Here is a 115343-nt window from a genome sequence, read left to right as displayed (position 1 = left end):
AACGGCTGGAACATCCACGTCAACGGCACGCACGCCGAGAACACCTTCAACGATAAGCTGCTGTATGTGATGGGCAGCGCCGATCAGGACAGCGGCGAAGGCACCACCGGCTACGGCAGCATGGATCGCGGTAAACGTCAGATGGATTCGTTCGACGGCTACGCCAGCGGCCCGTTTGAGCTGTTAGGTCGTCAGCATCAGTTAATGGCGGGCGTGAGCTACAGCCGCCAGCACAACGCGACTTACAGCCAGGACGGCGTTACCGACCTTGAAAACTATGATATCGCCTCAAGCGATATGGGCATTTTCAATAACCGCTGGAACGGCAACATTGCCGAGCCGCAGTGGCAAGGTTGGTATCAGAATGCCGACGATACCATTCGCCAGAAATCGGCTTATACCGCCGCACGCTTCTCGCTGGCCGATCCGCTGTCGCTGATTATTGGTGCGCGTTACACGCAGTGGAGCACCAACGGCAGCAGCGGTGATATGACGAACAATAACACCACGCCGTACGCTGGTTTGGTGTACGACATCAACGATACCTGGTCGGCGTACGGCAGCTATACCTCGATCTTCCTGCCGCAAACCGATCGTGACATCAACGGTAAATACCTGTCGCCGGTAACCGGCAAAAGCTATGAAACCGGTCTGAAGTCCGCCTGGTATGATGGTCGATTAACCGCGACGGTGGCGGTGTTCCGTATTGAGCAGGACAACGTGGGTCAGGCGATTAATGGCGTCTACTTGAGCGGCACCGAACAGGCTTATGCGCCCGCCAAAGGTGCGGTCAGTAAAGGTGCGGAGTTTGAGCTGAATGGTGCGCTAACGGATAATCTGCAGCTGACGTTCGGCGCTACACGCTACGTGGCGCGGGATAAAGAGGGACGTTTCAACAGCTATCAGCCGCAAACCTCCTTCAAGCTGTTCACCCGTTATCAGCTACCGATGTTGCCAGATCTCACGGTTGGCGGCGGCATCAACTGGCAGAACCGCGTGTTTGAAGATGCCACCAATGCCAGCGGCGATAGCGTGCGTGTTTATCAGGGCAGTATTCCGCTGGCTTCGCTGTTTGCGCGCTATCAGGTGACTAAGCAGGTGGCGGTGCAGGCGAACGTCGATAACCTGTTTGATCGCGAATATTACAGCTACATGAACAGCTACGTTTATGGCGCACCGCGCAGTGTTTCGATGAGCCTTTCATACCAGTTTTAATTAACCGTAGGGTCGCCATTCATGGCGACCGTTTCAAGCATTCGCGCATTAATGCGCAACCATCAAACCTTGTTTTTATAATTGAAACTGATCTGCGAATTCTGTTCTTTCGGCAAACGCCGCGCCTCTAAATAAACCGATTTCCAGTACGGATTATTTAGCGAAGAGCGCATCACGCCCTGACTCACCGACGCGTGCAGGAATTGATGATCGGTGTCATAAAAGCCAACGTGCAGCTCACGTTTAATGCGGAAGAACACTAAATCACCGGGTTGCAAATGCGCCTGATCCACCGGTTTGCCCATGGCAATTAACTCTTTGGTGGTGACGCGATCCATCGGAATATTGAAACGATCTTTCAGCGTGCGCCAGACAAATCCCGAGCAATCGACGCCGGTTAATTGTGTGCCGCCCCACTGATATTTGGTCCCTTCCCACGAATGCATTTGATCGTGCAGCGCGGCAATCACCGGGATTAAATCGGGCTGTTTGCCGTTGTCTGCCGAGGTATCAACGCTTTCCTCAGCAGGCGCATGCGAAGACTTCGAAGAACAACCTGCCAGAGTGAAAACAAACAGGCAGGCGATAACTTTGCTGGCGGCAGAATTGATCATGTGTTGGTGATTTCGCTGAAGGAGACAGTGGTCAGAGATTTATACCGTAAAAAAGTTGCAGAAATAAATAGGCGCGCAGTGAAATCTTTTATTTGCCGGTTGATTTTACCTAAGTTTACGCAACGGTAACATCTTGTATTTGAGTTAAAAATCTATTTTCCGCGCTGCGTTTTTTCTGTGCAGGAGAATATTTGCGCTCCTGCACAGAATGACATCAATTTCGACTTACAGCTGTACGTTTAATACTTGCCGGAGAAATTGGCGCTAATACGCTGCGCCAGATAATCCTTCGCGGAAATAGGCGGGTATTTTTTCTCCGGTCCTTCAATAATCACATCTTCATTCGCCTGGCAGAAAAACGCCAGGCTGTAGCGTGCCGGCACCGATTCACCTGGCAGCGGATTGCTGACGCGATGGAAGTTCGACGGTAACTTATCATCACTCCAGCGCATCAACATATCGCCGATATTACAGGTAATTAAGCCTTCCAGCGGCGGGATCGGCGTCCAGATTTGCTCTTCCATCTCTTTGCCCGGACACACCTGCAAACCGCCCTGCCCATCACGCTGGAACAGCAAGGTCAGACAATCGAAATCGGTGTGCGCCCCGGCGCGCCATGGACCATCTGGCTCGCCGCTGATGGCAAAGTAGTGCAGCATCCGCAGCGTACTTTGGTAGGTTTCGCGCGAAGGCTCATGCGCTTTGGCAAAGAAATCGTCGGGGAATCCCAACTTCAGGGCAAAACAGGAGAGCAAGCGCATGCCCACTTCCCAACACTGACGCTCGAACTTCAGTACATCATGCTGGAAACCCGGCAAGGTGGCCTCATCCGGCCACAAGCCTGACATGCGCGGACGCGTCACCTGATACGACTCTTTTTGGTCCGGTTTACCGGTAGATGGACGGATTTGCGCGCGGTATTCCCAGCCGGCATTGCGGCTAAGTGGATGACGCGCTTTGTCACTTTGCGGCAGCGAGAAAAAGCGCTCTGCGTTGGCAAAAGCCGCATTGATGTCGTCGAGCGGAATACCGTGGCCGGAAACCTGGAAAAACCCAATCTCGGTGGCGGCTTGCCACAGCTGATCGGCTATTTCCGCTTTACGTTGGTCGAAATCGGAGAGATCGATGATGCGCACATCACGTGCAGCTTCTACGCCGCGCGCGCCCATACGCGATTCTTTCGCCAGTTCATGCATGTCATAAGTGGTCTTTTCCATTGGTGCACCTCGTTATTGAGCGATAACGGATGACCCGCCCGCAGCGTGGCAGTCATCCCCGCGCCTGCTGAATACCACAGGCGATCGAGCAATGACCCACCGGGTGAAACCACGGTTGACAGCTTCTACTCAGTTCCAGCCAAGCAAAGGCTGTGCCAGCACGCTGCGCCGCTTAAAATCAATACGTTAGGGAATCTGCCACATCCGGTCTGCACAATGGCGGTGCAAAACGCGCTGTTCTGCCTCATCACGGATCAGTGAATGAAGCAAAAGCCCGGCACCATCAATATCAAATATATTGCTTTCAGTGGGTTGCACGAATGGCATGCGCTTTGCTAAATCCCCACTGAGTATAAGCGGTCAGCGTGACAACAGATGCACGCAGGACATTGCTCTACAGCATTAGCTGTACCTCGTCAGGGGACGATGCGCATTACGCATCGTGAGCACGCCATGCGCCGCTACGCCCCTGATGACGACAACAAACTCAACGTTTATTGGGGGTTATATGACAATGTCGCGTTTCCGTTTCTCCTTATTCGCTGCTCTGCTGAGCAGCTCTGCACTATCGCACGCCGCCGACAAACTGATATTGCAAACCACCTGGGTCGCGCAGGCTGAACAAGGCGGTTATTACCAGGCGCTCGCCACCGGCATCTATAAAAAATATGGGCTGGATGTTGAGGTGCGCTCCGGCGGGCCACAGCTGAATAACATGACGCTGCTGCTGGCGAATCGTGCTGATGTCATCGTCAGCTACGATCTGCAAGTGCTGCAGGGCGTTGAGCGCAACTTCCCACTGAAAGCCATCGCCGCGCCGTTTCAGTTTGACCCGCAAGGCATTGTCACCCACGGCGATGTGAAGTCGCTGGATCAGCTGAAAGGTAAAACCGTGCTGGTTTCTGCCAGCGGACAAGCCAGCTGGTGGCCGTGGCTGAAAGGCAAATATCAGCTTCAGGATGGTCAGGCGCGCCCTTACACCTTCAACATGCAACCGTTTCTCGCCGACAAAAACACCGCGCAGCAAGCCTACGCCACCTCCGAAGTGCAGCAAATTAAAGAGGTGCAGCCGGACAGCAAATTCTATCTGTTTGCCGATTATGGCTATCCGGCATACGGCGGCATTCTGGTGACGCGCGACGATTTACTGCAAAAAGAGCCGGATGTCCTGAAGCGTTTTGTGGCGGCATCGATGGAAGGCTGGAAATCCTACCTTGCCAATCCGGCTGCCGGTAATGCGCTGATCAAAAAAGAGAACCCGCAGATGACCGACGCGGTTTTGGCCTTTGGCGTATCGCAGATGAAAGCCCTGCACCTGATTGACGGCGGCGATGCCGCGCAGCAAGGCTTAGGCGTGATGACGGATAAACGCTGGCAGGCAACGCGTGACTTTATGGTCAACGCCGGTTTACTCAAAGCGTCCACCGACTGGCAGAGCGCGTTCAGCACGCAGTTTGTCGCGGCGAAAGCGGAGTGAGGTGCTCATGAGCCAATTGCTAATTCAACACTGCGCCGCGATCCTGACCGGCGATAAACAGCAACCGCGCAGCAGCGCGCGCGATATTCGACTGCGCGATGGCCTGATTGTGGAGATGGGTGAACTCGATGCTGACGCCGATGAAACCGTGATCGACGCCCGCGATTGCGTGGTCTATCCCGGCTGGGTCAACACCCATCATCATCTGTTTCAATCGCTGCTGAAAGGCGAGCCACAAGGTCTCAACCTGAGCCTGGGCGGCTGGCTGGCGGCGACGCCGTATCGCTTTCGTAGTGCTTTCGATGAACAGACGTTTCGCATCGCCGCGCGGGTTGGTCTGGTCGAGCTGGTGCGTTCCGGCTGCACCACCATCGCCGACCATCACTATCTTTACTGGCCTGATATGCCGTTTGATGGCGCAGAAATCCTGTTCGATGAAGCCGACAAGCTGGGCGTGCGCTTCGTGCTGTGTCGCGGCGGTGCTACGCAAAGCCGTGGCTTAGAGAGCGACTTGCCCACCGCGCTGCGCCCGGAAAGCTTTGACAGCATGATGAACGATGTCGATCGTCTGGTGGCGTGCTATCACCAGCCGCAGGATAACGCGATGCGCCGCATCGTGATGGCACCGACCACTACGCTGCACTCCACCACGCCGCAGGAGCTGCGCGAGAGCGCACGCCTGGCGCGTCAGCTCGGTATTCGCCTGCACAGTCATCTGTCGGAAACCGTTGATTATCTCGATGCCGCACGCGCGAAGTTCGGTATGACGCCGCTGCAGTTTTGCGCCGAACACGACTGGATTGGCAATGACGTATGGTTTGCACATCTGGTGAAACTGCTGCCGGAAGAGATCTCCATGCTGGGCGCGGCTGGCAGCGGTATCGCGCACTGCCCGCAGAGTAACGCGCGCCTCGGCAGCGGCATTGCCGATTTGGTGGCGATGGAGCATGCGGGCGTGAAGATCTCGATTGGCGTCGATGGCGCGGCCTCGAATGAAGCCGCAGATATGCAAAGCGAAACCCACGCTGCCTGGCAGCTCCAGCGCGCACGCAAAGGCATGCTGGCGCAGCCACGCTATGCTGGTGGAACCTTTGAAGGCGGTGGCGACGCCGCCAGCATTGAAGATGTGGTGCGCTGGGGCACATCCGGTGGCGCACAGGTTTTAGGCTTGAACACTGGCCGCCTTGCACCCGGTATGGCGGCCGATATCGCCATCTATCGGCTCGACGATCCGCGCTATTTTGGTTTGCACGATCCCGCCATTGGCCCGGTGGCCAGCGGCGGATGCGCCAGTTTAAAGGCGCTGATTTGTGCCGGAAAACTGCTGGTGCAGGATGATGTGATTGCCGGAGTGGATTTGGCGGAACTGGGCCGCGACGCTGCACAAGCGGTAAAAACCTTGCAACAACGCGCGGCGGTTTAACCGCGTTACGCCGCTGCGTCTTTCTTGCGCAGCGGTGATTCTGGCAGAAACAGCGACAGCACAAAGGCCAGCAGCATCACACCCGCCGCCATTTGAAAGGCTGAATGCACCGCATCGCCAAACACCTGCAAATAGGCTTGCTGCACATCATGCGGCAAACGGTGCACCGCATCAGGATCGAGCGTACGCGGCAATGCTTTGCCCTGCTCCACCAGCGTGGTCAAACCCGATTTCAGCACCTGGCTAAACACCGCGCCAAACAGCGCCACGCCAATCGAACCGCCAACTGAGCGGAACAGCGTGACCGACGAGGTGGCGACGCCGATGCGATCGGGAGTTACGGTGTTCTGTACCGCCAGCACCAGCACCTGCATCACCATGCCCATTCCCATCCCCAACACGCAGGCAAACAAGTAGATATGCCACAGCGGCGCATCAATGGTCAGCGTGGTCAGCAGCGCCATGCCGACAGTCGCCAGCAAAGTACCGCCAATCGGGAACAGCCGATATTTGCCGGTGCGGCTAATAATGCGTCCACTGACAATCGAAGTGATCAGCAAGCCGCCCATCAGCGGCAGCAGCTGCAAACCGGCTTCGGTCGGCGTAGAGCCCTTCACCACTTGCAAATAGAGCGGTAAAAACGTCACGCTGCCAAACAGCGACATGCCGACGATAAACGCCATCAAACTGGCGAGCGAGAAGCTGCGATTGCGAAACAGCGACAGCGGAATAATCGGTTCCCAGGCGCGACGCTCCTCATAAATAAAGCCGATCACGCCAATTACACCAAACGCCAGAATGCACCACAGCAGCGGATCGGACCATGCGCGCAGCGTGCCGCCTTCGCTGGTAAACAGCGTAATGCCCACCAGCGCCAGGCTGAGAAACACCGCGCCCGGATAGTCAATCTCATGCGGCTTGCGTTTGTTGTCGGTCTTAAACACCGCGTTGATGATCAGCAGCGCAAACAAACCAAGCGGCAGATTAATGTAGAAAATCCAGCGCCATGAGGCGTGCTGCACGATAAAACCGCCCAGCAACGGACCAATCACCGTTGCCAGACCGAAAACGCCGCCAAACAAGCCCTGATATTTACCGCGCTCTTGCGGTGGAATCACATCGGCAACCGCCGCCATGCTCACCACCATCAAACCGCCGCCGCCTAAGCCTTGCAGCGCGCGGGTGAAAATCAGCTGTTCCATATTTTGCGCTAACCCGCATAGCGCTGAGCCTACGAGGAACAGTACCACCGAGATTTGCAACACTGTTTTACGACCAAATAGGTCACCAAATTTGCCATACAGCGGCACGACAATGGTGGATGCCAGCATATAAGCAGTGACGATCCACGACAGGCGATCGAGCCCACCCAGTTCGCCGACGATAGTCGGCAATGCGGTGGAGACGATGGTTTGATCCAGCGCCGCCAGCAGCATCACCAGTAATAAAGCGCTCATCAAAAAGCGGACAGAAGGAGGATTCTCCTGCCCACTGCCCGACTGCGGCGCGAGTGTTTGGGGTTTCATAACAGACACCAATTGAAATTAATTAAATACACAATTAATATTGCCTGCAGTCTGACATGAATCAAGTGAGCGAGTAAAGATGACCGCACGAAAAGTCCCTGCTGACGATATGGCCAACGCAGTCAAACCCCGCCGTCCCGGCCGTCCGCGCGGCGGCGCGATCAACGTGCAGCAACGCGAACATCTGCTCGACATTACCTTAGCGCTGTATGCCGAAAACGGCATCGGTGAAACCTCGCTCAACGCGATTGCACGCAAAGCGGGCGTTAGTCCGGCGATGCTGAATTACTATTTTCAATCGCGCGAATCGCTGCTGGATATCGTGGTTGAGGAGCGTTTTTTGCCGCTACGCCAGCGTCTGGTGGCGCACTTTATGGATGACCCGCGCGATCCTGTCACCACGTTCAGCGCTTTTATCCGTGAAGTGGCGGACATTGTCACCACACATAACTGGTTCGCGCCGCTGTGGATGCAGGAAGTGATGCAAGGTGAAGGCGGTTTAGGTCAGCACATCAAAAAGCGCTTTGGTCACGGTGAACGTGATGAGGTGAAAAAACTGATTGAAGGCTGGCAGCAGCAAGGATTACTCAACCCAAATCTGGAACCGCAACTGCTGATGACTTCGATTCTCAGCTTGGTGCTGGTGCCCTTTACCCGCTTTGCCAGCGATCCCGCGTACTCGCGTGAAATCATTGTCCAGCACACGTTGAGTTTGTTTTGTCAGGGGATCCAGTCAACACCCTAAGGTCGCCATTCATGGCGACCTTAATTTTAACCAATTTATCCTCTGTAAAGGATAAAACTCTATTTATCCCCCGCAAGGGATAGAGTTGACATTATCCCTTTCAGCGGATAATGTCATTAATATCCTCAATAGAGGATAATCCTGGCTTTCGCATCGATCCCAAATGAGAATAAGCGATGATTTACAGTCCGCGTCAACTTGCTCATCACGTCAGGCTAATTCGCCAAAAAAACCATTGGACGCAAAGTGAGCTGGCGAAAAAAGTCGGCCTTAAGCAAGCCACCATATCTCACTTTGAAAACAATCCCGACCTCACCACGCTCGCGACGCTGTTCAAAATATTACAGTCACTTGATCTAAAAATGGACGTGCAGGAAAAAGATCCATCGGCTGTAAATGGTCAGGAGAATGACTGGTGAAACAGGAATTGATTGCCTGGATGAACGGCGAACGCGTAGGCATTCTCACGCGCAATACCAACGGTGCGCATACTTTCCAATACCACCCGAGCTGGTTGAGCAATCGCCTTGCCAGGCCTTTATCTCTGTCGTTGCCATTACAGTTGCCGGTGATCACATCCACCGCAGTGCTCAACTATTTTGATAATCTACTCCCTGACAACCCTTTAGTACGCGATCGCATTGTCGCGCGTTATCACGCGAAATCCCGTCAGCCTTTCGATCTGCTGAGTGAAATCGGCAAAGATAGCGTCGGTGCCGTCATGCTGCTGCCACCGGAAAATACGCCCGCCGATTTAGGATTGAACTTCGAAAGGCTGAATGAAGATAAGCTGGAACGTGTGCTATCGGCTTATCAGGCCGATATTCCGTTGGGCATGATCAGTGAAGAACAAGACTTTCGCATCTCCGTAGCGGGTGCTCAGGAGAAAACAGCCTTGCTGGCAACGGACGATGGCTGGGCCATTCCGCATGGCGCCACGCCCACATCGCACATTATCAAATTGCCCATCGGTGAAATTAAGCAACCTTTTGCCACTTTGGATATGCGTGAAAGTGTCGAAAATGAGTATCTTTGCTTAGCGCTTGCGAGAGAGCTGGGATTTGCCGTGCCCGATGCCAGCATCATTCGCGCGGGCAAGATGAAGGCGTTGGCCGTGCAACGTTTTGATCGGCGCTGGAACCACCAGCAGGCACAATTGCTACGTTTACCTCAGGAAGACATGTGTCAGGCATTCGGCTTACCGTCAGCACGCAAGTATGAATCTGATGGTGGACCCGGCATCGCCGATATTATGCAATTCCTGATGGGATCCAGTAATGCATTGGCCGATCGCTATGCCTTTATGAAATTCCAGGTATTCCAGTGGTTGATTGGCGCAACGGATGGTCATGCCAAAAATTTCTCTGTTTTTATCGAACGCGGCGGAAGTTATCGTCTTACGCCTTTCTACGACATCATTTCTGTCTTCACCTCGATGGGCGGAAATGGTCTGAATATCCGCGACCTGAAACTGGCGATGAGTTTGAAAGCCAGCAAAGGCAGAAAAAATCAAATAGATAAAATTTTCCCTCGCCATTTTTTAGCCACGGCAAAGCAGGTGAATTTTGATCAAAACCAAATGATTGAGATCCTGGATTTCTTTAGGGATGAAATGGGCACGGCTATTAGACGTGTCGCAATTACATTACCAGTAGATTTTCCGATGAGCGTCGCTGATTCACTGTTTGAAAATAGTTTGTCCCGTATTGACCGACTCAGGAGATAATTTTTTCACCCCCACCGAAACTTTCCTCCCTGCCCCAGCGAACTGAACTACTGAGACATCCAAACCGGAACTCCCATACATCGCAGGAGCAGAAAATGAAACGCATCAAATCCCTCGTTTGTACCCTGACCATGACCGCAGCGCTGGGTCTTTCCGCCTTTAACGCCGGTGCCGCATTGCCGGTGGGCGCGAAAGCGCCAAACTTCGAACTGCAGGGCGCGTTGGCCGGTAAGCCGTTGACCTTCTCGCTGCAGAAAGCGTTACAGAAAGGTCCGGTGGTGCTCTATTTCTTCCCGGCGGCGTTTAGCGCGGGTTGTACCATTGAAGCGCACGATTTTGCTGAAGCCACAGACAGCTTCAGCAAAATGGGTGCCACGGTAATTGGCGTGACCGCGGGTAATACCGATCAGGTCAGCGATTTCTCTAAACTTGAGTGCCGCGATAAATTCACCGTTGCCGCCGATCCCGGTGCGAAAGTGGCGGCGCAGTATCAAACCACCATGCAGATGAAAGGCAAAACCCTTTCCGATCGCACCTCTTACGTGATTGCGCCCGATGGCGACATTCTGCTGAGTTACACTGACAGAAACCCGGACACGCATATCGAGAAAGCGCTTGCCGCCGTTAAGCAGTACGACGCTTCTCACCCGCAAACTCATTAAGTAAAGAGGCCAGCGATGTTAACCGCCATGCTGGCCGCCTTCATCGGCGGCATCATTCTGAACTTAATGCCCTGCGTGTTTCCGGTGATCTCGCTGAAAGCGCTCGGCCTGTTGCGCCATACCGATAACGCCGCCAGCGCGCGTCGCGAAGGCTTGGGCTTTTTACTCGGCGTTGTGGTGACCATGATGGCGCTGGCGGGCATCCTGCTGGCGGCACGCGCCGGTGGTGCGGCGGTTGGCTGGGGTTTCCAGCTGCAATCGCCGCTGGTGATCGCCTTGCTGTCGCTGGTGATCCTCGCCGCCGCGCTCAACTTGCTCGGCGTGTTTGAAGTGGGCTTATCCGTGCAGCGCGTCGGCTCGGTTGATGTTGGTCGCGGTGCCTTTACGCGTTCGGCATTAACCGGTGCGCTGGCAATCGTCGTCGCCACGCCGTGCGCCGCACCCTTTATGGCGAGCGCCATTGGTTATGCGTTGGTGCAGCCGCCTGCCGTCGCCTTAGTGATCTTCTTTGCGCTGGCCATCGGCTTCGCCGCACCGTTCACGCTAGTTTCACTGTTCCCGGCGCTGGCGAAATTCCTGCCGCGTCCCGGCGCATGGATGGATGTATTGAAACGCGGTCTGGCGTTCCCGATGTTTGGCGCGTATGCCTGGCTGGTGTGGGTGCTGGCGCAGCAAGCGGGAAGCGCGGCGCTGGCCACCTTGCTGGCCGCTTCCGTGGTGGTCGCCTTCGCCGGCTGGTTGTACGGCATGGCGCAACATCGCCACTTTGCCGGTAAAAGTCACAAGGTGCTGTTTGCCGTTACGGCGCTGCTGATTATCGCGGTGATCGCCCCGCTGCCATCGCTGATCAAACCCGGTGCAGGCCTGGCGGGCGATCAGTTGACGGCGGAAGTGACCAAAGCCAAATGGACGCCGCAGGCGGTTGAAGCGCAGCGCGGTCACGGGAAAGCGATCTTTGTCGATTTCACCGCATCCTGGTGCATCACCTGTCAGGTGAATGAAAAAACCTCGCTCTCAACCCAGGCGGTTAAAGAGGCCATCGCTAAAACCGGCACGCTGTACATGGTGGCAGATTCCACTAAATTTAATCCGGACGTGGATGACACCATGAGCGAGTTCGGTCAGGGCGGATTACCGATGTATCTGGTTTACCCTGCCGACGGCGGACCGCCCAAAGTGCTGCCGCAGGTGTTGACACCGAGTATTGTGGTGAACGCGCTGAACCAGGCGAGCAAGAAGGCGTAAGAACAACAAGGCGGATTATGCAAACAAGCGATAGCGCGCGCGAAAGTTGGCCCGCGCTAATGGAACAGGCGCAGGCGGGCGATCAGCTCGCCTACACCCGACTGCTGAAAGCGCTGGTGCCAGTGATTCGTGCGCAAACACGCAAACAAATTACCGATAACGCACTGGTAGAAGATGTGATTCAGGATGTGCTACTCACGGTGCATCGGGTGCGTCACACCTATGATACTGCCTACCCTTTTTTACCCTGGCTGATGGCGATTATTTCGGCGCGCGCGATTGATGCGCTGCGGCGACGTGGCCGTCATCAGCAGTGGGAAATTAACGACGACGCGATGCCGGAAGTGGCCAGTCCGCCCGACGCTCCGCAGCAGGAGACGCAGGATGAGCTGGCCGGCTACCTGCGCCAGCTGCCCTCGCGTCAGCGCGACATTGTCGAACATGTTCATCTGCGCGAAATGAGCCTGACGGAAGCCGCCGCGCATAACAATCTGAGTGTTGCAGCGGTGAAATCGCTGTTGCACCGCGCGCTGACGAATCTGCGCCGTTTTGGAGCCAATCATGACCGATCATGACCTGTTAATTGAAAAACTCGGGCGCGAGATGCAGCCCGTTAAACCGCTGCGATCCACTGGCAGGCGTGTCTTCACCTGGCTGCTGCTGGCGTTACCTTGTGGCATCGCCGCCAGCTTTTTGGTGCAGCGCAGTTTCACCGACTGGGCGCAGCCCGGCGCCTTGCGGGCAATCTTTCAACTGGTGCTGGCGTTTATCCTCGGCACGCTGGCGATTCGTAGCGCCTTCAATATGAGCATCGCCGGACGCCGCAGTATCAGCTGGAAAGCGCTGCTGCCGATTGGCATGTTGTGGCTCGGTATGAGCATCAGCCAGATTCCCGGTGAGGTGCCGATCGAACATGACAACGACAGCGCGCGCTGCTTTACCTTTCTGTTGGTGGTGAGCACACCGATGATGGCGCTGATGATCGCCAGCTTGCGCCGCACTCGCGCACTGCATCCAGTGCGCAGTTTGGCGATGGCGGGCCTGGGCGTTTCCTGCATGGCAGTGACGTTGCTGGCGTTTTGCCATCCGGTGCATCTGCATCCGCTGGATTTTGTCATGCATCTGGCAGCAATAGTAACGATAGTGGCGTTAACCGTGCTGGTGGGGAAACGTTTGGTGACGTTGCGTTAAATACGGATTAAAACGGAGGATTTAAAATCCCCCGTTTTAATCATCGCACCGCCAGCTGCTGGACGTCCTGCCAAACCCCATCATCAACCGGAATCCCTTCAACACGATTACGCTCACGTGTCGCGCGTTGACGCTGCCCCGGCCAGGTGACGTGATTGAATCCCTCCGCAACTTCAGACCCATTCACATACTGCTGAATAGTCTCAGCCAGTTGTTCGCTGAAATCTCTGCCGCTGAGTTGCGCCGGGTCGAAGACCAAAAAGATCTGGCTGGCTCCGGTGCAACTGCCTTGCTGGATAGTGTCAATTTCGGCGGTACAACTTCCGCCTGAAAGTAGAGCGGCCATCGCATCCAGCAAAATTGCCAGACCGGATCCTTTCCAGTAGCCCGTTGGCAAAATACGCATTGATTGCTCAATAGGCGCAGGATCGCTGGTCAAGTTTCCCTGCTGATCAAATCCGCCAGGATACGGCAGTTGTTCCCCCTTCAAACGCGTCACCTGCAGCTTGCCATACGAATATTGCGACATCGCCATATCCAGTACCAGCGGCCCTTCTTTCCCGGGTACCGCCATCACAAACGGATTATTGCCGAGTCGGGTATTTTTACCGCCCCACGCAGGCATGCAAGATTCGGTGTTGGTCCAGCAAATTGCGGCCATTCCCTGTTCTGCCGCACGCCATCCATAGGTGCCACCCCGCATCCAATGCGTCGTATTACGCATCGCTACCAGCCCCATGCCATGTTCGCGCGCTAACTCAGTCGCGCGGTCAACGGCCATAATGGCATTGGTAATGCCCGGCCCGCGCTGCCCATCCCACACTTCCATCACGGCCATACTCTTGACGCGTTCCGGTACGGCGTTGGCATCAACCCAACCTTTCTTTAAATAATCGACGAAGCGGGCGACCCGGTTCAGGCCATGCGATGGAATGCCGTCACAGCTGGTTTCGGTATGAATTCGCGCGCACAACGCCGCTTGTTTCGCCCCTAGCCCGGCGTTTAATAACGCCTGCTCAATCGTAGACTGCATAGTTTCAAAGGTGATGCGTGTCATGTTGCTGGTTTCCTTTAACAGTAAGGTTTTCTGCGCGTGGATCGATGCGCTTCATAATGTCGTTTTTTCCCCATAAACTGGCCCACGGCCAGCCGGTCAGTCTTTCTGCGACCGCGCGCGTCTCTGCGCAAGCTTCGGCGGGATTTCCGCCCGCATGGCGGCGCTGAATCTCAGCAATCAGCAGCGCGTGATTGTGACGGTTCAAACTAAAACCACGGGCGCTTAAGAGTCCGACAGTCAGGAAAATTAGCGCACCAATGCCGAATACCAGCGCGATGCCGTGAATGGCTTCGGGAGGCTGACTTACTGCGCCTTTACCCGCAAAACCATAGGATTGCAGTACCACTCCGACGATAAATAGCGCTACCGCCTGCACAGCTTTGCGCACGAACGTCATCACGCCAGCAAAGATGCCTTCACGACGCTGACCGGTCAGCATTTCATCGACGTCCGGAATAAAGCTGTAGATATTCCAGCACACGTATTGGGTACCTGAACGCCCCATTCCCATCACAATCGCTGCGCCCCAAACCATCCACATCTCCGCGCTAATGCCAAACGCATAGAAGCTGATGAACAGCGCCACGCTGATGAGCATCAGGTATTGCGCCAGCTTGTAAGCCGCGCCATTACCAATGTGAATACAGAAAGGGATCCAGGCGGCGATGCAGAAGAATTGCACCACCGACATAAAGGTCATGCTGTTGGCGGCATCAATGGCGCTGTGGCCCAGAACAAAAATGATGTAATACGCCAACACGGCGCCAAGCACATCAAGCGCCACATAAGCCCCGAGATACATACCAACGTGCTGACGGAAGGTGCGCACCTGGAAGGTTGAGATCAGTGAGCGGAACAGCGCTTTCATGTCACGTTTGAACTCAACCGGCGCGGGCTTCTCGGTGATCTCGATGGCGCGTTCCCAGGTAAAGAAGTAGAGCCCAAAAATTACGATGGCGAACAGCGTGGCAAAGATAACTGCCATATACAGGAACGAGGAGGAGGCGTTATCACCCAGCACGGCAATAATTGCGCCCGGTAGCCAGGCAGCAAGAATGCCGGCTCCCATTGAGAAGAACATGCGCACGCCAGTCAGACGTGAGCGCACGTGGAAATCGTGAGCCATTTCCGCCGCAAGCGTTTCGTAAGGTACGATGACCAGCGTGTAGCAGGCATAAAAAAGGATGTAAGTAGCGAGATAATAGGCGAATCCCATGTCGCTGACCCACATGATGATGTAACTGAAAAACACCAGCGGTGCGCCAATCAGGAAGAAAAAGCCGCGACGACCGAAACGCTGCCCAAGCCGGTTACGCCAGAAGTTATCGGTTACGTAGCCCATCAGAGGATCGAAAAAAGCATCCAGCAAACGCGCAAAAGCAATTACTGCACCTGCTTCTGCCGGGCTTAATCCGCCATAGGTGGTGTAGAAATACATCAGCCACAAGCCAAGAATCGTAAAACTTCCGCCACCAAAAACATCGCCGCCGCCATAGGCCAGCATGTTTCTTAACTTGATGGGTTTCTCTTCCGAACGATTAATCATCAGCAGCACCTTGTCAGGAGTTATGCCATAAGAATTGACCCTTGATTAACTGCCATACAAGAATGTTTCGAATGTTTTGTGAGGGCTGACAAAATTTCAGTGGATCGATTCGACTAAATTGTGACCGGTAAGACGTTTCTGAGATGCTGATGGAAATACAGGGTAACGATGGAATGGATTCAATTTACCAACAAAACTAATCGTAATGACTTGCTTCAGGTTGTAAATATTTCGCTTCTAAACTATACAATAATAGCAACTCAACTTTCTCTCTAACCCAAGGATCAGTATGAAAAAGTTAATTTTAGGCTTAGTCGTAAGCTCTTTATCATTCAGCTCATTTGCGGCGCAACTGATGACCAAGGTCGAGTTTGAAAAAGTAAAAGATCAGTATGTCGAGGTTGGCAATATTTCCACATCAGGCGAAACGGATGCCGCCAGTGCAAAAGAAGAGCTGTCCAAACTGGCAGATGAAAAAGGCGGCGACATCTATATCGTGACGTCCGCGAATACCAATAACAAAATTTATGGTACTGCAATCGTCTACAAGAAAAAGTAATTTCAAAACTGCCTCAGCATGAATATGACTTCTGCTAAGGCAGTCCTTTTCAAATGAAATAATCTTACCTACGCCCTCCGCCAAATCACGTAGGGTCGCCATTCATGGCGACCAATGCAAGCTTGACTAACAAGCATTAAATAATATCTTTTTTATTAATGGTCAAGATAGAGATAATGAACCCAACTGGTCATGCGTAACAATACCTTGCGCATAACTGAAACATGGGAAAAGTGATCAGAATAAACAGCAACCTGCGCAAAAATACCATCCGGCAATGCATCGACTGCCGTATCAGGATTCAATTCAACCACTGCCAGCACGCCATCCGAACCGGGATCAATCGTCAAAGATTGCAAGGTTCCCTGAGCCTGATATGTACCGCCCGACACCACCGGAATAATTCTCAGCAGTTTCGCGCTGAATACTTGCCCCGGTAGCGCATTAAATACCACTTCCGCTTCATCACCGGGCGTTAAACGCAACAATGAATTTTGTCGGAATTGCGCAATAACCTGACGCTTCTGTTCAGGTATAAAAATCATCACCGGCCGCAGTGGTAATGAAGATGCGAAAGAACCGGGACGAATTAATACCTGCGTGACGTATCCATCACTCGGCGCACGAATAATTGTTTGATCAAGGTTATATTGCGCCTCCGCTAACTGAGCTCTGAGGCTGACAATCTGTGATTGCTCGCCGCCGACCATGCTATCCAGCTGGCTTTTTATCTGCCGTTGTTCAGCAACCGATCCTTTTACCAACGCATCCTGTGCGAGATAGTTTTGCCTGGCATCATCAATATCTTGTTCAGAAAAGGGATTTACGCGGGCTTTACTGCCGGAAAGATAACGTTGATAGTTTTTGTATAGCCGGTCTCTTTCCGCACTCACATTTGAGGTATTCGCCAGGGATTCCTCTAATTGCCCACGTAACACCTGAATATTATGGATGGCGGTGACGAGGTCAGCATTTAACCTGTCGACGCGCGCCTTAAACAAGGTTTGATCTAAGCGGAAAAGCATATCCCCTTTCTTAATCCGCATATTTTGTTTGTCAGTGACTTCCGTGACAATTCCGGTCACCTGCGGGGTGACGGGGATGGCGATAACGGCTTTTTGCGCCAGCGACGTATAGGGATGATTATAATTCATTAACAATATCAAGCCGCTGACCAGCACAATACCGCCCAATGCTGCTGTTGGGACTGTCCATTTATTTACCGGTATTCTGAATATTTTGAAAACGGCCCAAGCCAGAGCGACATAGGTCAATATAATCAGTAAGTCCATATGTCACCCCTTCGGAGAATTCTGGTCTGCCATCACCTTTTGTTCCAACGCCGTTATACGTTGTTCCAGGGACGCGTTCCTACCTTCCATTCCCCAGCCCCGATCTGGCCGGTAAAGCGTGGCCCAAATCCATAAGAACGGCCACAGCACGTGCAGTGTGAACAGGCTTACCCAACCCGCAACGTGTATTGCATCTGCGTGCGGATGATTACGTGATTTCGCAATGAGATAAGGGATATCGTGGAGCACAATTATCCCGTAAAAGATGACAAGAAAAACAAACACTAAAACCCCAAGCGCAAAGTAGTTTAGAAACATACCAGCCTCGAATTTAAGATGTGCGTAAGAATCAATATAGACGGCAATATTTTTCCTGAACATTTAATTGGAAAAAATAATTTATTCAGTGCCCATAATAAATAGCAGGCCATGAATTTAATATGTACAAGATGATTTATATTGTACAACTTAAACTGCAAAAGTGAGGTTCGTGACGATAGGAATAAAATCAGTTGAATGAGCATGTTAATGAATAAAAAATCATTGATTACTTATAGGAATTGAAAACTAATCATAGGCAGGATGTGACTTAGGTGATTTATATTTTTACCTCAACGATTTTAACGCAGGTTTTGCGCTCAATGCCTGATTTTATGTATATAGGTGCGCATGAATGCGCACCCTACGAAAAACGCGCCAATCCTTTGTAGGGTCGCCATTCATGGTAACCGTTTTACACTTAGCTGCCGTGCATTTGGCCCGGCAAGTCGCCCTTTACTATCAACAGGACGTTACTGCGGAATCACCTTCTCCGCTTTCAAACGATCAAACAGCTGAGTAAATGAATCCAGTGTTGAACGATAACCGGTGAAGCCCGCTTTGCGGCTCTTGCTCATGTCGGTAAACGCTTCCATCGGACGTCCCAAATCTGCGTCGGTGTGCCACCATGATGCCAGTTTAGTGATATCGGCCTCACGCAACTGATAACGCGCCGCCACCTCGCGCCACGCTTCAGCGGCATCCTGCATGCGCCCTTCCAGCGGCATCATCTGCGCCGGATACGTTGCCGCTTCCACGCCAAAATAGTCCGCCAGACGTGGCCACAACCAGTTCCAGCGGAACACATCGCCGTTCACCGCGTTGAAGTCCTGATTGGCCGCCTCTGCCGCAGTCGCGGCCCATAGCAGCTGTTCAGCCAGTAAGCCGGCATCGGTGACATCGGACACACCATTCCACTGCTCAGGCGATCCTGGGAAAATAAACGGCAAACCTTGCTCGCGGCACAGCGTGGCATACACCGCCAGCGTCTGGCCCATATTCATCGCGTTACCCAGTGCAAATCCAACGATCGAGTGCGGACGATGCACGCTCCAGCGATAGCCATATTTTTCCGCACCGGCAAACACTTCGTCTTCCTGCGCGTAATAGAAGTTATCGACCGGCTGGCGTCCCTGCTCTTCGCGGAATGGCGTCACTGGCACTGCGCCTTTACCATAGGCTTCGAACGGGCCGAGGTAATGCTTCAGGCCGGTCACCAGCGCCACATGCGATCCATTCAGACGCTCGCCCAGCGCTTCGATGACGTTACGCACCATGCCGCCATTAACGCGGATGTTCTCTTTCTCATTTTCCTGACGCGACCAGACGCTAAAGAACAGCGCATCCGGCTGCTCTTCCGCCAGTGCAGTACGCACTGCGTCGGCATCCGTTAGATCGGCGGTCAAGCTGCGGCAACATTCAGGAATCGCGCCACGTCCGCGCGACAAACCGCTGACCTGCCAACCTTCGCGCTGCAATTTTTCCGCCAGCGCACGTCCAATCACACCGCTGATGCCTACAATCAATGCCTGCTTTTGCATTTCAATTCTCCTCGGTTTCAGTAATGATGAGTTTAATAGAGAATTTAATTCCTATCATTGGCATTAATTCACAGCATTCATAACCTGAGTTCACGAATCCATGCACGATCAGCGCCTGAAAGATATCGTTCCTTTTGTTGCCAGCGTCGAGGGCGGCAGCTTTGCCGCCGCCGCTGAGCGCCTGCATCTCACGGGTTCGGCGGTGAGCAAAAGCGTGACGCGGCTGGAAACCCGCCTGGGTTCGCGCCTGCTGGAGCGCACCACCCGCAGCCTGAAACTCACCGACGCCGGAAACGCCTATTACCAAACCTGTTTACGCATCATGGAGGAGCTGGCAGAAGCCGAAGCGGTGCTGGCGGCGCAGCGCACCATTCCTTCCGGCCGCTTACGCCTGGCGGTGCCGAACACCTATGGACGCCTCGGCGTGATGCCGCTGCTGATTCCGTTTTGCCACCAGCATCCGGATGTGGAGCTCAATCTGACTTTTTCAGATCGCTTTATCGATCTGTTTGATGAAGGGATTGATGTTGCGGTGCGCATTGGTGGATCGCCGGATCTGCCCGCCTCGCTGGGTTGTCGTCAGATGGGCCGCGAACGCATGGTGTTTTGCGCATCGCCCGATTATCTGGCGCGCGTGGGTCGGCCCACCAGCGAAGCCGAATTGTTGCAGCATCAGGCGATCATGTATGAACGCGTTGATGGCAGCACCAAACCGTGGCTGTTCACCACAGAAGATGGCTATCCGCACTGGCGTAACCTGCCGCACCGCATGGCGCTGGGTGATGTGGATGCACAGATGCAGGCGCTGTGTGCCGGATTAGGCGTTGCGCAGATGCCATCGTGGCTGGTGCGTGAACCGCTGGCGCGCGGCGAGCTGGAGATCATTCTACCCGAGCAGCAGCCGGACGGCCTGGCCTTAACGCTGATCTGGCCGTGCCGCAAGCAGCTGCTACCCAAAGTGGATGCGCTACTGGCGGCGTTAGAAGGATTACAGATCCGGTAAATCGCGGCCATGTAAACGGTGCGCATAAATGCGCACCCTACGAAAATGCGCCGTAGTGTCGCCATTTATGGCGACCTGGCCAAAACCGCACCCAACGGTAACAGCACCGTCGTGCGCATCAACGTGCCGTAGGGTCGCCATTCATGGCGACCTCGCCAAACCCCGCACCTAACGGTGATTCAACCGGCGCGACAACCTGTCGCCAAAAAACTGCAGCACCGTCACCAGCGCCACCAGCACCACAATCACCGTCAGCATCACCTGCATATCAAAACGCTGGTAACCATAACGATACGCCAAATCGCCCAAACCACCGGCGCCAATTGCACCGGCCATCGCCGAGGCGTTAATCATCGTCACCAGCGTAATGGTAAACCCGCTCACAATGCCAGGCCGCGCTTCGGGCAATAAGACATGCCAGATAATGTGCCAGCGATGAAAACCCATCGCCTGCGCCGCTTCGGTCAGCCCTTTATCCACTTCGCGCAGGCTCACTTCAGCGATACGCGCAAAGAACGGCGTCGCCGCCAGCGTCAGCGGCACCACCGCCGCCCACACGCCGTAGGTGGTGCCGACGATCCAGCGGGTAAAGGGAATCAGCGCCACCATCAGAATCAAAAACGGGATCGAGCGGAATAGGTTCACCACCCAGCCCAGCACGCGATTCAGCAGCGGGCTGGGAAACAGATCGCCGCGTCCGGTTACCACCAGAATCACCGCCATCGGCAAACCCAGCGCCAGCGCCAGCAGCGACGACACGCCCACCATCAGCAGCGTATCCAGCAGCCCAATCCATAAACGATCAATAGCCAGTGACATAGCCCGGAATCTCCAGTTGGTCCGCAATAGGGGTTAACCGGGTCCGCGCGGCATCAGCGTCGTGCTGCGCATCAAGCAGCAGCAACATTTGCCCGGTCGGTTTGCTGTCCACCCACTCCACCGCGCTATAAATTAACGTCAGTTCCCCGCCAACCCGGGCGCTTAGCGCCGCCAAATCCGGCTGTGCGCCCTGTCCGGTGTAGCGCAACCGCACCAGCAGACGCGAATCGCCACGCTCGCGCGTTGGCGTCAGCAGCGGTTGAATCGCTTCCGGCAGCGCGCTGAACTGTGGATTGAGCAGCTGTCGCGTGGTCTCTTGCTGCGGATCGCTATATACCTGCCACACCGGTCCGCGCTCAATGATTTCGCCCTGATCGATCACCGCCACCTGATGGCAGAGATCGTGCACCACGTCCATTTCATGGGTAATCAGCACGATGGTGATGTGACGTTGCTGATTAATCTTCTTCAGCAGCGCCAGAATCGAGCGCGTGGTTTCCGGATCGAGCGCCGAGGTGGCTTCATCACATAGCAGCAGTTCCGGATCGTGCACCAGCGCGCGCGCAATGCCGACGCGCTGCTTCTGCCCGCCGGACAATTGCGCCGGCCACGCGTGCTGGCGCTGCTCAAGGCCCACCAGCGCCAGCAGTTCATCCACTTTGCCCCGCCGCTCCGCCGCAGGTACGCCCGCCACTTTCATCGGCAGCTCGATGTTTTCGCGCACCGTTTTCGCCGACAGCAAATTGAAATGCTGGAAAATCATGCCGGTACCGCGTCGCCAATCCACCAGCTGACGATCGCTCAGCGTGCCGAGGTCAATCCCGTCAATCACCACCTGACCGCGCGTAGGATTTTCCAGCCGATTGAGGCAGCGGATCAGGGTTGATTTACCCGCCCCGCTGCGGCCAATGATGCCGAAAATCTCGCCGCGCTTAACCTGCAGATCGACCTCTTTCAGCGCATCCTGGGTTTGGCCGGGATAGCGTTTACTCAAGCCACGAATCTGCACGTGGATTTTCCCTGCCGTCTCGGCCGTCGGTGACAGCAACGCATCTCGCTCGCCGGGTAGCGTCAGGCTCACCATGCTTACTGGCTCCAGCCTGGCTGATACAGCTTGCCGTAGAAATCATCGAGTTTGGCGCGCACCACCGGCGAATGCTGATAGATATCAACGAACTTCGCCAGGCGCGGATCGTTCTGATGACCGTCGCGGATCACGAACTGAATTACGTATTCCGGATGTTCCAGGCCATCAAACAGCAGCGCGTTGTTTGGGTCGATGGTTTTCGACAGGCGCAGATAGTGCGGATAACCCTGCGCTAAATCGACTTCATCCAGCGAACGCGACAGCTGCACCGCTTCCACTTCGATAATCTTCAGATGCTTCGGATTAGTGACGATATCATCCACGGTAGATTTGAGGCCCGCGCCCGGTTTTAAGGTAATCAGCCTGGCTTTTTGCAGCAGCAACAAGCCGCGCGCGCCGTTGATCGGATCGTTGGCAATTGCCACCGTGCCGCCATCGGGAATCTGGTCAATCGCGGTATGTTTTTTCGAATAGAGGCCGATGTTGTTGATGATCGCTGGCGCGAACGGCACCAGATGGAATCCGCCCTGCTGATTGGCATTCTCAAGGAACGGTTTGTGCTGGAACAGGTTCACATCGATATCACCGTTTTCCACGCTGACGTTCGGCGCGGTCCAGTCGGTGAACTCCACCAGCTCAACGTTCAAACCCTGTTTTTTCGCCTCAGCCACCGCGGTTTCCAGCGGCGGCGCAAAGGCTGCTGTAGTACCGACTTTCAGCGGCCCGCTGTAGTTTTCGGCGGCGACGGCGCTAAACGCCAGCAGTGCGACGCTGGCAGCCAGCGCAAAATGACGTGCAATGTTCATATCAGATCCCTGAGGTTAAATTAACGAAGGTTAACGCCGTCGCGCCAGCGCGCCGCCGGATGGCGATCGGGCAAACGGTCCTGCTGTTGAAAAATTTTCTGCCGCAATGAACCGGGCTGATACGCGGTCTTGAAGCGGCCGCGCTGCTGTAATTCCGGCACCACCAGATCGATAAAATCGCGGTAGCTCTGCGGATTAAGGATGCGCGTCAGGTTAAAGCCGTCGATATCGCCTTCATCGATCCACTTAATCAACGCATCCGCGACCTGGCTCGGATTGCCGACGATCAGCGGATAGCGGCTGCCCATCGCGTGCTGCTCCAGCAAACGACGCCGCGTCCAGCCGCTGAAGGCTTTGCTTACCGATTCTATGGCGCGCGTGTCGCCGGTCTGAATCGGCTCATCGAGTTCGAATGCCGCCAGATCGAGGCCAATCGAGCTGGAGAAGTGCGCGATGCCGGCTTCCGGGCTGGCGTAGGCGAGGTAGCTTTGATGCTTCTCCTGCGCTTCACGTTCGGTAGGCGCGACAATCACGCTGACGCCCATAAAGATGCGCAGATCGTCAGGGTGGCGTCCAGCCTTCACCGCCGCCTGGCGTAAGCGCGTCGATTGCTCGCGCATCGCTGACGGTGACGCGGCATTCACAAAGCTGCACTCGGCGTGACGTCCGGCGAACTGCACGCCACGCGCCGAGGAACCGGCCTGGAACAGCAGCGGCGTGCGCTGCGGCGACGGGCTGCTCAGGTGATAACCCTGCACCTGATAGAACTCGCCCTGATGATTGATTTGGTGGATTTTATTGGCATCGGCGTAGCGACGATTGGCTTTATCCTGCAGCAACGCATCATCCTGCCAGCTGCCTTCCCACAGCTTGTAGGTGACATCGAGAAACTCATCGGCCTGATCGTAGCGGCGATCGTGCGCCAGCAGCTGTTGCTGGCCCATGGCACGCGCGGCGCTATCAAGATAACCGGTGACGATGTTCCAGCCGATGCGCCCTTTGGTCAGGTGATCGAGCGTAGAAAGGCGGCGCGCGAACGGATACGGCGCTTCATAACTCAGGTTGGCGGTGACGCCAAAACCCAGATGCTGCGTAACGCTGGCCATGCCGGAAATCAGCATCAGCGGATCGTTCACCGGTAGCTGAATCGACTCTTTGGCGGTCAGACCAATGCCTTGTTGATAGACGTCATATACACCGAGAATATCGGCGATAAACAGCCCATCAAACAGCCCGCGCTCCAGCAAACGCGCCAGATCCAGCCAGTAATCCAGTGAGTTGAAATCCACCGAACGATCCTGCGGATGCGTCCACATACCGTGATGAATGTGCCCAACGCAGTTCATATTGAAGGCGTTGAGCAGAATCTGTTTGTGGCTCATATCGTCCCCCGACGCGGCGGCAACACGCCATTCAGCAGGTAGTTGCCGATGGCCGGATATTTCCAGCGCACCGGATCGTGCAAGGTGTGGGTACGCGCATTGCGCCAGTGGCGGTCAAAGTTATGCTCGCGCAGGCTGGATCGCGATCCGCCAAGTTCAAACAGCAGATTGCTGGCCTCCAGTGACACGTCCGTGGTCCAGGCGCGCGCTTTTGCGACTTCCACCGACGCCAGCGCCACGTTTTCGGCGCTGGGATCTCGCTGCGCTACGTCAACAGCATCACCCGCAATTGCCAGCAGCGCATCGCCGGCGCTCAAACGTGCGGCCAGACGACCGGTGCGATCGAGCGTCAGCGGATCGTCGCTGGCACGATCCACGCCGCTGTCCGGCCACGGCCGCGCGCGCTGACGCAGGAAATCGAGCATGTCGTCAAACGCCGCCCGCGCGATGCCCTGATCGATAGCGGCATGCATAATCTGCGCAAATGGCCCAACGGTGCTCGGACGCTCAAACGCCGTCTGGAACGGCACTACATCTTCCGGCGCAATGGCTACGTCGCGGAACTGCACGCTGCCGCTGCCGGTGGTGCGTTGACCGAAGCCGCTCCAGTCATCAATCACTTTGACGCCGTGCTGATGCCGCGGCACAAACACCAGCTGCTCTTTGCCGTCATCGGCAATCGCCAGCGTCGGAATACGGTCGGCATACAGCGCGCCGGTGCAGTAAAACTTGTTGCCGTTGAGGCGTAATCCATCCGCCTGCTGCGAAACCGCCGTAGAACGTTGATGCGCGGCAGGCGAACTGAATTCCGCCAGCGCGTTGCCGTGATGCACGCCCGCCAGCACTTCGGCGTAGAGCCGCTGTTTCTGCGCCTCGCTGCCGTTGATGCGCAACACTTCCAGCGCATAAAAATGGTTCTGCGGCACCTGACCAATCGAACCGTCGGCGGCGCTCAAAAGCACGAAAATTGCTGCCAGTTCGGCGGTAGAAATCTCAATGCCGCCAAAGTCACGCGGCACGGTGATGGCGCCGAGTCCGGATTGAAACAGCTGCTGCAACTCGGTGTGCGGCAGTTCACGTTCGCGGTCGCGCTGGGCAGAACCAGCACGAAAACGTTCCGCCAGCTCCTGCGCGACCTGCAACGCCTGCTGGGCATTATTAATGCGCGTCGCGCGCTGTTTAGGTGATACCTGCGTCATGGTTGCTCCTTAAATCCACGCATGACGCGCAGGCAGCGCATCATTGAGGTAATAGTTGCCGATGGCATGAGTTTTCCAGCGCACCGGATCGTGCAGCGTGTGGGTGCGCGCATTGCGCCAGTGACGATCGAGTCCGTGGCGCAGCAAGGTGCCGCGACTGCCGCCCCATTCCAGCAGCTTCTCACTGGCACGCAGCGCCACTTCGGTGGTCAGCACTTTGGCTTCCGCTACCGCAATCGATACGCGTGCGCAGTTTTCGGCGGTCAGCGCCTGTTGATCGATGCTATCGAGTACCCGGGCAGCACGAGCCAGCAGCGCGTTGGCGGCGCTCAGTTCGGTGCTGATGCGGCCCACGTCGGCGAGGATGTAGGGATCGTCAGCATTGCGGCTGACATTGGCATCCACCCAGGGTCGCGAGCTGCTGCGCACAAATTCCAGCGCCTCATCCAGCGCGCCTTGCGCAATGCCCGCATCAATCGCCGCCTGAATCAGCTGGGAAACTGCGCCGCGCAGCGTCGGTTTTTCAGCTGCGGGCAACGACATTAATAACGCCGGATCAACCACAACCTGATGCAACTTCACCGTGCCGCTGGCGGTAGTGCGCTGACCGATACCGGACCAGTCATCCGCAATTTCCACGCCCGGCGTCGGCAGCGGAATAAAGGCCATTTTTGGCTGCTGATCGTGCATCGCCGTGGTGACCAGAATGTCGGCGAACAGCGCGCCGGTAGAGTAGAATTTCTCACCGGTGAGCTCTACGCCCTGTGACGTTGTCACTAGCTGCGCCTGTACGTCTCGCGTATGTTTGGTGTTTTTCTCCGGTCCGCCGTTGCCCAGACGTTTGCCCTGCACCACCGCGCTCAGCAGCCGCTGCTGTTGCGCGGCAGAACCTTCACCGAGGATGAACTGGATCAGACCAAAGTGGTTTTGCGGGATTTGCCCCAGCGACGGATCGCTGGCGGAGATCAGCCGAAACACTTCGGCCATGGTTTGGTACGACAACCCTGCGCCGCCAAATTCGCGCGGCACGCTGATGCTGCCAAGTCCTAATGCGGTGAACTGGTTGAGCAGCGCGATGGGGTAAATACGTTGTTGATCGCGCTCGACTGCGCCGCCTTTCGCCTGTTCGGCCAAATGGTTTGCGGCGGCGATGGCTTCTTCATCGCTGTTTAATACCGCCGCGCGGTTAATAATCTCGTCACTGTTTTGTGTCATAGCTGATTTCACTTTTACTGCACAGCGAATAGTAAGCCTGCACTGAAAAACTCAGCAGGCCGTGGAATTAATAACGGATTGAAAGCGATGATAATCAGCGGGGTTAAAGCAAGTAAATAGCGCGGTTATGCTATATCCGGCAATGCGTTGCCATTATTAAGCTATGGATTTATTTAAGCACAACAACAGGCTAGCGGCGGCGCTGCGGAGAATTAACGAGTATAAAAAATCGGCGAGTTATTCTTAAGATCAAATAACGCAATTGAATTTTAAATAATGCATATAACGTAGGGTCGCCATTAATGGCGACCTTGTGGAACTGTGCGGGATTTTATAAGGTCGCCATTAATGGCGACCCTACTATATTTGTGTATCAAATTGCGCGGCAGCGAAACTGCGGGTGGATTCGCTTATCGCACTATGCGGAATCTGCACGCTATCGATCAACTTCGCCAACTGATAGGTTTTCACCGTCTCATTTTGCGTTAGCTGCTGCGCATAATTCGCGGTCAAATCCCCTTTCTTATTCTGCGTCACCGAGGTCTGGCTGCGCTCTTCATCATCGATCAGATGATACTTATAGTTTTGCGACGACTTCTGTTCGGTCAGCTTCGCCGCTGAGACAGAATCCAGCGCGGTGTGGAAGCTGGCCTTGAGTTTAAACAGCGTTTGCTGGGTCAAATCCTGGCTATCACCATGCGTTTGCGTAGCGGTTTTTTGCGCCACGTTCAGGGAGAAGGTGTCTTGCTCTTCCGGCTTATACGGATTACCGGAAACCGGCGTCTGCTGATAGCTCGCCGAGAAGTCCGCCAGTCCGCTGATTGCGCCGTTCTTCGCCGCATTGGCATCAATCGACTTCACACGCTGCGTATTGATGCTTTCAGCCGCTTTGCCTTCGGTGGTATTCAGCGCGCGGAAGCTATCTTTAAACAGCGTCAGCATATCGCTATCGCCGTGACCGCGCGAAGCGGCCTGATCAAATTTGCTGCTCAACTGATCCAGCGCCGCCGCCTGCTGTGCCGCGCTGCCCGCCTGCGTCAGTTTCGAAACATCGGTATCGAGTTTGATGCTGACATCGCCGTTGTGGAAGCCAAGCCAGCGCTCCTGATCGTCGGCATGCAAGTTCAGCGACTGCGTGACGTCATTGCCATTACGCAGATCGGTCTTCAAATCGACGCTTTTCAACACGGAACTGTCGAACTTCATCAGATCGCTGATATCGAGTTTGGTGGTGCTGCCATCCAGGCCATCCAGCGCCTTCTGCAAACCGGCGGATAGCTGACCCATCGCCGCCGCTTCATCGTTACTCAGTTGGCCACCGCTGGTTTTCAGCTCCACCACCATGCCGCCTTGCTGACGCGTCATCTGCAAACTCACCTGCACGCCAGATTGGGTAGTGATGGTCAACGCCAGCGCACTTTGGCTGATGCTCTGCGCACCGTTCAGCGCTTCAGTTGCTGGCACGCTTAGGGTCACGTCGCCACGATTGCTGGCCAGATTATTCAATAAGGTGCTGCCGAGACCGTTCATGCCAACGCCGCTGGCATGCGCGGCACCGTTGAGCTGCGCTTGCAGGCTGCTGGTGACATCGACGGAACTCTTGACCTGCGCGGGCTCTATTTTATAGATTGCAGCGATGGCGTCACTCGCCTCGCTGAAGGTGACTTTGGTCGACGCTTCCGCCGTAAGGGCGTTTTGCGCGGATTTGTTGTTCACCGCCGGCGTCACCACCGCATTCGATGCGATTAAATTTCTCAGTACGCTGCTGCCAATCCCATTTAGCATGAAAATAATCCTCGTTGTGTACTATTCCTGAGAGTTATCGGCGTATTAACGAGCAGCTTTAGTCACCTTTACATTATTCGGTCGCCATAATTGGCAACCCTACTGTAGGGTCGCCATTAATGGCGACCTTCTCAAAACAACATCCCAACCTGGCATTCCAGACATACCATCTGTCCGCCTAAACACAGCCGCACTTCGCGCAGTGACTTAGGTTATTCATCAACACGTCTCTCACTCACGAGGTAAGGTCACGATGGATAACCTGCATTACAAAAGTTTGCTGGAAATTGGCCGCTTGATTCAGTCGGGCGAAATCTCTTCGGTAGAGGTCACGCAAACCCTGCTGACGCGCATCGATACGCTCGATCGCGACTTACACAGCTACTTCTACGTGATGCGCGACAGCGCGCTGCAACAGGCGGCCGAAGCCGATGCCGAAATAGCTCAGGGCAAAATGCGCGGTCCGCTGCACGGCGTGCCGATCGCGCTCAAAGATCTGATCTGGACCAAAGATGCGCCCACCAGCCACGGCATGATCATCCACAAAGATCGTTACCCATCAGAAGACTCCACTGTGGTGGAGCGCTTCCGCGCGGCGGGTGCGGTGATTCTTGGCAAACTGACGCAAACCGAAAGCGCCTTCGCCGATCACCATCCCGATATCACCCGGCCAAATAATCCGTGGGGCAGCGCGCTGTGGACCGGCGTCTCCTCCAGCGGATCCGGCGTCGCCACCGCCGCAGGTTTATGCTTCGGCTCAATTGGCACCGATACCGGCGGCTCGATTCGTTTTCCCTCCAATGCCAACGGCCTGACCGGCATTAAACCGACGTGGAGCCGCGTCACGCGTCACGGTGCCTGCGAACTGGCGGCATCACTGGATCATATCGGCCCGATGGCGCGCAACGCCGCCGATGCCGCCGCCATGTTGCAGGCGATTGCTGGTCGCGATGACAAAGATCCCACCTCCAGTAGCGAGCCGGTGCCGGATTATCTGGCGCTGATGACGCGCGGCATCAGCAAGATGCGCATCGGTGTTGATAAAAGCTGGGCGCTGGAGAAAGTCGACGAGGAGACACGCGCTGCGCTGCAATCAGCGATCGCCACCTTGAGTTCGCTCGGCGCGACGCTGGTAGATATCACCTTACCCGATACCGAAAAAGCCGCCGCCGAGTGGAGCGCACTCTGCGCCGTGGAAACCGCGCTGGCGCATCAAGACACTTATCCGGCGCAGAAAGATCACTACGGTCCGGGCCTCGCTGGTCTGCTGGATCTCGGTCACAGCGTCACCGCGCTGGAGTATCAACGTTTGCTACTCAGCCGTGCGGCGCTGCGCGGCGATATCTCCGCGCTCTTTACTCAGGTTGATCTGATTCTGGCACCGGCTACCGCGTATGCCGGATTAACCTGGGACACCATGACCCGTTTTGGTACCGATCAGGCACTGTTTAACGGCGTGCTGCGCTATACCAGTGCATTCGATGCCAGCGGACATCCCACCATCACCTTGCCGTGCGGCAAAACCGCAGGCGGCGCGCCGATTGGCTTCCAACTGGTGGCAGCACATTTCGCCGAAACCACCATGATTCAGGGCGCGTGGGCCTTCCAGCAGGTCACCGACTGGCATAATCAGCATCCTGCGTTGTAAATCTGCGTTGTTTGCCGCCCCGATAGCTTCGGGGCGGTCATTTCACCCGCTCATGGCCTGAAACTTGCTTCAACTTCCTGACTTCCGCCCTTTTTCGCCATGTTTAGGGGATGCTGATATGAAAGAGCTTTTCACCACCGACGATCTCGATAACCGTCATCGCTTCGATGCCTGGCGTGATGCGGTGTGCTCGCGTCTGATCAACGCCCAAGCGCGACAGATGCATTCAGGCACTTTTTCCGGCAGCTTTGCCTATTCGATGCTCGGTCACATGGATATTGCCAATCACGTATCGCATACCGCGCTGATGTGGCAACGCACGCCGGAGTGCATCCGCCGCCATCCTAATCACGATTTCTATCTGGGCTACGTTTGCGCCGGCAGCGGCACGCTGCGGCAGAATGGCCATCAATCACGCGTCAGCGCGGGCGACGTGGTGATTTACGATGCCGCGACGCCGTTTGATTTTGCCATGGAGAAGGTGGCGATCAATATCGTGCATCTGCCACGTCACATCATGGAGAAGGAAGCGCCAGCTACTGCCAAACTGGCGGGCAAAACGCTGGATCTCACGCGCCCCGGCATGGCATCGCTCAAGTTGCTGCTGCAGGAAGCGTTCGTGTTTAATCCCGACCGCGAGAACCCGTTTCTGGCTGAGCAGTTTGCCAACACGCTGCTGAATATGATTTCGGTGAGCGTCAATTTGCAGCACAGCGAAGAGGCGCTGAAGCCGGATCTCTACTCACGCGTGGTGAGTTTTCTGCGTCACAACCTGCAGGAGCCCGAGCTATCGGTGGCGCAGATCGCCAATGTGCATCACGTCTCGCCGCGCACCATCAGCCGGGTGTTTGCCGCGCACGGCACCACGCCGATGAACTTCCTCTGGCAGGAGCGTTTGCAGGCGTGTCATCGCATTCTCGCCGAAGGCAAAGCGCGCAATATCACCCAGGTAGCGTTGGATCACGGCTTTAGCGATATGTCGCACTTCAGCCTGGCGTTCCGCAAAACCTTTGGTTATACGCCCAGCAGCCTGTTACGGCAGCCGGACGCGCCGCTACTTTTGTAGCGTGGTGATCACGCGCTCGGCGGTGTATTCCATGCTGCTGCGCGTGTTCATCGCTTCACTGCGCATCAAGCGGTACGCCCCCGATTCATCCAGCCCGAAGGTTTGCATCAGCACGCTTTTGGCCTGCGCCAGTCGCTCACTCCGCGCTTGACGCGCCTGCTGTACCGCACGCAACCGCTGCTGGTGACGCACGGTTTTTAGCGTGCCAATCATTTGCACAATCAAGGCAAACGGATTGAGTTCACGCGCAGCTATGGCATTCGGCTGGAGTTGCAGCAGTAGCGGAAACAGCCGTGCGTTGTGGCTATCCGCCAGCGCGATGATGGGAATATCCCTTTCGCGCGCGCTGATAAACAGCGGGGTTAACAGTGGCTGCTGATGCATATCGATCGCCACCAGCAGCAGCTGCGTATCCGTGGAGAGTGAGGCGGCAGGCGGCCAGCTGTGCTGCGCGTGACAGCCCAGCTGCGTCAGCGAGGCGCAAAACGCGCGCACGCTCTGTGAATCAGGATGGAAAATATGCAGCCGGACACCAGAAAGCGTTGCCAGTAATGATTGTTCAGTCATGGTTCACCCTATGCGCATCCCGAATGAGGAAAGCTCACAGTAAGCGAGCGGATGGGTTGACGCTTTGCTGATGCTGCCGGGTGCTGTGTCAGGGCGGACAAGGATGAGGAACGGTTTTGTAGGGTGCGCATTCATGCGCACCTTTTAAATGATGCTCAAACATGAAACCCCAAAAACTGCTCCGCCACGCTGGCGCTCGACTGGGTTTTCGGATCGATCTTCTGCACAATCTGCCCCTTTTCAATCACATGAATCTGGTCAGAGAGCGCGTAAAGAAACTCGATATCCTGCTCCACCAGAATGATCGAAATATCCATCTCATGGCGCAGCCGCCGCAACGTCTCGATAATCTCCTCGCAGATATTCGGTTGAATCCCTTCCGTTGGCTCATCCAGCAGCACCAGCTGCGGCTGGCCGCACAGGCATCGCGCCAACGCCAGCAACTGCTGCTCGCCGCCCGATAGCGCACCGCCCGGCTGCGCCAGCAGGCGTTTCAGGCGCGGAAAATACGCCAGCATCTGCTCGATAATCTCTACGGCGCGGGAGAAGTGTTTCACGCAGCCCATGCGCAGATTCTCCTCCACCGTCAACTGCGGGAAAATCTGTCGCCCTTGCGGCACAAAACCAATGCCCGCCAACGCCCGCTGGTGCGCCTGATAACGGGTAATATCGATGCCGTTCAGGGCGATTTGGCCTTGCCAGGCCGGCAGTTCACCCATAATGGTGCGCAGCAGCGTGGTTTTGCCCATGCCGTTGCGGCCCAGCACGCCGGTAAACGACTTAGCACCGACAAACAGCTCGGATAAGTTCAGCACCGGAATCTTGTTGTAACCCGAGACCATCTCTTTAATTTCAAGCATGTTTAATCTCCAGATTGCCGAGATACGCCTCTTTCACCCGCGGATTTTGCGTCACCTCGCGGAAGCTGCCTTCCGCCAGCACCGCGCCCTGGTTAAACACCGTCACCTGCTGCGCAATCATGCTGATGAACTCCATGTCATGTTCCACCACCACCACCGTGCTCTGCTGATTAATCGCCTTGATCAGCTGCGCGGTTTTGCGCACTTCCTGATGCGTCATACCCGCCGCCGGTTCATCCAGCAGCACCAGCTGCGGTTTGGAGATCAGAATCATCCCCAGCTCCACCCACTGCCGCTGACCATGCGCCAGTTCCGAGAGCACCGCATGTTGCAGATCGACCAGACCGATATCCTCCAGCACCTGTTCTATCGCCGCCGGCAGCGCCGCTTTCGCCAGCTTATTCGCCGCCGCCTGCCACAGATTTTCCCGCACGCTTAAGCCTTCGAACACGCTCGGCACCTGAGTTTTAATGCCAATCCCCAAACGCGCGATTTCCCATGGCCGTTTGCCGGAGATCACCTGTTCGCGATAGCGGCACTCGCCGCGCGTCGGCGTGACCTGGCCGCTCAGCATCTTGAAGAAAGTGCTTTTGCCTGCGCCGTTAGGGCCGATCAGGCAGCGCAACTCACCTTCACGTAGGGTGAAATCCACCTCTTTCACCGCATGCACGCCGCCAAAACTGACGCCCATTTTGCGGGTTTCCAGTAACACGTTGGCCGTCATGGTTTCACCTCACTGACCTGCGCGCGGCTGGCGGGCGCGGCGGGACGCTTGCGCCGCCGCAGGCGCTGCAACGTTGGCAGAATGCCGCCTGGAATCAGCAACACAAATACCGCCAGAATCACGCCCAGCACTAAATTGACATCCACGGTTTGCTGCGCGCCCAGCCGCGTCACCATCCACTGTAACAGCACGCAGCTGATCACCGGACCCAGTAGCGTGCCGCGTCCACCGACAATCACCCAGATGATGATCTGCGCCGACTGGCTGATGCTGAACACGCCGGGACTGACAAAGGCGCCCCAGTTGACGTACAAACAGCCCGCCAGTCCGGCAATGGCCGCGCCGATGGCGAAGGTTGCCAATTTATGCGCCGGCACGTTGTAGCCGAGCAATCCGGCGCGCTGCTCGTTCTCACGAATCGCTACCACGGTTTTGCCAAAACGGCTCAGCAGCACGAACTTCAGCAAGGCGTAGCACAGCGCCAGACATCCGGCGGTGACCATAAAGATCGCCTCGGGCGATAAAATCGCCTCCGGCTGGAACGGCAGGTTAAGCGTCGGCACCGAAGGAATGCCGTTAAAGCCGCCCAGCAACGCCTCGCCGATGTGGTATTCGCTGCCGGAGGTGGAGTTGACCCAGTTAAACAGCACCAGACTCACCGCCAGCGTGATGGCGCCGAGATAGACATCGCTGACGCCGCCATAAAAAATCACATAGCCGAGCAACAGCGAGAACGACGTTGGCAGCAGCACCGCCATCACCACCGCCCAGGTCGAATCGCCCCAGTTGATAGCGCAAATCGCATAGGTGTAGGCCCCTAAACCGAAAAACGCCGCCTGACCAAAGCACAGGATGCCGCCGTAGCCCCAGATGAACGCCAGGCTGAGCGACAACAAACCCATCACCAGAAACACCGTCAGCGACAGCAAGGTGTAGAGCTCAATCGCGCCTGACAGCCACAGCGCCACCAGCACCATCGCCAGTGAGGTGATGACAATCTGGATCTTTTCCGAGAACAGTTTCATTACAGCGATCTCCTGAAGAAGCGTCCGGTGATGCCCTGCGGCAGCAAGCGCAGCAGCACAATGGCGCTCAGCAATAGCGCGACGGCACCAAACACCGGCGTGGAGAAGTACGTCACCAGCTGCGAGATGGTGCCGAACAGCGTCGAGGCGGAGAGCGTTCCGGCGATGATGGCGCTACCACCGCCAATCACCGTGATAAAGGCTTTGGCGATAAAGCTGACACCAATGGCCGGGATCACGCCGGTAATCGGCGCTAACAGCGCGCCGCCTAAACCCGACAGCGCTGCGCCCAGGCCAAACGTCAGGCTGTAGATTTTGCCCGGATTGCTGCCGAGCGCCGCCGCCATGCGCGCATTCTGCATGGTGGCGCGCGCGCACAAACCTAAAGTGGTGAAGCGCAGCAGCAACCACAGCGCGCCGAGCAAGGCGATCGCAAACACAATCATGAATAGCGAATAACCGCTGGTGCTGTAGCTGCCGATGCTGACGCTGGGCAGCGGTGAACTGATGCCCAGCGTGGTGTTGCCGAACAGCATGGTGGCGGCACCAATCAGTGCCAGACTCAGCCCCCATGTCGCCAGCATGGTATCGATCATCCGCCCGTACAGATGACGGATAATCACGCGCTCGATTACCGCGCCAAACACCCCCACAGTGAGCGGCGCAATCACCAGCATCGAGATCCAGATCGGCACGCCCCACTGATTGGTGGCGAGAATGGCGCTGTAGCCGCCCAGCATCATGAATTCGCCGTGCGCCATATTGACGATTTTCATCATGCCGAACACCACCGCCAGCCCGACGCTCATGATCACCAGCACGGCGATGGCATTAAGCACTTCAATGGCGTAGATAATGAACAGATCCATAGCGGCTCCTGTCACAGCTCAATTTGATACTGTTTGGTATCGCGCGGGTTTTTCTTCAGATCGCACACCATCGCGGTATCCACCGGCGCTTGATCGGTGAAGGTTTGCAGAATTTTCATCTGATGGTTTTCCACTTCGGCGATATGCACATCCAGCGAACAGTGATGCGTCGCCGGATCCACACTCAGCTTGCCGCTCGGCGAGGTCAGCGTGACGCCGGACTCCAGCGCCTCGATCACCTTCATGCGATCGATATCGCCCGCTTTGCGCACCCCTTCCGCCCAGATCAACATGCCCTGATAAGCGCCCATCGCCAGGTCGCTGATGTACGGCGTATTGGTGCCGTAGCGCGCATGGAATCGCTCAACGAAAGCTTTGTTTTCCGGTGAGGGGATTTCCTGCATATAGTTGGCGGCCACCAGGATGCCGTTGCTCTCTTCCGGTGACAGAATGATATGTTCGTTGCCGCCGCCAAATACCGTGGAAGCAATCGGGATCTTGCCGCTCATACCGGCGGCATGCCACTGGCGATAGAAGGAGATGTGCGCGCCACCGACCAGCGCTGACCACACCATGTCGGGTTTGGCGCTCTGGATTTTGGAGATCGCCGCACCAAAATCGGTGACATCCAGCGGGAAGAATTCAACCGTCACCACTTCGCCGCCGTTATCGTGCACCGACTTTTTCACCCACGCCGAGACGATTTGGCCGTAGTTATAATCCGCCGCCAGCACGTAGACTTTTTTGCCCCACTTCTTCACCGCGTAAGGCACCAGTTTTTCCACGGTTTGCGCCGGCGTCGAACCGGAAGAGAAGTAATTGCGATCGCACACGCCGCCTTCATATTGCGCCGGATAAAAATAGAGCGAGCGAAAACGATCCAGCACCGGACGAATAACTTCACGCGAGGCCGAGGTAATGCCGCCGTGCACCACCGCCACTTTATCTTTCAGCGCCGCCTGCTGCGCATATTGTGCATAAAGCTGCATATTGGATTGCGCATCGTAATTAATCACCTGCAACGGGCGACCTAATAAACCACCGGCTGCGTTGATCTCCTCCGCTGCCAAATTAATAGCGTTCGACATCGGCTTACCGTAGATATCGAGCCCGCCGGATAAGTCGAGAATACTGGCGATTTTGATGGCGTCTTTGCTGTCGGCAGCGAAAGAGAATTGAGGCGCAACGCCTGCAGCCAAGCCTAATGCCGAAACGGCTGAACCCTGGATAAATGAACGACGACTAATAGCCATAGCAACCTCTTGAAAAGAGAAGGATCAAACAGGAGTGTTTCCGGGAGACCGGAAAGAATAAACGCGAGCTACAGACGGCGCTGTCTGCATTGACAAGAGGGTTGCCACATCGTTGGGGCGTTATTTTTTATAAAGCAAGAAGTGGGCCAAATAAATTAAACAGCGCACATTCACGTAGCGGCGCGATTAATCGCGCAATAAATTGCGCCGCTACGACAACGTGCGCACTGTTAAATGGCAATGGGCACCAATTAAGTGCGCGGTCGCCATAAATGGCGACCCTACAAAACCGACAATGTCGCCATTTATGGCGACCTCAATAAAACTCAATTAAAAAACTTAATATCCGTCGGCGTGGCAATCTTCGCCACTTCACCCGCTGCTTTCAACGTGCCGCTTTCTGCATCGAAATGGAACAGAGTGATGTTATTGGTGAACACGTTTGCCACATAAAGGTATTTGCCGCTGGCATCAAAGGCGAAAGCGCGCGGTTCAATGCCATCCGCTTTATAGCGCACCGGCGATCCCAGTGAACCATCCTGCTCAATGCGGAACACCACTAAGCTGTTATCCGATCCACGATTAGCGGCAATCACAAATTTGCCGTTCGGGCTGAGGATAATGCCGCCGCCGCTGCGATACTCGGCGCTGCTGTTTTCCGTATTCAGTTTGACGCTGGATTGCTGCTGCAGACGATCGTCCTTAACCGCAAACACCACCACTTCACCGGCCATTTCGGTTATGACATAGGCGTGTTTACCATCCGGTGAAAACACCATGTGGCGCGGGCCAGAACCGGCCGGGAAGGCGACATCGCGTGAAGTATCCGCTTGCAGCGGCTGAGCGTTGCCCGCGTGATAGGCATAAGCGTGCAGTTTGTCGCCGCCGAGATCTGCAGCGTAAAGGTATTTGCCATCATGAGTGAAGGTGGTGGAGTGCGCATGTCCGCTATCCTGACGATCTTTCACCGCCCCGCTGCCGCTGGCGAACGGGAAATTCTGTACCTGCTCGCCGAGCGAACCGTCGTGATGAATCGGGAATACCGCCACGCTGGCACCGCCTTTAGCCACCGAGTAGTTGGCGACAAACAGGAATTTCCCGTCCGGGCTAATGGTGGCATGCGTCGGCTGCTGGCCGTGGCTATCCACCGCGTTAATCACGCGCACTTCGCCGCCGTGATCAATCGCCAGCGCAGTCACAGCACCGGCGTTTTCTTCGTTAGTGGTGTAGGCAAAACGTCCATCGTGCGATTTCACAATCCACGATGGGCTTTTCATTTTGATGAAATCAAGCGGCGTCAGCGTGCCGTCGCTATTGACCTTCAAACGGTACAAACCTTCGCTGGGATGACCTGGATTTTGCACTAACGGCGCATCCGGGATGCTGGTCCATGTGCCCACTAAAGCCGTTTGGTTGTGATGTTCCGCTGCAGTTGCCATTGCACTTCCCGCTAATGTGAAAACAGCCAGCGATAATGCCACGCTTAGACGTGACGCCATACCGCCAGACACCGTTTTATTGTGATTTTTCATTGTGGTACCCACCATAATCGGAATGTTCTTTATAAAAATCGTTCGCAGAGTTGGATTTTTTATTGTGATTGCGGCCAATGCTGCAGGCCGCATAACGACTATAGTGGGATTGCTTTGATTCGCGGCGAACAGGCGTGATCGTGTTCACATTATCGTGGATTTATCCGCCGCTAGAGCACGATTACCTCCAAACGTGGCAGCCGGAATAGCATAAATGCGTAATTCTTATTATTACTGCGTTTTCCTGCATGCTTTAATACAGCCCTATTAACATGCCAGGGATGCTGACGTTGCTATGCTGCAGTTTTCAAATGGTTTTCTGCTGAGTTTATCGTTATGCCTTGATATCGGTCTCGCCAATATCGCCATGATCACGCTGGCGATGCAGCGCGGCTATTTTCACGGTTTCTGGTTGGGGATTGGCACCTGCATTGGTGACTTAATCTATGCGGTGCTGGCGCTGGCGGGCATGGCGATTGTGTTGCAGTTCACCGCCGTGCGCTGGGCATTGTGGATTGGCGGCGGTGTGATGCTGCTGTGGTTTGCCGGGAAAATGCTGTATGCGGCCTTGCAAAAGCAGGCTGCACTGCCGGAAACCGAACAACAGCCCTATCGATCGCTGCTGCGCGAGTTCAGTCGTGGCGTGATGCTGGCGATGTCATCGCCGACCGCGATTTTGTGGTTTGCCAGCGTCGGCGGTGCGTTGATTTCCCGCATGGGACACGGCAGCGCGGCGGCAACCTCATCGTTTCTTGGCGGCTTCTTTATCGCGGGCGTAGTGTGGACCTGCGTGCTGTGCCTGGTGGGGAGCATGGGCGGCAAGCTGCTGGGGCAGCGTTTGTTGAAGTATTCCTATCTTGCTTCGGCGTTGATTTTTGTTTATTTCGCCATCTATGTGATTTGGTCGGGTTACCGGGAATTTATTCTGGTTTGATAGAAGGTCGCCATTAAATGGCGACCGCAACCAACATCACAACCCGGCAATCCGCTTCAAATCCGCTTCCGCGCCTGGCGCAACCGCCAATACCTGTGCGCCTTTCAACAATCGTTCACCTTCGGTATTGAACGGGTGATACCAGCCGCCCGCTTCCTTCACCAGGCAATAACCGGCCAGGCAATCCCACGCATGCATATACGGTTCGTAATAACCGACCACGCGCCCAGCCGCGACCCACGCCAGCATCAATGCGCCGGACCCAATGCGGATAAAATTCCCCCCCGCCGCCAGCAGCGAGGCGAGAATTATCCCTACTTCATCCGGGCTGACGTGGCTGTTGGCACCAAAACCGGTGACGTGGTTTTGCAGCGTGCGCGATGCATCCACCTGCAAGCGCTTGCCGTTGAGCGTGGCACCCTGACCCATCGCCGCCACGTAGCACTCCTGATAAGTGGGCGCGAAAATCACGCCAATCACCGGCACGCCGTCATGCAGCACCGCCACGGACACGCACCAGTTCGGCATGCCGTTAAGGAACGGGCTGGTGCCGTCGATCGGATCGACCACCCACGTATAACCCGATGAACCTTCCTGCAATCCGTACTCTTCGCCGAGGAAACCGTCGTCGGCAAACTGCGCGCGAATCTGCTGGTCGATCATCTGCTCCACTTCGCGGTCAGCGCGCGACACCACATCCTGCAAATCGTATTTGGTCTCGACCACCAAAGTTTCACGCTGATGGAAATACTCCAGCGCCTTCGCGCCGCCCGCGCGTGCCACCTTCTCCGCCAGAATCAGGCGCGATAACAGCGGGTCATTGTCTAATTCACTCATCATCCATCCTCAAATTAACCGGCAATCAGGGCCAAACCCTGAGGTTTAAAATCAATCGCGACGTTCGATGCCAGCGGCAACTGCTGCTCCATCTCGGCATCGACAATAAACAACGAACCCAGTTCGGTGGCGACTTCATATTCGATATGGTCGCCGAGCCACGTGCTGTGCGTCACTTCGCCGCGCAGTGCACCTGCGCCTTCTCCGCGCAGGGTGATGAATTGCGGTCGCACCGACAGCTGTGCTGCGCCGGTTTTCAGGCCGTTGCCGCGCACGCGATAGCGCTGGCTGCCGAGTCGCACCAGCGCTTCGCTGCCATCAAGCTGCTCCACTTCGCACGGTAGAATGTTAGCTTCGCCCATAAAGTCGGCGATAAACACCGAGTTCGGCGCGTGATAGAGGCTTTCCGGCGCGCCCTGCTGGGCAATATCCCCCTCTTTCATGACAATAATCTTATCGGAGACCGCCAGCGCCTCTTCCTGATCGTGCGTGACGTACACCGCGGTGAAGCCGAGCCGCTGTTGCAGATCGCGGATATCGGTGCGCACCCGGCGTCGCAAACGCTCATCAAGATTCGAGAGCGGTTCATCCAGCAGCAGCACCTGCGGCTCCAGCACCAGCGCGCGCGCCACCGCAATGCGCTGTTGCTGCCCGCCAGAAAGCTCCGATGGCAATCGCTGGCCCTGATGTTCGAGGCCCACCAGCTTCAACCCTTCGCGCGCACGGTCCTGCGCTTCACGCTTATTCATACCTGACGACTGCAAGCCATACATGATGTTGTCGAGCGCGCTCATGTGCGGGAACAGCGCGTAAGACTGAAACACCATCGCCACATCGCGCTCATTGGCGGGCAAGTTGGTGACATCTTTGCCGCCAATCAAAATGCGTCCGGCGGTGGGATGCTCCAGCCCGGCCAGCAGGCGCAGCGTGGTGGTTTTGCCGCAGCCGGATGGACCCAGCAGCGTTACCAGCGTGCCGGGCTCCACCGTCAGCGAGAGATCGGGAATGGCATCAAAACCGGCAAAGCGTTTTGAGACGTGTTCAAACACCACAGATCCAGCGGTTACGCGTGTCATACGGCTCTCTCCTGGGTTAATGAGGTTGTTGCGGGCGGCACCGCAATATCGACCGGACGGGCCACGCGGCGCAAACGCCGTTCGCCCACCAGCCACTGGAACATGCCGATGATCAGCAGCATCACCACAATCAAGACGGTTGAGTAAGCAATCGCCACACCGTATTCGCCGTTTTCCACCAGCCCGACGATGTAAGAGGTTGCCATGTTGTATTGCGCGCTCACGAGGAAGATCACCGCACTGATTGAGGTAATGGCACGCACGAAGGCGTAGACCAGCGCGGCGCTGATGGCGGGTTTCAGCAGCGGCAGTACCACTTTGCGCAGCGTGCGGAAGCTGTTAGCCCCGAGCGTTAATGAAGCTTCATCCAGACTTTTATCCAGCTGGCTCATCGCCGCGATGCCGCCGCGCACGCCGACCGGCATGTTGCGGAACACAAAGCAGGCTACCAGGATCATCGCGGTACCGGTGATCTCCAGCGGCGGCAGGTTATAGGCCATCACATAACTCACGCCGATCACCGTGCCGGGAATGGCGAAGCTCAGCATCAGCAGGAACTCGAAGGTCTGACGACCGGCAAACTTCTGCCGCACAATCAGCCATGCGGTGAGCAGGCCGACCATCGCCGTCAGCGGCGCGGCAATCAGCGCGATCTCCAGCGTGGTCCAGAACGAGTTCCACGCCACGCCGCTCCACAGCAGATGCCCGTCGCTGAAGCTGACGCCGAAGGCGCGCACGTAATGCTCGATGGTCAGCGCATCATTCAATCCCCACGACTGCACAAAGCCGCCGACCACAATCATGCCGTAGATCACCAGCGTGAACAGGCCCCACGGAATCACCATGCCGTACACGCCAAAGCGCAGCACGCGCGGCAGCTGCACATGTTTGCCGCCGTCGCCTTTGCCGGTGACGGTGGCGAAGTTTTTACCGCCGAGCCACCAGCGCTGCAGCACAAAGGCCGTCAGCGTGAAGCACAGCAGAATCATCGCCAGCACCGCCGCACGACTTGGATCGTTCTGCGCGCCAACTACCGAGAAGAAGATCTCAGTGGAGAGCACGCCGTGACTGCCGCCCAGCACCATCGGATTACCAAAGTCGGCCATGCTTTCGATAAAGCTAATCAGGAAAGCGTTGGCCAAACCCGGCGCCATCAGCGGCAGCGAGACGCGCGTGAAGGTGCGCCAGCGATTGGCGCGCAGCGTTTGTGATGCCTCTTCCAGCGACGGACTGACGCCTTCCACCACGCCAATCAGCACCAGAAACGCAATCGGCGTAAACGACAGCACCTGCGCAATCCAGATGCCGGTTAAGCCATATAGCCAGCGGCCCGGCTCGATGCCAAACAGCGCCGCCAGATGTTCCGTCACCACGCCGGAGCGACCAAACAGCAGGATCAGTGCCAGACCAATGACAAATGGCGGCGTGATGATCGGCAGAATGGTCAGCATGCGCAGCGCTTTCTTAAAGGGCAGCGGCGTGCGCGTAGCGGCTAAGGCAAACGCCAAACCGAGCAGCGTTGATCCGGCGGCAGTCATCAGCGCCAGCCACAACGTGCGCCATGCGGTGCCGCAGGTGCCGCCCGACAAGCAGGACAAGCTCCAGATCGACGGATCCTGAATGTTGCTGATTAAGCCATCCGGTTTGAAGCTGCCGTCTACGTCCTGCACCGACACCACAAACATGCTCAGCACCGGATAGAGCACAAAGATGCTTACCAGCGCGGTGAGCAGCACCAGCGACGCCACCACAAAGGCGTCGCCTTTCATCACGCCGCGTTCGGCCAGCGCAAAGGAGAACAGCAGCAGGAAAGTGGTCAGTAACAGCAGCGCACCTGCGCCCATCGCCGGCTGGCCCGATGCGAGTGCGCCGAAGCGGTTTTCCAGCCACAGCCAGCTCCAGCCGCTGTAGCCAATGGCGTGACCTTCGATGATGAGGAACAGCACGCCAAGTGCGCTGAACAGCAGCAGCAAACGGCTGCGCGCCGCGCCCGGCAGGAGGCCGCAGCAAGCGCACAGCACAAACAGCGCGATGGCGATGATGAGCCACGGATGTTCGCCCACTTGCCACAACGCAGGCGCGTTGGCGCTATCGCTCCACAGGCTGGTTAACCAGCCGCGGCTGAAGAAACCGGCTTCCAGGCTGAACCACGGCAGCAGCAGTAACGCCACTGCGCCGATGAGCAGCGCGCCTGTCAGACGACGATTATTTGCATTCATCACATACCTCGAATTCGGGTTTTTGTGCGGTGCTTAACCAGGTCGCCATGAATGGCGACCCTACGGAGTTGGGTACGGTGATTGACCCGGTCGCCATGAATGGCGACCCTACGTGGATTCATCGGGTTTTGTAGGGTCGTCATTTATGACGACCGCCCCACAAACCGCACCGATTTCACTGCGCGCTGGCACCGATCTCTTTATCCCAACGTCCCAGTAACGCTTTACGTTTGGCCGAATCGCCGTAGGTCTTGAAGTCGTAATCGATCAATTTGATGTTCTCAAAGCGCGGCGCGTACTCCGAAATCTCCGCGTTACGGTTCGACGGCAGCTGGAAGGATTTGGCCTCTTTCATATGCGATTGCGCTTCAGCGCTGAGCGCCCAGTCGTACCAGACTTTAGCGTTAGCGAGGTTGCGCGCCCCTTTCACAATCGACATCGAGCCAATCTCATAGCCGGTACCTTCGCACGGCGCGACGGTCTTGATCGGGAAACCGTCCACTTCCATCGCTACCGCATCATGCATAAACACGATGCCGACGGTGGTTTCGCCACGCGCCGCCGATTTCACCGGCGCGGAGCCCGATTTGGTGTATTGCGAAATATTGGCGTTTAGCTTTTTCAGGTAATCAAAGGCCTGATCTTCACCCATGATCTGCACCAGCGTCGCCAGCGTGTTGTAAGCCGTACCCGACGAGTTCGGGTTGGCGATCTGGATTTCCCCTTTGAAGCTTGGGTCCAGCAGATCGGCCCAGCATTTCGGCTCTTTCAGTTTTTTCGACGCCAGTAATTTGGTGTTGTAACCCCAACCGAGCGCGCCGGCGTAGATGCCCACCGTGCGGTAATGAGAGTTTTCCGCCTGCTTCTGCGCCCAATCCTGCTGCTGATCGAGCAGCGGCGATTTGTACGGCTGCGTCAGCCCCTCTTCCGCCGCCTGCATATGCGGATCGCCGGTGCCGGCCCACCAGATATCAGTGCGCGGATTGCGTGCTTCGCTGCGCAGACGTGCATAAGCTTCGCCCGCCGAGAGGCGCACCATGCTGACTTTGATATCCGGATGTGCCTTGCTGAAGATGTTGGTCATGTGCTCGCACACCACCACATCGGCGGAGCAGACCATGTTCAGATTGCCCGCCGCCGAAGCGGCAAAAGGTATGGCAGTGCAACAGAGGGATAGCGCGATGGCCATTGAGGTGACTCGCATAGTGTTCTCCTGGATTGTAGGGTTGGTGCTTCATTGGCACCTTTTTTTGCACGTGTGTGCAAAGTAGTAATGAACAAGAAATGTCCTGTCAAACACCACGCTGCGCAATTGTTAGGCGATGTCACAAAAATGCAACAAATGAGATCTTAAGCAGTTTGCACAGCTTTGCAATCTGAGGCAGACTCAGTTGCAGCCAGATTGTGAAGAGGTGTTGAGCATGCAGCATGAGAAAGCGGTGGTGAGCGCGCAGGATGTCGCTGAACGCGCGGGCGTATCGCGCTCAGCGGTGTCGCGCGCCTTTACGCCGGGCGCCAGCGTGTCACCGGCAACGCGAGAACGGGTGATGAAGGCGGCGGAAGAGTTGGGGTATCACGTCAATCATCTGGCGCGCGGTCTGGTGCGCAATCGCAGCAGCATTGTCTGCCTGATCGTGTCGGAAATCGCCACGCCCTATCGCGCCAGTCTGGTACGCTGGCTGACGCAGTTTTTGCAGGAAGCAGGCAAAGTGGCGATGCTGATCAACACCGACCGCTCGGATAACAGCGTTTCGGCGGCGCTGCAGCAGGCGATTAATTTCCGCGCCGATGCCTCAATCATTCTCTCCGGCATGCCGGATCGCACCATCACGCGCCAGTGTTACAAGCACGGTCAGCGCATCATTTTGATCAACCGCGATGAAGCGCTGCCGGGCTCGCTTAGCATCAATCTCGATGCTGAAAGCGCCGCACAAACGGCGGTGATGGCGTTTCAGCGTGCCGGTTGTCAGCATCTGGCGTTTGCCAATTCGCTGGCGGGCACGCCGAGCCTGAAAAAGCGCGAAGACACCTTTGTCCTGGCGGCTGAACGTGCGGGTTTAAGCGTGACCATCGAACGTTTTGGTACCACTTCGTACGAGAGCGGACAGATTCTGGCGCACCGCTTGCTGACGCGTCATCAGCGGCCCGACGGTGTGTTTTGCGTCACCGATTTGGTGGCCTGCGGCTTTATGGATGAAGCGCGCCATCGCTTTGCCCTGCGCGTGCCGGAAGATCTCTGTTTGATCGGTTACGACAACATCGCGCAGGCCGGTTGGTCATCCTACAATCTCACCACATTTTCCCAGCCGGTTGAGCAGTTCGCGCAGGATGCGGTGAAGTGGTTGATACAAACCGAGCAGGAGGAAACCGGCTTCACGCCGCAAGGTGAACAGCAGCACGACAGCCTGCTGTATCAGGCCGATGTGGTGTGGCGCGGGTCGGTGCGCGGCGGCTGACAAACACTTTTTACCACGCCGCGCAGCCAACGGTGCGCCGCGTCATTTTCCAGTCTCGGATGCCACAGCTGTGACACGGTCATTTCTGGCGTGGCGAACGGCAGTTCAAACATCGCTAAGCGGGTGCTGTTTTTGATCAACGGATGATGCAGAAACAGCGAACGCGGCACTAACGCGACGAGATCCGATTCCTGCGCCAGCGCCACCGCGCTGGTGAATGCCGCTACCACCGCCGCCACTTTGCGGGTTAATCCAGCCTGCTGCAGCGCATCATGAATCGGCCCGCCAAGCTCACCGCGCCGTGACGCCACGATATGACCAAAGGCGGCGAACTGGGTGATATCCAGCTGCTGCGTGAGCGGATGTCCGGCGCGCACCACGCCAACGAAGCTATCGCGGAACAGCGCCTGCAGGCGAATCTCCGGGCCCATATTGCCCAGCACGCCAATCTCCAGATCGATGTTGCCTTCACGCAAATCGCGCGCGCTTTTCTCCGGCTTGGGCACAAAACTCAGCCACGCGTGCGGTGCCTGGTGCGCCACGGCAGCGATGAGCGCGCTGCCAAAGGCTTCGACGAATCCTTCATTGGTGCGCAGGGTGAAGCAGCGATCTAACTGATGCAGATCCAGCGACTGCGCCGTCGGGCTTAACACCGCACGCGCCTCGCGTACCGTGTGATGCGTGCGCTCGCGGATCGCTTCGGCGTAAGGTGTCAGCACCATGTTGCGTCCGGCGCGCACTAACAGCGCATCGCCGGTGGTGGCGCGTAAGCGTCCCAGCGTGCGGCTCATCGCCGATTCGCTTAAGCCCAAGCGACGCGCAGCGCCAATCACGCTGCCTTCAATCAGCAGCGCATCCAAAGCAATTAACAGATTCAAATCGGCATCATTCATACGCTTTATCCTCGCCCATTGAGCACTTTGAGACAAGGCGTCTTGCGCAGGTTAATACTGCGAGTGCTGCGCGTTCCGCCTGCCCTCGCCCGGCGCTACACTCTTCTTATCGCAAACACCGTGGAGAACAACATGAAGATATTACTGATTGGCGCATCGCGTGGCCTGGGTTTGGCACTGGCGGAAACCATGCTGCAGCGCGGTTATCAGGTGGTCGCCACCGGACGTGAAAACTCGACAGGGAATTTACAACAACTGGCCGATCGCTTCCCCGCACAGTTGACGGTGGAGAGCGTGGATATCAATGAACCGGAACAGGTCGCAGCGCTGCATACGCGGCTGGCGGATTGGCAGTTCGATATGTTGTTCGTCAACGCGGGGGTGAAAAATGATGACCGAGAAACCATCGCCGATGTTTCCACCGAAGAGTTCACCCGCGTGATGGTGACTAACGCGCTAAGCCCGTTGCGGGTGATTGAAACCTTTAAAGATCGTGTTACGCCCAGCGGCACTATTGCGGTGATGTCATCTGGCCAGGGCAGTTTGACCAACAACACCAACGGTAATTACGAGGTGTATCGCGGCAGCAAAGCGGCGCTAAATATGTTTATGCGCAGCTTCGCCGCACGTAGCGGCGGCGAGCGCACGTTATTGTTGATGGCACCCGGCTGGGTGCGCACCGATATGGGCGGCCCGGAAGCGCGTTTGACCATTGAGGAGAGCATTCCGAACTTGCTGAACACCATGGAAAGCTATGCTGGGCGACGCGGAATTCATTATCTGGATTATTTAGGTCGTGTGGTGCCGTGGTAAATGAGCAGGTCGCCATACTGGTTCATAAATGGCGACCCTACAAATTCACGCCGCCCTGTAGTGGGTCGTCATTCATGGCGATCCCATGAAATTCCCACCGACCTGTCGTAGGGTCGCCATTCATGGCGACCTTATCAAAGCGGCTTACTGTTTATTAATCCGCGCAGCATCTCCCGCAGCCAGCGGTTGGCTTCATCTTCGCTGCGCGCGTTGTGCCACAGCAGCGACACTTCATAATCCGGCATGCTCACCGGCACGGGCGCGGCGCTAAGATCATACAGCTCGCACCAGGATGGCACTAAACCCTGCGGCACCGTAGCGAACAGCGGTAGACGCTTAAGCAGCATCGGCAACGCGGAAAAGTTCGGCGTCACATAGCGCACGCGCCGCGCCACACCTTGCTGTTGCAGCTGCCGATCCAGCGCGCTTTCGCTCACACCGCGATACGACACCAGCGCATGCTCGTAGCTCACGAACTGCTGCAACGTCAGCGGCGCGTCGAGTTCAATTTGCTGCCGATGCCAAACCGTGCGAAAACCGGCGCGCAGGATCTTTTCGCGCGTGAGGTCGCGGCTGGTTTCATTGCCAACCGTTATCACCACATCGGCCTGCTGCTGCTCCATCAGCGGAATCGCCTGCCACGGATCGGTGGCGATCACTTTCACATCACTATTCGGCGCCACACGCGCCAGTTCTGCCAGCAGATCCGGCATCAGCCAATGCTCCAGCCAGTCGCTCATGCCAATCCGAAAACTGTAGCTATCTTCTGCCGCGTTAAACGGCTGCTGCGTGAAGATCACGCGATGCAGATTCTGCATCAGCGGCGCGAACTGCTGCACCAGCTGTTCGGCGCGCGGCGTTGGCGTCATACCGTTTGAGGCGCGCACAAACAGCGGATCGTCAAACATCTCGCGCAGCCGTTTTAACGCCGCGCTTACCGCCGGTTGTCCGAGATAGAGCCGATTTGCCGCCTGCGTGACGCTGCGCACCTCGTACATCACCAGCAACACCACCAGCAAATTCAGGTCGATGCGCGAGAAATCATTTTCGTTGATGCTTTGCATGATTCTAATCGATTTAAATAATGATCGTGCCGCCATTATAGTGAGGCATCTTCGCAGCAACCAAAAAATTTAGGAGCACCTCATGACGATTCGCGTCGGCGATTGCCTGATTACCAAAGTGAGCGAACAAACCGCCGTCTTCCCAATCGGCGTGCTGTTTACGCCGCATCGCGCGGAAATGAGTGATGAATTAGCCAATCAACCTGCTGAAATGTCGATTCACAGCTGGGTAATACGTACCGGCGAACACACCATCATTATCGATACCGCCACCGGCAACGGGCGTAACCGCGACAACAAACCGCTGTTTCACCAGCTGAATACGCCGTATGCCGCAAACCTCGCGCAGGCGGGGGTTGATCCGGCAAAAGTGACGCTGGTGCTGATGACGCATATTCATACCGATCACGTTGGCTGGAATACGCATCAGCGTGATGGCGAATGGCTGCCGATGTTCCCGAATGCGCGCTATATCTGCTCGGCGCGGGAACTGACGCACTGCCAGCAGAATCCGGCGGCGCAGGAGCTCTATCGCGACAGCATTCTGCCGCTGATAGCAAGCGGACAGCTTGAGACTATCACCGTGCAGGATTCACCTTTGTTTGCTGGCGTGCTGCGCTATCTCTCTACGCCCGGTCACAGCGTTGATCATGCCTCGATCGTGTTGGAAAGCGCCGGTGAATCGGCCATCTTTGCCGGCGACGTGATGCATAATGCTATCCAGTTTCAGTACCCGCACTGGAACTCACTGTTTTGCGAGAATAAAGCGCTGGCGGTCACTTCACGGCAACGGGTGGTGGACTGGTGCGCACAACATCAGGCAATCTGGTTCAGCACCCACTTTAATGGCAGCGCGTGCGGACGCGTCACGCGCGACGGGCAATGGATTCCGCTGGAGGTTTAACCTGATGCAATACGCTGATTATCTCACCGCTTCGATTGACGATTTACAGCAGGCGCTGACCCAGCACAGGGTGAGCGCGCGCCAGTTAGCCACCTTCGCGCTGCAGCGCATTGCCGAGGTGGATCAACCGCGCTACAACGCCATCACCTGGCTGTTTGCCGAACAAGCCTTAGCGGCAGCGGACATCAGCGATGCGCGTCGTCAGCGCGGCGAGGTTGCGGGACCGCTGGAAGGGATTCCGGTGCTGATTAAAGACAATATCGAAGTGCAGGGCTGGCCAACCAGCGCCGGTTCGGTGCTGCTGCGTGAGGTTATCGCCAGCGACGATGCGCCGCTGGTTACCCGACTGAAAAAGGCAGGTGCGATTCTGATCGGCAAAACCGCCATGCACGAGCTGGCGGCAGGCATCACCGGCGCGTCGTCGTTAAGCGGATTTACCCACAATGCGTGGGTTGAAGGCCGCTCGCCGGGCGGATCGAGCAGCGGTTCCGCCGTGGCGGTCGCAGCCGGTTACGTGCCGCTGGCGATCGGCAGCGATACCGCCGGATCGGTGCGCATTCCGGCAGCGTTTAACCATCTTTTTGGCCTGCGCATGACGCGCGGTGCAATCAGCACCGACGGCATTGTGCCGCTGTCGCCAACTCAGGATATTCCCGGCCCGCTGGCGCGGTCGGCGGCGGATTTACGTTTAGCGTCTGAAATTCTTAGCGGACAACAGTTTGCGGAGAGCGATGAGCCGCTGCGCATCGGCATCTGGCTGGAAGGGTTTGCAGCCGATGAAGGCGAGATTAATCAGGCGGTGCGCGCGGCGCTGGCGGATTTCGCGCCGCGTGAGGTGAGTTATCCGCAGCTGGAGACGTTGGCCGCCGACGCCAATATCATCGGCTACGAATTTGCCGCTGCGCTGGCGGCGTATCTGGCGGATAAATCGCAGGCGCAGGTCCGCACGCTGGCGGAAGTGGTGGCGTCCGGGCGCTATCATCCTCAGCTGGAAACGGTGTTTACCACGCGGGCCCAGCATCCGGGCGTTGAGAGTGAAGGTTACCGGCGGGTGCAGCAGCGTCAGCGCGATCTGTATTTGCAGCTGGCAGAGTTTTTCGCCGCGCAGCAGATCAATCTGCTGGCTTATCCGGTAGTGCGCCGTGCGCCGGTTAAGCACGGCGAGATGCAGGAAGGCAGCAACGCGCTGATTTCAGCGGTGACCGGCGCGCCGGCGATCAGCATTCCGGCAGGATTCAGCGCCGAAGGTTTGCCGATTGGGCTGGAGTTGCTGGCGCTGCGTGGGCGGGAAGATTTGTTGCTGAGTGTGGCGGATAAATTCAGGTGCGCATAAATGCGCACCCTTCTTACCCGTGCAACGCCAATCCCTTAATCGCCTTATCCACCGCTTTCTTCGGCCCGCGTAGCCCAATGCCGACCAGATTTAAATTATCGGCATCCTCCGCCCTAAACACTTCGCGGTTCGCCGCGTCGTGGCCGGTAGAGAACATCGCTTCCACGTAAGGAATAATGGTTAACTCGCGCTCCATTCCCTGACGGTGCGCACGCTGTAAACCGGCTAAATCTCCGGCAAACACCAGCATCGGCTGGCCCGCCATGTTGCCGTACTGTCGCGCTTTGGCATCAACATAGGGTTCACCCATCATCTCGGGGGCGGCGGACGCCACGCCGGTAGCGAGGAACGCCACCACATTCAGGCGCTGCCAGGTGGCTAAATCATCACGTACGATCAGGGCGATTTTGGTATCAAACATCTGCAACAACTCTCCAATGACAACGAAAACCTCATCATCTAAGAGCAGGCGGGGAAGCGTATAGAACGTTTGTGCACTGACGTTGATAAGCGGCGGGCGTCATGCGATAGGCGCGCTGAAACCAGCGGCCCAGATGGCTTTGATCGGCAAATCCAACCTGCGCCGCCACCTGCACCGGCTCAATGCCCTGCGCCAGCAACGTGCGCGCGCTGCGCAAACGCAAACGCACCAGATAGGCATGCGGCGATTGGCCGAACGCCTGTTTGAACTGGCGCGTCAGGCGGAATCGATCAATGCCGGAAAGGCGCGACAGCTCATCCAGACCAATATCCTGCGCCATAAAATCGTGCAGATAGTCGCGCAGCAGCTGCATCTGACGCATCGCTTCGCTGTGCTGCAGGCTGGGTTTGGTATCCAGATGGCGTGACAGCAGGGTGAGCAAATGATCGAGGCTTTGATCGCGCGCCAACCGCCCTTCGCCCTGATGTACGGCAAACCAGGCTTGCTGAATGGCGCTGGCTAACAGCGGATCGTCAGTCAACGTGTGGCGGAAAGCGCCTTCGATATTCGACACATCGCCCAAGCCGCGACGCTGCATCATTTCCGCCACCCAGCTTTGCGGCAGATAGAGCATCACGTAGGTGAATCCCTCTGCGTCCGGCGCATGTCCGTCGTGTACCGCGCCCGGTTCAATCAAAATCGCCCGGCCCGGCGTGCTGGTGTGCAGCGAACGATGGCAGTTGAAACGTTGTAAACCTTGCTGTGTCACGCCCACCAGCAGCTCGTCGTGATCGTGCGGATCGTAAGCGTGCCCGCGAAAATGCGCGTTGACGCTTTCAATTCCGGTCTCATCGTCACGACGAAAATCAACCCAATCATTATTGGCTGGCATAGGCAATCTCTGGCAAAGACATCAGGCATAGCCTAGCAGCCGAAACCACAGATAATCCAGCGGTAACAGCAACACCGCGCTAAGCAGAAAAATCAGTGCGCACAACTGTAAACCGGCCTTGGCCGGAACGTTGCCGAGTCCCATCGCCACCACCACCGGCGATGCCTGATACGGCAGCAGCGGCGTAGCGTAGGCAAATACCTGCAACATGATCACGGTGAGCAGCGGAAAGCCAGATGCGTTCGCCAGTTCTTGCGCCATCGGCGTTACCATCGCCGGTACGCCGTTGGCGGTGAGCACAAAATTCAGTAGCGACACCAGCGCATTGAGCACCGCGAAATTGCTGAAAGATGGGTGTTCGTGCAGCGGCAACACGTTAAGCAACGCATTGGCGATCATCCGTCCCAGGCCTGAATCCACTACCAGTGTGGCGACGCCAAGAATCCCGGCAATGTAAATGCAGGTGCGGAAATTTACCCCGCTGGCAAAGTCCTCGCTGGAGATAAAACCTACGCGCGGCAATAAACAGATACAGGCTGCCGCCAATCCCACCCACGCAGCCGGTAAGCCGTGTACGCTGTCGGTCATCCACAGCAGCAAGGTGATCGCCAGCAGGCCAATTAAGCGCCACTCGCTGCGGCTAAGCGCGGCTAAGCTGTCGCGCTGGTGGACCGCTTTGGGCTGCGCACGAAACAGATACAGCAGGCAACCTATCAACAACAAGCCCTTAGCGATGCCCACCACCGGCATATGTAGCAACCACCACGGCAACCATTGCAGATGTAATTGATACGCGCTCTCCGCCGCGCCGCTCAGCACCAGATTCGGCACATTGGCGGGCAAAATACTGGCGGAGAGCTGGAAGGTGCCAAATCCCACCGCCAGCGCCAGGCCAATACTGCCTCGACTGCCCGCTTTGATTCCCGCACGTTCGCCCATCGCCAGCACCACCGGCATCAGCAGCGCGATGCGTCCCATATTTGAGGGCATAACAAACGCCAGCAGATAAGTCAGCAGCACGGTTCCCGCAATCATACGCGGCCAGCTTTGGCTAAGCGGCACCACCAGCCAGTTCGCCCAGCGCTGCGCCAAACCAACTTTGCGGATCGCCGCGCCCAGCACAAACCCGCTGAGCACCAGCCAAAACGCCGACGAGGCAAAACCGCTGAATACGCTGCTGGCAGGAGCCAGCTGGAGCAACATCGCCGCCGTGAAAAACAGCAGCGCGGTGACGTATTCCGGCAAACGCGCGCTGGCCCACAGTAAAATGGTGATGCCGACTACCAGCGCGGTGAGCCAGAAGTTGAGATCTAAGGGCATGGGTGAACTCCCTTTCTATTCCAGGTCGCCATAAATGGCGACCCTACGAGTGGGTGCGTTAACCCGCCAGCTGCGAGAGCCAGTGGATTAGCGCAGCGCTGCCCGGCTGGCTGAGCGAGCGCTGCGGCCAGGCGAGGAAATAGGGTTTGCTAAGCGGCAAGCTAAGCGGATCGACCACAACCAAATCGCCGCGCGCCAGTTCGTTGGCAATCAAACGGCGCTGGCCGAGCAGCAAACCCGCGCCTGCCACGGCAGCATCAATCGCCAGCGAGGTGAGATTGAAGCTGAACGACGGCTGCGGCGGGGGATCGTCAATGCCTTTGGCTTGAAACCAACTAAGCCAGTCAGGTAAGAAGCGCCCTTCGTTACCCCAGTCGAGGTGGATAAGCGGCGCACGCTGCAACACATCCATACCGGCAAAACGTAGTAGCAGTGCCGGGCTCGCCACCGGCAGCACCTCGTCGAGAAACAGCAACTGCTTATCCAACTGAGGATAGCGATCTTCGCCGAAGCAGATGACAAAATCGGCCGGCGTGGCGTTGAAATCCACCTGCGTATGGGTGCCGTGTAGCGATAAATCGATTTCTGGACACTGCTCACGCCACTGCGCAATATTCGGCAGCAGCCATTTTGACGCCAGCGCCGGCAGCGAATAGAGCGTTAATCGCGGCACCGACGCCGCATGGCGCAGGTTTTGCTGGCCGAGGTGTAGAATGTCGAACGCCTCAGTGACATAACGCAGATACTCTTTGCCCATCTCCGTCAGCATCACGCCGCTTTGCGTGCGCACAAACAGCGTGCTGCCCAACTGCTCTTCCAGCTGGCGAATTTGCTGGCTCACGGCGGCTGGCGTTAACGCCAGCTGCGCAGCCGCTTTCGCCAGGCTGCCCAGTTCCGCCGCCACTTTGAAGGATTGAATGACGCTGATTTTGGGCAAACGCGGTGATGGCGCGGGCATTAAGGTTTCCTTAGCAAGGTGTTAAATTTTTATCGTTACGTATTAACATATCAGCGAGTTACAGTCTTTACACACCTGTAACACATGAGAAGTAAAACTATGTCTGCCTTGATTCGTTTCGATCTGCATCCGCTGGCCGATGCCGACTGGCGTCGCACCTGCCGTGAGCAACTTAATCAGCACGGCGCTTTAGTTTTGCGTCAGTTCCTGCAGCCCGCTGCGCTGCAGGCCATCATTGCCGAAGGCGATGCGCAGCGCCATCTGGCGTATCACACCGCCAGCAAACACAACGTTTATCTGATGAAAAAAGATGAGGCCTTCAGCGCCGATCATCCGCGTAATCGCGATGTCATTAGCACCAAAGGCTGCATCACCGATGATGTGATTGCCGCCGATTCGCCGCTGCGCCAGCTCTACAACGATGAACTGTTCAAAAGCTTCCTGTGCGATGTGCTGGGTGAAGAGGCGCTCTATCCGTATGCCGATCCGCTTTCGTCGATCAATCTGCACTACGCGCCCGACGGCCAGGAACTGGGCTGGCATTTTGATAACTCGTCGTTCGCCATCACGCTGCTGGTGCAGAAACCGCGCGCCGGCGCCGTGTTCCAGTATGTGAAAGATCTGCGCGATGCCGATGCCGGTGAGATGAATTTCGACGGTGTAGCGGCGGTGCTGGATCAGCGCCAACCGGTAGAAGCGCTGGCGATTGATGCCGGAGATTTGGTGCTGTTCCGTGGGCGCAATTCGCTGCATCGCGTTACGCCAACCCAAGGCGATATCACCCGCATGCTGGCGGTGCTGGCGTATAACACCGAGCCAGGCATTGCCCTGTCGGAAACCGCCCGCATGACGTTTTACGGACGCTTATAAATCGATTAACGCCCGCCAGCCACGCACAAAAATCTGCTGGGTGCGAAAAGCCACCAGCGCGCGCCAGTCAGCGTCGGCGGGCCAGAATCCTTCCACCAGCTCCTGCTTAATCGCCCGCCCGCTTTCACTGGCTGGATCGCCTTGCAGATGCAGCCAGTGATCGTCGCGCACGCGGCGATGCATCTCCTCGCCAGGATAGGTGCCGCACTCCACCACCAGCGGCAAAATCTGCGTCTTCGGTAGCGACGTCAGCAGAAATTGCGACACATAGCCGGTAGCCGTCGCGGTCACGCCGGTTTCGCTGTCGCGCCCTGCGCCGGTGAACAGCAGCGTTAACCATTCTCCATAAATCTCCTTGCCCCAGTCATGTGCGGCAAAACGCTGCTCGGCAATCGACAGCAGCATCGGATGTCCCCACGCGCCCGCGCCGGTGTGCAGATCGAAGCTGATGATGGTTTTGGCCTGCGACAAGTGATCGGCGATGATGGTTTGCAGCGTGCGGTACGACCAGCCTGGCTGTTGGCCGCCGAAGAAGATACCGTCCGCCGCGCCATATTGCCCCGCTTCCACCACGCGTTTTATCGCCGGCCAACCGGCGCTGTTGAGCGCGTCAGCTAACAGCTTATCGGCGCGGGCACGTTCCCCGTGGTAAATGCCATGCCACGCAGCGTAATCGGGATTGGCGGGTGTGGGCTGTGAAAAATCGATAAAGTTGCGATTGAGGTCGATGTTGTCTTCATTGACGCGGCGTAAATGCGCCGCGCCCCACGGATTGAGCAGATGCAGCATCACGATAGCAGTATCCGCCGGCAGCGCCGTGAGGTTGAAGGTTTCCAGCCAGGCGATCTGGCAATCGGAACCGTAATAGCCTTCTACGCCGTGCGTGCCGGAGATCACCAGCATCAGCCGTGATGCGTTGACATCGCCGATTACCGCTACGTCAGTGAAAAGTTCCTCGCCCTGCGGACCGGGTAACGGATGCGCGTAGGACGTTAATGCGCCGTTTTGCCGTTTGACGGCGGCGAGAAAGCGGGCGCGTTGAGTTGGGTAGTGCGGTAAGTTCGTCATGATTTTTGAGTGAGTGTGGGTGCGGTTGGTGGGCAAGGTCGTCATCAATGGCGGCCTTGCGTGCATATGAATTTTACGGATAGACCTTAAATTTGAAGTACTTCTTCGCCAGTTGATCGTAAGTGCCGTTGCTGTGCAGTTCGGCCAGCGCGGTGTTGATCAACTTCAGATTGGCCGCATCGTCTTTACGCAATCCAATGCCCACCCCATTGCCCAACACCTCTTTATCCACCAGCGTGGCGCTGATGACATAGTCTTTGCCGGCTGGCGTGTTAAGAAAACCTTGTTCTGCCGAGACTGCATTCGCCAGGCTGGCGTCGAGCCGTCCCGCCACCAAGTCAGGGTAGATCTCCATCTGATTGGGGTAAGAAACCACACTCACGCCTTTGGTTGCCCATTGCGCTTTGGCGAAAGTTTCCTGAATGGTGCCCTGCGCGACGCCGATTCTTTTGCCGCGCAGCGCAGCAATGTCGCCGGACAGCGGGCTTTTTGCCGGTGTGAGCAGCGCGCTCGGTGTGACATAAAGCATGTCGCTGAAGGCCACTTGCTCGCGGCGTTTCTCCGTCATCGACATCGCCGAAAGAATCGCATCAAATTTTCTCGCCTGCAGCGCCGGAATGCTGCCATCAAAACCGATCTGCACCCATTGGCACTTCACTTTGGCCTGGGCGCAAATCGCGTTGCCGAGATCGATATCAAAGCCCTGCAGCGAACCGTCGCTGGCTTTGGATTCAAACGGCGGGAACGTGGGATCGACGCCGAAACGCAAGGTTTGCTGAGCAAAAGAAGCGTGGCTGAAAGCGCTCAGTGAAAGCAGTAAGGCAAAGGACAAACTCTTCTTCATTGTTATCTCCGGCAGGTAGCTAAATTCACAACGTCATACAGAGTTAATAACATGGTGGACATGATCTCACTACAGAAATTACGGATTTAATGTAGAGTAAATACTTATAATTGTTAGTAGGTTAGCTTTTATTTATGCCCCATTAAGTTTTACTTAATGCTCTCCAGTTGCATGTCATTCTTTTGTCATAACTCGCTCACGCTGATGTCAGAGCCGATTGCTTATCCTGATGGCCTACCTTGCCATCTGGAGCATTACGATGAAATTGAACAAACTTACCCTTGCAGCGGGCATGCTGCTGGCTATCGCCGGCGGCGCAGCGCAGGTTCAGGCGCAGCCGGTTAAGAATATTGTGCTGGTGCACGGCGCGTTCGTCGGCGGTGCGGGCTGGCGTCCGGTGTATGACCGTTTGACGCATGACGGCTACAACGTGACGCTGGTACAAGAACCGCTGACCGGCTTCCCGGAAGATGTGACGGCGACGCGCCGCATTATCGATCAGCAAAATGGGCCGGTGATTCTGGTTGGTCACAGCTACGGCGGCGCGATCATCAGTGAAGCCGGTAACGACACTAAAGTCGCTGGGCTGGTTTACATCGCGGCGCATGCGCTGGATAACGGTGAAACCGAAGCCAGCAACGGCAAAAAATTCCCTAATAGCGCGCATCCGTTTGCTAAATCCAGCGACGGTTATCTGACCATCGCGCCGGAAAATTACCACAGCGATTTCGCTGCCGATTTACCCGCGGCGCAGGCTGATTTTGAAGCGCACGCGCAGATGCCCACCAACTTCGCGGTGTTCACCGCCAACATTCCTGACCCGGCGTGGAAGACCAAGCCTAGCTGGTACATGGTGGCGAAAGCTGACAAAATCATCAGTCCCGATCTGGAGCGCATGTACGCCAAACGCGCGCACAGCCACACGGTGGAGATTGCCGGCGCCAGCCATTCGGTGTATCAATCGCATCCTGACGACGTCGCGAAGTTGATCGAGCAAGCCGCGTTACACGCCCAGCCCTGAAACCCCTCCCGCGGAGAAGCGCATGAAAATCTTGGTGATTGAAGATGAAGCCAAAGCGCGCGATTACATGCGCAAAGGATTGACCGAAGCGGGATTTATCGTTGATGTGGCGGAAAACGGACAGGATGGCTTGTTCTACGCGCAGGAGCATCATTACGATTTGATTCTGCTCGACGTAATGATGCCCGGCATCGACGGCTGGCACGTGATGGCGGCGCTGGATAAGCAGATCCACACGCCGGTGATTTTCCTCACCGCTAAAGGCACGCTGGAGGATCGCATCAAAGGGCTGGAATTGGGCGCTGATGATTATCTGGTTAAGCCCTTTTCGTTCGCTGAACTGCTGGCCCGCGTGCGCACCCAACTGCGGCGCGGCGGTCAGCAGAAGTTACCGGATATTCTCCAGCTGGCCGATCTACAACTGGATATCCTGAAACGTCGCGTTGAGCGCGGCGGTCAGCGCATTGATCTCACCAACAAAGAGTTCAACCTGCTGCACTTGTTCCTGCTGCATCCCGGCGAAGTGCTGACGCGCACCGTGATTGCCTCGCGCGTGTGGGACATGAATTTTGACAGCGACACCAACGTGGTGGATGTGGCGGTGAAACGCCTGCGGCAGAAAATTGATGGCCCGTTTGCCCAGCCGCTGATTCACACCGTGCACGGCGTGGGATATCGCTGCGAAGCTGAATCATGAAAACCCGCTCTCTCGCCGCGCGCCTGTCGCTGCTGCTGAGCGCCACGGTGATCGTCATCTTCTCACTCAGCGGCATCGCGCTTTATCACTCGCTGGCAACGCAGATTGGCGTGCGCGACGACGCGGCGCTGCTGACGCGCATCGATCAGATTCGCACGCTGTTGCGCGATGAAGATGCGCTTAAGCTGATCCAGCAAAAACCGCGTCTGTTTGCCAATATGCTCGGCAATACCGAATCGTTATTGGTGCTGCGTTTTCCCGGCCAGCCGCCGCTGATTGTGGTCAATCCCGGCCAACGTCCGGTTCCCGCGATTACGCCGGTTGCCGCCGATCAGCCGCTGGCGCTGTCGTCGGTGCATCATCTCGCCGCCGCCGACGGCACGCCGTTTATCTCGGCGGCCGCGCTGGCACCAACGCGCGATGGCAACGGCCAGATTGAGATCATCACCGGCCGCCTGATGAGCGACCGCACGCAAACGCTTAACAGTTATCGCAATCAAATTATTCTCGCCACCGCGCTGGCGGCGTTGCTGGTGGCGGCGATCAGCATCTGGCTAGTGCGGCGCGCTTTAACCCCGCTGCGTCGTTTGGCGGCGCAGGCGGATGCGATTGACGCACGTCATTTGTCGCAGCGCATGCCACAACAGGCAGCGGCGGAATTGCAGCCGCTGGTGGCGGCGTTTAATCAGATGTTGAGTCGCCTTGAGCTGGGTTATCAGCAGTTGAGCCAGGTTTCTGCCGATATGGCGCACGATCTACGTACGCCGATTAGCACGCTGATCGGCCAAACCGAAGTGGCGCTGAGCCAGACGCGCAGCGTCGGCGATTATCAGGCGCTGCTCGGTTCCAATTACGAGGAGCTGGAACGGCTGGCGAAGATGATCGACAACATGCTGTTTCTTGCCAAAGCGGAAGATGCCAGCCAGGCAATGGATTGGCAGAACATCGATCTGGCGCTGCTCGGCGAGAAGTTGCAGGACTACTTTGACGGCATGGCGGAAGAGCAGTCGATGCGGCTGGAGATGGCGCTGCACGGCGAACTGCGCGCCGATTCGCAACTGCTGCAACGAGCGCTGGCGAATCTGATGGCGAACGCCTTGCGCTACGGCGATCGAGATTCCACCGTGCGCATTTTCAATCGGGGCAGCGCTTTGATGGTGGAGAATCAGGGTCCGGCGCTGAGTGCTGAACAGCAGGCGCGCATCTTTGATCGCTTCTGGCGCGCCGATGCGTCACGTCATCAGGGCAGCAGCGGTTTGGGATTGTCGATTGTTCGCAGCATTATGCGGCTGCATCAGGGAAGTTGTGAGGTGCACAGCGAAGATGGCGTTAATCGTTTTACGTTGCGATTTCCGTCGGTTAGATGCGGCCATTGAAACTGTGCGCATAAATGCGCACCCTACGAAATCACGTTCTCGGGTCGGCCCCCTATATTGCAAACCTGCGGTAGGGTCGCCATTCATGGCGACCGCAAACTTTAGATAAATGTAAAAATCTCGTCACGCGGCAACCGTGATTTCGGCAGCGCGGCGTTGAAATCCGCGTCGCTGCGATAACCCAGCGACACCAGCACCACGCTGGTGAAGCCCTTCTCACGCAGGCCCAGCGCCTGATCCAGCGCGCGCGGGTCAAAACCTTCCATTGGCGTGGCGTCAATGCCTAACATCGCCGCGCCTAGCAGCAATCCACCCAGCGCCAGGTAAACCTGTTTTTCCATCCACTGCGGCACATCGCGCTGCTCGTAACGATGCATATCCACGTAGCTGCGGCGGCTCTTATCCTGCCCCGCTTTGCCTTCTGGTTTGGCGAAACGGCCATCTTCCTCTTCCTGCGCCAGCACGTTCTGTAAGTGTGCTTCATCGAGATCGGTACGCATACACAGCGCGATAACGTGCGACGCGTTCAGCACTTTCGGGTTGTTGTAGACGAACGCGCCTTCGGTGGATTTTGCCATCTGCTCGCGACCGGCAGCGGTTGACGCCACCACAAAATGCCACGGCTGGGAGTTCACCGAGGACGGGCTGTTGCGCAGCACGTTCAGCAGGGTTTCGATTTCATCCTGCGGCAGGCTTTTACCGCCCTCAAACGCTTTGACGGTGTGACGACGAGCGACTGCATCATTGAGTGTCATGGTCTATTCCTTATATTGTTCAAATAGAGAATGTTTTACGGTCGCCATAAATGGCGACCCTACGGATGTTCGGTGCTGTTTTGTAGGGTCGCCATTCATGGCGACCACAAACTCAAAATCCGCTCAACACGATCTTACCGCGGGCGCGACCGCTCTCGATCAGCGCATGCGCCTTGCGCAAATTGGCAGCATTGATGACGCCGTGATGTTCGCCGGCGGTGGTTTGCAGCGTTTGCTCATCAATCAGCTGGCTTACGCGCTGCAGGATCTCATGCTGGCGCTGCATATCGGCGGTATGGAACAGCGAACGGGTGAACATCAATTCCCAATGCAGTGAAATCGCTTTGCGCTTCAGCGGCACCGCATCCAGCGTCTCGGGATCGTCGATCAACGCCAGCTTGCCCTGCGGCGCGAGCGCATCAATCAGCTGATCGTAATAGCTGTCGGTGTGCGTCAGCGACGCGACATAACGCACCTCTTTATGCCCAATTGCCGCCAGCTGTTCGCCCAACGGTTGAGAATGATCAATCACATGATGCGCGCCCAGCGAACGCACCCATTCCGCCGTTTCCGGGCGCGATGCGGTGCCAATCACCGTCAGCTTGGTTAGCTTACTGGCGAGCTGCGTCAGCATGGAACCGACGCCGCCGCCTGCGCCAATAATCAGCAGCGCGGCGTTGTCATCGGCTCGTACTTCAAGGCGATCAAACAGCAGTTCCCACGCGGTCAGCGAAGTCAGCGGCAGCGCGGCGGCATCGGCGTCGTTCAGCGAACGCGGTTTGTGCCCGGCGATACGTTCATCCACCAGCCCATATTCGGCATAGCTGCCGGCGCGCGTGATATCACCGGCGTAAAACACCTCGTCGCCCGGCTGGAACAGCGTGACGTCTGCGCCCACCGCTTCCACCACGCCGACCGCATCCCAACCCAGAATGCGCGGCTTATCGGTTGGCGCACCGGCGCGCACTTTGGTATCCACCGGATTCACCGCGATGGCGTGAATTTTTACCAGCAGGTCGCGCGCGCCCGGCGTTGGCTTCTCAACCTCCAACTCATAAAGCGCATTTTCATCGGAAATCGGTAAACCGTTTTGGCTATAAACAATGGCTTTCATCAGGCAGATCCTTATTCATCAGCAGATTTCATGAAGTGAATTCAGCATAGCGGGCCGCAGCGCAATGAAAAATGCCAGTTGCAGGTGAACACTTTCACTCTTAGAGTGAAAATCCCTGCCGACTACCACGATGAATAAGAAGATGATCCGACTGGAAGATGTCACCCTGTTTGTGCGTTCCGCCGCACTCGGCAGCTTTTCACGCGCGGCGCGCGAGGTGAATTTGCTGCCCGGACAGGTCAGCGCGGCGATTCAGCGACTGGAGCGGGAACTGGATCGCCGCTTGTTCGCCCGTTCCACCCGCAGCCTGCGCTTGACCGCCGAAGGGGAGAAGTATCTGCCCTATGCGCAGGAGATGCTGGCGCTGATGCACGCCGGTGCCGACAGCTTGCAGAGCGATGAAGATGCGCTGAGCGGCGAACTAAAAATCGCGCTGCCGTCGGATATTGGCCGCAACATTCTGCTGCCGCTGATCACCGACTTTTGCCGCGCGCATCCGGCGCTGGCGGTGCGGCTCTCGTTTTCCGACCAGATCAGCGATGTGTTCCGCGATCCGGTGGATATCGCCATCCGCTACGGCAAGCTGGAAGACAGTAGCTACGTGGCGCTGCCGCTGGCGGAGGACAATCGCCGCGTGATGGTGGCATCGCCGGATTACCTTGATCGTCACGGTCGCCCGCAACAGCTGGAGGAGATCGCCCAGCAGCATCATGGACTGCTGTTTATTATGGGCGGCCACGTTTACGACAAATGGACCTTTCCGCAGGATGGCATGCGCCGCCAGATCACGGTGAAAAGCCGCATGCTGTGTGATGATGCCGAAGTGGCGCGCCGCTGGGCCATCGCCGGCATGGGCATCGCCTATAAATCGTGGATTGATGTGTGTGACGATGTGCTGGCCGGCAGGCTGGAGCGCGTACTGCCGGAGATGCCGGGCGAAAGCACGCCGCTGCACCTTATCTGCCCGCATCGCAAACAGTTTTCCCCAGCGATCCGCGCACTGCACGAGGTGCTCCGCACGCCGCTGCGTGCGTTAACCGCGAAGCTGTAATGCGGAATTGCGCAAAGCTTATGCAAACATGCCTTTTGGTTTAGCGGGACCCGGGCTTTATGATTTTTAACATCATAAACTTCAATGGATTTCCCATGCACACGCTCTCTTCCCGAATGATCGGTTCACTGATTCTCTCTGCGGCACTCTCTTTTTCGGTTCACGCGGAGGAGACGCTGCGGATTGGCTATCAGAAATCCTCCACCTTATTAACGTTGATCAAACAGCGCGGCGAACTGGATAAGTCGCTGGCCGATCGCGGCATTAAAGTGAGCTGGCACGAATTCACCAGCGGCCTGCCGCTGCTGGAGGCGCTGAATTTAAACAACGTTGATTTGTCTGCTGATGTGGCGGATACCGTGCCGGTATTTGCCCAGGCCGCTGGCGCTGATTTGACTTACTACGCGCGTGAAACGCCCTCGCCTGATGCTCAGGCCATTCTGGTGCCCGCCAACTCGACCATCAAGACCCTGCAGGATTTGAAAGGAAAGAAGATCGCGGTAACCAAAGCCGCTGGCAGCCACTATTTGTTGATTGCGGCACTGCAAAAAGCCGGGCTGAAATTCAGTGATATTACCCCCGCCTGGCTAACGCCCGCAGATGGACGCGCTGCATTGGAACATGGCAGCGTGGATGCATGGGTAACCTGGGAACCCTTTGTGACCAGCTCTAAAGTCGAGCAGCATTCGCGCGTGTTGGTCAGCGGCAACGGCCTGGCGAGTTATCAGCGTTATTACCTGGTTTCAACGCCGTATGCGCAAAAACATGGTGAGGTACTGAATGTTGTTTATCGTGCGCTATCGCAGGAGTCGGCATGGTTAAAAGCCCATCCCACTGAAGCCGCCAGGATTTTGTCACCGCTATGGGGTAATTTGCCGTTAGCCACCATCGAGCAGGCGAACAAGCAGCGCAGCTACGCTATCGAACCGGTGAAGAAAACCGACCTCGTCGAACAGCAGAAAATCGCCGACGCGTTCTATAACGCCAAACTGCTACCGAAACCAATCAATGCCGCGGATGTAGGAACCTGGCAGCCGTCGAATTAATGGTTGTCGGGGTTGGGATGGTCGCCATGAATGGCGACCTCATCACATCAACTTACCCTGGAAAATCGGCACCGATTCGAACAGATAGCCATCAAAGTCTGGCGCATCGGCATCAGATAACTCCAGCAGCGTGTTCTTGACGTTTTCCAGGTGCTGCCACATCGCCTGCCAGGATCCCATCACATCACGGCGGCGCAGCGCGGCCAGAATCGTTTGATGATCGCCCAGCCACTTTAGGCGATAGGCGCGGGTTTCATACTGCGGTCGCAGCTGCTGCCAGAGCGGGCTGGCTTCGTGATGACGCCAGACGCTGGTCACCGTATCGAGCAACATCTGATTTTGCGTCGCGCCTGCCAGCAACAAATGAAATAACTTGTCGTTATCCTGGCTGCTGTCGTTGAGCGCGATGGCGCGCTGCTCCTGCTCCAGCGTGCGGCGTAGGTTTTCGATATCGGCTTTGGTAGCCATTTTGGCGGCGAAGGCCGCGATGTTGCTCTCCAGCAGCTGACGCGCCTGCAACATCTCGAACGGGCCGACATCGCTGCGGAAAAAGGCCTCTTCCGCATCCTCACTTTCCGAAGGAATACGCATCACGTAAACGCCGGAACTTTGACGAATATCCACCGTGCCTTCCAGCTCCAGCATCAGCAACGCTTCACGCACAATGGTGCGGCTCACGCCCCAGGTTTCGGCCAACTGCCGCTCTGGCGGCAGTCGTGATCCAACCGGATAATGACCATCAAGGATTTGCTGACGCAGATGCTGACCAATTTCCTGATACTGCTTTTTCTCTTGTGGCGCTTCGGCTTTTTCCACGCTCTCACCCTTTTGCATCATGGTGCATTCGGCCCGGCCGCGTCCTGTGCGAGCCGGAGCCTGACTGCTATCTGGGCGCTAGTGTACCAAAGCCAGTGCCTGATCGAGTACCTTTGCACCATTCAACGTGCCGTATGCCACGGTATCGATCACCGCAATCGGCAGCTGATAGCTGTCGGTCAGCTTTTTATTCTCCTCCAGCTTAAAGCGCACCTGCGGTCCCAGCAGCACCACCACCACGTCCTGACCGTAGTTTTGTAACTCTTCACGCAGGTTCTGTTCCGGGATGGCGTAGATCTGGTACTCAAGGCCTCGCGCGACCGCCTCTTTCTCAATGCGGGTGACTAACATCGAAGTCGACATGCCTGCCGCGCAGGCCAGAATAATGCGTTTCATAGGTGGTCCTTATTTGGCTTCATCGTCAATGTTGAGGGTCAATTGCTGGGTATCGCGCAACTGACGGAACCAGTGCGCGGATTTCTTCATCCGCCGTTGCCGCTGGTTTTCGAGGTCGATCTCGATCAGTCCGTAGCGGTTTTTGAAGGCGTTCATTGGTGAAACGTTGTCGGTAAACGCCCACAGCATATAACCCTGACAGTTGCTGCCCGCTTCACGCGCGCGCACCGCCTGGTAAAGATGTTCAGCAATAAAGTTGATGCGGTAGTCGTCCTGAATTTCGCCCTGCGCATCCTTAAACTGCGCTTCGTTCTCAATGCCCATGCCGCTCTCAGCCACAAACCACGGCAGATTGCCGTATTCCTCTTTCATACGCTGCGCCATGTCGAAAACAATGCGCGGCTGAATCTCCCAACCGCGCGAACTGTTCATGCGGCGGCCCGGCAGCTCGAAATGTTCGTAGTAAAAAGCCGGATGGAATGGCGTCTCCGGGTGCCAGGCGCGTGATGGCGCTTTGACGCGATGCGGATAGTAAAGATTCAGCCCCACTTCATCGACGGTGTTGGCGGCGATGATCGCCAGCTCTTCCTCGGTCACGTCCCACTGCACCTCATGTTTATCCAGCAGCTGCAGCAGTTCCGCTGGATAGACGCCTTTGATCGCCGGATCGAGAAACACCCGGTTGTAAAACAGATCGTAGATTTTTGCGGCTTTAACATCGTGCGCCGCCGAAGAGCGCGGATAGGTCACTTCCGGATTGAGAATGGTGCCCACCGTACCGGCGTAACTCTGCTGGCGGAACAGCTTGACCACCTTCGCCGTGGCGAGATTTTTATGGTGATTCCACTGCATCCACTTATGGGTGTTCTGTTCATACGGCCAGCGCAGCGCATCAAGATAGACGCGCGTCTGCACCACAATCGGCTCATTGAAAACAAACCAGCGCGTCACTTTTCCGGCGTAGCGGGCAAACACCTTCTCGGCATAGCGGGTAAAAAGCTCAACCACATGTTTTGATTGCCAGCCGCCATACTCCTCCAGCAACTGCAGCGGCAGTTCGTAATGTTCGAGGCACAGCATCAGTTCAATGCCCTGTCGCTGCATCTCATCAATCAGCTGGTCGTAGTAGGCCGCGTACTCCTCGTCAACCACCGCGTTTTCATAGTCGGTGAGAAAACGCGACCAGTTGATCGAGGTGCGATAGTGCGTCAGCCCCGCCGCTTTCATCAGCGCCACGTCTTCGCGGAAGCGGTTGATAAAATCCGTTGCTACCGCCGGTCCATAGCCTTTATGCCAGACATGACGATCCTGCTGATACCAGGCATCCAGATACGAATCCTGCCCGACTTTTTTGCCGCTCCAGCCTTCGGTTTGCCAGGCCGATGCCGCCGCGCCGAGGATAAAGCCCTGCGGCAGCGCAATGGTGTGCTTACTCATAGATTCTCCTTAATTTTGTGTCAGTTCGGCCTGCAGATTTTTCGCTTCCGCCGCTTCAGCGCGACGCGCAGCCACTTTGACAAAAGGCAGATAAATCAACACCGAAACTACAATGCAGATGATTTGCGTCACCACCGCGCCCATCGAACCGGCGGTAGAAAGCCACGCATTGATGATCGGCGGCGTAGTCCACGGAACCATCACCACCGCCTTACCGGCAAAGCCCATCACCGTGGCGAAATAGCCAATCGAACCGGTTACCAGCGGCGTGATGATGAAGGGAATGGCGAGAATGGGGTTGAGCATGATCGGCATACCAAAAATCACCGGCTCGTTGATGTTGAATAAGCCAGGTCCAAACGACAGTTTGGCGATTTCACGCATCTCTTTGCGTTTGGTGGCAATCATCACTGCGGTTAACAGCCCGATAGTTAAGCCGGACCCGCCGATGCTCATGTACACATCCCAGAACGGCATAGTGATGATGTTTGGCGCTTCCTTACCCTGCTCGAAGGCGTTCATGTTGACCAGAATCGCCCCCAGCAGCAGCGGCTCACGAATCGGTTTCACCATCTGGTTACCGTGAATACCAATCACCCAAAACAGCTGGGCAACAAACATCAGCAGCAGAATGCCCCACAAGCTCTGCACTACCGATTCCAGCGGCTGCTGCACCACTTTGTATACCGCGTCGTACAGGTACATGCCGGTGATCTGATGGAAGATAAAGCCAAAGGTGGCGACCAGCGTGACGGTAATGATCGACGGAATCAGCGCGGAAAATGACGCGGCAACGTTCGGCGGCACGGTATCCGGCATTTTGATTTTCAGCCGCTCGACCTGCTCCAGTCGGCAGTAAATCTCCACCGACAGAATGGCGATAAACATGCCGAGGAACAGACTTTTTGTATCGGAGAATTGTTTCGCCAGCACATCGGTCACCACATGCATCTGGCCATCCACCAGCATTTGCAGCGTGGTGGGCGTCACCGAGATGAAGCAAATGATCGCCAACAGGCCGGGAAACAGCGTTTTAATGCCGTTAATGCGACCCAGTTCGATACCAATCAGAAACACCGCGCCGATATTCAGAAAACTCAGCGTGGCGTAGTTAATGCTGCTGGTGATCGGTTTCAGATCGGCGAGAAACGACAGCGCAGAGAAACTGGCAAGGCCATTTTTCGGGTCCAGCACCATGTTGGAAATCAGCACCGAAAACGCGCCGACGATGATCACCGGCATCAGCGTAATAAACGAGGCTTTGATCGCCATGATGTAGCGGTAGCTATTGAATCGCGTGGCAAAGCTACCCAGTGAATCGATAAGACGTTCCTGTAGAGACATTGGTCAACCCTCAGCGGTTTTAGGTGTTATGCATCAGCTTGATGGTTCGTGGCATACCAAAATGGCGATATTCGCCGTTAATTTCTGTGATCATGCTCGCGGAACTCTTTTTTGGTATTCCGGTAGCATCGGTAACACCAATTTGGCATACCAATAAGTGAGGCGGATATGGATTTTGAACAAACGATGATGGAGTTGCTGATTAATGCCGGTGAGGCGCGATCGCAAGCCATGATGGCGATCCAGCAGGCGCGTAAAGCTGACTGGCACGGTGCCGATGAGGCATTAGCCGCATCCGACGAGGCGGCTAAAGCGGCGCATAAAATCCAGACCGCGTTAATTGGCGCCGATGAAGGCAGCGGCAAAGTGCCGGTCACGCTGATTTTGGTGCATGCGCAGGATCATCTGATGACGGCGATGCTGTGCCGCGATTTGGCGGGCGAGTTGGTGCTGTTGCGGAAGGAGTTGCATGGGAAGTAAGGGTGCAGCAAGGATGAATCGTTAAACCATTCTGGAAGAATGCATCTTCAGGCGATATAAAGTGAGTTCCCTTCCGCCATCGCAGAGGAACCTATGGCGCTGTCACATGAACTGATTCTGATCTACACCACCTATTTCGTCGCGACCGCCAGTCCCGGCCCGAGCAATATGGCGATTATGGGCACGGCGATGAAGCAGGGACGCGGCGCGGCGCTGGCATTAGCGAGCGGCGTGATTGGCGGTTCGATGATGTGGGCGCTGCTGGCGGCGTGCGGGGTTCTCACCGTGCTGGCCACCTTTGCGCAGTTACTGATTGTGCTGAAAATTGGCGGCGGGCTGTATCTGCTGTGGCTGGCGTTTAAGGCGGGGAAATCGGCGCTGCGTCGGCCCGATGCCAGCGAATTCGCACCGGTCAGTGAACAAGCGCGCTTCGGCAGAATGTTTCGTCAGGGCATTTTGATGCACGTCGGCAATCCTAAAGCGATTTTGACGTGGGTGGCGATCATGTCGGTGGCGTTAAAACCGGGTGCGGCGGCGTCAACCTTGCCGATGATTATTGCAGGCTGCGCGGCGATTTGCGTGCTGGTGTTTGGCGGTTACGCGGTGCTGTTTTCCACTGCGCTGATGGCGGCCTTTTATCGCCGCATCCGTCGTGGGCTGGATGCGCTGCTGGCTTGCTGCTTCACAGTTGCGGGATTGAAGCTGGTGTTTAGCCGGAGTTGATGTGGGGAGGTCGCCATCAATGGCGACCCTACAAAACCGTGCCGGTGCGCATATATACGCACCCATACATCACGAATTATTCGGCGGCGTGGCGTCGGTTTCGCTGAACGCGGGCTTCTGGCGCGTTACAGAATAGACCACGTTTTTCGGGCTGTTCGGCTCGGTGGTGACATCCACGGATGCGATGGTCACTTTGCCAAAGCCAAACAGCGTCTGCACGTAACCACCAATCTGGTGTTTACCTGGCGCGACGCGAATTTCTCGTTTTTCACCCTTCTTCAGCAGACCCGCATCCTGACCATCTACCGTCACATAGACCGAAGAACCGTCATCGGTACGCGTCACCAGATGCGAAACGTTGATCACCGTTGGGCCGGTCTCAAACGGAGAAGGCGAATCATTATTGTCAATTGGCGCGCCGGTTGCAGGCTGAGCGGCGGACGCGTCCGCAGTCGCAGTGCTGTCATGAGATGTACCAGTAACGGCGGCAAGGCGGGCGCAGCCGGTAAGCATGATTGTTGCCATCAAAGTGGCTAAAGTGAAGCGCGATAACATCGTGACGAAAAACCCCTGCTAAATGAGAAGCGTTCATTTTAACGTGCCTTGCAGAGTGATGACAGTCACACAAATACAGTATTTTCCGAAAACCGCTCAAGAAATGTCTGACTGGAAAGCGCGTCGCACGGAATGCAAACGAAACGGCGGCCACGCAGGCCGCCGGAGGGAATTACCAGCTGTAGCTGACGGAAGCCACGATGGTGCGACCGCTGCCGTAGAAGCAGGCGCTTTCATTACTGCATGACGCCACGTAGTGCTTATCCGCGATGTTGTTGACGTTGAGCTGCAGCGTGGTGCCGCGCAGCGAGTTCGCCGCTTCGCCCAGCTCATACTTGGCCATCGCATCATACAGCGTGTAATGCGGTACTTTGTCGACGCCAATTTCGTCCGCTGGCGCGGTGCCGGTGTAACGCACGCCGCTGCCCAGCGTAAAGCCGCTCAGCACACCATCAAGGAAGGTATAACTGCCCCACGCCGACGCCGCATGACGCGGAATGCTCGACGGTGAATGGCCGATGCGCTGCGTGATACTGCTCTCTTTGGTCACCGCATCGGTGTAGGTATAGGCCGCTAACAGTTTGATCTCTGGCGTAATCTGCGCATGCGCTTCCGTTTCAATGCCTTTCGAACGCACTTTACCAATCTGCTCGTTATAACCGGTCACGCTGTTATAAGCGGTGATGTTTTTCTGCGTGATATCAAACGCTGACACGGTAAACACCGCATCCCAACCCACCGGCTGATACTTCACGCCGACTTCGGTCTGTTCGCCGGTGGTCGGTTTGAAGGGATCGGTGCCCGGCGCGCCGCTGTTGAGGTTTGGCTCGAACGACGTGCTGTAGCTGACGTACGGTGAAATGCCGTTATCAAACGCATACAGCAGACCCGCGCGGCCGGTGAACTTGTCGTCATTCTGCTGGGTTTGGCTGTTGTCGGTGCGATCCTGCGTGCGTACTTCGCTCCAGTCGTGACGTCCGGAGAGCAGCAGGTTCCACCGATTCCACTCCAGCTGATCCTGCAGATAAACACCCACCTGATCGAGCTTCTTGCGCGTGCTGGTAGTGAGTGTCAAATCACTCTCGTTGATGCTGATGCGCGTTGGATTCGCCCAGTCGAGGATGTACTGATCGCCGCTGTCGCGCCACAGTTTGTTATCCACGTCGCTCCACTTGTAATCCAGCCCGCCGAGCACGGTGTGCGCGATGTTGCCGGTTTCAAAGGTGGCTTTCAGCTGGTTATCAAGGCCCAACTCTTTCGACTTGATCTTGTCATGCTGCGGACGACGGTTGATCGAGTGATCGTTATCAGCATCAAAGGTATACACCAGATATTTGTACGATTCGTCCATGTTGCTGTAGCGCAGATTCTGCGTGAAGCTGACGTTATCGCTTAAATTGTGCTCGAAGATATAGCCGATCGAAGTCTGTTCGCGCTTGGCTTCGTTGAAGCTCGGATCGCTGACGTTGAAATCGTAAGGGATAAAGCCCGCGCTGCTCTCTTTCAGCGTACCGCTGGCCGGCAGGAAGTTACGGTATCCCGCTTTCGGCTCGTTCTGATACATCGTCAGCAGCGTAAAGCTGGTGTCCGCGTTAGGCAGCCAGGTTATCGCTGGCGCAATCGCCATGCGCTGCTGCTTATTGTCCTTAACGAACTCATGTTTAGTGCTGGCAATACCGTTCAGGCGGTAAAACAGCGTGTTGTCATCATTCAGCTTGCCGCCAAAATCAAACGCTGCTTCACCCAAATGCTGGTTGCCGGTGCTGAGCTGTACTTTGTGAATGCTCTGCGCGGTCGGGCGCTTGCTGGTCATGGCCACGATACCTCCCGGATTCACCTGGCCGTACAGCACAGAAGCTGGGCCGTGGATCATCTCTACGCGCTCCAGCAACCAGGGATCGATCTGCCCCGCTGCGCCCGCCTGGCCGGATAAACCGTAGCTCAGGCCATCAAGGAATTTTGGCGCGTAGCGGAAACCGCGCGCGATGATCTCATCATTACGGTTGGAGTTACCGCGATAGTTGGTCAACACGCCGCTGCTGTAGCTCAGCGCATCCGCAACGGAGGCCGCAGCCTGATCGTCCATCTGCTCGCGGGTAATCACCGAAATGGATTGCGGGGTTTTGCGCAGCGGCGTAGCGGTTTTGGTGCCTGCCGCGCTCTCTTTCGCCACGTAGCCCTGCAGCGGCGAAGTCACACTTTCACGCGTGTCGGCGTTGACGGTTAGGGTCTCTTCGGCAGCCAGGCTGAAGGCGGCTGGTGTCACCAACAAAATTGAGGCCAGAGAAAGGTACAGAGGATTGAATCTGAACTGCCGTGCCACAGCAGGTATTGCTGAATTTTTAGCGTTAACGGACATAGTTGCCATCTCTATTTCAAACTGCCTTGTAAATGAAATAATCCGTTCAGTCGCCCTCGCCTAACGACAATGGCCGTAACGGATTGAAATATTAATCTCTTGCGTTATTGACGGTCCTAATTTCCCTGCGTGACGTCCTTCACAAAATAATCCACTGAAATTACGAAGGTTTATCAGGCACGAAAAATCATATTGCAAATGTAAATCGTTATCAATAGCATTTGCATTAGCTTTGGTTAAGTAAAGACAGTGAACAAAATGTGGAGATAGGTTGCAGGATGTTTCAAACAAGCGCAGAAAATACAACGCAGACGTGGTTGCCCGCCGGGACAGTTGCGCAATGGTTGCAGCAGGCCGAAGTAGGAAGCGAAAGCTGGTGGCAGCGGCTGTATGCGGTAGGTACGCCGCTGGTGGAGCGTGACGAAAGCGGTCAAACGACCATGCACTTCTTCTGGCGCGATCCCGAAGGACATTCCGCACGTTCTTCCACTGAACGGGTTTATATCGATATTAACGGCGTCACCGATCACCACAGCGAAGCGCCAGAAAGTCTGGTGCGCGTCGGCGACAGCAACGTCTGGCATTGGTCGACCGCCATTGAATCTGACTGGCGCGGCAGTTACAGCCTGATCCCCGCCACCGCGCAGCAGTTACCGCCGCTGTTTTGTGGCGATGAAGCCGAATGCCGCGCGCTGCAGCGTAAGTGGTGGATCTCGCTGATGCCGCTAGCGATCCCCGACAAATTCAATCCCACGCCGCCGTTTCTCAGCAGTCGCCGTTTTGCGCTGAGCAACGCGCACATGCCGGATGCGCCGGATCAAGCGGCCTGGCGCGCGCTGGATGCCGGCATGGCGGAAACCTGGCCGGATACGCTGCAAACCCTGCAGTGGCACAGCGCGTTGCTCAACGTCACACGCAACGTCTGGCTCTACAACACCGGCACAGCCACTCAGCCGGAACAGCGTCCGCTGGCAATCCTGCTCGACGGACAAAACTGGGTGTACGGCCAACCGATTTTCAGCGCGCTGGATCAGGTCACCGCCGATGGCACACTGCCGCCTGCCTGCTGGCTGTTTATCGATGTCATCGACAGCCAGCACCGCGAAGCCGAACTGCCGTGCAATGAAACTTTCTGGCAGGCGGTGCAGCAGGAACTGTTACCGCTGGCACGCCAGCACGCGGCGTTCAGCAGCGACGCCGACCGCACGCTGGTGGCCGGGCAAAGCTACGGCGGACTCGCCGCGCTCTATGCCGGTTTGCACTGGCCACAGCGTTTTGGCCGCATTCTCACGCAATCCGGCTCCTTCTGGTGGCCGCATCTGCAATACATCCGCGACTACGCCAACCGCGAGCAGCACGCACCCGGCTTGCTACTCGAGCGGCTGCAACAGGGCGATTTACCGCCGGGCAAGCTGAAGATTTTCCAGGAAGTGGGCGATCGCGAGGCGGACATGGTGTACGTCAACCAACAGATCGCCCCGGCGCTACAGGCCGCAGGCCATGAATTACATTTTCGCCGCTTCGCCGGAGGGCACGATGCGTTGTGCTGGCGTGGCGGTTTGATCGACGGCTGCCGCTGGCTGCTGGCCGATTTTCTCTCCCCTACATCAACCTCTGAAGGTAACCACCATGTCTGAACAACAGAATCCGTTTGATAACGATGCGCTCGATTTTCTGGTGCTGCTTAACGCGCGCCAGCAATACAGCCTGTGGCCCGCTTTTGCCCCGGTTCCGGCAGGTTGGCACAACGTGGCGGGACCGCTGACGCGCAGCGCCGCCATTGAGTTTATCGAAGCAAACTGGCACGACATGCGGCCAGCGACGCAACAGACGTCGTCTACCGAAGCTTAATTTTATTTTTTCATTTTCTTTCAATAATTTATTCCCAAAATCATTCGAGCTGCAGCAAGGCGGCAAGTGCGCGAATCCCCAGGAGCTTACTGAAGTAAGTGACTGGGGTGAACGCATGCAGCCAACGCGGCTGCAGCTTGAAGGATGACGGGAATTAGACAGGAATTGTCCTTTGGCATCGCTAAACAATCATTCTCTAGCCTATCCACTCGTCGCGGCGCAGCCCGGCATCTGGATCGCTGACAGCATTGCGCAGCAGCGCAATCAATTTACCGTGGCACACTACAGCGTGCTGCACGGCGACATCAGTCAGGCGGCGCTGGACAGCGCCATTCAGCAGGCGATGGCGGAAGCCGATACCGTGCAGGCGCGCTTTGGCCTTGACGATAATGGTAATCCGGCGCAGTGGTTCGGAGCGCAAGCGCCGGTCGCGCCGGAGTGGCACGATTTCAGCCAGCGCGCCGATGCCAGCAGCCAGGCGCACAAACTGATGCAGGCCGATCTCGCCGCCGAACTGCCCGCCGACGGCGACAAACCGCTCTATCGTCACGCGCTGATGCGCATCGGCGACGGCAGCTGGCTGTGGTATCAGCGCTATCATCATTTGCTGGTAGATGGCTTCAGCTTTGAAGCGCTGACTCAACGCGTCGCAGCGATCTACGCCGCCCTTTGCGCCGGCGAAGCGCCCGCGCCCTCGCCGTTTACCCCGTTCACCACGGTGATTGAAGAGATTCAGCAGTGGCAGGATTCGCCGGCTTTTGCCCGCTCCGCTAGCCACTGGCAAAGTTACGCGACGGATTTGCCGGAAACCCTGACGCTTGCCAGTGAAAACGTCAGCGATCCCGGCGATCGCCCGATCAGCTGTCAGGTAACGCTGCCGCAACTGGCCACGCTGCGACAGCAGCAACCACTCGCCAACAGCAGCGAAGGCGATATTGTCAGCGCGCTGTTGGTGGCCTATCTGGCGCGCTTCAGTAATAGCCAACGTTTGTCGATTGGCTTCCCGTTTATGCGCCGCATGGGTTCGGCAGCAATTTCTACCCTCGGCCCGGTGGTCAACGTGTTGCCGCTGATTTTCAGCGTCAGCGATGAGATGACCTTGCCGATGCTGGTACAGCAGGTGCAAGGCGAAATCCGCAAAGCGCGCCGTCATCAGCGTTATGAAGCGGAACAGCTGCGCCGCGACCTTGGTCTGGTCGGCAGCAGCCAGGCGCTGTATGGTCCGGTGATTAACGTCAAGGTTTACCACGACGATCTGCAGTTCGATGGCCATGCAGCCCCAACGCACACGCTGGCGATGGGCCCGGTCGACGATCTCGAGTTTGAAGTTGGCTTCCGCGCTGGCGCATTGCAGCTGACGCTGGTGGCAAACCCGCGCCGCTACGATGCGCACACGCTACAACGTCACGCCGAGCGCATCAGCCACGTGCTCACGCAATTCGCGGCGGATGGAGACACGCAAATCGGCGCGCTGTCACTGCTGGCGCCGCAGGAACAGAACGATCTGCAACGCTGGTCGACCGGACCGACCATTGTGCCGCCCGCCGCCACCCACACCATCGTCGATATCCTGCTGCAAGCCGCTGAGCAATACGGCGAGCAAACCGCAGTGGTGTGCGGCGCGCGCAGCCTGAGCTATCGCCAGTTAGCCGATCGCGCGATGCAACTGGCGCATCTGCTGATTGCGCGCGGCCTGCAGGCTGACGATGTGGTGGCGATTGGCATTCCGCGTTCGGTGGATTCACTGGTAGCGATGTTCGGCGTGCTGGCGAGCGGCGCGGCTTATATGCCACTCGATCTCGACTATCCGCGCGAACGCCTGGCGCTGATGTGCGATGACGCGCAGCCGAAGCTGCTGCTGACGCACTCCAGCACGCTGGCGCAAATGCCGGAGTTAACGCATCTACTGATTGATCAGATCGCGTTGAACACCCTTTCCACCACACGACCAGATACCAAACTATGCGGCGACGATCTGGCCTACATGATCTACACCTCAGGATCGACCGGCCGCCCGAAAGGCGTGATGAGCACCCATCAAGGGTTGCTCAATCTGTTCCTGTCGCACCGCGAGCATCTGTTTGGCCCGGCGATTGCGCGCTTTAGCGCCAGCAGCCCGCGCCGCATGCGCGCCGGTCACACCGCTTCCTTCTCGTTCGATTCTTCATGGGAACCGCTGTTTTGCATGCTGATGGGCTGCGAGCTGAATATCTTCGACGAAGAGCTGCGCCGCGATGCGTGGGGCCTGATTCAGCAGATGAACGCGGTGCCGGTTGATTTACTGGATATCACGCCGTCATTCTTTTCGCAGATGATCGACAGCGGCCTGCTGGAAGCCGATAACCATCGTCCCTCTTTCGTCATGATTGGTGGTGAAGCGGCCACGCCAACGTTGTGGAAGCTGATGCAGCAACAGCAGCAGATGGAGATCCACAACTATTACGGCCCGTCGGAATACACCATCGATACGCTGGGTGCCAGCGTCATGGCGTCGCCGCAGCCGGTGATTGGTCGTCCGGTGGGGAACAGCGAAGTGTATCTGCTGGATAACAAGCTGCGTCAGGTGCCGATTGGCTGCGCTGGCGAGCTGTATATCGCTGGAAGCGGCATCGCGCGCGGTTATCTGCGTCGTCCCGATCTCACCAGCGGACGCTTTGTCGCTAACCCCTTCCGCGACGGCGATGTGATGTACCGCAGCGGCGACCTGATGCGCTGGCGTCAGGATGGACAGCTGGCGTTTATTGGCCGTACCGATCACCAGATTAAAGTGCGCGGTTTCCGCGTCGAACTCGGTGAAGTGGAAAATGCGCTGGTGGCGCTGCCGGAAGTCAGCACCGCCGTGGTGATCGCCGAAGTGATAGGCGCCACGCATCGCCTGATTGGTTACTGCTCGGTGCAGGATGATGCGCTGCGCGCCGATGCCGATCTCAACGCCCGTTTGCTGGCGCAGCTCGCCACGCAGCTGCCGGATTACATGGTGCCTGCGGTGCTGATGGTGCTGGACGAATTGCCGCTCAACGTTAACGGCAAGATTGATCGTCAGGCGTTGCCGAAGCCGCAACAGGCGCAGCAAAGTCAAAGTCGCGCCGCCAGCACGCCGCAGGAGCAGCTGATTTGCCACGCGATTGCCAGTCTGCTGGGGCTGGAGAGCGTTGGCGCGGAAGATGATTTCTTCGCGCTCGGCGGCGACAGCATCTCAGCGATGGGGCTCAGCACCGCCGCCCGTCGCGCTGGCTATCTGTTGCGTCCACGCGAAATCTTTGCCGAACGTACCGCCGCCCGCATGGCGCGGGGTTTGCAGCCGCTGGCACAACACCACACCGGCGCGCGCGTCGCGCAACAGGGCGCGATTGGCGGCTTGCCGATTCTGCACTGGTTCAACGCCCAGGCGGGCATCAATGCGCGCTTTGCTCACGGCGTGCTGCTGTCGGTGCCGCCGCAGTTGCAGCTCGTTCAGTTGGAACAACTGATCGATCAGCTGGCGCAGGCGCATCCGGCGCTCAACGCCTTTACGCGCGGCGATCAGCTGATTGTCGGCGAAGCGCTGACGACGCGCCCTGCCCGCGTGCGTGCGCTGGAGGTGCAGGACCGCGACCGCGCAGCGGAACGGGCGTTTAGCGAAGATGCTGAGGCGCTCGACCCGGCTAAAGGCGCGCTGCTGCACGCCACGCTGCTGCAGCAAGAAGGCGCCAGCTGTGGGCTGGTGTTAACGCTGCATCACCTGATTGTCGATGGCGTCTCGTGGCGCGTATTGCTGGAAGAACTGCAACAAGCCGGTGACGCGCTGCTCAATAACACGCCGCTGGTGATCCCCGCCGAGGAAACCTCGCTGCACGACTGGTCTGCCGCGCTGCTGGCGAACCTTGCGGTGCGCGCCAGCGAGTTACCGTTCTGGCAACAGATGCTGACGGAACCGCTGCCGCTTGTTGGGCAACGGGCGATTCAGTCCGGCGATCGCCAACAGCATCAACGCACGCTGCTGGATGCCTCAACCACGCACGCGCTGCTCAACACGCTGCCGCAGTACTATCGCGCCACCAGCGAAGAGCTGCTGCTGACCTTGTTGACCCTCGCTCTGCGTCAGCTCAACGGCAGCGCACAGCAGCGCGTCACGCTGGAATCGCATGGCCGTGCCGAACTACATGCGCAGCAGGATCTGGCGCGCACCGTCGGCTGGCTGACGGCAGAATACCCTTTACTGCTGCCGTTGCCAGAAAATCCACATGCGCCGCTCAATGAGTGCGTACGCGCGGTAAAAGCGGTACTGCGTGCGGTGCCGGATCGCGGCATTGGCTACGGGCAGCTGCGCTGGCTCGATGCACATCGCGGCGTAACGCTGGAAAAATTGGCGGCACAACACGCGCCGCAGGTGCTGTTTAACTACCTCGGGCGCTTCACACAACGCAGCGGTGACTGGACGCCACAGCGCACCGCGCAACAGTTCCGTGACACTTTCGCGGTATTGCAGGATGACGCGCTACCGCTGCAGCACGCGTTGGAACTCAACGTCTTCGTTGAGGAGCAGCCACATGCGGCGCAGCTGGCGCTGAACTGGAGCTGGGCGGACGGCGTGCTCAACGCCGAAGCGATTGCCGATTTACATCAGGCAATGGCGGCTACCGCGCAGGCGCTGATCGCGCTGGCCCAACAGCAACCGCAGCACGCTGCCCACACGCTGGTTGCCGCCGAGGTGGCGCTGGAAGGCGTTGATGACGCGCTGCTGCAACAGCTGCATGCGCGTCACGGTGCGTTTAGCCATGCGCTGCCGTTGTTACCGCTGCAAAAAGGTTTGCTGTTCCACGCGCAAGCCACCACGCAGCAAGGCAGCTATAACTCACTAACCCGCCTGACGCTGAGCGGCGACATCAGCGCCGCAGCGGTACAAACCGCGCTCGACGCGGTGTTACAGCGTCATCCGCAGCTGGCGGCGCGCTTCGACGCCGAACTCAGCCTGCAACCGCTGCAGCTGATACCGGAAGGCGAATTGCACTGGCCGCTGACGCTGCTTCAGTTGGGCGAGGAAGAGGACATTCAGGCGTTGGAACATCAGGCGCTGGCGCAGGATCTGTTTAGCCAGCCAATCATGCTGCACGCCACGCTGATCGCCCATCGCGATGGCGCGCGCTGGACGCTACTGCTCAACGCGCATCACTTGGTGGTGGATGGTTGGTCAACGCCGGTGATCCTCAACGATCTGCTCAGCGCGCTGCGTCAGCAAACTTTACCCGCGCACAGCAGCAGCTACGCCGACATCGTGCGTCAGCTCAGCCAGCGCGATAGCCATGAAGCGCGTCAGCAGTGGCAAGCTTGCCTGAAAGACGTGCGTCCGACGCTGCTTTATCCGCAGGCCGCCGATAGCGCGGTCAACGAAAAGCGCATTACGCTGGATGCCACGCTGGAGCGGGAACTCTATGCCCTATGCCGGGCGCGCGGCTTAACCCTGAACACCGTGATGCAGGGATTGTGGGGCTTGCTGCTGTCGGTCGCCAGCGGCCAGCAAGACGTGGTGTTTGGTGCGCCGGTTTCTGGCCGTTTTGGTCAGATTGACGGCATCGATCAGCACGTTGGCCTGTTCAGCAACACGCTGCCGGTGCGCGTGCGCTTCGATCATCAGCGTCCGTTACTGGCGCAGCTCGCCGATCATCAGGCGCAGCAAATCCAGCTGGTTGAGCAGGATTGCCTTGGTCTCGCCGAGATTCAGCAGTTGGTCGGCGCCGGTACGCTGTTCGATACCTTGCTGGTGGTGGAGAACTATCCGGACAACCAAACGCTGCTGGATGCCAACGCCACCGTGCGCTGTGAAGCGATCCATAATCGCGGTTACACGCACTATCCGCTGACGCTGCTGGTGCTGCCGGGCGAACAGCTGACGCTGCTGATGGAGTATCGCGACTGCGTTAGCAAGCCGGAACGTCTTGCCGAACGCCTATTATTGCTGCTGCAACAGCTGGTCAGCACGCCGGATCTGCCGCTGACGCAGTGGAAATTGCAAACGCTGGCCGAGCAATCGCTGCTCGCCTGGGTGAATAACACCGGCGTGCAGCTGGAGAATGAAACCCTGCAGCAGGCGATTGCCCAACAGGCGGCGCGCACGCCGGACGCGCTGGCGCTAATGGATGTCGACCACCGTCTGAGCTACGGCGACATGCAGCGTCAGGCCGCGCTGCTGGCGGATCGCCTGATTGAAGCGGGCGTGATGCCGGGCGATATCGTCGCCGTGGCGCTGCCGCGCTCGGTGCGTCTCAGCATTGCGCTCACTGCCATCCTGCAGGCGGGCGCGGCGTACTTGCCGCTGGATATCGGTTATCCCGATGAGCGTCTGGCTTACATGGTGGAAGATGCGCGGCCGTGGGTGCTGATCACCGAATCCGCGCTGGAAACCCGCTTTGCCACGTTTGGCACGCTGATGATGTTTGATGGTTTAGCCGGTGAACACATTCAGCCGCGCCACCCTTTGCCGCAGGCGGACGCCAGTCGCCCGGCTTACGTGCTTTACACCTCGGGCTCGACCGGTAAACCAAAAGGCGTGGTGGTGAATCAGCGCGCCATCGTCAATCGCCTGCGCTGGATGCAGGCCAGCTACCCGCTGCGCGCCGACGATGTAGTGTTGCAGAAGACGCCGTGCAGCTTTGATGTATCGGTGTGGGAGTTTTTCTGGCCGCTGATGACCGGTGCGCAGCTGATGATGGCGCCGCCGGAAGCGCACCGCGATCCGCAGGCGCTGTGGCAGCTGATCGACGATTATCGCGTGACCACCCTGCACTTCGTGCCCTCGATGTTAGCGGCCTTTGTCGGCCATCTCGCCGCGCAAACCGAGCAAGCTTGCCCAACGCTGCGCCGCGTATTCTGCAGCGGTGAAGCGCTGGCGTGCGACCTGGCGCGCAGCTATCAGGAGATGATCGCCGCGCCGCTGCACAATCTGTATGGCCCAACCGAAGCCGCCGTCGATGTCACCTGGCAACCGGCCAGCGGCAGCGCGCTGGAAGGCCTTAACGGGCCGGGCGTGCCGATTGGTCGTCCGGTGTGGAACACGCAGCTGCATATTCTCGATAGCCTGCTGCGACCGGTACCGGTTGGCGTGCCGGGCGATCTCTATCTCAGCGGCGTGCAGTTGGCCGATGGCTATTTGCATCGCGCCGACCTTACGTCACAGCGCTTTGTCGCCGCGCCGTTTGCCGAAGGCGAGCGCATGTATCGCACCGGCGATATCGCCAGCTGGCGCGCCGACGGCGCGGTGGAGTATCTCGGCCGCAGCGACGATCAGCTAAAAATGCGTGGACAGCGTATCGAGCCGGGCGAAATTGAACAGGCGCTAGTGGCGCTGCCGGGCGTGGCGCAGGCGGTGGTGGCGGCGCGCACGCTGACGCAGCACTCCACGCCGGGCGTCGATAACCGTCAGCTGCTCGGCTGGCTGGTGGCCGAAGCGGGCGTCGCGCTGGATATCGAAACCGTGAAGCAGCAGCTGGGCGAACGTCTGCCGGCGCATATGCAGCCGGTTAGCTATCTGCTGCTCGACGATCTGCCGCTCAGCGCCAACGGCAAGCTGGATCGTAAAGCGCTGCCGATGCCGCAACTCAGCGCGCGCAGCGGCCGCCTGCCGCACAGCGCCAACGAGCGTTTGCTGGCGGATCTGTTCCAGCAGCTGCTTGGTTGCGACAGCGTGTTTGCCGATGACGACTTCTTCGCGCTCGGTGGTCATTCGCTGCTGGCGATGCGTCTGGCGGCGGAACTGCGCCGTCGTGATGTGCCGCCGCTCAGCGTCGGGCAGATCATCGCCGCGCGCAGCGTGGAGAAGCTGGCGGCGCTGCTTGACGGCGGTGCCAACATTGAAAGCGGTGGCAACGGCGAACTGCTGCCGCTGCGCGCCGGTCACGGCCCGACGCTGTTCTGCATCCATCCGGCATCCGGCTTCGCCTGGCAGTACAGCGCCCTGCTGCACTATCTCGACGGCGACTTCCCGATTGTCGGCCTGCAATCACCGCGGCCAAACGGCGTGATTGCTGCCTGTCACAGCGTGGAGGCGATGTGCGAACGTCATCTGCAGGCGATTCGCCAGCAGCAGCCGAGCGGTCCGTATTTCCTGCTCGGTTATTCACTCGGCGGCACGCTGGCGCAAGGCATTGCGGCCCGTTTGCAGGCGCAGGGTGAAACGGTGGCATTCCTCGGCCTGCTGGATACTTATCCGGCTGAAGGTCAGGACTGGCGCACGCCGGATGCCGATGAAGCGGAACAGGAAGTGGCGCGTGAGCAGGCCGAATTTATGGCCGCCACCGAGGATGAACGCGATCCGCTGCTGCGTGAGGAGAAGGCGGCGATGTTTAGCACCATCGTCGCCAACTACAAAGACGCCGTGGCGCGCCTCGCCGAAGCGCGCACCCCGCGTTATGCCGGCAACGCCACGCTATTTATGGCCGAGAAAACGCTGCCGCCGGAGATGGATGTGCGCGCCAGTTGGGCACCGTTCGTTGATGAATTGACGATCTTCCCGCTGGATTGCGAACACGCCGATATTCTTTCAGCAGATTCGTTGCAGGTGCTGGGACCGTTGATTAATCGTTTGTTGGCGGGTTGAGGAGTTTAGTGCGGGCATCGAAACGGTGCGCATGAATGCGCACCCTACGAAAACCCACACCGTAGGGTCGCCATTAATGGCGACCGGAAATATACACGCTGTAGGGTCGCCATTAATGGCGACCTCGTTCACATACACTGGAGAATCATGTCTAAGCCCTCGATATTCTTAGATTTCAGTTTGCTCAAAAACAACGCATCGTTCCGCGCGATATTCTGCGCGCGCATGCTCTCGGTATTCGCCCTTGGCATGCTGGCGGTTGGCGTGCCAGTGCAGATTCAGGCAATGACCGGCTCCACGCTGCAGGTCGGCGTGGCGGTAATGCTCGACGGCATCGGCATGTTTATCGGCCTGCTGCTCGGCGGCGTGCTGGCCGATCGCTACGATCGCCGCAAATTAATCCTGTTCGCGCGCGGCACCTGCGGCATCGGCTTTGTGCTGCTCAGCCTCAACGCCTTCAGCCCAGCACCTTCGTTGCTGGCGCTCTACTTCCTCGCCTTCTGGGATGGCTTCTTTGGCGCGCTTGGCATGACCGCGCTAATGGCAGTGATCCCGCTGATCGTCGGACGTGAACATCTGGCGGAAGCCGGTGCGCTCAGCATGCTAACGGTGCGCCTCGGCGCGATTTTGTCGCCCGCGCTCGGCGGCATGATCATCGTCGCGGCGGGTGTCGGTTGGGCCTTTGCGGTCGCCGCGATTGGTACGTTAGCAACGCTGATTCCGCTGGTGCGTTTACCGTCGATGAAGCCCGAACAACAGGAGCCGGAGCATCCGCTGCGCGCGCTGGCGAGCGGCATGAAGTTTGTCTGCCAGCACAAAGTGGTCGGCGCGGTGGTGCTGGTTGGCTTGCTGCTCAGCATGGTTGGCGCGGTGCGTATTCTGTTCCCGGCGCTGGCACTAACCTTCCATGCCGATGCGTCCGCATTAGGATTGATGTACTCAGCGGTGCCGCTGGGCGCGATGATCGGTGCCTTCACCAGCGGCTGGGTGCGGCAGTTAACGCGTCCGGGATGGGTGTTGATGGGTTGTGCGCTGCTGGCTTTTGCCTGCATCGCCTCGCTCGGTCTTTACAGCCATCTGCTGCCCGCGCTGCTGGCGCTGGTGTGTTACGGCTACAGCAATGCCATCGCCTCGCTATTGCAGTTTATGCTGACGCAGCACCACACGCCGGATGCGCTGCTGGGACGCGTCAACAGCCTCGGCACCGCGCAGGATGTGACCGGCGACTCGGTTGGGGCATTGGGTTTAGGTGCGCTGGCACGCGTGCTGGCACCGCTGAGCAGCGTGCTATGGTTTGGTGGACTGGCGGCGGGATTGCTGGTGCTGTTGTCGCTGGCGGCGCGCGGCCTGCGCACGGCGCGTCTCAGTGCACAACCGGACGCGCCGCAGCCCACCACCGCAGAGGCTTAACGGGTAAACTGCCGCTCGATGCTGCTGAGCATATTGCTGGCGCTGTAGTAATCAAGGCGGAAAGTATCGTTACCCAGGGCAAAGATGGCGTGCTGCTTTACCGCCGGCAGATGGGCGAGGAACGGATTCTTCGCCACCTGCGGCACGGTTTTCTCATCGGCAGCGAACAGCAACAGCGTGTTGCCGGTGATGCCATCGGCCATGTTTTCACCGTTCAGCTGAATAATGTCATTGCGCTTACCCATGCTGGTGCTGCCCTGAAAACTGGCGGGCGGCGCGGCCAGGGTAAAGCCCAAATCCTGCAACAGCGCGCCCTGCGCCGATGCTGGCGTCCACAAGTTCATTCCGCGTCCATCTTCGTAATAGACCAGCGCAGAGGTTGGCTGCGGCGGCAGCGTAATCTTGTGACGCACCGTTTCTACTCGTTTGTCGAACGCTGCGATCACCTCTTTGGCATCGGCTTCATGGCCGGTAATCTCGCCCAACTGCAAGGTCAATGCCTGCCAGCTTTTATCGCCGTAGTCGATCACTAACACCGGTGCGATGGTTTGCAGCTGATCGTAGAGACGCAGCGCCGAATCGCCGCCGGTGGCGGCTATCACAATCAAATCCGGCGCTTCGGCGGCAATGGCTTCAGCGTTTGGCTGTGAGATGTAGAGCGGTTTAACCTGCCGCGCTTTTGCCACCGCGCTCCATTGCGTGAAAAAGCCCTGCGCATCCGACACGCTGCTGCTGCGACTGGTGGCGCCGGAGCCGACCAGCGGCGCGTTAATCGCCAGCAAGGTGCCACTTAGCGTGACGCTGGTCGAAACAATGCGCTGCGGCGGCTGTTGCAGAGTGAACGGGCCTTTCGGTGTGGTGATAGTGCGCGGCCAGGCGGCGTCGGCTTGTACATGGGTGCAGATGAAAAACAGGCTAAGCAGCAGAGAAAGAGCAGGGAAACGCATCAGGTTGTCCATCACTTGATAGTTGAGAATAAATATCATTATCAAAAATAAGTGCGGGTGCAAGGGAAATTCATTATGTGAGAGCGGTCGCCATGAATGGCGACCCTACAAATTCGTAAGGTGCGCATTCATGCGCACCTGGTTGAGATTACTGCAGTGAATATCGCGCCATCGGGGCTACAGCCTTAATCACGCCATTACCTTTCATATACTCACCAAACGCCTGATAGCGCGCCTGATCAAACGCCGCGCTATGCTCCGCGAAATACGGCAGCGTTGCCTGCCACGCTTCGTGATTGAGCGGCGTATTCAGCTCGGGATATTGTTTAATAAACGCAAGCCAGGCTTCCTGCGGATGCGCGCGCAGCCACGCCACACCGGCATCCAGGCCACGTAAAAACGCCGGAATGCGTTTGTCCTGCGCGGCAGTTTTCTGGTTTGCCAGAATGATCAACTCATCATAAGCAGGCACGCCGTAATCTTCCGGCTTGAACACCGTTGGCTTTGCGCCTTTGTCTTTCAGATCCACCAGCTCATAGTTGCGAAAGATGGTCATCGCGCCATCAATCTTGTGCGTTAGCAACGCGGAGGTGCCATCCATATTCAGGTTGATAAGCTTCACCGAGTCGGCATCAACGCCCTGCGCTTTTAGCATATTGCGGATCGCCACGTCTTCGGTGCCCGGCACCGCGTAGCCGATGGTTTTGCCAGTGAAATCCTTCAGCGAGTGAATATCGTCTGACACCGTGGTCAGCGTATTCAGCGGCTGATTAATCAACGTGCCGACGCGGATCACCGGCACCTCTTTATCCACCAGCGTGTAGAGCTGCGGCTGGTAGCTGACGGCGAGATCGACTTTGCCCGCCGCCAGCAGCAGCGGCACGGACGCCGAATCGGCGGGCGCGATCATCTCGACATCCAGCCCCTCTTTCTTAAACGCGCCGCTGTGCTGGGCAGCAAAAATCGCCGCGTGATTGGGGTTGATAAACCAGTCAAGCAGCAGGCGAACTTTCTCCGCCGCCTGCACGTTAGCGGTCGCCAGCAGCAGCAACGCGGTCAATGCCATTCGTAGGGTTTTCACGGTATTTCCTTATGTAGATTGCCAGAGGATTTTCTTGCGCATCAGCGCCACGCTGCCCGAAAGCAGCAGCGCCAGAATCAGTAACAGCAGCAGCGCCGCGAAGCTGGTGGCGGTTTCGAGTCGCGCGTTGGATTGCATCATCAGATAGCCGAGCCCTTCGCTGGCGCCGACCCATTCACCAATCACCACGCCAATCGGGGCCAACACCACCGCCATCTGCAGGCCGGAGAAAAACTGCGGTAACGCGGCAGGCCAGCGCACGCGCCAGAAGATGCGGAAACGCGACGACGTGGAGGTTTGCGCCAGCTCCAGCCAACCGACCGGCGTACGGCACAGCCCATCAAACAGTGACAAGCACAGCGGGAAGAACAGGATCAAAGCCGCCACCACCACTTTCGAGGCGATGCCAAAGCCGAGCCACAGCACCAGCAGCGGCGCGAGAGCAAACACCGGAATTGCCTGGCTGGCGGTGACCAGCGGAAACAGCACGCGACGCAGCAGCGGACTGGCGGCCATCAGCACCGCCAGCGTCACGCCCGCGCCGACGCCCAGCAGCAGCGCCAGCACAATTTCCGCCAGCGTATAAAGCGCGTGATGCCACAGCAGTTGACGATGCAGCCACAGCGCCTCAAGCACCGCTGACGGCGCGGGTAGCAGGAAAGTCGGCACGCCGCTGTGACGTGCCAGTAACCAGCCGCACAGCAGCACCACGATCAGGTAGATCGCGCTAAACACTGTTTTCATGGGTATTCAGTCGGGAGAAAAGTTGCGCCTGCGCCTGTAGGACGTCGGGATGATCAAACGGACGCGGCGCGTCACCGCCAGCAACCGGCCAGCTTTCGATAGCCAGCGGCTGGCCTTGCAGCAGCAGAATGTCATCGGCCATGCGGCACGCTTCCAGCGGATCGTGCGTCACCAGCAGCACAGTTTTGCCCCGCAGTAATCCGGCGGTCAGCGTTTGCAAACTGAGTTTGGTCATCACATCCAGCGTGGCGAAGGGTTCATCCATCAGCACCACGTCGCGCTGCGCATAAAGCGTGCGTGCCAGCGCCACGCGTTGCCGCATGCCGCCGGAGAGTTGATGCGGGGGTGCATGCGCCACGTCGCTGAGTTTTACCTGCTCGAGCAGCGCCAGCGCACGCGGGCGATCCGGCTTGTCGCCGCTGAGCCGCGCCGACAGCATCACGTTGTCGAGCACCGTCAGCCACGGATACAGCAGATCCTGCTGGCCCATCCACGCCACGTTGCCGCTCAAGCCCCGCACCGCGCCCTGCTGCGGTTGGAGTAAACCGGCCACCAAACGCAGCAGCGTACTTTTGCCGATGCCGCTGCGTCCCAGCATTACCGTGGTTTTGCCACCGCGCAGGTGCAGATTCAGCCGCTGACACAGCGGTTTATCGTCCCAGCTAAAGCTCACATCGTTGAACAGAATGTCCTGATTCATGGGCGATTGGCCGCCAGAATCGCCAGCTGGTGAAATCCGCGCTGCGCCAGCGCGTTAGCGGCCTGCGCGGCGCGGATGCCGCTGGCGCACACCAGCACGATGCGCTGCTGGGCGGGCGGCTGCCACGCGGCGATCGCCTGCGGCAAGATGCGCTCAACGCCATCCGCCACGCTGACCGGCGCTTCTTCATAGCTGCGCAGTTCGACAATGCAGTCATCGGCGGCCAACTGTTGCGGATCGATAAACGGCACCGCATGTTCCGGCTCGTCAGCATCATCAAAGCGGAACTGGCGGAAGTGCCAGTTCACAAAATCGCAATTCACCAGACAACCCAGCGGTGAAGGCTGTAATTCCAGCAGTACGCTGAGCGCCATCTGCGCCTGCATCGCGCCGAGCGCTGCCACCGCCGGGCCCATCACGCCTGCGGTGTTGCAATTCGCGGCCGAGGACGGCAAGCGTGGGAACAGCGCGCGATAGCTCGGCGCGCCGCCACAGAATCCGCCGACGTAACCTTGCCGCCCCAGCACCGAGGCGCTGATCAGCGGCATGCCCGCCTGCATGCAAGCATCGGAAAGTTGGTAGGTGACGGCAAAGTTATCGGCGGCATCGATCACCAGATCGCATCCCGCCAGCGCCTGCTGCAGATTACTGGCGCTCAGCGACTGTTGCAGCGCCTCGATCTGCACCTGCGGATTGCGCTGCTGCAACGCGTGCTGCGCGCGCAGCACTTTGGGCTGGTCGATATCCTGCTGCGTAAACAGCGTTTGCCGATGCAGGTTATGCAGCGCCACCACATCGTCGTCATACAGCCGAATATAGCCGACCCCCGCGCCCACCAGCTGCGGCAGGAGCGTGGCGCCTAATCCGCCCGCGCCCGCCACCAGCACACGCGCGTTAAGTAACTTTTGCTGCCCAGCTTCGCCGATTTCCGCCAGCATCATCTGGCGTTGATAACGTTGCATAGTTGCCGTCCTTAACTCAGATTTGCAAGACCGAAGATCGGCGTGGACGCGGCTGCCATATCGCGCTTCTCCATCAGTCCGGCAGCGCGCGCGGCTTGTCCGGCTTCAATCGCCAGCCGGAAGGCGTTGGCCATGCCGATTGGATCGCCGGCTTTGGCGACGGCGGTGTTGAGCAAAATGCCATCGAAGCCCATTTCCATCGCCTGCGCCGCCTGCGACGGCGCGCCAATGCCCGCATCAATGATTAGCGGGATGTCGCTGAACCACGCGCGCATGGCGCGCAGGCCGTCGATGTTGCGCAAACCCTGGCCGGAACCAATCGGCGCGCCCCACGGCATCAACAGTTCGCAACCCGCTGCCAGCAGCTTTTCGCCGACGATCAGATCTTCGGTGGTGTACGGAAACACCTGAAAACCCTCTGCGCTGAGGATGCGCGCGGCTTCCACCAGCGCGAAAGGATCGGGCTGCAGCGTGTCGGCATGGCCGATTACTTCCAGTTTGATCCACGCGGTGTTGAACAGTTCTCGCGCCATGTGTGCGGTGGTGACGGCCTCTTTTACCGTGTGACAACCGGCGGTATTCGGTAACACGCGGATGTTGAGCCCGGTCAGCAGTTCGCGGAATGCCGCGCCCGCCGCGCCTTCGCGCCGCAAACTGACGGTGATGATGTCGGTGCCGGAGGCGGCAATCGCCTGCTGCAAAATGGCGGGCGAAGGATAACCGGCGGTGCCGAGCAGGAAGCGTGATTGCGGTTCAAAATCGTAAAACATCGCTTAACCTCCCTGCATCGGTGACAGCACTTCGAGCTGGCAACCTTCATCCAGCCGCTGCGTGTCGTACTGGCTTTTCGGCACAAACGCACCGTTGTAGGCGGTGGCGACGCAGGCCACATCAATTTGCTGCTCGATCAGCAATTCGCTCAGGCTTGTTGCCTGGGTGCTGATGGCGCGGCCGTTAAGCTGAATATTCATTATTGAGTTCCCCAGAAATGCGTTGCATCAGCTGCTCTGCCAGCATTGGCGCCAGCAGAAAACCGTGGCGATACATGCCGTTGAGATAAAAAGTGTGATTGTGATAGTGGATTTCCGGCAGATTCGCCGGATAGGCCGGACGCAGACCGCTGCCGCCCTCAATCACGCGCGCTTCGGCTAAGGCGGGATGGATGGCATAGGCGGCGCTAAGTAACTCCATCATGGCGCGCGCGCTGATGGCGCTGGCATCGTCGCTCTCAATCATGGTGGCGCCGAGCATAAAGTGGCCGCCGCGACGCGGCACCAGATAGCAGGGAAAACGCGGATGCAGCAGACGAATCGGGCGGGAAAACTGCACTTCATCGCTGTGCAGAATCAGCATCTCGCCGCGCACCGCACGCAGGCGCGGCAGTTGCGGCGCGGCGTGGATGCCGCGACAATCGATAATCTGACCGCTCGGCGCGTGATTGCTGAATGACACGCCGCGCGCGATCAGCGCGTCACGCATCTCCTGCAACGCCAGACGCGGATCGAGATGCGCTTCCCCGGCGAAAAACAGACCGCGCGCAAAGCGCCCTTCCAGCGCCGGTTCAATGTCGGCGGGGTCGACCCATTGATGCTGCTCGGTCATGCGAGCAAAACGGTTGAGTTCCTGGCTATCGCGCGGCGGCGCAACCACCAATGTGCCCTGATGCTCGACGCTGCTGACGCGCTGTTGCCACCACGCGGCGGCGTGTTGCCCAAGAGTGATAACATCGCGCGGCGCGCTTTCGGCTTCACACCAGGGCGCCAGCATGCCGCCAGCAAACCACGATGCCGGGCGGCGCGCGTCATCGCCCATCACCTCAACGTCTTCACCGCGTTCCGCCAGCAAAGTGGCTACGCATAGGCCCGCCACGCCGCAGCCAAGCACGCTCCAGCGGCTCACAGCGCCGGATCCAGGATGTTCAAACAGGGGGAATTCACATCGGCCTCTCAGTGTTAGCTGAGACCCGCAGATACAGGAGAAGGGAAATGGCGCATCCATCGAGCTTGCCTGAGCGCCAGACAGCCCAATACAACAAGACTGTCAGTCTTCCTACGCCAGTATCAACTGGGTCAGGTTCAAAGGGTCGCTAAGCCGCGCAATGCGCTATTAGCCTCTCAGTCTCTTTGGCGAGACTCCCCCGACGCGTCTATTTGTATTGCAGGCGATGGTCGCCGTCAAGCGCGAAATAACCAGACGATTTACAGGGAAATAAGCAGCAAGGCATTTATCGCTACTTGGGCTTTGTGGATCACAAACGTAACATATGGTATACAAACACATTATTGCTGAGAGTGGATTTCTCTCTAATTTTATAAACAGGTGATGTCGGAATAACCATGAACAATATTAAAATTGCATTTATTAAAGCCGGCTGGCACAAAGAAATTGTCCATAATGCCTTGGTGGGTTTTGAAAAAGAATTAGCCGATCAATCCGTTGAAGCGGAATTAAAAGTGATGGAAGTGCCTGGCGCATTTGAAATGCCGCTGCTGGCTAAGCGTCTGGCTGAAACCGGCAAGTACGATGCGATTGTCTGCGCTGCGCTGGTGGTTGACGGCGGTATCTATCGCCATGATTTCGTTGCCGCTGCGGTGGTTGATGGCTTGATGAATGTGCAGCTGACCACCAACGTACCGGTGTTCTCCGTTTCATTAACGCCACATAATTTCCAGCCGGTTGATGTGATTGAAAACTTCTATACCGAGCATTTTATTAAGAAAGGCAAAGAAGCGGCGCGCGCGGTGCTGGCTATTCACAATCTTTCGATTGATTGATGCATTAAAAAGGGAGCACCTCAGCAGGCGCTCCCTTTTATTTATTCTTCCTTTCAACAGTTAATATTCAGAATAGTGCCATCCTCGCCTCATTCAATGTTTTACACTCATCAAATGATTACTCTTCATATGTCGGCGCGTTTCAGATGGATTGATATCGCACTCCTTAGGCAGCATTAGCGTAAAGATTCCGGCAATCACCAGCGAACCCGCCAGCCAGCAGATCGCCACGTTTTGGCTATACAGCAGCGTCATGATCCCGACTAAGTACGGTCCGCAGAATCCGCCCAGATTACCCAAGCCATTGATTACGCCACGCGCGCTGCCCGCCACTTCCGGCGCAGCGATACGTCCGGGAATCGACCAGAACGGGCTGGTTGCCGCTTTGAGGAAGAAGCCGCACACCACCAGCGCGATATAAGCGGCGACGACGTTGTCATGCAACACCACCGACGCCAGCAACGCGGCGGCAAAGCAGAACAGCGACACCATCACCCACAAACGGCGCTTGCCGGTGCGATCGCTTAACCATGAAATGGCGTAGATGCCGAGCACCGTCGCGACAAAAGGAATCGCCGCCAGCAGGCCAACGCCCGCCATATTGGTGCCGGTGAGATTTTTCAGGATACTCGGCAGCCACAGCGTGTAACCGTAATCGCCAGTTTGATAGAAAAAGTTGAGCGCCACCAATTTCATCAGCCCGGAGCTGCGAAACACCGCTTTCAACGGCGCTTTGCTGACCGGCTCCTTTTGCAGATGCTGGGCTTTTTCGCGCGCCAGTTCGCGCAGCAGATACTCCTTTTCACGCGCCGGTAACCAGCGCGCCTCTTCAGGACGATCGGCGATCACCAGCTACCACATCAGCAGCACCACCGCAGACAGCAGGCCTTCGATAATGAACAGCCAGCGCCAGTCCAGCACATTAATGATGTAACCCGATATCGGCGCGGTAAACATGCCGCCTAACGGCGCGAACATCATGACAAAGGCGTTAGCGCGACCCAGCTCTTTCTCCGGGAACCAGTTGCTGACCATGGTTAACACCACCGGCAACATGCCGCCTTCGGAAATCCCCAGCACGAAACGCAGCGCCAACAGCTGATAGTGATTGGTGACAAAACCGGTGGCGATGGAGACCACCATCCACGCGGCCAGCGACCAGGCAATAAAGCGTTTGCCGCTGCCATTCACCGCAATACGTCCGCCCGGCACCTGTAAAAACAGATAGCCGATAAAGAAGATGCCGCTCACCATGCCGGCCATTTGGCTGGTGATCGCTAAATCCTGATCCATGCCGCCAGGCAGCGCAAAGCTGATATTGACGCGATCCATGAATGAGACAATGCAGGTGATAAGAATTGGGGCGATGACGCGATACCAGCGCGTTCCGGGGATTTTTTCTTGCATGCTGCCCTCTCCATGTTAAGCCGTGATGCTTAGGTTCATTGGCTAACCATTAAAGAGAGTATGGAAATAATTATTGCGATCTTAATCACTGCAATTAATGTTAAGAAAAAGTGTTACATACGCTGTGATCGCGCATAAAAAAAAGCAGCGCGATGGCTCGCACTGCTCTTTGCGGTATTTTTAATCATTAACGCTGTGGATGATTCACTTCCAGCGGACGCAGATCAAACACTAGCACTTCCGCATCATCACCGTTAGCGAACTGCAGCGCGCTTTCGTTGCGAACGCGTGCGCCGTCGCCTTCTTTGAACTTCACGCCGTTCACTTCGATGCTGCCGCGTGCCACGTGAATGTAGGCGTAACGATCGGCATCCAGCGCGAGGGTTTGCTGCTCGACGCCGTCGAACAGTCCGGCATAAATGCGGATGTCCTGACGCACGCTGAGTGAACCGTTGTCCCCTTCCGGCGAGATAATCAGGCGCAGCTGACCACGTTTGTCACTTTCCTCCACCGAAATCTGCTGATAACCCGGAGGCGAATTACGTTCGCCAGGCACAATCCAGATCTGCAGGAAGTGCACGTTATCCGTTTTTGAGTGGTTAAACTCGCTGTGCGTGACTCCGCTGCCGGCGCTCATCAGCTGCACATCACCCGGCACAATCACCGAACCGGTGCCCATGGAATCTTTATGCTCCAGCGCGCCTTCCAGCACGTAGGAGATGATCTCCATGTTGTTGTGCGGGTGCGCACCAAAGCCGCGACCCGGTGCAACGCGGTCATCATTGATCACCAGCAAGTCTGAGAAGCCGGTTTGTTTTGGATCCCAGTAACTGGCGAAAGAGAACGTATGATGCGAATTCAACCAACCATGGTCACCCACTCCGCGTTGTTCTGATAGGCGTTGTTCAATCATGGTCTGCTCCTCAAATTTGCTGTTGGGGGGCGATTGCCCTTCCCGTTGCAAACAAGTATACGTAAACTGATTTGCCTAACAATGCGTCATAATGACAATGACTGTCACCGATAAGTGGACAATATGCAGATTGAAGATCTCCGTATTTATGTAGCCGTGATCAAGGCCGGTAACTTCACCGCCGCCGCCGAACAGCTGATGCTGTCGAAGCAGTATGTCAGTCGCCGCATCGCCGCGCTGGAGGAGTCGCTCGGCGCGCGGCTTTTGAATCGCAACACGCGTAAGCTGTCGGTGACCGATAACGGCCAGCTGTTTGCGCAGCATGCGCAGCGCATTCTTGATGATGTGCAGGAAGCCGAGCTGGCGGTATCGGGGCGTCGTCAGGTGCTGCAGGGCAGCTTCCGCCTGAGCGTGCCGATGTCGTTTGGTATCAGCCATCTGTCACCGTTTATTGCCGAGTTTCTCAGCCAGCATCCGGGGTTGCAGTTTCAGGTTGAACTGGCGGATCGGCATGTCGATATGGTGGGTGAAGGATTTGATATGGCGATTCGCATCGGTACGCTGCCAGATTCGAGTTTGATCGCCAGGCGACTGGGCGAGTTTCGCCGCGTAATCTGCGGCAGCCCGTCATACCTGCAGGGCGCAGGCGCGCCGCGTACGCCGGAGGAGCTGAGCGAGCATTTGTGCCTGCGCTACGGACGCGAAAGCCAGACCGGCTGGGAACTGTTTAACGGCGACCAGCGTAAAGTGATCAGCGTGCATGGGCCAATGGTGAGTAATAACGGGGAAATGCTGCGCGACGCGGCGGTGGCCGGGTTGGGTCTGATTCTGTTGCCGGAGTTCATTGTGGCGCCAGCGCTGGCAAGCGGTGAGTTGGTGACGGTGTTAGAAGAGTGGCAGCCGACCTCGCTCCATCTCAATGCGCTCTATCCGCAGCACCGTCAGCGCAGTGAGATCAATCGGGTGTTTATGACATTTTTGCAGCAGAAGTTGGCGTAAAAATTAATTACCCCTTGCGGCGCGATCTATTGCGCATATTAAGGGCGGCAATGTGCCCAGCCCGGCAATACGTAATATATCGCGCCGCTACGGTAGGTAGGGTGTTAATGACTTTCGTGCGCGAAGGTAATCGATTTGCGACGTGCATCGCGCATCGCCACCGCATGGATCAGCAGACCCAACACCGCCAGAATCGCGCCCACCCAACCGGTGGATTGCCATCCCAGACCAGCAGAAATGGTCACACCGCCCAGCCATGCGCCAAGCGCGTTGGCGAGGTTAAACGCCGAATGGTTCATCGCCGCCGCCATGGTTTGCGCGTCACCGGCGACATCCATCAAACGGATCTGCAGCACCGCCGCCAGCGCCACCATGGTGCCCACCAGCATCACGTTGATGGCACCTACCAGCGCATAGTGCGCGGCAAACACGAAGGCGCTGAGCACCAGGAATGACCAGATCAGCAAAATGCGGATGGTCTTTTCAATGCCGCGATCGGCCAGACGACCGCCGGCGATGTTACCGATGATCATGCCCAAACCAAACAACGCCAGCACCGCCGGGATCCAGCTCACCGGCATCTGCGCCAGTTCGGTCATGGTTGGCTTCACGTAGCTAAACACCGAAAACAAACCGCCGCTGCCCACCGCGCCAATCGCCAGCGTCAGCAGTACCTGTTTGCGCGTCAGCGCCGACAATTCGCGCAGCGGGCTGGCATTTTTGTCGCCCGCCACGTTTGGCACCCACAGCCAAATCAGCAGCAAGGTTATCACCGCCAGACCGCCGACAATGGCGAAGGCATCGCGCCAGCCAAACCATTGGCCGATAGCCGTGACGGCGGGCACGCCGAGTAAGTTGGCGATGGTCAGGCCAAACAGCACCATTGAGACCGCTTGCGCGCGTTTGCGCCGTTCAACCAAACCGGCTGCGACCAACGCCGCCACGCCGAAGAAGGTGCCGTGCGGGAATCCGGCGAGGAAACGCGCCAGCAGCATGGAATAATAACCCGGCGCAATGGCGCTTAGCAGGTTGCCGGCGGCAAACAGGCCCATCAGCGTCATCAGGAAATTACGGCGTGAGGCGCGCGCGCCCAGCACCGCCAGCAGCGGCGCACCAATCACCACGCCTAGCGCGTAGATACTGATGAGATGGCCTGCCGAGGGGATCGATACGTTGAGACCTTTGGCTGCATCGGGCAGCAGTCCCATGATGACGAATTCGCCGGTGCCAATGGCAAAGCCGCCGGTACCGAGCGCGAACAAGGCTTTCAGCACGCTTTGACGCGGCAGCGATGCCTCATCCGGCAGCTGAGTAAGTTGGGGTTGTACTGATGACATGAGTTTTCCGAACCGCAAGTGAAGAACTCAGTCAGGATCGTGGGCGCTTAACGCGACAGCCATCGTCGAGACCGAGAAGAGTGAGCGGCATATGATAGCGCAAATTATTGGGAAGGGTTGGAGTAACGCTGTGGCAGAGGTCGCCATAAATGGCGACCCTACAAAGGATTGACGCGTTTTTCGTAGGGTGCGCATTTATGCGCACCGGGTTAAATGATGCGCGCCAACAGCGCTGCGCCCATCATGCCGCCGTGATGCGCGAACTCGCCTGGCACCACCAGACGATGCGTGGTGCGGCGTAATACGTAACCCTGCACCACCTCATCTAACGCCGCGATCAGTGGAGCCACCGATGCCAATCCGCCGCCAACCGCCACGCGCGATGCGCCGGTGATATTGATGCTGTACGCCAGCGGCTGACCGACAATTTGCAGCCATGCCTGAATGGTTTGCTGCGCCTGTGCATCCTGCTGCTGCCAGCGTTCGATGATCTCAACGCTGCTCGCCGTGCGGTCATGCAACGTCTGATGCAGATTTTCCAGCCCGCGCGCACCGCCGTAGCTGTCGAGACAGCCTTTTTGCCCGCACGAACACGCTTTGCGCGGCAGCCGCCGCGTAACGCCATCGATCTCCACTTCGGTTAATGTGATCGGCCCATGTCCCCATTCGCCGGTCAATCCGTTCTGCCCGGTAATAATGCGGCCATCCGCCACCAATCCGCCGCCAACGCCCGAACCCAGAATCGCGCCAAATACCACTTTGTGCCCTTTTCCCGCGCCCGCCAGCGCTTCCGCCAGCGTGAAGCAGTCGGCATCGTTATGCACAATCACCTTACGTTGCAGCAGCGCCCCTAATTCGTTCGCCAGACGGCGCTGATGAAACGCGGGAATATTGCTGGCAAACATCTCGCCAGAATCGGGTGCCACAATGCCGGCGGTAGAGATCGCCACCGCACTGCTGGCGGTATAATGCAGGTGATGTTGGGCAATCATGCGACTCACCAGCGCGGTGAAGTCGTCCCAACTGGTTGCCGGAATTTTTTGCTGATCGAGAAGGGTTAATTGATCCTGCGCACTCATCACGCCTAACTTAATAAAAGAACCGCCCAGATCGAGGCAAATCACCGCAGATTGTCTACTCATAAACGTTTATCCATCACATCACGCAAACCGTCGCCCAGCACATTGAAGCCCAGCACGGTAATCAAAATCGCCAATCCTGGGAAGAGTGACACATAAATATTCAGGCCGAGGAAGTTGCGCCCATCGCTCATCATGGTGCCCCACTCCGGCATCGGTGGCTGCACGCCTAAACCGAGGAAGGACAAACTGGCGGCAGACAGCACCACCGCGCCCGCCGTCAGCGTCGATTGCACAATCAGCGGACCAATTGAGTTACGCAGAATGTAGTGCGTAATGATGCGCGGATAGCGCACGCCGAGCATATGTGCCGCTTCGATGTACTCCATGTTTTTCAGGCCCAGCGTCAGGTTACGGCTCAGACGCGCATAAACCGGTATTGAGAACAGCGAAATGGCGATCAGCATATTGGTGAGCCCTTCCCCGAGCACGCTAACGATCAAAATCGCCAGCACAATGCCAGGAAAAGCGAAGATGATATCCATCACCCACATGATCAGCGCATCAATTTTGCGTCCGGCTAAGCCAGAAATGATGCCAAGCGGAATGCCGATCACCATTGAGATCGCTACGCTGAGGCTCACTTCAAACAGCGTGATGCGCGCGCCGTAAATCACGCGCGAGAAAATGTCGCGGCCATAATCGTCGGTGCCAAACCAGTGCGCGGCCGAGGGTGCTTGCAAGGTGTTGAGCAGATCCTGCTCCACCGGATCCCAATTGGTAATCAGCGGAGCCAGCGCGGCGGCGAGCACCACCAGCAGCACCAATGCACCGCCGATGGCAATGGACGGGTTTGCAATTAGAGTGCTGATCAGGTGTCGGCTGCGCGAACGCGGCGGCAGCACGGAATTTTCAATGCTGTTCATCAGTCGAACCTTATTTTTGGATTGAGCAGGCCAATCAGGATTTCGCCCACCAGATTCATCAGCACCACGCCGGTTACGGCCACCAGCGTCACGCCCTGAATCACCGGATAATCACGATAGCGCACCGAATCCACCAGCAAGCGACCAATGCCTGGCCAGTTGAACACCGATTCGGTGACCACCGCGCCGCCAATCAGGCTGCCGAAGTTAAGCGCCACAATGGTGACAATCGGGATCAGTGCATTACGCAGCGCATGCTTCCAGTTAATGCTGGCGGAGGATAACCCCTTGGCTTTGGCGGTGCGGATATAATCCTGACTCAGCACATCCAGCATGCTGGAACGTGTCATGCGCGCGATCATCGCCATTGGCAAGATCGCCAGCGTAACCGTGGGCATGATGTAGTTTTTCCACGAATCGGCGCCCAACAGCGGTAACCAGCCCAGCTCAACCGCGAAATAATTCATCGCCAGTAGCGCCAGCCAGAAGTTGGCAATCGACGCACCGGCTATGGTCAGCACCATCACGATTTGATCCGGAATCCGCTGGCGATAGATGGCGCCGGTCATGCCCGCCGGAACACCAATCGCAATCGCCAGCAGATACGCCAGCGCCGCCAGCGATAAGGTGTACGGCAACCGCTCGCTGATCTCCGTCATCACCGGACGCTGCGACTGCAACGACAAGCCAAGGTTACCGTGCAGCGCTTCCGCCGCGAACCTGACATATTGCAGCGGCAGCGGCTGATCGAGCCCCAGCCGCACGCGCATACTGTCCACCGCTTCCTGCGGCGCTTCCGGTCCCGCCATCAGCCGCGCCGGATCGCCCGGCAGCGCACGGATGGCGATAAACACGATAATCGACACGCCGAAAATGATTAACGGCAGCGAAAGCACCTTTTTTGCGACGTACGCTTTCATATCACATCAGCCATGAGGTTATTGCTTCACTGCGTCGCGCACGACGATTTGTCCGCCCGGCTGCATCACCACGCCGCTGATATTTTTACGTGCGGCATAGAGATCGTCCTGATAGAACAGCAGCACCTGCGGCGCTAATCCGCTGATCTGTTTTTGCGCCTGGAAGTAGAGATCTTTGCGTTTGGCATCGTCGAGCGTCGACGCTGCGGTGTCGATCAAATCATCGGTTTGCTTGTCGCTAAAGAAGCCCAGATTAGCCCCGCCCGGCGCGAAACTGCTGGTGTGATACAGCGGACGGAGCTGCAGATCCGAGCCATATAAACCGGAAGACCAGGACGCCAGCACCGCATCGGTGCCCTGCGCGGCTTTCTCTTTGCCATCAGCAAATGCCGCTTTGGTCCACACGCCGCTCTCCATCTGGCGCACGTTAAGTTTCACGCCGATTTTGCCCCACATGCCCTGCAGCACTTGTGCGGTACGCGCATCCGGCGCCTGCACCGCAATCGACATCGGGAAACCGTCGGCGTAGCCCGCCGCTTTCAGCAAATCTTTGGCTTTTTGCAGATCGTACGGATAGTCATGCAAGCTTTTGTCGTAGTTGGGATCGACCGGTGCCAACGCGGAGTTTGCCGGTTGCGCATAACCAAACATGATGGCTTTCACCAGCGCCTGCTGGTCGGTGGCGAAATTCAGCGCCTGACGCACGCGCACATCGCTCAGTGCTTTGCTTTGGGTATTGAGATCGACCCAGAACACCGCCGCGCCCGGCGACTGTTTAAGATTTACGTTGGCGTTGTTTTTCAACATGCCGGCAAACTGCGGCGGCACCGGGTTAATAATATCAACCTGACCCGATTGCAACGCCATATTCATCACCGAAGGCTCGCTGCTCCACGTCCATTTAATTTCATCCGGCCCGGAAGATTTTCCCCAATAGTCGGGATTCTTTTGTTCAAGTACATATTCACCGGATTTGTACTGCACCAGTTTATAAGGCCCGGTGCCGTCGGCTTTATTGTTGATGCTTCCGGCTTTATCTGCTTTCGGGCTCACCATTAATCCCGGACCGGAGGCTAAAACAGTTAAAAAGGCCGGGTTAATTTTTTTCAGCTGAAACGTGACAGTGAGATCGTCTTTTTTCTTCACATCCTGAATAAAGGTGCGAATTTTCCCACTACCCGCTAAACCGCGCTGCGTATTTAAATGACGCTGGAAGTTTTCAACTACCGCATCGGCATTAAAGGGCGTGCCGTCGTGGAATTTCACATTGGGTCGCAGGGTAAAGGTCCAGTTAAGTCCGCTGTGATCGGATGTCCAGGATAATGCCAGTGCCGGAATGATTTTGCCGTCATCACCGAGACGCGTCAGGCCTTCGTACATTGGGTCCAGCACCGTGCCGGTAAAGGTCGCGGTTTGGTTGCCGGGATCCATGCTGCGCGGCGGTTCGTTCTGCATGATCACCAGTTGGCTGGCAAAAACGGAGGCGCTCGCCATCGACGCCAGTAAACAGCCGGCCAGCGTCAGTACCTTGAAATGCTTATTTTTGCTTTCCATGAAGGCCCTCAATGAATCATTGAAACGATCGGTGAAATATCCACGCTATATAAGCCACACTCACTAAACAAAAGCCAATAGGTTGGTTCATATAATTTACTTATAATCAGATCTACATTCAGAAATTTAACTAAATAGCGTTGTATTTGTTTTCTGTCCTTATTATTGTCAGCGCATAGTGCTAACGCTGTGAGAACTTCAATGCTCAATGCCCACCAGCAACAAATTCTGCGCTTACTTATTGCGTCGCATGGCATGAGCCGCACCGTGCTTGCGGAAAAAATGAAATTAAGCAAAGCCGCAATTAGCACGCTGGTGAAAGAGATGCTGCAGGCCGGATTGCTGGAAGAGAGTATTCCGGAATCCAGCGGCCAGGGTCGCCCATCGGTGTTATTAAAAATGCGTGCCGACAGCGCCTATTTTCTCGGTGCCTCGCTGCTGGACGAACGCGTGGTATTGGTGCTGATTGATATGCACGGCCGCACGCTGGCCGCCACCCAGATGCCGTTGAATCTCGATCCGCCGCAGCTGGCCAAAACCATTGCAGCGGCAATCCCGGACCTGATTGCGCAGAAATCAATTACGCAGGATCAGCTGATTGGCCTGGGCGTGACGCTTTCCGGCTTTGTCGATGAACATCAGGCGATTTGCGTGCAGTCGGCGCTGCTGGGCTGGAAGAACGTGCCGCTGGCGGAACTGCTAAAACAGCAAACCGGGCTGGAAGTATCCTTAGAGAACGATGCCAAAGCGCTGGCGGTGAGCGAGAAGATTTTCGGCGTGGCAAAAAAGGCGCGCAACTTCACCCTGATTTCGCACGGTGATGGCATTGGGTCGGCGCATTTCTTTCAGGGCCAACTGCATCGGGGCGCGCACGGCGCTGCCGGTGAAATCGCCCACTGCACCATCGAGCCCGGCGGACGTCCCTGCCGCTGCGGCAAACGCGGCTGCCTCGATACGCTGGCCTCGTTAACCGCCATCCGCGAAAGCGTGCGTGATAAAGCGCTAGAGTGTGAATCGATTACCGAATTGGAAGCGCTGGCGGTGAAAGGTAACAGCGCGGCGATTGCCATTTTGCATCAGGCCGGCCATGCGCTGGGTTTATCCATCGCCAATATCATCCAGATGAACGATCCCGAGTTGATTGTGATTGCGCATCAGCCCAATGCGTTTGATGGATTGCTAAAAACCGTGGTGATGCAGGCCATCGACAGCCATGTGCTGCCGTCGATCATCGGCAAAACACCGATCGCCAGCATGGTGATCAACGAAGAGAGCTGGGCCAGAGCCGCAGCCAGTGTGGCGGCGTATCGTTTTATCATTCATTTACCCGACTAGCGGAGGCTGCTATGCGCATTGCTTTTGGTGGAATTCATACTGAGTGCAGTACTTATAATCCGGTGCTGAATTATGCCGACGACTTCCGCATCGTGCGCGGGGATGAACTGACCACCAATCCTTATTTCGCCTTTTTGCAGGATTATGATGCCGAGTTTCTGCCGACCTTCCACGCGCGCGCCATCGCCGGTGGTCCGGTGGCGCGCGTCACCTATGACGATTTTAAGCAGGATTTTCTGACGCGCCTCGCGGCACATTTGCCGGTGGATGGCGTTTATCTCGCGATGCACGGTGCGGTTTATGTTGAAGGCATGGAAGATGCCGAAGGCGACTGGATCAACGCCACGCGCGAGTTGGTCGGCGCGGAGTGCCCGATCGCCGTCAGCTACGATCTGCATGGCAACGTTACGCAACGCATCATTGATGCTATCGATATGTTCTCAACCTATCGCACCGCGCCGCACATTGATGTCGAAGAGACCATGCGCCGCTCGGTATCGATGCTGGTGAAAAGCCTGCAAACCGGCATTAAACCCGGCGTGGTGTGGGCGCCGATTCCGGTGGTGTTACCCGGTGAACGCACCAGCACCGAAGATGAACCCGCCAAAAGTTTGTATGCCCGTTTGCCCGCGATAAACCAGCTGGAGCACGTCTGGGATGCGTCGCTGATGGTCGGTTACGTCTGGGCCGATGAACCGCGCGCAACCGCCGCCGCGATCATGACCGGCACCGTTGCCGATGTACTGGCTGAACAGGCGGCTAAACTGGCACTGGCTTACTGGCAGGCGCGCGATGAGTTCAGCTTTGGCTGCGTCACCGGCAGCATTGAAGAGTGCGTCAACATGGCCATCGCCAGCGAAACCGCGCCGGTGATTTTGGCCGATTCTGGGGATAATCCCACCGGCGGTGGCGTCGGCGATCGCGCAGACGTGTTGGCGGAACTGATTCGCCAGGGTGCGCAGCAGGTTATCGTCGCCGGTATCACCGATAAACCGGCCACCGATGCGGCCTTTGCTGCTGGCGTTGGCGCAAGCGTAACGCTGACCGTTGGCGCATCACTCGATCCGGCCGGCGGCAAAGTGCAGGCCGAATTCGTGGTGAAACATCTCAGCGATGATGCGCGTTCGCTGGCGAAACAGGCGCTGCTGCAAACCGGCGGCATTACGCTGGTGGTCGCCGACCGTCGCCGTCCTTATCACAATCTGGCGGATTTCGCCCTGCTCGGCCTCGATCCTGCAGCGGCCAAAATCGTGGTAGTGAAGTCCGGTTATCTGTCGCCGGAGCTGGCCCCGCTGGCCAATCCCAACCTGATGGCGCTGTCGGAAGGCGTAGTCGATCAATATGTGGAACGCTTAACTCGCAAGCGTAAATTACAGCCCGCCTATCCGTTCGATACCGATTTCACTTATCTGCCGGTTAGCCACTTATCGGCACGCTTTATGGCAGCGAAATGAACGCGCCCGCTTCAGCAGTCGAACCGGTGCTGCGCATCGAAAATCTGACCGTCGCCTTTCGCGTTGAGGATCACTGGCGCGAGGTGGTGAAGAACCTGTCGCTCACCGTTAATGCCGGTGAAACGCTGGCGATTGTCGGTGAATCCGGTTCGGGGAAAAGCGTCACCTCGATGGCGATCATGCGCTTACTCAACATGCGCCACGCGCGCGTCAGCGGCAAAGTGCTGCTGAACGGCGTCGATCTGCTGACGCTGAGCGAATCCGCCATGCGTGACATTCGCGGCAATGCGGTGGCGATGATTTTTCAGGAGCCGATGACCAGCCTGAATCCGTCGTTCACCATCGGCAATCAAATTGCTGAGGCGCTGATCAATCACCGCAAAATCAGTAAACGCGTCGCGCGTGAAGAGACCATTCGGCTGCTGGAGAAAGTGCGTATTCCCAACGCGGCGAAACGCTTCAATGATTATCCGCACCACTTTTCCGGTGGCATGCGCCAGCGCGTGATGATTGCGATGGCGCTGGCGCTGCGGCCAAAACTGCTGATTGCCGATGAACCGACCACCGCGCTGGACGTCACCATTCAGGGGCAGATTCTTGACCTGATTAAGACATTGCAGGAAGAGGAAGGCACGGCGGTGCTGTTTATTACCCACGACATGGGCGTGGTGGCGGAAGTGTCGGATCGCACGCTAGTGATGTATCAAGGTGATGTGATGGAAACCGGCACCACCGCCGCGATTTTCTCCGCGCCCGCCGCCGATTACACCCGCACGCTGATTGCTACCGTGCCGCAGCTTGGCGCGATGCGCGGCATTGCTGGGCCGCGTAAATTTTCCTTTGACCAGCGCGACGCACCTGAGACCAATCGCGTATCGACATCGCAACAGCCGCTGCTGTCGGTGAAAAATCTCAGCACCCGCTTCAGCATCCACGAAGGCGTGTTCAGCCGCAAAACTGGCGCGGTACATGCGGTGGAAAACATCTCGTTTGATCTGATGCCAGGCGAAACCTTGTCGCTGGTCGGTGAATCGGGCTGTGGAAAATCCACCACCGGACGTTCGCTGACGCGCCTTGTCACACCCGACGCGGGCGAAGTGGCCTTTGATGGTTACGACGTGCTGAATCTTTCTGCTCATGAGCTGCGCACCTTGCGCCGCGCCATGCAGATGATTTTTCAGGATCCGTTTGCCAGCCTCAATCCGCGCATGTCGGTGCTGGAAGCGCTGACCGAGCCTTTTCTGCAACATCGTTTAGGCAGCAAAACCGAGGCGCGCACGAAAGCCGCCTCACTGATGGAGCGCGTCGGATTACCCGCCAGCATGATTAAGCGCTATCCGCACGAATTTTCCGGTGGCCAGCGCCAGCGTATCTGTATCGCCCGCGCATTGATGCTCGATCCGAAAATGATCATCGCCGATGAATCGGTGTCGGCGCTGGACGTCACGGTGAAAGCGCAAATCATCAATTTGCTGCTCGACCTGCAACAGAGCCTTGGCTTGTCGTATCTGTTTATTTCGCACGATATGGCGGTGGTTGAGCGCATTAGCCATCGCGTGGCGGTGATGCTGCTGGGTGAAATCGTTGAGATCGGCCCGCGCGCGGCGATTTTTGAAAATCCGCAGCATGACTACACCCGTAAATTGCTGTCATCGGTGCCGGTGCCCGATCCGGCGCGCCGTCATGTAAAGCGCCAGATTGACATCAGCGAGCTAAAAAGCCCGGTACGTGCGTTGGGATTTGTGCCTGAAGCACGGCGTTATCGTGAGGTGAGTGACGGGCATTGGGTGATGGAGTAAGCGCTTTTGTAGGGTGCGCATTCATGCGCACCAGGAAGAAGGTCGCCATGAATGGCAATCCTACGACAATCTGTGATTACCTATCGATCCGTGCAGAATGTTTCCCGCATTATTCTTTCATACACAACAGGCAAAATACCGCTCGGCTGTTGGGATGATGTGTGTGGAAATATTGCCAGGCATGCTCAGGAGAATAAAACGATCCCATGAACACACGATTATCATAGGCGGGAGCCATGCGGCAGCTTTCGCGATGAAGATTGCAGCAACCTTCTGTATCTGCCTGACTAAAAACATAAAAATCCGTGATGTTTAATTTCATCCGCTACTCCTCATGGGCAGAAATAAATACCAATTAATAAAACTCTTTAAAATCGCCCGTTGCGGATACTATTTGTACACTTTTTAGTAATCAGCCCAAAATGAGCCATAAAATAATTATAGTCTTCGTGGAGTCGGCTGTCTTTAATTAAAAATAAACTTATTTAAGCCGAACGTAATAAAAGAGTAATTTAATAACTATTATTTAACCCTTTTTGTCGCTGCGATTAATAGGGCCAGTATTTACTGTTAACGGCGGTCATCACTTATAAATTCGCGCTAAGATTTATCTTAAAAAAATGAAATTCATTTCTGGTCAATTAAACTTAAGTAAACTTAAATTAAGCCACCGGAGATAATATCATGCTCAGTTATACTATCCGTATCGAATTGAAAGAACCCACCGCTGGCGCGCAAATTGAATTGCTCTATGCGATGCTTGAGAATGGTTTCGCGCGTAGCTTGGTGTGCGAGAAAGGCTACACTTATGTGTTACCCACCAATGAATACGTTTATGTAGGCAGCGAGAATATAAGGAGTTTAACCGACCGGGTGGTGACTTTAGTGAGCGAGTTCAGTGAGGATCCTTCGGTGATGATTACTCAATCCGCCGCAAGGTGCTGGTCAGGTTTACGCGGCGTAAACCTCGCTTAATAGCGAAGATAAACGCCCTCTGCCCACTACGAAGGCGTTTATCCTTTGATTTAAATAAACTTAAAATATAATTAATTAGCCCGGATAAATACCGCGATCTTTGCGTGCCAGCAGAATACGTTCGCAGGCAACAATATAAGCAGCAGTGCGCAATGAGCAGCGCTTTTCAGCGGCCTTATCCCAAACGTGCACCATCGCTTCGGTCATGATGCGATCCATACGCTGGTTAATCTCATCTTCGCTCCAGAAGAAGCTCGCCATGTCCTGTACCCATTCGAAGTAACTCACCGTTACCCCACCGGCGTTACAGATTACGTCTGGCACCACCTGCACGCCGCGACTCGCCAGCATATCATCCGCATCCGGATACGTTGGGCCGTTGGCCCCTTCCAGCACCAGTTTGGCACTGATAATTTCTGCGCGCTCGCGGGTAATTTGCCCTTCAAGCGCAGCCGGGATCAGTATATCCATGGCGGTGGTCCAGAACTGCTCTCTGTCGATCTCACGCGCACCTGGGAAACCGGCAATCTGTTTATGCTCGATCTGCCACGCAGTCAGCGCAGCTAAATCGATGCCGCCTTCGTTGAGTAAGGTTGCGGTGTGATCCTGAATCACCACCACGCGCGCACCGGCTTCGGCGAACAGACGCGCCGCTTCGCTACCGACATTACCAAAGCCCTGCAAAGCCACGCGTGCGCCTTCAATGGTGATGTTAGAACGTTGTGCCACTTCACGACCGGTAATAAATACGCCACGGCCTGTCGCTTTCTCACGGCCTAACGAGCCGCCAAGATGGATCGGTTTACCGGTGACCACGCCGGTAATAGTGGTGCCGTGATTCATCGAGTAGGTATCCATCATCCACGCCATCACTTTGCCATTGGTGCCGACATCAGGCGCGGGAATATCTTTCTGTGGACCAATAATCAAACCGATTTCACTGGTGTAGCGGCGGGTTAAGCGCTCCAGTTCACCTTCAGACAACGAGTGCGGATCGACGCGAATACCGCCTTTCGCGCCGCCATAAGGCAGGTTGACCGCCGCACATTTGATGGTCATCCAGGCTGACAGCGCCATCACTTCATTCAGGTCGACTGCAGGATGGTAACGCACGCCCCCTTTGCCCGGCCCGCGCGAAAGATTGTGCTGTACGCGATAGCCTTCGAAGTGGCGAATCGAACCGTCATCCATCTGCACCGGGATGTCGACAATCAGTGCTCTTTTGGGATGACGCAGGGTTTCTATCCAGCGAGACAATTCACCAAGATGAGGCGCAACGCGGTCAATTTGGCTCAGGTAGGTAGTCCAGGGAGATGTACTGCTTTCAGAAGCGTAAGATAACTTTTCCATGAGAAGCCTGTAGGTTCAGAGTTATTTATATTGAAAAGAGGTGGAAAGGTGATGCATTGCACTAGACGGAAAGTAATTTAACACCTTTTCAGAAAAGCGGGTCACGCCAAATAAGGAGGATTTAACTTTTTCGACGCAAAAATGCCTGAATTAATGAATAACTAAGCATAAAAAAAGGCCATATATGGTGTATATTTATGCATTTATTATTCACATTTCTGCATAAAATTTGATTTTATTCCTATTTTTCAGTTCTTTGATAGTCATCAAAAAGTGAATAAACTGTTATTTTTGCGCATTGACTTTGTTAACTCACGCCACCACGATGAGTAAAACCCAGCCGGAAACCTCCATCATGAATTAGCGTTTTATTAATTTTGTTTTCTTTCATCTATTTAAACGTGCCTCTTTAAGGTTTAACCCCTTATTTACCATTGATGCTTGCGGGCAGGCATCGTCACGCGTCTTTTTGCCAGACTGAAGGAATCATTGTGTCTAACAAACCTACTCAAGGGCAGATTCAGCCTGCTCGGGCTCACGACGCCCCGCAAAAACTGCAGCGAGGGCTGAGCGAACGCCATATTCAGATGATCGCGCTGGGCGGATCGATCGGTACCGGGCTGTTTATGGGCGCGGGACGCAATATTGCGGTAGCCGGAACCTCGATATTAATCATCTACCTATTGGTGGGTTTTTTTAGCTATATGGTGATGCGGGCAATGGGGGAAGTGCTGCTTAGCCGGCTCGACTATCGCTCGTTTGCCGATTTTGTCAGTGATTATCTCGGCCCCAAAGCCAGCTTCTTTCTCGGTTGGTCGTACTGGCTAAGTTGGGTGGTGACCTGCATCGCCGATGTGGTGGTATGCGGCGCGTATATGCAGTATTGGTTCCCGGAAATGTCGGCGTGGATACCCGCGTTATTTACCCTCGGTATTTTGTGTCTGTTTAACATGTTGTCGGTGAAGGCTTTTGGTGAAGCTGAATTCTGGTTTGCGCTGATCAAGGTGATTACCATCATCGCGCTGATCATCACCGGCGGATGGATGGTATTTACCGGCTGGACCTCGCCGGATGGCGTTAAAGCCTCGGTGCACAACCTCACCGATCCTGCGGTGTTCATGCCGCATGGCATTACCGGTTTTCTGGCTGGTTTCCAGATCGCGATTTTCTCTTACACCGGCATTGAGCTGCTCGGCACCATGACGGCAGAAACGCGCGATCCCGAGAAAATTTTGCCGCGCGCGATCAACTCTCTGCCGCTGCGGATTGTGATTTTCTACTTGCTCTCGATGATGGTGATCATCGCGGTGACGTCCTGGCAAGGGGTATCGCCGGATACCAGCCCGTTCGTGACGCTGTTTGCCAAAGCCGGCTTGCCTGCGGCGGCAGCGATCATTAATTTCGTCGCACTCACCTCGGCGATGTCTTCCGCCAATAGCGGCGTCTACTCCAGCACCCGCATGTTATACGGCTTGTCCGTCGAGAAGCATGCCCACTGGCAGTTTCGTATTCTTTCACGCACCACGCGTATCCCGCTGCGCAGCCTGCTGTTCTCCTGCTTCTGCATGCTGAGCGGCACCTTGCTGCTGTTCCTGGTGCCGAATGTGACAACACTGTTCACCATCGTTTCGACGCTGGCCGCCATTCTGGTGATCTATTGCTGGGGAATGATTCTGGTCTCTTATCTGGTGTACCGCCGGCAGCGTCCGGATCTGCATCAAAAATCCAAATTTAAGATGCCCGGCGGCAGGATGATGGCGTGGGCGACGCTGATGTTCTTCCTGTTTTCGGTAGTGATCATGATATTTGATTCCGACACGCTCGCCGCGCTAGCCGCTTCGCCGGTGTGGTTCATTGCGCTGTGGCTATGCTGGAAGATGAAGGAGAAGCGGAAAACGACAGTGAAGGTCGCGGCATGATCAGGCCGCTACTTCATCAACACGTTAAACTGTGGATTGAACTCGTCGAAAATCGGCAGCGCGGCGGCACCCAGCGCGGCGGTATCGCTGCCGGTCATACCGATCTTTACGCGTGTTCCGGTGAGGTACCGACCGCGCACCGACTGATAGAGCGGCGGCAGTCGACGCATGATTTTATCCAGCAGCACCGCAGGCATCATGCCGCCGATTATCACGCTTTCGGCATCGAAGATGCATTCCAGCAGGTTAATCGCCTGACGCAGCGGCGTTAACACGGTATCGATCCATTTATCGAACAGCGCCGGATCGACTTCCAGCAAATCTTCCGGCAAAGCGGTCATCGGATCGAGCCCGCAAAACTCGTACGCCGCCTGCAGTGAAACATAGCGTTCTAAACAGCCGTGGTTGCCGCAGTAACATTCGCGTCCGCCCGGCTCCACCACCACATGCCCGACTTCGCCGGCGTTATGCGCATGGCCGCTATAGACGTGGCCATCCATGATGATGCCAGCGCCCAAACCGGTGCCGATGTAGAGATAGACAAACGAATTGAGCTGACGCGCGACGCCATGAAAGCGCTCACCAATTGCTGCCACCGTGGCATCGTTTTCCAACGTCACCGGCACGCCGCTCATCGCGGCGAGTTTGGCTTCGATATCCACCTGTTCCCAGCCGTGCAGCGTGGTCGGCCCCATTGACGAGATGCCCTCAACACCAAACGGACCGGGCATCACCACGCCAATGCCCAGCACTTTCTGCCAGCGATCGCCCAGCTGCGTTTTAATTTCGCTGAGCACGTCGGCGATGCGCGCTAATGTGGCATCCGGCTGGGGCTTTTGTACCAGAATCAGGCGGCGAAAATGAATTTCGCCGGTGAGATCCACCAGCACAATCAGCAGCGTTTGGTGATCAAGATGGATGCCGATCGAAAAGGCGCTGGCGGGATTAAGCGTCACCGGAATTGCCGGTTGCCCGCGTCCTTGTTTGCGCGGCGCGCGACTGGTGAGCAGTTCGGCCTGCTCCAGCTCCGCCACAATATTCGACACGGTTTGCGGCGTCAGCGCCGTGAGACGAGCCAGCTCGGCGCGGGTCAATTCGCCGTGCAGGCGAATAGCTTCAATGATCACGCGGCGATTGTGCGCCCGTGCGTGTTCCAGATTGGTTCCCGACGTTTTCACCTTGCTCCCTTCCCTTTCGTCACCTGCGCTGCGAATAGCCGCATCAATATCTCTGATCGCACACACATTTTACAACCCTTTCGGGCAGGTGAATGGTTGAGGCGGGGATGTCGATAATTCTAACTCTTGGTGACCATCCCAACGGTTATTTGATAAAAAGCCAACCTGCCACGGCTACCAGGCCAATTAACAACGATGCGAAAACCGCGCCTGTTACGAATGAATGAGTTGTAGTTTGCTCTTCGTTGCGGATGTCTATAAATCTGGCAAGTGCGCGCTTAACATCCGGGGCATTCAATTCTTCAAACTGCTTTTCATAGCCCTTGTTCGTCAGAGCGAAAGCTCCTGCTTTATCTGTTTTCTCCAGCGCGGTGATGTGGTTACCCTTTTTAAAAAAACAGTACTCCGGCATAAGATCCTCCGAGGAGAGAGTTGTCGTCTGAGATAATAGATGAACGGGTATGGCTTCGTATAGGTATCTGGTTATTGCCACTAGCGGACGTTGCTAATACTAATCTACGGGGAGCAGGCCAACCGCTATTCATTTTTTTCGCCCGAAATATAATTATGACTTGAAGATGCACGAAGGCATTAGTCAACGCGCGGAGAGCCACAGAGGAAGCATGCCTGAGCCTGTTTTCTCACGGAGTCGAACGAAAAGAATTCAAACAATGCGGGGCCCAGATTATAGAAGGGCCCCCAATGTAAATGAGATTTATTAAAGCTGGAACGCTTCAACCATGCCTCGTAAAGCATGTGCCTGAGCAGAAAGCTCTTGCGACGCAGAGGAGGACTCTTCAACCAATGCAGCATTGTTCTGAGTTACGCCGTCCATTTGACTGACGGCAATGCTGACCTGTGAAATTCCCTGCATTTGTTCGGAAGAAGCCAGAGATATCTCGTCCATCGCATCCGCAAGCTCACCTACCATGCTGACGATTTTCATGATGCTCTGCCCGGTTCCTGTCGCCACGTTCACACCACTTTCCACCTGCCCTACGGCCTGCTCAATGAGTTGTTTGATATCCCGTGCAGCAGTCGCACTTCGTTGTGCTAGCGTTCTGACTTCACCGGCAACCACGGCAAATCCCCTTCCTTCTTCACCGGCGCGAGCAGCTTCAACGGCGGCATTGAGTGCAAGAATATTGGTCTGGAAGGCAATGCTTTCAATGACGGAAGTAATATCCCTCACTTTTGTCGCGCTGAGAGAAATCTCGTTCATCGTATCCGACATTTTCTGCACATCCGCCTCACCAGCTCGCGCCAGCTCTGCTGTCCCACGTGCAACTTGTGCCGTCTGCTGTGCACCTGCAGTGTTACTTTTCACCGTTGCCGTGAGTTGCTCCATACTCGCGGCCGTTTCCTGAAGCGCAGCGGCCTGCTGTTCAGTACGGGATGAAAGTTCAGTGTTGCCTTTTGATATCTCATCCGCGGCTAAAGCAACGGATCCAGCCGAGTCTTTAATTTGTGATACCAGTCCACGTAGACTCTCCTGCATACGATCTAACGATGCCAGTAGGCTGTGCTTATCGTTACGGCGCAAGGTTATTGAGGTTGTCAGATTCCCCGCGGCGATGGCTGCCGCCAGTGCCTGTGCCTGGGCGGGCTCGCCGCCTAGCTGACGCATCAGTACACGTACGATTAAATAACCGGTCACCACAGAAATAATCACCGAGAGCGCCGCCATTATTAATAAAATAAACGCTGTACGTGTCGTGGATGCACTGTTCTCAGCCATCGTATCCTTGCTGAGTGTCATTTCGATGTTCGTTAGCGCATCCAGCGATCCCATTAATGCCTGTTGCGCCGGTCGCGCAGTTTTCATGAGGTAAACCGTTGCTTCTTGCTGACGGTTATCGAGTCCCATTTGACCTGCGATCATTAACGTCTCCATCGCGGCGCTCTCAGAGGCAACGACTTTTTCAAGAGCCTCCTTCCCGTGAGAGGAAACATTGATCCTCATGCTATCCACCAGCTCACGGCGCTTCTCAATATAATTTTTCTGCTGCGAGATTAATCTTTGCCATTCAGGCTGCATTTCTACGGGATCGCTCAGTAAAGCCAGGTTGCGAACGGCAATGGCCATATCTCGAGCAATTCCCCGCATATCCTGAACCAGCGTAAAGCGCTTCATCTTGTTATTGACCGTATCTTCCATCCCATCCCGCGCCTGCCATAATGCGTTCAGAGCAATCCCCGTGCACAATACGAAAAGAATAATGAGCAGGCTGAAACCCGCAGCCAGACGTGTAGATATTTTCATTTATAATTCTCTTAAAGTTCAAGATGCTTTGCCGAAGAAGAGGAATTATAGACAGTGAAATTAACCCTGCCTGCGCGACAAATTAATAAGGGCTTCACTCAAATTCATCACGTACGGAAAATATAAGAACTGCTTGAGTTATCACGGATTACTTAAGTTAAATTTGGCATTTTTAAATGCTTTGGATTAATTTAACTCCGTAAATAACTCAATTTAAATTAACCTTTATTTTAGGGAAAATATTTTATATTTTTTTAGTTACATTATTTTAAAAACGAAGCGTGTTTTAAAAACACGCTTACTTCGAGAAAATTTAACTTATGTTACGCTCTTACCATTACTCAGATTGGATTGAAAAGGAAACGACAGCTTCCTGTAATACCAGCAAACGCCATAATCATACTGAAAGTCTGTCCTATTTTGTCCTCACCGTGGTAACGGCGACCGGCATGCCCTCCTCTGGCCAACTTCATCACATATTTGAAGATCATGCTAAATGGAAAAGAAGTTGAGCGCCGAAGAGAGCATGTGAAACGGGCTGGCTTAATCTCATATTGGCAGCGTATCAGGTTGGAAAAATTGATATGACCCATCACGTCGTGCTTTAGCCTGATACATCGCTGTATCGGCATTTTCAAATAAGGTTTTTACCGTTTTTGTCCCAAATCGTGCCAGGCTGATGCCAATCGATGCGCCGATCTTTACTTCTACGCCATTGATAGCAAAAGGATCTTTCAGGCCGTCTATGAGGCGCAGTGCAATAGCGGCTGCAGCATCATGACTACTGCACTTTGCTGCCACGACAAACTCGTCTCCTCCCTGGCGTGCTAACGAGTCGCCCTGGCGCATGCAACTTTGTAGCCGTTCGCTTACCTGCTGCAGCAACATATCCCCTATTGCGTGCCCCATCGAATCGTTAACTGCTTTGAATCCATTCAGATCGATAAACAGGACAGTCGTATACGCAGGATCTTCTACGTGCGTAAGCATGGATTGTACTTTGTCGTTGATCCAGGCTCGGTTTGGCAGTCCGGTTAAGGTGTCGCGGGTCGCTAGCAGCTCAAGCATCAACATCTTTTCTTTATCCCGGGTGATGTCACGCGAAACCAGCACTGCTCCGATATTTTTACCTGTAGAGGGATCGCTTACGCCGCAGGCCTTAGTGCCAAGTGTAATGTAGTGACCGTTACGATGCCTTTTACGCACCTCGACGACGTCTGGTAACTCAGCACCGTTGAAGATATTTGCCAGAACTGCCGCAGCAGGCTGCTGATCGTCGATATGCAGGAAGTCCACCACCAGCTGGCCCACCATTTCATCGGCTGACCAGCCTATCATTTCGCTATACGAAGGAGAGATCGAAACGTACCGGCCTTCCGCATCGCAGTGGGCGATCAGATCAGTACTGTTTTCTATCAACAGACGATATTCTGTCGCCGTACGCAGCGCGTCCTGAAGGGCTTTGCGCTGTCCGGTAACATCTAAAACGAAGCCGCTAAACTGTGTATGAGAATCACCTGGTTGGCATGCCGGCAGACCTGAAACAATCACATGGCGCATCGTTCCATCCAGACACTTGATCGGCACCTCTATATTAAATGGCGTCTTAAACTCTAATGCCGCTGTCAGCTGCATCGCGATTTTTGCATCTTCCTCTACCAGCGCAAGGCTAAGCCACTCACCAAGCGTTATGCCTTTAAGTAGTGGCAATAAGCCTTCAGGGCTTTCCTGGCTGGCAATGCAAATGCCCCGTGCATCCGTCGACCAAACGGCAGAAAGTGTGGGTTTGATCGCGATATTCATGCTGGTGATTCCGTTGTTTGCCGATGATGCTGAACACATTTATTTCTGCTGCTAAAACCCATCAGGTGCTGAAAAAGTGCCTGATAATGATAACGTCATGCTTTTCATCGCAGCACTGCCAGAGCCTGTTATCAGGCATCTTAGGGCCGCAAAAGCTGATCTCTATTTATCGGCTGATGAGTTCAGGATCTTTAGTGACCCGCATTAAACATCGCCGACCTCGACACGGCGTTTCGCTTCGTGCTTTTTATCGAGCAGGTATTATCCAGCGACATATGATGCTCATGCCATACGCGTGGGCGCGTCTGAAAATGCATAGGCAATATTTACCACTCCGTCTTCAGTCGGGCAATTATAGGTGAGTATTGAGTCATCATACTTTGCTTTCTTCTCATCGCTCTCCGAGCTGTTAACACGTGACCCGCTTCGCGGTTAAAGTGGATCGTGCAGTGCGCATGTCAGCTTTGTGCCAGAAGCAGACATGACTAATATCGCGTTGTATTCATCAATTAATAGCGGGCTTATGCATCAGCCTGGTCAGCATCTCGCAGAAGGCCTCGCTTGCTGGATTGAAGCAGTGTCTATTCAGGCGAAGCAGGCAATCAACCGACGGCAGAGGCATCAATTTCTCAAGTTCAGACACATTACAAATCGTTTTCTCTACGCTGTATTGATTGAGTATTCCCACCCCCAGTCCGGTGGTTATCGCCGCAAGCATACCTGCTACTGAAGGACATTCCAGTATCACTGCAAATGGAATTTTTGCCTGGCGAAGTTTCTCCTCAGCCAGGTTACGGTAAAAGCAATCCGGTCCCCAGGTAATAA

At 56.6% G+C, this 115343-nt stretch carries 101 protein-coding genes, 1 pseudogene and 1 riboswitch (1 of these 103 running past the window's edge); of the genes and pseudogenes, 38 read left to right on the top strand and 64 right to left on the bottom strand.

The features are described from left to right. On the top strand, nt 1–1215 hold the 3' portion of the coding sequence (fhuE, locus tag K5Y30_RS19065; protein ID WP_222212859.1) for a ferric-rhodotorulic acid/ferric-coprogen receptor FhuE. The gene continues 939 nt to the left of window position 1, outside the view; 1215 of the gene's 2154 nt are visible here — the last part of the coding sequence; the start codon falls outside the window, past its left edge; it ends in the stop codon at nt 1213–1215. 62 nt (nt 1216–1277) lie between these two features. Here fhuE and K5Y30_RS19060 read toward each other — a convergent pair whose 3' ends face one another. Together K5Y30_RS19060 and K5Y30_RS19055 are read right to left on the bottom strand one after the other, a co-directional pair. After that, on the bottom strand, nt 1278–1829 hold the full coding sequence (locus K5Y30_RS19060) for a C40 family peptidase (protein ID WP_101761687.1): 552 nt from the start codon (nt 1827–1829) through the stop codon (nt 1278–1280). 239 nt (nt 1830–2068) lie between these two features. Beyond that, complete coding sequence (locus tag K5Y30_RS19055) at nt 2069–3046, bottom strand: isopenicillin N synthase family oxygenase (protein ID WP_222212857.1); 978 nt, start codon at nt 3044–3046, stop codon at nt 2069–2071. Between the two features lie 508 nt (nt 3047–3554). On the opposite strand from K5Y30_RS19055, the gene K5Y30_RS19050 reads away from it, so the two are divergent. Together K5Y30_RS19050 and K5Y30_RS19045 are read left to right on the top strand one after the other, a co-directional pair. Next, nucleotides 3555–4523 (top strand): ABC transporter substrate-binding protein, encoded by a 969-nt coding sequence (locus tag K5Y30_RS19050; RefSeq protein WP_222212855.1) that lies wholly within the window; start codon nt 3555–3557, stop codon nt 4521–4523. A gap of 7 nt (nt 4524–4530) precedes the next feature. Further along, nucleotides 4531–5946, top strand: coding sequence for an amidohydrolase family protein (locus K5Y30_RS19045; RefSeq protein ID WP_222212853.1), 1416 nt, complete (start codon nt 4531–4533; stop codon nt 5944–5946). Between the two features lie 5 nt (nt 5947–5951). On the opposite strand, the gene K5Y30_RS19040 is transcribed toward K5Y30_RS19045, so the two are convergent. Further along, the gene (locus K5Y30_RS19040; RefSeq protein WP_222212851.1) at nt 5952–7472 is read right to left on the bottom strand and encodes an MDR family MFS transporter; all 1521 of its coding nucleotides are present in this window, start codon (nt 7470–7472) and stop codon (nt 5952–5954) included. A gap of 79 nt (nt 7473–7551) precedes the next feature. On the opposite strand from K5Y30_RS19040, the gene K5Y30_RS19035 reads away from it, so the two are divergent. From K5Y30_RS19035 to K5Y30_RS19005, 7 genes are all read left to right on the top strand, one after another. Then, the gene (locus K5Y30_RS19035; protein WP_222212849.1) at nt 7552–8217 is read left to right on the top strand and encodes a TetR/AcrR family transcriptional regulator; all 666 of its coding nucleotides are present in this window, start codon (nt 7552–7554) and stop codon (nt 8215–8217) included. A gap of 176 nt (nt 8218–8393) precedes the next feature. Then, nucleotides 8394–8636: a type II toxin-antitoxin system antitoxin HipB gene (hipB, locus tag K5Y30_RS19030; protein ID WP_110866779.1), complete on the top strand. Its 243-nt coding sequence runs from the start codon at nt 8394–8396 to the stop codon at nt 8634–8636. Next, nucleotides 8630–9943: a type II toxin-antitoxin system HipA family toxin gene (locus tag K5Y30_RS19025; protein WP_304623923.1), complete on the top strand. Its 1314-nt coding sequence runs from the start codon at nt 8630–8632 to the stop codon at nt 9941–9943. Before hipB ends, K5Y30_RS19025 begins: the two co-directional genes overlap by 7 nt. A gap of 95 nt (nt 9944–10038) precedes the next feature. Next, complete coding sequence (locus K5Y30_RS19020; RefSeq protein ID WP_101761694.1) at nt 10039–10605, top strand: peroxiredoxin; 567 nt, start codon at nt 10039–10041, stop codon at nt 10603–10605. A gap of 15 nt (nt 10606–10620) precedes the next feature. After that, a complete protein-coding gene (locus tag K5Y30_RS19015; RefSeq protein ID WP_222212847.1) occupies nt 10621–11850 on the top strand; it encodes a protein-disulfide reductase DsbD in 1230 nt (409 codons plus the stop codon). 17 nt (nt 11851–11867) lie between these two features. After that, the gene (locus K5Y30_RS19010) at nt 11868–12425 is read left to right on the top strand and encodes a sigma-70 family RNA polymerase sigma factor (protein WP_222183548.1); all 558 of its coding nucleotides are present in this window, start codon (nt 11868–11870) and stop codon (nt 12423–12425) included. Beyond that, nucleotides 12412–13041: an NrsF family protein gene (locus tag K5Y30_RS19005; RefSeq protein WP_222183550.1), complete on the top strand. Its 630-nt coding sequence runs from the start codon at nt 12412–12414 to the stop codon at nt 13039–13041. The genes K5Y30_RS19010 and K5Y30_RS19005 overlap by 14 nt, the downstream gene beginning before the upstream one ends. Nucleotides 13042–13081: 40 nt before the next feature. Here the strand turns inward: K5Y30_RS19005 and yiaK are convergent, their stop codons facing one another. Then, complete coding sequence (gene yiaK / locus K5Y30_RS19000; protein ID WP_222212845.1) at nt 13082–14098, bottom strand: 3-dehydro-L-gulonate 2-dehydrogenase; 1017 nt, start codon at nt 14096–14098, stop codon at nt 13082–13084. After that, complete coding sequence (locus K5Y30_RS18995; RefSeq protein WP_222183554.1) at nt 14079–15644, bottom strand: MFS transporter; 1566 nt, start codon at nt 15642–15644, stop codon at nt 14079–14081. Before K5Y30_RS18995 ends, yiaK begins: the two co-directional genes overlap by 20 nt. Nucleotides 15645–15933: 289 nt before the next feature. Here K5Y30_RS18995 and yahO point away from each other — a divergent pair, with 289 nt between their 5' ends. After that, a complete protein-coding gene (yahO, locus tag K5Y30_RS18990; RefSeq protein WP_222183556.1) occupies nt 15934–16203 on the top strand; it encodes a DUF1471 family periplasmic protein YahO in 270 nt (89 codons plus the stop codon). Between the two features lie 155 nt (nt 16204–16358). On the opposite strand, the gene K5Y30_RS18985 is transcribed toward yahO, so the two are convergent. The 3 genes from K5Y30_RS18985 to K5Y30_RS18975 all read right to left on the bottom strand — a co-directional run bounded on the left by K5Y30_RS18985 (nt 16359) and on the right by K5Y30_RS18975 (nt 19354). After that, nucleotides 16359–17495, bottom strand: coding sequence for an HlyD family secretion protein (locus tag K5Y30_RS18985; protein ID WP_222183558.1), 1137 nt, complete (start codon nt 17493–17495; stop codon nt 16359–16361). A 3-nt stretch (nt 17496–17498) separates the two neighbouring features. Continuing rightward, complete coding sequence (locus K5Y30_RS18980; protein ID WP_222212843.1) at nt 17499–17813, bottom strand: DUF3302 domain-containing protein; 315 nt, start codon at nt 17811–17813, stop codon at nt 17499–17501. A gap of 473 nt (nt 17814–18286) precedes the next feature. After that, complete coding sequence (locus K5Y30_RS18975; RefSeq protein WP_222212841.1) at nt 18287–19354, bottom strand: SDR family oxidoreductase; 1068 nt, start codon at nt 19352–19354, stop codon at nt 18287–18289. 100 nt (nt 19355–19454) lie between these two features. Here K5Y30_RS18975 and K5Y30_RS18970 point away from each other — a divergent pair, with 100 nt between their 5' ends. Beyond that, nucleotides 19455–20357 carry a LysR family transcriptional regulator gene (locus tag K5Y30_RS18970; protein WP_222212839.1) on the top strand — a complete coding sequence of 301 codons (903 nt, stop codon included), beginning with the start codon at nt 19455–19457 and terminating at the stop codon, nt 20355–20357. A gap of 168 nt (nt 20358–20525) precedes the next feature. Here K5Y30_RS18970 and K5Y30_RS18965 read toward each other — a convergent pair whose 3' ends face one another. The 7 genes from K5Y30_RS18965 to K5Y30_RS18935 all read right to left on the bottom strand — a co-directional run bounded on the left by K5Y30_RS18965 (nt 20526) and on the right by K5Y30_RS18935 (nt 28650). Then, complete coding sequence (locus K5Y30_RS18965; RefSeq protein WP_061719142.1) at nt 20526–21176, bottom strand: methionine ABC transporter permease; 651 nt, start codon at nt 21174–21176, stop codon at nt 20526–20528. Beyond that, nucleotides 21160–22260: a methionine ABC transporter ATP-binding protein gene (locus K5Y30_RS18960; protein WP_222212838.1), complete on the bottom strand. Its 1101-nt coding sequence runs from the start codon at nt 22258–22260 to the stop codon at nt 21160–21162. The genes K5Y30_RS18965 and K5Y30_RS18960 overlap by 17 nt, the downstream gene beginning before the upstream one ends. A gap of 2 nt (nt 22261–22262) precedes the next feature. Then, the gene (locus K5Y30_RS18955; protein WP_222212837.1) at nt 22263–23069 is read right to left on the bottom strand and encodes a MetQ/NlpA family ABC transporter substrate-binding protein; all 807 of its coding nucleotides are present in this window, start codon (nt 23067–23069) and stop codon (nt 22263–22265) included. A 20-nt stretch (nt 23070–23089) separates the two neighbouring features. Further along, a complete protein-coding gene (locus K5Y30_RS18950) occupies nt 23090–24451 on the bottom strand; it encodes an LLM class flavin-dependent oxidoreductase (protein WP_222212834.1) in 1362 nt (453 codons plus the stop codon). Continuing rightward, nucleotides 24448–25650, bottom strand: a complete 1203-nt coding sequence (locus K5Y30_RS18945; protein WP_222212832.1) for an SfnB family sulfur acquisition oxidoreductase — start codon at nt 25648–25650, stop codon at nt 24448–24450. Before K5Y30_RS18945 ends, K5Y30_RS18950 begins: the two co-directional genes overlap by 4 nt. A gap of 9 nt (nt 25651–25659) precedes the next feature. After that, entirely contained in the window at nt 25660–26865 is a 1206-nt protein-coding gene (locus tag K5Y30_RS18940; protein ID WP_222212830.1) for an SfnB family sulfur acquisition oxidoreductase, read from the bottom strand. 360 nt (nt 26866–27225) lie between these two features. Then, nucleotides 27226–28650 carry a hypothetical protein gene (locus tag K5Y30_RS18935; protein WP_222212828.1) on the bottom strand — a complete coding sequence of 475 codons (1425 nt, stop codon included), beginning with the start codon at nt 28648–28650 and terminating at the stop codon, nt 27226–27228. Nucleotides 28651–28903: 253 nt separating this feature from the next. On the opposite strand from K5Y30_RS18935, the gene K5Y30_RS18930 reads away from it, so the two are divergent. After that, nucleotides 28904–30298, top strand: coding sequence for an amidase (locus tag K5Y30_RS18930; RefSeq protein WP_222183576.1), 1395 nt, complete (start codon nt 28904–28906; stop codon nt 30296–30298). A 118-nt stretch (nt 30299–30416) separates the two neighbouring features. Next, nucleotides 30417–31364 carry a helix-turn-helix domain-containing protein gene (locus K5Y30_RS18925; protein WP_222212826.1) on the top strand — a complete coding sequence of 316 codons (948 nt, stop codon included), beginning with the start codon at nt 30417–30419 and terminating at the stop codon, nt 31362–31364. Here the strand turns inward: K5Y30_RS18925 and K5Y30_RS18920 are convergent. The 7 genes from K5Y30_RS18920 to K5Y30_RS18890 form a co-directional block, all read right to left on the bottom strand. Continuing rightward, a complete protein-coding gene (locus K5Y30_RS18920; RefSeq protein ID WP_101761709.1) occupies nt 31353–31931 on the bottom strand; it encodes an ANTAR domain-containing response regulator in 579 nt (192 codons plus the stop codon). The genes K5Y30_RS18925 and K5Y30_RS18920 overlap by 12 nt on opposite strands. A gap of 155 nt (nt 31932–32086) precedes the next feature. Further along, entirely contained in the window at nt 32087–32791 is a 705-nt protein-coding gene (locus tag K5Y30_RS18915; protein ID WP_222212824.1) for an ABC transporter ATP-binding protein, read from the bottom strand. Continuing rightward, nucleotides 32784–33515: an ATP-binding cassette domain-containing protein gene (locus K5Y30_RS18910; RefSeq protein WP_137387268.1), complete on the bottom strand. Its 732-nt coding sequence runs from the start codon at nt 33513–33515 to the stop codon at nt 32784–32786. The genes K5Y30_RS18915 and K5Y30_RS18910 overlap by 8 nt, the downstream gene beginning before the upstream one ends. Continuing rightward, on the bottom strand, nt 33512–34540 hold the full coding sequence (locus K5Y30_RS18905) for a branched-chain amino acid ABC transporter permease (RefSeq protein WP_222212822.1): 1029 nt from the start codon (nt 34538–34540) through the stop codon (nt 33512–33514). The genes K5Y30_RS18910 and K5Y30_RS18905 overlap by 4 nt, the downstream gene beginning before the upstream one ends. Continuing rightward, on the bottom strand, nt 34540–35409 hold the full coding sequence (locus tag K5Y30_RS18900; RefSeq protein WP_222212821.1) for a branched-chain amino acid ABC transporter permease: 870 nt from the start codon (nt 35407–35409) through the stop codon (nt 34540–34542). The genes K5Y30_RS18905 and K5Y30_RS18900 overlap by 1 nt, the downstream gene beginning before the upstream one ends. Nucleotides 35410–35420: 11 nt before the next feature. Further along, the gene (locus K5Y30_RS18895) at nt 35421–36662 is read right to left on the bottom strand and encodes an ABC transporter substrate-binding protein (protein WP_222212820.1); all 1242 of its coding nucleotides are present in this window, start codon (nt 36660–36662) and stop codon (nt 35421–35423) included. Nucleotides 36663–36988: 326 nt separating this feature from the next. Next, the gene (locus K5Y30_RS18890; RefSeq protein WP_255606721.1) at nt 36989–38194 is read right to left on the bottom strand and encodes a lactonase family protein; all 1206 of its coding nucleotides are present in this window, start codon (nt 38192–38194) and stop codon (nt 36989–36991) included. A gap of 295 nt (nt 38195–38489) precedes the next feature. On the opposite strand from K5Y30_RS18890, the gene K5Y30_RS18885 reads away from it, so the two are divergent. After that, nucleotides 38490–39128: a LysE family translocator gene (locus K5Y30_RS18885; protein ID WP_110866758.1), complete on the top strand. Its 639-nt coding sequence runs from the start codon at nt 38490–38492 to the stop codon at nt 39126–39128. Between the two features lie 36 nt (nt 39129–39164). On the opposite strand, the gene K5Y30_RS18880 is transcribed toward K5Y30_RS18885, so the two are convergent. The 4 genes from K5Y30_RS18880 to K5Y30_RS18865 form a co-directional block, all read right to left on the bottom strand. After that, a complete protein-coding gene (locus K5Y30_RS18880) occupies nt 39165–39965 on the bottom strand; it encodes an inositol monophosphatase family protein (protein ID WP_222212819.1) in 801 nt (266 codons plus the stop codon). A 14-nt stretch (nt 39966–39979) separates the two neighbouring features. Next, nucleotides 39980–41041 (bottom strand): ABC transporter ATP-binding protein, encoded by a 1062-nt coding sequence (locus K5Y30_RS18875; protein ID WP_008109395.1) that lies wholly within the window; start codon nt 41039–41041, stop codon nt 39980–39982. Further along, nucleotides 41038–43260: an iron ABC transporter permease gene (locus tag K5Y30_RS18870; RefSeq protein ID WP_222212818.1), complete on the bottom strand. Its 2223-nt coding sequence runs from the start codon at nt 43258–43260 to the stop codon at nt 41038–41040. The genes K5Y30_RS18875 and K5Y30_RS18870 overlap by 4 nt, the downstream gene beginning before the upstream one ends. A gap of 175 nt (nt 43261–43435) precedes the next feature. Next, nucleotides 43436–44464 carry an ABC transporter substrate-binding protein gene (locus tag K5Y30_RS18865; RefSeq protein ID WP_101761718.1) on the bottom strand — a complete coding sequence of 343 codons (1029 nt, stop codon included), beginning with the start codon at nt 44462–44464 and terminating at the stop codon, nt 43436–43438. 217 nt (nt 44465–44681) lie between these two features. Between K5Y30_RS18865 and K5Y30_RS18860 the strand changes: the two genes are divergently transcribed. Beyond that, nucleotides 44682–45716, top strand: a complete 1035-nt coding sequence (locus K5Y30_RS18860; protein ID WP_176973102.1) for a LacI family DNA-binding transcriptional regulator — start codon at nt 44682–44684, stop codon at nt 45714–45716. On the opposite strand, the gene K5Y30_RS18855 is transcribed toward K5Y30_RS18860, so the two are convergent. Then, on the bottom strand, nt 45674–46609 hold the full coding sequence (locus K5Y30_RS18855; protein ID WP_222212817.1) for a LysR family transcriptional regulator: 936 nt from the start codon (nt 46607–46609) through the stop codon (nt 45674–45676). The two genes, K5Y30_RS18860 and K5Y30_RS18855, sit on opposite strands and share 43 nt — an antisense overlap. Nucleotides 46610–46741: 132 nt before the next feature. On the opposite strand from K5Y30_RS18855, the gene K5Y30_RS18850 reads away from it, so the two are divergent. Then, the gene (locus tag K5Y30_RS18850) at nt 46742–47422 is read left to right on the top strand and encodes an SDR family NAD(P)-dependent oxidoreductase (RefSeq protein ID WP_222212816.1); all 681 of its coding nucleotides are present in this window, start codon (nt 46742–46744) and stop codon (nt 47420–47422) included. Between the two features lie 134 nt (nt 47423–47556). Here the strand turns inward: K5Y30_RS18850 and K5Y30_RS18845 are convergent, their stop codons facing one another. Beyond that, complete coding sequence (locus K5Y30_RS18845) at nt 47557–48486, bottom strand: LysR family transcriptional regulator (protein WP_222183604.1); 930 nt, start codon at nt 48484–48486, stop codon at nt 47557–47559. Between the two features lie 82 nt (nt 48487–48568). Between K5Y30_RS18845 and K5Y30_RS18840 the strand changes: the two genes are divergently transcribed. Both K5Y30_RS18840 and K5Y30_RS18835 read left to right on the top strand, forming a co-directional pair. Continuing rightward, nucleotides 48569–49390, top strand: a complete 822-nt coding sequence (locus tag K5Y30_RS18840; protein WP_222212815.1) for an MBL fold metallo-hydrolase — start codon at nt 48569–48571, stop codon at nt 49388–49390. A 4-nt stretch (nt 49391–49394) separates the two neighbouring features. Beyond that, nucleotides 49395–50723, top strand: coding sequence for an amidase (locus K5Y30_RS18835; RefSeq protein WP_222183609.1), 1329 nt, complete (start codon nt 49395–49397; stop codon nt 50721–50723). A 13-nt stretch (nt 50724–50736) separates the two neighbouring features. Here the strand turns inward: K5Y30_RS18835 and K5Y30_RS18830 are convergent, their stop codons facing one another. From K5Y30_RS18830 to K5Y30_RS18815, 4 genes are read right to left on the bottom strand one after another with little or no spacing between them, the layout of a single operon-like run. Then, nucleotides 50737–51144 (bottom strand): DUF2000 family protein, encoded by a 408-nt coding sequence (locus K5Y30_RS18830; RefSeq protein ID WP_222183611.1) that lies wholly within the window; start codon nt 51142–51144, stop codon nt 50737–50739. 34 nt (nt 51145–51178) lie between these two features. Then, nucleotides 51179–52036 (bottom strand): AraC family transcriptional regulator, encoded by an 858-nt coding sequence (locus K5Y30_RS18825; RefSeq protein WP_222183613.1) that lies wholly within the window; start codon nt 52034–52036, stop codon nt 51179–51181. Between the two features lie 21 nt (nt 52037–52057). Continuing rightward, nucleotides 52058–53356, bottom strand: coding sequence for an SLC13 family permease (locus K5Y30_RS18820; RefSeq protein WP_222183615.1), 1299 nt, complete (start codon nt 53354–53356; stop codon nt 52058–52060). 58 nt (nt 53357–53414) lie between these two features. Beyond that, nucleotides 53415–54314 (bottom strand): LysR substrate-binding domain-containing protein, encoded by a 900-nt coding sequence (locus K5Y30_RS18815; protein WP_222183617.1) that lies wholly within the window; start codon nt 54312–54314, stop codon nt 53415–53417. A gap of 99 nt (nt 54315–54413) precedes the next feature. Between K5Y30_RS18815 and K5Y30_RS18810 the strand changes: the two genes are divergently transcribed. Beyond that, nucleotides 54414–55184, top strand: a complete 771-nt coding sequence (locus tag K5Y30_RS18810) for a 2OG-Fe(II) oxygenase (protein WP_222183619.1) — start codon at nt 54414–54416, stop codon at nt 55182–55184. Here the strand turns inward: K5Y30_RS18810 and K5Y30_RS18805 are convergent. Both K5Y30_RS18805 and K5Y30_RS18800 read right to left on the bottom strand, forming a co-directional pair. After that, nucleotides 55179–56252 carry a DUF2817 domain-containing protein gene (locus K5Y30_RS18805; RefSeq protein WP_222184291.1) on the bottom strand — a complete coding sequence of 358 codons (1074 nt, stop codon included), beginning with the start codon at nt 56250–56252 and terminating at the stop codon, nt 55179–55181. The two genes, K5Y30_RS18810 and K5Y30_RS18805, sit on opposite strands and share 6 nt — an antisense overlap. A 73-nt stretch (nt 56253–56325) precedes the next feature. Then, a complete protein-coding gene (locus K5Y30_RS18800) occupies nt 56326–57096 on the bottom strand; it encodes a transporter substrate-binding domain-containing protein (RefSeq protein WP_222183621.1) in 771 nt (256 codons plus the stop codon). A gap of 259 nt (nt 57097–57355) precedes the next feature. On the opposite strand from K5Y30_RS18800, the gene K5Y30_RS18795 reads away from it, so the two are divergent. From K5Y30_RS18795 to K5Y30_RS18785, 3 genes are read left to right on the top strand one after another with little or no spacing between them, the layout of a single operon-like run. Next, the gene (locus K5Y30_RS18795) at nt 57356–58117 is read left to right on the top strand and encodes an alpha/beta hydrolase (protein ID WP_222183672.1); all 762 of its coding nucleotides are present in this window, start codon (nt 57356–57358) and stop codon (nt 58115–58117) included. A gap of 22 nt (nt 58118–58139) precedes the next feature. After that, nucleotides 58140–58814 (top strand): heavy metal response regulator transcription factor, encoded by a 675-nt coding sequence (locus K5Y30_RS18790; protein ID WP_222183678.1) that lies wholly within the window; start codon nt 58140–58142, stop codon nt 58812–58814. Next, nucleotides 58811–60190, top strand: a complete 1380-nt coding sequence (locus tag K5Y30_RS18785) for a heavy metal sensor histidine kinase (RefSeq protein ID WP_222183684.1) — start codon at nt 58811–58813, stop codon at nt 60188–60190. The genes K5Y30_RS18790 and K5Y30_RS18785 overlap by 4 nt, the downstream gene beginning before the upstream one ends. Before the next feature lie 101 nt (nt 60191–60291). On the opposite strand, the gene nfsB is transcribed toward K5Y30_RS18785, so the two are convergent. Both nfsB and K5Y30_RS18775 read right to left on the bottom strand, forming a co-directional pair. Further along, nucleotides 60292–60945, bottom strand: coding sequence for an oxygen-insensitive NAD(P)H nitroreductase (gene nfsB, locus K5Y30_RS18780; protein ID WP_222183687.1), 654 nt, complete (start codon nt 60943–60945; stop codon nt 60292–60294). A gap of 112 nt (nt 60946–61057) precedes the next feature. Further along, the gene (locus K5Y30_RS18775) at nt 61058–62059 is read right to left on the bottom strand and encodes a zinc-binding alcohol dehydrogenase family protein (RefSeq protein ID WP_222183690.1); all 1002 of its coding nucleotides are present in this window, start codon (nt 62057–62059) and stop codon (nt 61058–61060) included. 142 nt (nt 62060–62201) lie between these two features. On the opposite strand from K5Y30_RS18775, the gene K5Y30_RS18770 reads away from it, so the two are divergent. Beyond that, complete coding sequence (locus K5Y30_RS18770; RefSeq protein WP_222183691.1) at nt 62202–63110, top strand: LysR family transcriptional regulator; 909 nt, start codon at nt 62202–62204, stop codon at nt 63108–63110. A 95-nt stretch (nt 63111–63205) separates the two neighbouring features. Beyond that, nucleotides 63206–64156 carry an aliphatic sulfonate ABC transporter substrate-binding protein gene (locus tag K5Y30_RS18765; protein WP_222183692.1) on the top strand — a complete coding sequence of 317 codons (951 nt, stop codon included), beginning with the start codon at nt 63206–63208 and terminating at the stop codon, nt 64154–64156. Between the two features lie 42 nt (nt 64157–64198). On the opposite strand, the gene K5Y30_RS18760 is transcribed toward K5Y30_RS18765, so the two are convergent. The 4 genes from K5Y30_RS18760 to K5Y30_RS18745 all read right to left on the bottom strand — a co-directional run bounded on the left by K5Y30_RS18760 (nt 64199) and on the right by K5Y30_RS18745 (nt 68149). Further along, nucleotides 64199–64972, bottom strand: a complete 774-nt coding sequence (locus K5Y30_RS18760; RefSeq protein WP_036650080.1) for an FCD domain-containing protein — start codon at nt 64970–64972, stop codon at nt 64199–64201. Between the two features lie 78 nt (nt 64973–65050). Beyond that, nucleotides 65051–65368 (bottom strand): PTS sugar transporter subunit IIB, encoded by a 318-nt coding sequence (locus K5Y30_RS18755; RefSeq protein ID WP_008110135.1) that lies wholly within the window; start codon nt 65366–65368, stop codon nt 65051–65053. Between the two features lie 9 nt (nt 65369–65377). Beyond that, on the bottom strand, nt 65378–66805 hold the full coding sequence (locus tag K5Y30_RS18750) for a glycoside hydrolase family 1 protein (RefSeq protein ID WP_222212814.1): 1428 nt from the start codon (nt 66803–66805) through the stop codon (nt 65378–65380). A gap of 9 nt (nt 66806–66814) precedes the next feature. Beyond that, nucleotides 66815–68149 carry a PTS sugar transporter subunit IIC gene (locus K5Y30_RS18745; protein ID WP_222212813.1) on the bottom strand — a complete coding sequence of 445 codons (1335 nt, stop codon included), beginning with the start codon at nt 68147–68149 and terminating at the stop codon, nt 66815–66817. Between the two features lie 168 nt (nt 68150–68317). Between K5Y30_RS18745 and K5Y30_RS18740 the strand changes: the two genes are divergently transcribed. Then, nucleotides 68318–68629, top strand: a complete 312-nt coding sequence (locus K5Y30_RS18740; protein WP_222212812.1) for a PTS lactose/cellobiose transporter subunit IIA — start codon at nt 68318–68320, stop codon at nt 68627–68629. Between the two features lie 93 nt (nt 68630–68722). After that, on the top strand, nt 68723–69352 hold the full coding sequence (locus K5Y30_RS18735) for a LysE family translocator (protein ID WP_222212811.1): 630 nt from the start codon (nt 68723–68725) through the stop codon (nt 69350–69352). 69 nt (nt 69353–69421) lie between these two features. Here the strand turns inward: K5Y30_RS18735 and K5Y30_RS18730 are convergent, their stop codons facing one another. Beyond that, nucleotides 69422–69907: a hypothetical protein gene (locus K5Y30_RS18730; protein WP_222212810.1), complete on the bottom strand. Its 486-nt coding sequence runs from the start codon at nt 69905–69907 to the stop codon at nt 69422–69424. 172 nt (nt 69908–70079) lie between these two features. Then, nucleotides 70080–72266 (bottom strand): TonB-dependent siderophore receptor, encoded by a 2187-nt coding sequence (locus K5Y30_RS18725; RefSeq protein WP_222212809.1) that lies wholly within the window; start codon nt 72264–72266, stop codon nt 70080–70082. A 278-nt stretch (nt 72267–72544) separates the two neighbouring features. Here K5Y30_RS18725 and fes point away from each other — a divergent pair, with 278 nt between their 5' ends. The 4 genes from fes to entS all read left to right on the top strand — a co-directional run bounded on the left by fes (nt 72545) and on the right by entS (nt 84099). Beyond that, a complete protein-coding gene (gene fes / locus K5Y30_RS18720; RefSeq protein ID WP_222212808.1) occupies nt 72545–73903 on the top strand; it encodes an enterochelin esterase in 1359 nt (452 codons plus the stop codon). Next, complete coding sequence (locus K5Y30_RS18715) at nt 73896–74117, top strand: MbtH family protein (RefSeq protein ID WP_222183719.1); 222 nt, start codon at nt 73896–73898, stop codon at nt 74115–74117. Before fes ends, K5Y30_RS18715 begins: the two co-directional genes overlap by 8 nt. A gap of 172 nt (nt 74118–74289) precedes the next feature. Next, entirely contained in the window at nt 74290–82689 is an 8400-nt protein-coding gene (locus tag K5Y30_RS18710) for a non-ribosomal peptide synthetase (RefSeq protein ID WP_222212807.1), read from the top strand. 147 nt (nt 82690–82836) lie between these two features. Then, nucleotides 82837–84099 carry an enterobactin transporter EntS gene (gene entS, locus K5Y30_RS18705; protein ID WP_222212806.1) on the top strand — a complete coding sequence of 421 codons (1263 nt, stop codon included), beginning with the start codon at nt 82837–82839 and terminating at the stop codon, nt 84097–84099. On the opposite strand, the gene fepB is transcribed toward entS, so the two are convergent. The 8 genes from fepB to K5Y30_RS18665 form a co-directional block, all read right to left on the bottom strand. Further along, complete coding sequence (gene fepB, locus K5Y30_RS18700) at nt 84096–85046, bottom strand: Fe2+-enterobactin ABC transporter substrate-binding protein (protein WP_255606720.1); 951 nt, start codon at nt 85044–85046, stop codon at nt 84096–84098. The two genes, entS and fepB, sit on opposite strands and share 4 nt — an antisense overlap. 148 nt (nt 85047–85194) lie before the next feature. Further along, nucleotides 85195–86127 carry an ABC transporter substrate-binding protein gene (locus K5Y30_RS18695; protein WP_222212803.1) on the bottom strand — a complete coding sequence of 311 codons (933 nt, stop codon included), beginning with the start codon at nt 86125–86127 and terminating at the stop codon, nt 85195–85197. Nucleotides 86128–86136: 9 nt separating this feature from the next. After that, nucleotides 86137–86871 (bottom strand): ABC transporter permease, encoded by a 735-nt coding sequence (locus K5Y30_RS18690; protein WP_222212801.1) that lies wholly within the window; start codon nt 86869–86871, stop codon nt 86137–86139. Further along, complete coding sequence (locus K5Y30_RS18685; RefSeq protein ID WP_222212799.1) at nt 86855–87571, bottom strand: ABC transporter ATP-binding protein; 717 nt, start codon at nt 87569–87571, stop codon at nt 86855–86857. The genes K5Y30_RS18690 and K5Y30_RS18685 overlap by 17 nt, the downstream gene beginning before the upstream one ends. After that, nucleotides 87568–88533, bottom strand: a complete 966-nt coding sequence (locus K5Y30_RS18680; RefSeq protein ID WP_222212797.1) for a HesA/MoeB/ThiF family protein — start codon at nt 88531–88533, stop codon at nt 87568–87570. Before K5Y30_RS18680 ends, K5Y30_RS18685 begins: the two co-directional genes overlap by 4 nt. Nucleotides 88534–88544: 11 nt before the next feature. Beyond that, nucleotides 88545–89303: a thiazole synthase gene (locus K5Y30_RS18675; RefSeq protein WP_210081959.1), complete on the bottom strand. Its 759-nt coding sequence runs from the start codon at nt 89301–89303 to the stop codon at nt 88545–88547. A 3-nt stretch (nt 89304–89306) separates the two neighbouring features. After that, the gene (gene thiS, locus K5Y30_RS18670) at nt 89307–89504 is read right to left on the bottom strand and encodes a sulfur carrier protein ThiS (protein ID WP_110866723.1); all 198 of its coding nucleotides are present in this window, start codon (nt 89502–89504) and stop codon (nt 89307–89309) included. Continuing rightward, the gene (locus tag K5Y30_RS18665) at nt 89488–90432 is read right to left on the bottom strand and encodes an FAD-dependent oxidoreductase (RefSeq protein WP_222212795.1); all 945 of its coding nucleotides are present in this window, start codon (nt 90430–90432) and stop codon (nt 89488–89490) included. Before K5Y30_RS18665 ends, thiS begins: the two co-directional genes overlap by 17 nt. A 130-nt stretch (nt 90433–90562) precedes the next feature. Then, a riboswitch (TPP riboswitch) is annotated at nt 90563–90682 on the bottom strand. A gap of 187 nt (nt 90683–90869) precedes the next feature. Between K5Y30_RS18665 and K5Y30_RS18660 the strand changes: the two genes are divergently transcribed. Next, a complete protein-coding gene (locus tag K5Y30_RS18660) occupies nt 90870–91307 on the top strand; it encodes a 6,7-dimethyl-8-ribityllumazine synthase (protein ID WP_222212794.1) in 438 nt (145 codons plus the stop codon). Between the two features lie 93 nt (nt 91308–91400). Here K5Y30_RS18660 and K5Y30_RS18655 read toward each other — a convergent pair. Together K5Y30_RS18655 and K5Y30_RS18650 are read right to left on the bottom strand one after the other, a co-directional pair. Then, nucleotides 91401–92714 (bottom strand): annotated as a pseudogene (locus K5Y30_RS18655) (MFS transporter). Between the two features lie 187 nt (nt 92715–92901). Beyond that, the gene (locus K5Y30_RS18650) at nt 92902–93627 is read right to left on the bottom strand and encodes a pirin family protein (protein WP_222212793.1); all 726 of its coding nucleotides are present in this window, start codon (nt 93625–93627) and stop codon (nt 92902–92904) included. A gap of 123 nt (nt 93628–93750) precedes the next feature. Between K5Y30_RS18650 and K5Y30_RS18645 the strand changes: the two genes are divergently transcribed. After that, nucleotides 93751–94626: a LysR family transcriptional regulator gene (locus tag K5Y30_RS18645; RefSeq protein ID WP_222212792.1), complete on the top strand. Its 876-nt coding sequence runs from the start codon at nt 93751–93753 to the stop codon at nt 94624–94626. A 104-nt stretch (nt 94627–94730) separates the two neighbouring features. Here the strand turns inward: K5Y30_RS18645 and K5Y30_RS18640 are convergent, their stop codons facing one another. The 5 genes from K5Y30_RS18640 to K5Y30_RS18620 form a co-directional block, all read right to left on the bottom strand. Next, entirely contained in the window at nt 94731–95963 is a 1233-nt protein-coding gene (locus K5Y30_RS18640; RefSeq protein ID WP_222212791.1) for an MFS transporter, read from the bottom strand. A gap of 209 nt (nt 95964–96172) precedes the next feature. Further along, the gene (locus K5Y30_RS18635) at nt 96173–97105 is read right to left on the bottom strand and encodes an ROK family protein (protein ID WP_222183758.1); all 933 of its coding nucleotides are present in this window, start codon (nt 97103–97105) and stop codon (nt 96173–96175) included. Continuing rightward, nucleotides 97102–97968: an ABC transporter permease gene (locus tag K5Y30_RS18630; RefSeq protein ID WP_222212790.1), complete on the bottom strand. Its 867-nt coding sequence runs from the start codon at nt 97966–97968 to the stop codon at nt 97102–97104. Before K5Y30_RS18630 ends, K5Y30_RS18635 begins: the two co-directional genes overlap by 4 nt. Beyond that, nucleotides 97968–98888 (bottom strand): ABC transporter permease, encoded by a 921-nt coding sequence (locus K5Y30_RS18625; RefSeq protein WP_101761054.1) that lies wholly within the window; start codon nt 98886–98888, stop codon nt 97968–97970. Before K5Y30_RS18625 ends, K5Y30_RS18630 begins: the two co-directional genes overlap by 1 nt. Before the next feature lie 18 nt (nt 98889–98906). Next, nucleotides 98907–100442: an ABC transporter substrate-binding protein gene (locus K5Y30_RS18620; protein WP_222212789.1), complete on the bottom strand. Its 1536-nt coding sequence runs from the start codon at nt 100440–100442 to the stop codon at nt 98907–98909. Nucleotides 100443–100643: 201 nt separating this feature from the next. On the opposite strand from K5Y30_RS18620, the gene K5Y30_RS18615 reads away from it, so the two are divergent. The 3 genes from K5Y30_RS18615 to K5Y30_RS18605 are packed head-to-tail and all read left to right on the top strand — an operon-like array spanning nt 100644 to nt 105030. Further along, nucleotides 100644–101777 (top strand): ROK family transcriptional regulator, encoded by a 1134-nt coding sequence (locus K5Y30_RS18615; RefSeq protein ID WP_101761056.1) that lies wholly within the window; start codon nt 100644–100646, stop codon nt 101775–101777. Nucleotides 101778–101788: 11 nt separating this feature from the next. After that, nucleotides 101789–103231 carry a M81 family metallopeptidase gene (locus K5Y30_RS18610; RefSeq protein WP_222212788.1) on the top strand — a complete coding sequence of 481 codons (1443 nt, stop codon included), beginning with the start codon at nt 101789–101791 and terminating at the stop codon, nt 103229–103231. Continuing rightward, a complete protein-coding gene (locus K5Y30_RS18605) occupies nt 103228–105030 on the top strand; it encodes an ABC transporter ATP-binding protein (RefSeq protein WP_222212786.1) in 1803 nt (600 codons plus the stop codon). The genes K5Y30_RS18610 and K5Y30_RS18605 overlap by 4 nt, the downstream gene beginning before the upstream one ends. A 109-nt stretch (nt 105031–105139) precedes the next feature. Here K5Y30_RS18605 and K5Y30_RS18600 read toward each other — a convergent pair whose 3' ends face one another. Then, nucleotides 105140–105352 carry a hypothetical protein gene (locus tag K5Y30_RS18600; protein ID WP_222183771.1) on the bottom strand — a complete coding sequence of 71 codons (213 nt, stop codon included), beginning with the start codon at nt 105350–105352 and terminating at the stop codon, nt 105140–105142. 362 nt (nt 105353–105714) lie between these two features. Between K5Y30_RS18600 and K5Y30_RS18595 the strand changes: the two genes are divergently transcribed. Then, nucleotides 105715–106005: a hypothetical protein gene (locus tag K5Y30_RS18595; RefSeq protein ID WP_101761060.1), complete on the top strand. Its 291-nt coding sequence runs from the start codon at nt 105715–105717 to the stop codon at nt 106003–106005. 75 nt (nt 106006–106080) lie between these two features. On the opposite strand, the gene K5Y30_RS18590 is transcribed toward K5Y30_RS18595, so the two are convergent. Continuing rightward, complete coding sequence (locus tag K5Y30_RS18590; protein WP_222183773.1) at nt 106081–107355, bottom strand: Glu/Leu/Phe/Val dehydrogenase; 1275 nt, start codon at nt 107353–107355, stop codon at nt 106081–106083. A 491-nt stretch (nt 107356–107846) separates the two neighbouring features. Between K5Y30_RS18590 and K5Y30_RS18585 the strand changes: the two genes are divergently transcribed. After that, nucleotides 107847–109274, top strand: a complete 1428-nt coding sequence (locus K5Y30_RS18585; protein WP_370634220.1) for an amino acid permease — start codon at nt 107847–107849, stop codon at nt 109272–109274. Nucleotides 109275–109282: 8 nt separating this feature from the next. Here K5Y30_RS18585 and K5Y30_RS18580 read toward each other — a convergent pair whose 3' ends face one another. From K5Y30_RS18580 to K5Y30_RS18560, 5 genes are all read right to left on the bottom strand, one after another. After that, nucleotides 109283–110452, bottom strand: a complete 1170-nt coding sequence (locus K5Y30_RS18580; RefSeq protein WP_110866709.1) for an ROK family transcriptional regulator — start codon at nt 110450–110452, stop codon at nt 109283–109285. A gap of 145 nt (nt 110453–110597) precedes the next feature. Then, nucleotides 110598–110864: a hypothetical protein gene (locus tag K5Y30_RS18575; RefSeq protein WP_222212776.1), complete on the bottom strand. Its 267-nt coding sequence runs from the start codon at nt 110862–110864 to the stop codon at nt 110598–110600. Nucleotides 110865–111170: 306 nt separating this feature from the next. Continuing rightward, complete coding sequence (locus K5Y30_RS18570; RefSeq protein WP_222212774.1) at nt 111171–112715, bottom strand: methyl-accepting chemotaxis protein; 1545 nt, start codon at nt 112713–112715, stop codon at nt 111171–111173. A 549-nt stretch (nt 112716–113264) separates the two neighbouring features. After that, complete coding sequence (locus K5Y30_RS18565; protein WP_222212772.1) at nt 113265–114518, bottom strand: sensor domain-containing diguanylate cyclase; 1254 nt, start codon at nt 114516–114518, stop codon at nt 113265–113267. Nucleotides 114519–115023: 505 nt separating this feature from the next. Further along, on the bottom strand, nt 115024–115343 hold a 320-nt coding region (locus K5Y30_RS18560; RefSeq protein ID WP_255606718.1), incomplete at its 5' end, for a LysR substrate-binding domain-containing protein.

Origin of the sequence: Pantoea sp. DY-5 (genome assembly GCF_019795955.1) — a bacterium.
In the GTDB taxonomy this organism is placed as follows: domain Bacteria; phylum Pseudomonadota; class Gammaproteobacteria; order Enterobacterales; family Enterobacteriaceae; genus Pantoea; species Pantoea leporis.
The sequence above is the reverse complement of the archived record's forward strand: the minus strand, read 5'-3'. Positions and strand labels throughout refer to the sequence as shown.

Excerpts from the sequence above, each read along its gene's own strand:
- K5Y30_RS18870 (WP_222212818.1), bottom strand. The coding sequence starts at position 43,260 with ATGAATGCAAATAATCGTCGTCTGACAGGCGCGCTGCTCATCGGCGCA.
- K5Y30_RS18980 (WP_222212843.1), bottom strand. The coding sequence starts at position 17,813 with ATGTTTCTAAACTACTTTGCGCTTGGGGTTTTAGTGTTTGTTTTTCTT.
- K5Y30_RS18680 (WP_222212797.1), bottom strand. The coding sequence starts at position 88,533 with ATGCAACGTTATCAACGCCAGATGATGCTGGCGGAAATCGGCGAAGCT.
- K5Y30_RS18965 (WP_061719142.1), bottom strand. The coding sequence starts at position 21,176 with ATGTCACTGGCTATTGATCGTTTATGGATTGGGCTGCTGGATACGCTG.
- K5Y30_RS18960 (WP_222212838.1), bottom strand. The coding sequence starts at position 22,260 with ATGGTGAGCCTGACGCTACCCGGCGAGCGAGATGCGTTGCTGTCACCG.
- K5Y30_RS18790 (WP_222183678.1), top strand. The coding sequence starts at position 58,140 with ATGAAAATCTTGGTGATTGAAGATGAAGCCAAAGCGCGCGATTACATG.
- K5Y30_RS18920 (WP_101761709.1), bottom strand. The coding sequence starts at position 31,931 with ATGACTGAACAATCATTACTGGCAACGCTTTCTGGTGTCCGGCTGCAT.
- K5Y30_RS18565 (WP_222212772.1), bottom strand. The coding sequence starts at position 114,518 with ATGAATATCGCGATCAAACCCACACTTTCTGCCGTTTGGTCGACGGAT.
- K5Y30_RS18805 (WP_222184291.1), bottom strand. The coding sequence starts at position 56,252 with ATGACGAACTTACCGCACTACCCAACTCAACGCGCCCGCTTTCTCGCC.
- K5Y30_RS18575 (WP_222212776.1), bottom strand. The coding sequence starts at position 110,864 with ATGCCGGAGTACTGTTTTTTTAAAAAGGGTAACCACATCACCGCGCTG.
- K5Y30_RS18975 (WP_222212841.1), bottom strand. The coding sequence starts at position 19,354 with ATGCAAAAGCAGGCATTGATTGTAGGCATCAGCGGTGTGATTGGACGT.
- K5Y30_RS19020 (WP_101761694.1), top strand. The coding sequence starts at position 10,039 with ATGAAACGCATCAAATCCCTCGTTTGTACCCTGACCATGACCGCAGCG.
- K5Y30_RS18940 (WP_222212830.1), bottom strand. The coding sequence starts at position 26,865 with ATGACACAAAACAGTGACGAGATTATTAACCGCGCGGCGGTATTAAAC.
- K5Y30_RS19005 (WP_222183550.1), top strand. The coding sequence starts at position 12,412 with ATGACCGATCATGACCTGTTAATTGAAAAACTCGGGCGCGAGATGCAG.
- K5Y30_RS19015 (WP_222212847.1), top strand. The coding sequence starts at position 10,621 with ATGTTAACCGCCATGCTGGCCGCCTTCATCGGCGGCATCATTCTGAAC.
- K5Y30_RS18885 (WP_110866758.1), top strand. The coding sequence starts at position 38,490 with ATGCTGCAGTTTTCAAATGGTTTTCTGCTGAGTTTATCGTTATGCCTT.
- K5Y30_RS18640 (WP_222212791.1), bottom strand. The coding sequence starts at position 95,963 with ATGTCATCAGTACAACCCCAACTTACTCAGCTGCCGGATGAGGCATCG.
- K5Y30_RS18605 (WP_222212786.1), top strand. The coding sequence starts at position 103,228 with ATGAACGCGCCCGCTTCAGCAGTCGAACCGGTGCTGCGCATCGAAAAT.
- K5Y30_RS18845 (WP_222183604.1), bottom strand. The coding sequence starts at position 48,486 with ATGCAAAGCATCAACGAAAATGATTTCTCGCGCATCGACCTGAATTTG.
- yahO (WP_222183556.1), top strand. The coding sequence starts at position 15,934 with ATGAAAAAGTTAATTTTAGGCTTAGTCGTAAGCTCTTTATCATTCAGC.
- K5Y30_RS18810 (WP_222183619.1), top strand. The coding sequence starts at position 54,414 with ATGTCTGCCTTGATTCGTTTCGATCTGCATCCGCTGGCCGATGCCGAC.
- K5Y30_RS18750 (WP_222212814.1), bottom strand. The coding sequence starts at position 66,805 with ATGAGTAAGCACACCATTGCGCTGCCGCAGGGCTTTATCCTCGGCGCG.
- K5Y30_RS18985 (WP_222183558.1), bottom strand. The coding sequence starts at position 17,495 with ATGGACTTACTGATTATATTGACCTATGTCGCTCTGGCTTGGGCCGTT.
- K5Y30_RS18765 (WP_222183692.1), top strand. The coding sequence starts at position 63,206 with ATGCACACGCTCTCTTCCCGAATGATCGGTTCACTGATTCTCTCTGCG.
- K5Y30_RS18755 (WP_008110135.1), bottom strand. The coding sequence starts at position 65,368 with ATGAAACGCATTATTCTGGCCTGCGCGGCAGGCATGTCGACTTCGATG.
- K5Y30_RS18890 (WP_255606721.1), bottom strand. The coding sequence starts at position 38,194 with ATGAAAAATCACAATAAAACGGTGTCTGGCGGTATGGCGTCACGTCTA.
- K5Y30_RS18615 (WP_101761056.1), top strand. The coding sequence starts at position 100,644 with ATGCTCAATGCCCACCAGCAACAAATTCTGCGCTTACTTATTGCGTCG.
- K5Y30_RS18685 (WP_222212799.1), bottom strand. The coding sequence starts at position 87,571 with ATGAATCAGGACATTCTGTTCAACGATGTGAGCTTTAGCTGGGACGAT.
- K5Y30_RS18925 (WP_222212826.1), top strand. The coding sequence starts at position 30,417 with ATGAAAGAGCTTTTCACCACCGACGATCTCGATAACCGTCATCGCTTC.
- K5Y30_RS18610 (WP_222212788.1), top strand. The coding sequence starts at position 101,789 with ATGCGCATTGCTTTTGGTGGAATTCATACTGAGTGCAGTACTTATAAT.
- K5Y30_RS18950 (WP_222212834.1), bottom strand. The coding sequence starts at position 24,451 with ATGAGCCACAAACAGATTCTGCTCAACGCCTTCAATATGAACTGCGTT.
- K5Y30_RS19050 (WP_222212855.1), top strand. The coding sequence starts at position 3,555 with ATGACAATGTCGCGTTTCCGTTTCTCCTTATTCGCTGCTCTGCTGAGC.
- K5Y30_RS18785 (WP_222183684.1), top strand. The coding sequence starts at position 58,811 with ATGAAAACCCGCTCTCTCGCCGCGCGCCTGTCGCTGCTGCTGAGCGCC.
- K5Y30_RS18800 (WP_222183621.1), bottom strand. The coding sequence starts at position 57,096 with ATGAAGAAGAGTTTGTCCTTTGCCTTACTGCTTTCACTGAGCGCTTTC.
- K5Y30_RS18850 (WP_222212816.1), top strand. The coding sequence starts at position 46,742 with ATGAAGATATTACTGATTGGCGCATCGCGTGGCCTGGGTTTGGCACTG.
- thiS (WP_110866723.1), bottom strand. The coding sequence starts at position 89,504 with ATGAATATTCAGCTTAACGGCCGCGCCATCAGCACCCAGGCAACAAGC.
- K5Y30_RS18930 (WP_222183576.1), top strand. The coding sequence starts at position 28,904 with ATGGATAACCTGCATTACAAAAGTTTGCTGGAAATTGGCCGCTTGATT.
- K5Y30_RS18875 (WP_008109395.1), bottom strand. The coding sequence starts at position 41,041 with ATGACACGCGTAACCGCTGGATCTGTGGTGTTTGAACACGTCTCAAAA.
- K5Y30_RS18830 (WP_222183611.1), bottom strand. The coding sequence starts at position 51,144 with ATGTTTGATACCAAAATCGCCCTGATCGTACGTGATGATTTAGCCACC.
- K5Y30_RS18570 (WP_222212774.1), bottom strand. The coding sequence starts at position 112,715 with ATGAAAATATCTACACGTCTGGCTGCGGGTTTCAGCCTGCTCATTATT.
- K5Y30_RS18865 (WP_101761718.1), bottom strand. The coding sequence starts at position 44,464 with ATGCGAGTCACCTCAATGGCCATCGCGCTATCCCTCTGTTGCACTGCC.
- K5Y30_RS18770 (WP_222183691.1), top strand. The coding sequence starts at position 62,202 with ATGATCCGACTGGAAGATGTCACCCTGTTTGTGCGTTCCGCCGCACTC.
- K5Y30_RS19010 (WP_222183548.1), top strand. The coding sequence starts at position 11,868 with ATGCAAACAAGCGATAGCGCGCGCGAAAGTTGGCCCGCGCTAATGGAA.
- K5Y30_RS18840 (WP_222212815.1), top strand. The coding sequence starts at position 48,569 with ATGACGATTCGCGTCGGCGATTGCCTGATTACCAAAGTGAGCGAACAA.
- K5Y30_RS18905 (WP_222212822.1), bottom strand. The coding sequence starts at position 34,540 with ATGAAACTGTTCTCGGAAAAGATCCAGATTGTCATCACCTCACTGGCG.
- K5Y30_RS18910 (WP_137387268.1), bottom strand. The coding sequence starts at position 33,515 with ATGACGGCCAACGTGTTACTGGAAACCCGCAAAATGGGCGTCAGTTTT.
- K5Y30_RS18995 (WP_222183554.1), bottom strand. The coding sequence starts at position 15,644 with ATGATTAATCGTTCGGAAGAGAAACCCATCAAGTTAAGAAACATGCTG.
- yiaK (WP_222212845.1), bottom strand. The coding sequence starts at position 14,098 with ATGACACGCATCACCTTTGAAACTATGCAGTCTACGATTGAGCAGGCG.
- K5Y30_RS18635 (WP_222183758.1), bottom strand. The coding sequence starts at position 97,105 with ATGAGTAGACAATCTGCGGTGATTTGCCTCGATCTGGGCGGTTCTTTT.
- K5Y30_RS18815 (WP_222183617.1), bottom strand. The coding sequence starts at position 54,314 with ATGCCCGCGCCATCACCGCGTTTGCCCAAAATCAGCGTCATTCAATCC.
- K5Y30_RS18645 (WP_222212792.1), top strand. The coding sequence starts at position 93,751 with ATGCAGATTGAAGATCTCCGTATTTATGTAGCCGTGATCAAGGCCGGT.
- K5Y30_RS18730 (WP_222212810.1), bottom strand. The coding sequence starts at position 69,907 with ATGTTATCGCGCTTCACTTTAGCCACTTTGATGGCAACAATCATGCTT.
- K5Y30_RS18860 (WP_176973102.1), top strand. The coding sequence starts at position 44,682 with ATGCAGCATGAGAAAGCGGTGGTGAGCGCGCAGGATGTCGCTGAACGC.
- K5Y30_RS18945 (WP_222212832.1), bottom strand. The coding sequence starts at position 25,650 with ATGACGCAGGTATCACCTAAACAGCGCGCGACGCGCATTAATAATGCC.
- K5Y30_RS18660 (WP_222212794.1), top strand. The coding sequence starts at position 90,870 with ATGAACAATATTAAAATTGCATTTATTAAAGCCGGCTGGCACAAAGAA.
- fes (WP_222212808.1), top strand. The coding sequence starts at position 72,545 with ATGTTTCAAACAAGCGCAGAAAATACAACGCAGACGTGGTTGCCCGCC.
- K5Y30_RS18625 (WP_101761054.1), bottom strand. The coding sequence starts at position 98,888 with ATGAAAGCGTACGTCGCAAAAAAGGTGCTTTCGCTGCCGTTAATCATT.
- K5Y30_RS18895 (WP_222212820.1), bottom strand. The coding sequence starts at position 36,662 with ATGGCTATTAGTCGTCGTTCATTTATCCAGGGTTCAGCCGTTTCGGCA.
- K5Y30_RS18650 (WP_222212793.1), bottom strand. The coding sequence starts at position 93,627 with ATGATTGAACAACGCCTATCAGAACAACGCGGAGTGGGTGACCATGGT.
- K5Y30_RS19045 (WP_222212853.1), top strand. The coding sequence starts at position 4,531 with ATGAGCCAATTGCTAATTCAACACTGCGCCGCGATCCTGACCGGCGAT.
- fepB (WP_255606720.1), bottom strand. The coding sequence starts at position 85,046 with ATGCGTTTCCCTGCTCTTTCTCTGCTGCTTAGCCTGTTTTTCATCTGC.
- K5Y30_RS19035 (WP_222212849.1), top strand. The coding sequence starts at position 7,552 with ATGACCGCACGAAAAGTCCCTGCTGACGATATGGCCAACGCAGTCAAA.
- K5Y30_RS18725 (WP_222212809.1), bottom strand. The coding sequence starts at position 72,266 with ATGTCCGTTAACGCTAAAAATTCAGCAATACCTGCTGTGGCACGGCAG.
- K5Y30_RS18740 (WP_222212812.1), top strand. The coding sequence starts at position 68,318 with ATGGATTTTGAACAAACGATGATGGAGTTGCTGATTAATGCCGGTGAG.
- K5Y30_RS18715 (WP_222183719.1), top strand. The coding sequence starts at position 73,896 with ATGTCTGAACAACAGAATCCGTTTGATAACGATGCGCTCGATTTTCTG.
- K5Y30_RS18600 (WP_222183771.1), bottom strand. The coding sequence starts at position 105,352 with ATGAAATTAAACATCACGGATTTTTATGTTTTTAGTCAGGCAGATACA.
- K5Y30_RS18820 (WP_222183615.1), bottom strand. The coding sequence starts at position 53,356 with ATGCCCTTAGATCTCAACTTCTGGCTCACCGCGCTGGTAGTCGGCATC.
- K5Y30_RS19040 (WP_222212851.1), bottom strand. The coding sequence starts at position 7,472 with ATGAAACCCCAAACACTCGCGCCGCAGTCGGGCAGTGGGCAGGAGAAT.
- K5Y30_RS18590 (WP_222183773.1), bottom strand. The coding sequence starts at position 107,355 with ATGGAAAAGTTATCTTACGCTTCTGAAAGCAGTACATCTCCCTGGACT.
- K5Y30_RS18955 (WP_222212837.1), bottom strand. The coding sequence starts at position 23,069 with ATGAACATTGCACGTCATTTTGCGCTGGCTGCCAGCGTCGCACTGCTG.
- K5Y30_RS18880 (WP_222212819.1), bottom strand. The coding sequence starts at position 39,965 with ATGAGTGAATTAGACAATGACCCGCTGTTATCGCGCCTGATTCTGGCG.
- K5Y30_RS19060 (WP_101761687.1), bottom strand. The coding sequence starts at position 1,829 with ATGATCAATTCTGCCGCCAGCAAAGTTATCGCCTGCCTGTTTGTTTTC.
- K5Y30_RS18775 (WP_222183690.1), bottom strand. The coding sequence starts at position 62,059 with ATGAAAGCCATTGTTTATAGCCAAAACGGTTTACCGATTTCCGATGAA.
- K5Y30_RS18855 (WP_222212817.1), bottom strand. The coding sequence starts at position 46,609 with ATGAATGATGCCGATTTGAATCTGTTAATTGCTTTGGATGCGCTGCTG.
- K5Y30_RS18970 (WP_222212839.1), top strand. The coding sequence starts at position 19,455 with ATGCACGATCAGCGCCTGAAAGATATCGTTCCTTTTGTTGCCAGCGTC.
- K5Y30_RS18745 (WP_222212813.1), bottom strand. The coding sequence starts at position 68,149 with ATGTCTCTACAGGAACGTCTTATCGATTCACTGGGTAGCTTTGCCACG.
- K5Y30_RS18675 (WP_210081959.1), bottom strand. The coding sequence starts at position 89,303 with ATGTTTTACGATTTTGAACCGCAATCACGCTTCCTGCTCGGCACCGCC.
- K5Y30_RS18915 (WP_222212824.1), bottom strand. The coding sequence starts at position 32,791 with ATGCTTGAAATTAAAGAGATGGTCTCGGGTTACAACAAGATTCCGGTG.
- K5Y30_RS18825 (WP_222183613.1), bottom strand. The coding sequence starts at position 52,036 with ATGCCAGCCAATAATGATTGGGTTGATTTTCGTCGTGACGATGAGACC.
- entS (WP_222212806.1), top strand. The coding sequence starts at position 82,837 with ATGTCTAAGCCCTCGATATTCTTAGATTTCAGTTTGCTCAAAAACAAC.
- K5Y30_RS18900 (WP_222212821.1), bottom strand. The coding sequence starts at position 35,409 with ATGGATCTGTTCATTATCTACGCCATTGAAGTGCTTAATGCCATCGCC.
- K5Y30_RS18835 (WP_222183609.1), top strand. The coding sequence starts at position 49,395 with ATGCAATACGCTGATTATCTCACCGCTTCGATTGACGATTTACAGCAG.
- K5Y30_RS19055 (WP_222212857.1), bottom strand. The coding sequence starts at position 3,046 with ATGGAAAAGACCACTTATGACATGCATGAACTGGCGAAAGAATCGCGT.
- K5Y30_RS18595 (WP_101761060.1), top strand. The coding sequence starts at position 105,715 with ATGCTCAGTTATACTATCCGTATCGAATTGAAAGAACCCACCGCTGGC.
- K5Y30_RS18620 (WP_222212789.1), bottom strand. The coding sequence starts at position 100,442 with ATGGAAAGCAAAAATAAGCATTTCAAGGTACTGACGCTGGCCGGCTGT.
- K5Y30_RS18690 (WP_222212801.1), bottom strand. The coding sequence starts at position 86,871 with ATGAAAACAGTGTTTAGCGCGATCTACCTGATCGTGGTGCTGCTGTGC.
- K5Y30_RS18735 (WP_222212811.1), top strand. The coding sequence starts at position 68,723 with ATGGCGCTGTCACATGAACTGATTCTGATCTACACCACCTATTTCGTC.
- K5Y30_RS18630 (WP_222212790.1), bottom strand. The coding sequence starts at position 97,968 with ATGAACAGCATTGAAAATTCCGTGCTGCCGCCGCGTTCGCGCAGCCGA.
- K5Y30_RS18935 (WP_222212828.1), bottom strand. The coding sequence starts at position 28,650 with ATGCTAAATGGGATTGGCAGCAGCGTACTGAGAAATTTAATCGCATCG.
- hipB (WP_110866779.1), top strand. The coding sequence starts at position 8,394 with ATGATTTACAGTCCGCGTCAACTTGCTCATCACGTCAGGCTAATTCGC.
- nfsB (WP_222183687.1), bottom strand. The coding sequence starts at position 60,945 with ATGACACTCAATGATGCAGTCGCTCGTCGTCACACCGTCAAAGCGTTT.
- K5Y30_RS18795 (WP_222183672.1), top strand. The coding sequence starts at position 57,356 with ATGAAATTGAACAAACTTACCCTTGCAGCGGGCATGCTGCTGGCTATC.